Here is a 112,478-nt window from a genome sequence, read left to right as displayed (position 1 = left end):
CCTGTTTGCCGGAGGTGAGCAGCCATTGGCCGTCGGCCTTGAAATCGCTGTAGTGACTGCCATCGCCCAAGTCAAAATCCAGACTGCGCACCGCCGAGCCCTGGGCCAGGGTCAGGCGCACTTCGGCCTGATCGCTTTGCGGCAACAGGCGCACGTGATAATCCAGATCGACTTTCTTCGCCGCCCACACGGGCGAACTCAGGGCCAAAAGTCCAAAGGCCAACACTCGCCGCACTCCCACAGCCATACACACTCCTAGTGTGGCGAGCGAGCTTGCTCCGGGCGGCATTCCGACGCGGGGCTGCGTGGCAGCCCCGAACTCTTGTCATCACTGCCGATTTTGTGAGTGCTACGCACTGGAGCGCCAGCCCGGTCAGCGGGAGCAAGCTCCCTCGTCACAAATTAACCCGCGCGAAAAATCAGATGATCTTCCCAGTCATCTTCGGCCACGCTGCCCTCGGCGAGCATACGACCGGACTGGGAAATACGCTCGTGGTGCACCGCCTCGCGATCACCGCACACCAGATGATGCCAGAGCGGCAGGTCCTTGCCTTCGCTGACCAGTCGATAACCGCAAGTCGGCGGCAGCCATTTGAACTCATCGGCCTTGCCCGGCGTGAGCTGGATGCAATCGGGCACAAAGTCGCGGCGGTTGGGGTAATCGGTGCACTGACAGGTTTTGAGGTCCAGAAGTTTGCAGGCGATGCGCGTGTAGTAGACGGCGTTGTCGTCTTCGTCCTCGAGCTTTTGCAGGCAGCACAGGCCACAGCCATCGCACAGCGATTCCCATTCCTCTTGATCGAGTTGATCGAGGGTTTTGCGTATCCAGAACGGTTCGACTTTGGCGGCCATGGCTCAAGCATCAACATCAGGTGGTGAAAAGGCCGCCAGTTTAGTGCCAAGGCACCGGCGGGCCAAGCATTGGCGACTGCCGGTACACTGTATAAACCCATGTGAGACTGTGGAAAGCCCCCTCGCCATAGGTCGCTCCCACATTTTGATCGGGGTGAATTCAATACCCGCGATTGAAATCCACTTCCCCGCGCAACGCTTCGCCCGCCTGATACGCCCGCAGGTTTTCGACGAACAACTTCACCATCATCGGTGGCGAAGTCGGTGCCGAACTGTGGCCGGTCAGCAGCAGGCCCCACGCGGTCCAGAACGGATGGCGTTGCGGCAGCGGCTCCTGACGACAAACGTCGATCACGGCTCCGGCCAGATGCCCTTCCTTCAAGGCTTCCACCAGATCCGCATCGACCACCGCCACGCCGCGCCCGACGTTGATGAACAACCCGGTCGGCTTGAACTGCTTGAACAGTGCGGCGTCGTACAGGTCGTGAGTATTGGGGGTGTTCGGCAGCAGATTGATCACGTAATCCACTTCACCGACCAGACGCGGCAAGTCGCTCAGCGCGCCGACTTCGACAAACGGCATCTGCTCGCGGGTTTCACTGGCGATGCCATACAACTCGACGCCAAAGGGTACAAGAAACTGCGCCACGGCCTGACCAATGTCACCGGTACCGACGATCAACACCTTGCGTCCTGCCAGGCTTTGACCCTGGCGGTTGTCCCATTTGCGCTCGACCTGGCTGACCAGCCGCGCCAATACTTCGCGCTCGTGACCGAGCATATAAGTCAGCACATATTCGGCCATGACCTGACCGAAAATCCCTACCGCGCGAGTCAGACGATAGTGCCGTGGCAGGCCGTCGGCCAGCAACGGCGTGATGCCGGCCCAGGTCGATTGCAACCATTGTGGTTCGTGGCCCTGACGCAGCAAGGTCGCCAGCAGGTCCGGTTGACCGAGCCAGACCTGGCAATCGGCGGCCTGACGGGCCAGTTCGGCGGAGTCGCCGCTGGTCAGTACTTCCAGATCAGGCGCTGCCTGACGCAACAGTTGGGCATACACAGGGTGGTCGTGTTCAGCAATCAGAACGCGCATGGTTCAAACCTTTCAAAAACAGTGCAGACGGCCGCCGACGGAGTATCACTCCATCGCCCTGGCCATCGCCAAAATCATTCCAGTGTTTCATAGAGGCTCTGAACAGAGCCTGTCTGCCGATTACATCGGGTCGTTGCGTCGCAGCAATTCTTCCGGCAAGTGTTCGATATATTCGTCTTCAGCCGGCGGCATTTGCAGGTGGTAGCCCTGCTTCTCGAGGTTTTCCAGCACGACGACGATGTCTTCACTGGCCAGTTTGCGCTCGGGCGACAGCACCAGATCGAAGGAATGTTTCGGCTTGCCGAAGGCCAGCATCAGCGCTTCCGGCACACGTTCAAGCGCATCGCTTTTGAGCACATAAAGGTACATGCCGCTGCGCTTGGAGCTTTGGTAGATGGAACAAATACGTTTCAAGGCTGTTCTCCGGCGGTGGCCAGGCTGTCGAGCAGCGCCTGGCCCATCAATTCGCGGCGCCAGCCACGCAGCGAATCAGGCAATTGGTAAGGACCATTGGGGAAGCCGCTTTTAAGCAGCGCTTCCAGGGTTTTCTTGCGCAGCATCAGTTCTGGGGCGATGTTCAGGCGCTCGGCTTCGGCCTGTCCGATGGCGCGCAGCTGTTTGACCAGCGCGGCGGCGTCCACCGGCAACGGCTCCGGCACCGCCGGTGGCCATTGATCAGGCGACACACTGCCAATGCGCTTGATCAGATCAAGTAGAAATTCGCCGTCCTGACGCACGGTACGCGGGTGCATGTCTTCGATTTTCGCCAGCGCGCCGAGGTTGTCCGGTTGCGTGCGAGCCAACGGCCACAGGGAATGTTCCCGGACGATGCGGTTGCGCGGCAAATCACGGGCCCGGGCCTCTATTTCACGCCAGGCGCAGAGTTCGCGCAATACGGCGAGTTGGGCACGGGACAACTTCCAGGCCAGCTTGGCGTCGCGATAAACCTCATACGGGTCGACTTCACGACGCAGGTTGGCCACCAGCTCGGCACCGTCCTCCAAGACCCAGGCGTATTTTTCGTCAGAAAGCTTCGGGCGCAGCTGTACGAAAACTTCCGCCAGATGTAAGGCATCTTCGGCGGCGTAGCTGATTTGAGTGTCGGACAGTGGACGTTGCAGCCAGTCGGAACGGGTTTCGCCCTTGGGCAGATCGATGCCGAGCACTTCCTGCACCAGCCGCGAATAACCCATGGAAAAACCGAGGTTCAGGTAAGCGGCGGCCAGTTGGGTGTCGAACAGTGGCGCCGGCAGGCTGCCGGTCAGGCGCAGTAACACTTCGAGGTCTTCGCTGCACGCATGCACGACTTTGACCACCGCCGGGTTTTCCAGCAATGCGGCCAGCGGTTGCCAGTTGTCGATGGTCAGTGGGTCAATCAGATAAGCGCGTACGCCATCGCCGATCTGCAGCAGGCCTGCGATCGGGTAAAAGGTGTCGACCCGCATGAATTCGGTGTCGAGGGCAACGAATGGCAGCTGCTGCCACTCGGCACAAAATTGACCGAGGCTATCGTTGTCGCGAATCCAGTGAATATCGATGGCCACACGGCTCTCCCTTGAAGAATGGCGCGCAGTATATATCGCCCCCGGCGATTTCCGCGCATCCACTGAACAAGAGCTTTAGCGAAAATACCTGCTGGAGCGCAAGAATAGTCTGACAGGAGGAGACTAGCTGCCCTTACGCAGCACGTAGACACGCATCCGCGCGCAACCTGGCAGGAAGTCCTGATGGCTGAGCAAGTGGAAACCCGCCTGCCTGAACTCGGCCTCAAGCTCGGCCTTGCTCGCCTGTGGCTGGGCCTGTGCGCCTTCCACACCGGATCGGTGCAGTTTGAAATGCGCATCAGCCCGCACTGCAACGATCACCGTGTCGCGACTGACCCGATGAAACTCGCCCAGCATGGCCAACCGATGCTCAGGACTGGCGATGTGTTGAAACAGTTGCATGCAAAAAATGCAATCAACCGCGTTCGCCGACAAACCGATGGTGAAGGCTGAACTCTGAAAGGTCTTGATCCGCTCCAGCAGGTGTTGCGGATGGTGGGTGCGGGCATGATCGAGCATGTCCTGAGACGGATCGGTCGCAAGAATCACCCGATTCGCATGCTCGGCCAGTATCGACCAGAAGCGCCCGACACCGCAGGCCACATCAAGAATCAATCCCGGCTCGCCAGCGACCTGAAGCGCGTTACGCACCAGTTGCTCGTCGCGCCAGAACGTCAAACGCCCCGCCAGGCCACGCGGTCGCGACTGAAGGCAGACGCGGGCGTGTTCCTGATCGTAGCGCCGGGCGAACTCAAGTTCGATGGCGGATGGGGGCAACGCGGACATGTGCAATGGCTCTTGTTGGACGTTCCAGACGCCGCAGGTTAGCGGTCGCTACGTGAAAAAAAGGTCGATATCACTTATTCCTTGGCCAGCACACCGTCAATCACTGCGCCACGGCATCCGGCAAACATATCCAGCCCCGGGTTATAGACCTTGCTGTTGACCTCCAGCAGCCCAAGCATCGAATGAAACAGGTTGTCCTGGCTCAAGGGCTTTTCGCGACTCAGTTGCAGGCAATGGGTGTCGACCGAGAACGATTTTTGATAGCTGTCGGAGAACCATGCCAGCATCGCTACATGCTTCTGCTGTTCCGGCGCCAGCATGTAAGGCGTGCCATGCAGGAACAGGTTGTATTCGCCCAACGATTCGCCGTGGTCCGACAGATAGAGCATGGCGGTATCGACTTTGTCCTGGTTGCTGCGCAACAGATCGATCAGGGTCGACAACACATGGTCGGTGTACACCAACGTGTTGTCGTAGCCATTGACGATACTTTCGCGGCTGCAATTGTTCAGCGCATTGCTTTCACACACCGGGGTGAAGTGTTCGTACTCTTTCGAGTAGCGCTTGAAATATTCCGGACCGTGACTGCCCATCTGGTGCAGTACCAGTACGGTGTCTTTATCCAGCGTGTCGATGAAGTACTGCAAACCTTGCAGGAGAATTTCATCGCGGCATTCGCTGTTGGCACACAATACCGGGTCTTTCAGATTACTGACGTCGTCGACAGTGACCCGATCGCAGGTGCCTTTGCAGCCCGACTGGTTATCGCGCCAGATCACCTCGAGACCGGCGTGCTTGAGCACGTCCAGCAAACCTTCCTCATTCTTCGCCTTGCTGGCGTTGTAATCCTTGCGGCCCATGTTGGAGAACATGCAGGGCACCGACACGGCGGTTTCCGTGCCGCAGGAATGAACATCGGTGAAGGCAATCAGGCCGGCTTCCTTATTCAGTTTTGGCGTGGTGTCGCGGTCATAACCCAGGATGCCGAAGTTCTCGGCCCGGGCACTCTCGCCCACCACCAATACCGTCAGGGATTTACGGCCGTGAGCCTGCCAGGCAGGGTTTTTGCGGGCATCTTCACCGAGTTTGACGAAGGGCTGCTGCGCAGACACCACTTGCTCACGCAGATAACCAACCGACGCACCAATGTAGTTGCTCGGCACCACCATCAGGCGCAATTCATGGTGATTGCGAAATAACGACGACAGGCCTTGATAATTGACCAATGCGACGCCGCCGATCACGGCAACCGACGCGACACTTACTAGCACCTTACTTAATAACTCACGGTGCCAGCGCCGGTAGTTGACAGGAATCTTCCACAGTAACCACGACGGTAAAACCCCAAGAAACGCTATGTATACAAACAACTTTACGGACAGTAAGTCACGTACTTCGGTGGCATTGGTTTCAGCGAAGTTACGCAACATACCCGCGTCGATCAGTACACCGTATTGGCTCATGAAGTACGCCACTCCGGCACTGATCAAAAAAATCAGCATCAACACGGGTTTCATCACCGGCCGGAATGCCAACAAAGTCAGCACAATATTGAAAGCCGCCAGGATCATCGCCCCGAACGCAATACGCATGACGATGCCTAGACCGTCTGCCGCGGTGATATCGAAGAGGTGTTGCCAGAGAACTGAATTGAACCCTGCCAATAAAAAGGCGCTGGCAACCAGCGTCACCCACTCGGGGTGCACGGTTTTGAACTTCAACATGATGATTGGCGGTTCCTGAAGAAAAGTGCCCGCGGCAAATGTGAAAATTTCATTTTCCGCGACATCACAAATCTTAAGCAGCCAGCCATCAATTTTTCGTGAAAAAGAAGCCAACGATTAGTTGGCTTCATGGCATTAGGCCAAAACTTTCAGCATTGGAAACCAGTTTCAGGCCTGATGCAGATACCAGCGCCAGTCCTGTTCACCGACTTCGCCCATGAACTGCCGGTATTCGGCACGTTTCACCGCCAGATACACGCCAAGAAACTCACTGCCGAATGCTTCCTGCGCCCTTGTGGGCCACGCCCTTGACCAGCCGCTTGTAGCGCACCGCTTCATCCATCGCCTGCAAAGCATCGCCGCAGTGCTCAAGAGTGATTTAGCCTCACAGCTATTTAATTTTTAAATACTGCTCCAGACATTCTGATTTGCAGCCTTCGAGGCTCGCGCGCCTAATCGGCTCCTTGTTTTTGAAGGTCCGATTATGGAAAACGTTCGCCCAATCTCTCGCCCTGCCCTCTGGCTGATGTTCAGCATTGTTCTCGTCGCCCTGAACCTGCGTCCGTCCATGGCCGCTGTCGGTCCTTTGCTGTCAGCCATTCGCGGTGATATCCCACTGAGTTTCAGCCTGGCCTCACTCCTGACAATGCTGCCGGTCATGGCCATGGGGCTGGCGATGTTCTTCGGTATCGGCATTAGTCAGCGCCTGGGCGAGCAACGCACCGTGGTGTTGTCGCTGCTGATTATCGGCCTGGCCACAGTGTCGCGGTTGTTCCTCGACTCGGCGGCGGAACTGATCCTGAGTGCGGTGGTGGCCGGCATCGGCATTGCGTTGATTCAGGCATTGATGCCCGCCCTGATAAAGTCCCGTTTCAGCGACAACGTTTCCGTGTGTATGGGCCTCTACGTGACATCGATCATGGGCGGCGCGGCTATCGCGGCGTCGTTTGCGCCGCTGGTGATGACCCGCACCGACAGCTGGCGAATGGGTTTGGCGATCTGGGCGGCGCTGGCGCTGGTGGCGTTGCTGTTCTGGTGGGCTCAGCGCTCGGGCATGCCGACACCGAGTACGAAATCGTCCCGCAAAGAATCTTTCTTCAGCAATTCCCGCGCCTGGTTACTCGCTATCTTCTTCGGTCTCGGTACGGCGTCCTACACCTGTGTGCTGGCCTGGCTGGCGCCGTACTACGTGGAAAAAGGCTGGAGCGAACAACAGGCCGGTTTGTTGCTGGGCTTTTTGACCGCCATGGAAGTGTTGTCAGGACTTTTAGTACCCGCCATCGCCAATCGCAGCCGCGACCGGCGCCTGGTGCTGGTCGTGTTGCTGGCGCTGATCATGGCCGGTTTCTGCGGGCTGATTTTGAGCCCTCGACACCTGAGCCTGCTGTGGCCTTGCCTGCTGGGGTTGGGCATCGGCGGACTGTTTCCGATGAGCCTGATCGTGTCATTGGATCATGTGGACAATCCCCAACGCGCAGGCGGGCTGACCGCTTTCGTGCAAGGCATCGGTTATCTGATTGCAGGCCTTTCACCCTTGATGGCCGGGATGATTCGTGATCAGCTGGGCAGCTTCGAATGGGCCTGGTGGTCACTGACCGGCGTCATGGCGCTGATGATATTGATGGTTCTGCGCTTCGATCCGCGGCATTACGCCCGACACATTCACTGACCCGGAACCCTTACCATGAAACAACCAGGTTTTGCTGCCGCTCACCTCGGCATGCTGCTCTGGGCTCTATTGATTGCCGCCTCGTTTTCCGCGGCAGCCCGGGTCAGCCAGGCCATCGACCCGATTCTGCTGACCGGGTTGCGGCTGTTTTTTTGCGCCCTGGTATTTTTGCCCCTGCTGCTGTTCAAGGGTGATACCGCCATGACCGTTCGCGGCCTGTTGGGTCATGCCGTGCTCGGCATGCTGCTGGCGCTGTATTTCGGCTCGGTGTTCGAAGCGCTGCGCTACACCTCGGCGGTGAACACCGGAACGATGTTCACCCTGGTGCCATTGCTGACGTTGCTGTTCGAAGCCTTTCTGATACCCGACAGCAGACTGAAACAACGCGTATTGCCCATGCTGATTGCCGCAGTCGGCGCTGTGCTGCTGGTGTTGAAAGGCGCTGGCCCGGGCGAACTGCCGTCACTGTATGCAGTATCGGTGTATGGGGTCGGTTGCCTGGCGATGGCGCTTTACTCGCCCCTGAGTCAACGCCTCAAGGCCAACAGCCTCAAGGGGCGCGGCCCGGTGGGCATGACCTTCTGGAACATGCTGTTCGGTGCACTGTTTCTATTGGCGTTCTGTGGGTTCAGCGGCGGCTGGCGATCGGCGTCGTTGCTGACTGCGAGCGATCTTGGGTGGTTGATGTACCTGGCGCTGTTCGCCACGCTGGTGACGTTCTGGCTTTTGCATCGAGCCATTGGCGTCATCGCCCCCTCCTCAGTCATTTCATACATCTACCTGAGCACGCTGTTCATCACGCTGTTCCACTGGTTCTGGCTACGTCAGTCGCCATTAGCCGTGGAAATCATTGGCGCGTTACTGGTGGGCATCGGCATGTTGGCGCTGCTAATATCCAGCCGCGACGCGATGCTCAAGCAGCCATCAGCGTTAAAGGCCTCTGGCCAGCTTTCAAGAGATTGAATTCATAGGTCGTGTTGGTAACATTTTCTGTCCCACAACTGACCATGAAAAATCCTACAAGGCATTCTCTTGGCACCATCGTTCCGCTAGGATCGTTCGCACACATTTGCGCACAGTCAGCGCAAGGAGCACAGCGAGACAGAACGGATGCTAAACAGTAACTTGCTTAGAAAGCTCGACATGCAAGACCTCATGGTGTTTGTTTCCGTGTATGAGCAAAGCAACGTCACCGGTGTGTCGGAGGCGCTCTGCGTCAGCCAGTCCACCGTGAGCTATTGCCTGAAAAAACTGCGCACCAGTTTTGAAGACGATTTATTCATCAATACCCGCACGGGTATGCGCCCCACGAACAAAGCCAGCAGCATGTATACCCATGTGCTGAAAATTCTCGAAAGCATCAATCTGTGCCACGCCGAGACACCGACCTTTGATCCGACCTTGCAACCGGTCACCTTCAATATCTGCGCGCCGGAGTACTTCGAGCAGTTGATCCTGCCGCGCCTGTTGAAGCGCTTCGATTTCGCCGACCTACCAGTGATGGTCAACATGCACAAGTTCGAAACCGACATCCCGGCCGAAGAACTGCGCGACGGCAGCCTCGACCTCGTCATCTGTTTTGGCCCGAACTTTCATCGCAGCCACACCGATTTCAACGCCAGGAGGCTGCTGGAAGACGATCTGGTCTGCGTCTTCGATAAGCGCGCTACGCCGCCGGAACCACGCTTGAGCCTGCAAGCATTCATTGAGCGCCGGCATGTATTCCCGACGCCTTGGACATCTACTACCAATATGGTCGACGGCTGGCTTGCTCAACAGGCCCACAAACGACAGATTGTCGCGCGGTCCAACAGCTACAGCGCAGCGCTGAAGATGATCACCGGCACCGATTTCATCCTGACCTTGCCTCGACGCATCCAGCAATTGCTGGCCAACGAGGTGATCTTCAATCACTGCGAAGCACCCAACGGCTTACCGGGTTTCACCCTCGACATGCAGTGGAGTCACAGCGTCGATCAGGACAGCGCCAATACCTGGCTGCGCGAGCAAGTGATCAAAACCTGCGCCGAACACGAAATGGCCTGAAACTCAGTGGCCAATAGCGGTCTTGGTGTAGGACTCTCGATCGATGTCGAGGATTTCAACACACAGCTGGACCGCAACCCCCGCCGGCCACTCACACACATCCTGCACCACGGCCAGCAGGCTTTCAGACAACTGTTTTTTGATCTCCGGCGAACGACCGCTCAACAACGCCAGTTTCACATGCACGAACGCCCGCTCACCCTGTGCAGTGCCCACCTTGAAAGTCTCGACCTTCACCGCACGGGCCTTGATGTCGAACTCGCCAAACTGGCCTGAAGCTACCAGGGCATTGTTGAGTCGCATCAACGCCACATCGGCATTCAATTCAGGCAAGTTGGCGGTGTATTCCATGTGCAGGTGGGGCATGACGAGGGTTCCTGAAGATTGATAGAAAGGTCGTACATATAACACAGCGCCGCCCTGCTCACTCAGGCAGCGGCAACACCGCACGTTCACTCATGAACGCCTCCAGCCGCGAGCGCAGCCAGCGTTCGGCAGGATCGCTATCGACATGACTGAGCCAGACCATGGACAGGTCCAGGGTCGGTGTCTTGAACGGAAACGGTTCCTTGAACAGTTGGCCGGACGCGGCCATCGCTTCGGCCGTGTAATCCGGCAGGCTGGCGATCAGATCAGTGCCGGCGAGCAAGGCCGGCAACGAGCTGTATTGCGGGACGGACAGCACTACCTGGCGCGTTCGACCGATTTCCGCCAGCCATTCGTCGGCGTAACCACTGACATTGGCGGTATGAGACACCAGCACGTGCGGCCGCGAGCAATATTCATCGAGGGTCAGCGGTGTGTCTGATGCGTCTGCGCGCAAAATACTGGGCTGGATGTGTCGCAGCAATTTGCGCTTGGCGTTGGCGGGCAGGCCGCGGGTCTGGCTGATCCCAACGGTGATATCACCAGACGCCAGCAGGTCGGGAATGCGCCAGTAGTCGACATGCTGGACCACGAACACCACCTTCGGCGCTTCCTGGCGCAAAGCACGCAGCAGCGGCGGCAAAAGACCGAACTCGACATCGTCCGACAGCCCGATGCGAAACGTCATGGTGCTGCTGAGCGGATCGAAATCATGGGTCAGGCTCAAGGCCACCGACAGCGAATCCAGCGCCGGTGACAAGTGCTGAATAATTTCCTCGGCCCGCGCCGTCGGCTCCATACGATGGCCAACCCGAATAAACAGCGGATCATTGAACATCGTCCGCAAGCGATTCAGCGCCGCACTGATGGTCGGCTGACCGAGGAACAACTTCTCCGCCACCCGTGTGACGTTGCGTTCGAGCATTAATGTCTCGAACACCACCATCAGATTGATGTCGGCCTTGCGCAGTTCGTTGCGATTCATCCCTTGCACCCCGGTCCCCAAGACTTGGCTGACAGTTTAGGGAGGTGTCGTAAACGGCGTCTATGCGACTGAAGCAAATGCGTTTAATCCAAACTCACAACCAAAAGCCCGCCCGATCAGAACGAAGCTGCTCCCATTGAGCAGCTTCACCGCTGGAAGCCTATATCTCCTTGACCGGCGTCTGATCATGAGTTCCTTTGATCAAACTGATGGCATGCACACAATCAGACTTGTTGACGTAAGCCTCCCCACTGGCAATCGTTTCATGATTCCCCGCCCGCAAACGCCAGCGCCATTGGCCCTTGCCGGTTTGTGCGATACCACGGGTTTGCCTGTAAATCTCAAAATACATTGATCGCTCCTTGCGACTGCTGATTACGACAGATCAATGACCTGCGAAAACAGAGTAGATGAGGATTTTTTGAGGCAATGGCTTTCAGTGTCAGGGGATGTTTCGGAGAAAAGACCTTGATTCGCGGGACGATCAATAGATACGGGGGGTGGTAATTAAAGAGACTTAGTGGAGTCAGTTTTCCCGTAAATATGCATATTTTTCTTACGCTGTTGGCCTGATTTATCCGACACCAAAAACTTGGAGCAAACGTCGGACGGACGCGGAATGGTCCAACGGAAAAAGCTGCGCAAACGAAAAAGCCCCGTAGCTTATTCAGCTACGAGGCTTTTCCTATGTAATGGCGGAGAGATAGGGATTCGAACCCTAGGTACCGGTGAAGGTACAACGGATTTCGAATCCGTCCCATTCGGCCACTCTGGCATCTCTCCAACGGCGCGCATCATAACAACACTTTTGCCGGAAGCGAACCCCCTAAACAAAATTTTTCCGTGCTATCAGATGCTTGCGTCGATTACAGCGGCACGCCCAGACGATTGGCGACTTCTTCGTAGGCTTCGATAACATCACCGAGGCCCTGACGGAAGCGGTCCTTGTCCATTTTCTTCTTGGTGGCCTTGTCCCACAGGCGGCAGCCGTCCGGGCTGAATTCGTCGCCCAGAACGATGGAGCCGTCGTGGAACACGCCGAATTCAAGTTTGAAGTCGACCAGCAGCAGGCCGGCGTCGTCGAACAGTTTGCTCAGGACTTCGTTGACCTTGAGCGACAGTTCTTTCATGCGAACCAGTTGCTCGGCGGTGCCCCAACCGAATGCCACGACGTGGGATTCGTTAATGAACGGGTCGCCCTTGGCGTCGTCCTTCAGGAACAGTTCGAAGGTGTAAGGGTTGAGCTTCATGCCTTCTTCAACGCCCAGGCGCTTGACCAGGCTGCCGGCGGCGTAGTTACGCACGACGCACTCGACCGGAATCATGTCGAGTTTCTTCACCAGGCATTCGTTGTCGCCCAGCAGTTTGTCGAATTGAGTCGGCACGCCGGCTGCTTCGAGTTTCTGCATGATGAAGGCGTTGAACTTGTTGTTCACCATGCCTTTGCGGTCGAGCTGCTCGATGCGCTTGCCGTCGAACGCCGAAGTGTCGTTGCGAAACAGCAGGATCAAACGGTCAGCGTCGTCGGTCTTGTAAACCGATTTGGCTTTGCCGCGGTAGAGTTCTTCACGTTTTTCCATGATGGGCTCCGCTTGCTAAGTAGGTGGGCTAGGCGATGTATCGCCAGTCGAGCCCTGAATCTTGATCGGCCAGTTGCAGCCAGTCCGGGTCGCACCCGAGGGTGTCGACAAAACATTGCCGGGCCAGCTGCGGCAGGTTGTTCTTGCTGCTCAGATGGGCCAGGACCAGGTGTTGCAGGCCTTGCCAGCCCAACTCGGCCACCAGGAATGCCGCCTGATGGTTGTTCAAATGTCCCAATTCACCGCCCACCCGCTGCTTGAGAAAGTACGGGTAGTGACCGCGAGCCAGCCTGTCACGGCAATGGTTGGACTCGATCATCAATGCATCGAGGTCCCGGTAGCCGTCCAGCACCGTGTTGCAATACGAGCCCAGGTCGGTCAACAGGCCGAAACGCCGCTGACCGTCACTAAAGACATACTGTGTCGGTTCCTGTGCATCATGCGCCACGGCAATGACACTGATGCTCAGGTTACCGATTTGCAGTTGCTCGCCGCCAGCCACAAAGCCTGCGGGTTCAATCGGTTTGCGCATCCCGCGCAGGGTCCCGCGACTGAGGTAGACAGGCAGATTGTAACGCCGAGACAGCAAACCCACGCCATGCACATGGTCGGCATGTTCGTGGGTCACGAGTATCGCGCTCAACTGCGAAGGGTTCACACCCAGTCGCAGCAGACGTTTTTCGGTTTCTCGCAAGGAGAAACCACAATCCACCAATACATACGTGTCATCGCTGGCTATCAGCGTGCCGTTCCCTTGGCTACCGCTGCCGAGAACGGCAAAACGCATGTGATCAGCCCAGGTTGTCCTGAATCACGCTCAACACTTTACGCGCCACGTCTGCTGGCGCCACGGTGTTGATGTTTTTCTCGACGGTGACTTGGACGTTTTCGCCCACCTTGCTCAGGCGAACCTGATAACGCTCGGCGCGTGCGTCAATTTCTTCCTTGCTCGGCGCGCTGCCGAACAGGCTGCCAAAGAAGCCTGGCTTCTCGTCTTTCCTCTCGGCCTTTTCGGCGAGGTTGATGTAGTACAGGCCCAGGCTGCGGTTGATGTCTTCAACGCGCCATTCGCCCTGTTCCAACGCACGACCGACGCTCGACCAGGCACGATCCAGATCAGTACCGACGTTGAGCACCGGGTTGCCGCTGCCATCTTCGGTCAGGCTGACACGGCTTGGCGTATCGAAATCGCGCGAAGCCAGCATGGAGACCGAACCGCCCTTCTCCGAAGTGCGGCTCATGCTCGCGAGCATGTCGTCGACCAGTGCCGCGTCCAGGCCGGTGTTGACCGAACGATTGGTGAAATCGACATTGGCGGTGCTGCCGGCAGGACGTTCGGCGCTGACCACGTAGACTTCACTGGTGTTGCGCTGCACGCCCGGCTCGATACGCACCCGCACGCGGGTTTCGCTGTCGGCGCCGACACCGGCCGCGCTCAGGCGCTTGGCCATGGCTGCGGACAGTTCGTCGGAATGCTGCCAAGTGGTGGTGAATTCGCCGGTTTGCGGGCGTTGCTCGTCCAGACGGAAACCGTTGTCCTGGAAGAACTGCACGGCCACGGGCCAGACTTCGGCCGGTGAGTTCTGAGCCAGGATCGAACGCGAGTCGCCGCTTTTCTGCAGGGAGTAGGGACTGGCGTCAGCCGCTGCCGACAGCGGCTGCGGACGAGGCACGATGTATTCGCCTTTGGCAGTGTCGTCGGCCACGTTGCGCGGGATCGGCAACAGCGGATCCAGACGCTTGGCGGTGCTGACGTCCGGTGGCAGTTGCATCGGTGCAGTCTGTTGCGCTTCCAGGTAGTCGCTACCACGGTCACGGAAATAACCTTCCGGGCCCCAGATCCATCCGCAGCCACTGGTGCTGGAGATAATCAAGGCAAGTGCGGAAAGTCCGGCCATTCGCTTCATGCGTAGTACTTCCTCAATTAAACCAGGACGCCGGACTGGCGCATGGCCTGCCGCAGCGGTTCGTGACAGGCAGCGCTGAGCCAGGTGAGCGGCAGACGAATACCGTCCGGCATCAAGCCCATTTCATGCAGTGCCCATTTCACGGGGATAGGGTTGGATTCGATAAACAGGGTTTTATTGAGCGGCATCAGCTTTTCGTGGATCGCCCGGGCTTTGACAGCATCGCCGGCCATGGCCGCGGCGCACAGGTCGCTCATGGCGCGCGGTGCGACGTTGGCGGTCACCGAAATATTGCCCTTGCCGCCGAGCAGCATCAGCTCGACTGCGGTCGCGTCGTCTCCGGAATAAACCAGGAAGTCGCTGCTCACGCCGGCCAGGATGTCCTTGGCGCGCTGCAGGTCGCCCGTGGCTTCCTTGATGCCGATGATGTTCTTCACGGTCGACAGGCGAATCACCGTCTCGGCCTGCATGTCGCAAGCGGTACGGCCCGGCACGTTGTAGAGAATCTGCGGGATGTCGACGGCTTCGGCGATTGCCTTGAAGTGCTGGTACAGGCCTTCTTGCGTCGGCTTGTTGTAATAAGGGGTTACCAGCAGGCACGCGTCGGCGCCGGCGTTCTTCGCGTTGGTCGTCAACTCGATCGCTTCGCGCGTCGAATTGGCGCCCGTACCGGCGATCACCGGAATACGCCCTGCAACCTGAGCAACCACGCGACGAATCACTTCAATGTGCTCGTTCACGTCAAGCGTGGCCGACTCACCTGTAGTGCCGACCGCCACGATGGCGTTGGTGCCCTCTTGCAGGTGGAAGTCCACCAGTTTGCTCAGGCTGTCCCAGTCGAGACGACCCTGTGCATCCATGGGTGTGACCAGTGCCACCATACTGCCCGCAATCATGCAACCGCTCCTGCCGGAAAAAGAGAGCGGTAATGGTACTGGCGCCAAGATGCTTGTACAAGCGAAGTACTGCGCTACTGCCATTCCCCTTGGCGCTGCTTTTCGCTACCCTTCAGACTTTGATCGGTACTGATAAGCTCGTACGCCGTGTTCCAGCCTCCATTTTCGGCATCACAAGCCCCGATCCAGCGTTGCCACCCCTCGCTCTCGCCACTCTGGAGCACGTTGCAACCTTCGGCCGGGTTTTCTGAATTCGCATCCGCAGGCTCGTCCCGGTAAAAAAGCGCATAAAAGTATCGACCGCTCATCGCTTTAGGAATGCTGCATGTCCACCCCCACAGTTCGCGAACAATTCCTTGTCATCAGTGCCCTCGGCGCCAACCCCATGGAGCTGACTAACGTCCTGTGCCGCGCCAGCCATGAAAACCGCTGCGCCGTGGTCACTTCTCGGCTGACGCGCCATGGCGAATGCAGTGCGTTGATCCTTGAAATCTCGGGCAGCTGGGACGCCCTGGCGCGCCTCGAAGGCAGCCTCCCAGTGATGGCCAAACGGCACGCCTTCACCGTTAACGTGGTCCGCAGCGCTGCCCTGGAGAACCGTCCGCAAGCCCTGCCGTACGTTGCCTACGTCAGCTCAGCCTACCGCCCGGACATCATCAACGAGCTGTGCCAGTTCTTCATGGATCACAACGTCGAGCTGGAGAACCTGACCTGCGACACCTATCAGGCCCCGCAGACCGGCGGCACCATGCTTAACGCTACGTTCACCGTGACCTTGCCGGCCGGCACCCAGATCAGCTGGTTGCGTGACCAGTTCCTGGATTTCGCCGACGCCATGAACCTGGACGCACTGATTGAACCGTGGCGCCCACAAAACCCAATGTAAGGAAGCTTTCATGGCCGTAACCATCGACCAACCGGTTGCCGACTTCGAAGCACCCGCCACCAGCGGGCAATCCGTCAGCCTCGCGGGCCTCAAAGGCAAGCAAGTGGTGATTTACTTCTATCCGAAGGACAGCACGCCGGGCTGCACCACTCAGGGTCAGGGTTTTCGTGATCAGCTTGACGCCTTTAAAGCCGCCAATACCGAAGTCTTCGGCGTGTCTCGCGACAGCCTGAAATCCCACGAAAACTTCAAGGCCAAGCAGGCGTTCACCTTCGAGCTGATCAGCGACAAGGAAGAAGCGCTGTGCCAGCTGTTCGACGTGATCAAACTGAAAAAGCTCTACGGCAAGGAATATATGGGCGTTGATCGCAGCACATTCCTGATCGACAAGGATGGTGTGCTGCGTCAGGAATGGCGCGGTGTGAAAGTGCCGGGGCATGTGGATGCGGTTTTGGCTGCTGCTCAGGCGCTGAACAAGGCCTGATTATTTGGGCGTCTGTTCGGACGCCTTCGCGGGCAAGTCGGATCGCCGCACCGCTCGCTCCTACAGGATTTGCGCAATCCCTGTGGGACCGAGCCTGCTCGGGCTGAGGCCATTCGCCTCACTGAAAAGTCCAGCCTGACAATTAAAGCAGTGGCGCCACAATCGGCTCTTTGCGCGGCCAGGCATCCAGTACAGCCTTGAACAGCGTCGCCAGGGGAATCGCAAAGAACACGCCCCAGAAGCCCCACAACCCGCCAAACAACAGCACTGCGCAAATGATCGCCACCGGGTGCAGGTTGACTGCTTCCGAGAACAGCAGCGGCACCAGCACGTTGCCGTCCAGCGTCTGGATGATCCCGTAGACCGTCATCAAATAGATGAACTGATCGCTCCAGCCCCACTGGAACAGCGCAATCAGCAGCACTGGCACGGTCACCACCACCGCCCCGACGTAAGGCACCACCACCGAGCCCCCCACCAGCAACGCCAGCAGCGCCGAGTAGTTGAGCCCCAGCGCCACGAACGCGATGTAAGTCACGCCACCGCAAATGAAGATTTCGATGACCTTGCCGCGAATGTAATTGGCGATCTGCCGGTTCATTTCCTGGGCGACCCGGGTGATCAGCGCACGCTCGCGCGGCAGATAACCGCGCACCCACTGGCCGATCATCTCCCGGTCCTTGAGAAAAAAGAACACCAGGATTGGCACCAGCACCAGGTAAATCATGATGTTCACCAGCAATGGCAGGCTCGACAGCGAGAATGTCAGTGCCCACTGACCGAACTTGCCGATCTCGCCCCGTGCCACTTCGATCGCCTGCAGCACTTGCTCATCCGATACCAGGTGCGGATAGCGCTCGGGCAACAGCAACAGCAGCGACTGCCACTTGGCGAGCATGCCGGGCAATTCGTTGAACAGCGTGATCAGTTGATGCCAGAGCAGTGGCACCACGATGATGATAAAGACCAGCAACAACCCCATGAATAACGCGAAAACCAGCCCCACCGCCACGCCACCAGGCACACGCAGGCGCTCGAGGGTCACTACCAGCCCCTGCATCAGATACGCCAGCACCATACCGGCCAGTACTGGCGCGAGCATTCCACCCAGGGTGAGTACTGCGGTAAAAGCCAGAAACAGCAGCACCGCCAGCACCACGGCCTCTTCATCCGAGAAGTAGCGCTGAATCCAGTCGCGTAACACCTTGAACATCAATAATCCTTAGAAACCAACGCAGCAGGCTTCAGGCTTTTTTCAACCAATAGCGATAAACGCCCGCCTCATCTTCTTCACGAAGCAGCGTATGACCAGCCAATCGGGCAAAGGTGCGAAAGTCGCGCTGGGATCCCGCATCGGTGGCGATCACCTTGAGTACCGCGCCGCTGGCCAGTCGGTTGAGTTCCAGTTTGGCCTTGAGCAAGGGCAATGGACAATTCAGACCGCTGGCGTCCAGTTCGGCGTCGTGGGTTACAGCGTCAGTCATCGAATCACTCCGGGGCAAGGGGTTAAGCCGCTTAGAATATCTGGTCCCAAGCGTAGTGTCCGGCTACAGTAAGGTCTTTGTCGATTAAGGCTTTGTGCATGACTTTTTTGCGCCCTACCCTGCTGACGCTCGCTTGCCTGCTCGCCTCACCGGGCTTCGCCGACGACTTGCCGTCACTCGGTGACGCCAGTTCTGCCATCGTCTCGCCGCAACAGGAACACCAACTGGGCCGTGCGTGGCTGGCGTTGCTGCGCAGCCAGGTGTCGCAGCTCAACGATCCGCAGCTCAAGGACTATGTCGAATCCAGCGTCTACCGGCTGGTGGAGACCAGCCAGGTCAATGACCGGCGCCTGGAGTTCATCCTGATCAACAGCCCCCAGCTCAACGCTTTTGCCGCACCGGGCGGGATCGTCGGCATCAACGGTGGCTTGTTCCTCAATGCCCAGACCGAGGGCGAATATGCCTCGGTACTGGCTCACGAACTGGCTCACTTGTCGCAGCGTCACTTCGCCCGCGGTGTCGAAGCGTCGCAACGCATGCAAGTGCCTATGATGGCTGCGCTGCTGGCTGGTATCGTGATTGCCGCGGCCGGTGCCGGTGATGCCGGGATCGCGGCCATTGCCGGCACTCAAGCGGCGGCAATTCAGGAACAACGACGCTTCTCGCGCCAGAACGAACAGGAAGCCGACCGTATCGGCATCATGAATCTGGAAAAGGCCGGTTACGATCCGCGCTCGATGCCGACCATGTTCGAACGGCTGATGCGCCAGTACCGCTTCGACGCCAAGCCACCAGAATTCCTGCTGACTCACCCGGTAACCGAATCGCGGATCGCCGACACCCGCAACCGCGCCGAACAGTCCAAGCCGGGTGGCATCGAAGACAGCATGCGTTACCAGCTGATTCGGGCGCGCGTGCAGCTGATCTATGAAGAAACCCCAGGCCTGGGCGCCAAGCGCTTCCGGGCCCAACTCGACGAAAACCCGAAAAATGACGTTGCTCGCTATGGCCTCGCGATCGCGCAGATCAAGGGGGGCCAGCTGCATGAAGCTCGCGAGAACCTCAAGCTGCTGCTGGCCAAATCGCCGAACGAGATCATCTACAACCTGGCGCAGGTCGATCTGGACATCACTAATAATCGTCTGCCCGATGCTCAATCACGGGTCGATCGGATGCTCACTCAATACCCCGGCAACTACCCGCTGAATCAGGTGCGTGTCGACCTGCTGCTCAAGCAGAATCGAGCAGCCGATGCGGAGAAAGCGCTGGAAAATCTACTCAGGAGCCGCCCCGATGATCCGGACGTCTGGTACATGGTGGCCGAGACGCGCGGTCTGTCGGGCAACATCATCGGCCTGCATCAGGCTCGCGCGGAGTACTTTGCGCTGGTCGGCGACTATCGCCAGGCGATCCAGCAACTGGACTTCGCCAAGCGCAAGGCTGGGAGCAATTTCCCGCTGTCATCACGAATTGACGCTCGGCAACGTGAGCTGATGGAGCAGGAACGGATGGTCAAGGACATGATGGGCTGACTGCATCGGAAACAAAAAACTCAAAATCCAGATACAAAAAAACCGCCTCTTTCGGGGCGGTTTTTTATTCAGCCGACAATCGGTTTATTCAGCCAGTTTGAAGGTGATGAAGCTGGCGCGACCTTGACGCAGAACCCGCATCGACACCGAGCGGTTCTTCGGCAGCGCCTTGGCAATGTCCGTGAATTCCTTGGCGGAGCCGATCGCCTGATTGTTCAGGTGAGTGATCACATCGCCCGGCTGCAAGCCGATCAGGGCAGCAGGACCGTCCTGGACTTCCTTGATCACCACACCACCTTTGAGGTCGAGGGTTTTCTTCTGCTCTTCGGTCAACTCGGCCACCGAAACACCCAGGCGATTGCTACTGCGCTCGACGCTGGATTTAGGCAGGGCTTCCAACTCTTTGCCTTCTTCGGGAATAGCGCCGACGGTCAGCTCGACGTTCTTGCGCTTGCCTTCGCGGATCACTTCAAGATCGGCTTTCGAGCCAGCCTTCAGCGCGCCCACCAAATGCGGCAGATCAGCGGACATGACGATCGGTTGACCGTTCATGCTGAGGATCACATCGCCCACTTGCAGGCCACCCTTGGCAGCCGGACCGTCATCCTGGATCTGAGCCACCAGTGCACCGGCCGGCTTCTCGAGACCGAACGACTCGGCCAGATCCTTGCTCACTTCCTGGATCACTACGCCTAACCAGCCACGGCTGACTCTGCCACCGCTTTTCAGCTGGTTGGAAACGTCCATCGCCACATCGATAGGGATGGCAAACGACACGCCCATGAAGCCGCCGGAGCGGGTGTAGATCTGCGAGTTGATGCCAACCACTTCACCGGCCAGGTTGAACAGCGGGCCACCGGAGTTGCCCGGGTTGATCGGCACGTCGGTCTGGATGAACGGCACATAGTTTTCGTTTGGCAGGCTACGGCCGATGGCGCTGACAATACCTTGGGTCACCGTGTGATCAAAACCGAACGGCGAACCGATGGCCACGACCCACTGACCGGCTTTCAGGTCCTGCGACTTGCCAAGCTTCAGGACTGGCAGGTCCTTGCCTTCGATTTTCAGCAAAGCGACGTCGGAGCGCGGATCGGTACCGATCAGCTTGGCCTTCAACTCACTGCGATCGGCGAGGCGCACAAGAATCTCGTCGGCATCGGCAATGACATGGTTATTGGTCAGGATGTAGCCGTCAGGCGAGATGATGAAACCCGACCCCAGGGATTGAGCCTCTCGCTGGCGATCGCGAGGGGACCGTGGCTGCTGCGGCATGCCCCGCTCGAAGAACTCGCGCAGCATTGGCGGCAAGCCTTCAAGGTCAGGCATTTGCTCGCTGGACACCTTGCGGTCCGGCAGCTTCTGGGTAGTACTGATGTTCACCACCGCGGGGGAGGCTTGCTCGACCAACTGCGTGAAGTCAGGCAACTCGACCGCTTGCACAGCGACCGCCTGACCGAGCACCAGCACGGTGGCAAAAATGGAGAGATAAGACTTCAAGCGTGGTATCGACATACGGCTCCCGTTACGACGAGCATGGTTAAGCGATATGGAGCAAGGAACACCGGAAACGATACGCCGGTATTTTTGTTCCGGGAACAACAAACAAGGCCAGAGCCGAGGGGCTCTGACCTATAAAAAATTTTCGGGATATTTGCAAATGAAAATGCTCGGCAAAACATTTCGAGGCGCCAACCGCGGGATAGCCATAGTAGAGCTCCAGCACTCCAGACCCCGATTGGTGAGCATGGCTGATCAGTTCACTGCTTGCTGGTAGCCGCCGCATCGTTGCGCATGGACAGCGCAATCCGTTCGGCGGTGCCAATCGGTATTTCACCGACCACGGTCACCATCATCTCCCCTTGCGGTGTAGTCAATCGCCGGGAGACAGCAACGGTTGGCCCCAGTTGGGTGCGCGTATCAGTGAGTGTTGCGCCATTCAACGGCTCAAGGAACACCGAGAATCGGGCCAGACCGTCGTCGAACATCAGACTGTTGACCTGGGCTTTGGTCTCCGGGTCCTTGTGAGAGGTACTGCTGATCAGCTCGAAACCTGGCGGTAACCAGTCCGAATGCCAGACCTGCGCAATTTTGACGGCGGAAGCGTTGTCACTGTCGAGGGTAATGGTTTTGCAATCAGAACCTGCCTGCAAATCACTGTCGGAAGGCACCTCGGCTGTGTCCAGCCGGGTGAACTGGAACCGCTCCAGCAGTTGCCCTTTGTCATTGAGCAACAATGACTTCAACGGCAAACCGGTTTCCTTGTCCAGATGCAGTTCAAAACCGTAACGATGCTGATCACGAGGCGTCAACGACACGATCACCGCCGAACGCCCCGCCACACGCGACTTGCCAATGACGGCAAGGTCGTACCAATTTTTTAGCTTTTGTGGATCGAGTGCACGAGCGGTGGAGTTGGGTGAGTCCCCCAGCCCTGCTATCAGGCTGCCACTAACGCATTGAGTATGCCCATCAATGCGCATGACTTCCTGTGCCGAGCCGTCGAGCTGGAGTAAACGCTCGCGGACCTTGCCATCCTGGACGCGATGCCAGATGTTATGGGTAGAGAAACTACCGTTACGCTCGTAGACGAAAGTACCGTGAAAGCTCTGCGTTTGCTCGGCCTGTCCCAAACGCTTCAGCCAGTCCTGAGCTTCATCGGCGTGGGCTGGAACAACAAACCAGCCACTGAGCAGAAGCGCAAGTAGAGGTATGGCGCGCATGATCCTCCTTAACGGTTTTCCAGGCTTGCTGCACGAGCATAAGGCAGAGCGCTTTCAGTACCTTTCAATGCAGCCTGTTGAGCATGTTGACGCAAGTAACCTGGCAAACGCTGATCGTGCCAGCCTGGCTGACCTTGCAATACGCCGTTGGCCATAGGGCCAGTGGCTTGCGAACTCTCATTGTAGCCTGCCAATACAGCAGGGCCCTTGACCTGAGGAGCGGTCAGACCCGGTTGACTGGATTGCTGGGCCAGTTCGACACCGGCGATCTCGTCCTGGTTGTACAGACGAACACCCGCCAGCACGGCAACGGTCACCGAAGCAGCGACTGCCAGACGACCCAGGCTGCGCCATGGACCGCGGGAGGCTTTTGCCGGTACGGCTTCGTCAGCCAGCGCAGCAGAGACTGCCGCTGCGATATCCAGGCGAGGAAGCAGCAGGTCCTTGTGCATCACCGCCCGAGCGATCTGGTAACGAGCCCAGGTTTCGCGAGTTTCAACATCGTCGAAGGCATTCAATACCCGACGCAATTCCAGTTCGTCCGCTTCGTTATCCATCACTGCGGACAGCGATTCCTGCAGGGCTTCACGACTCATGGCGTTCCTCTCTTGGCTGTCGCCGCTGTCTCAGTTTTCCTGCAACAATGGCTGCAGGGCTTTATCGATGGCCTCCCGAGCGCGGAAAATCCGGGAGCGCACGGTACCCACCGGACACTGCATGACGCTGGCAATGTCCTCGTAACTCAGACCATCGAATTCACGTAAAGTTAAAGCCGTACGCAAATCTTCTGGCAGTTGCTGAATGGTTCGATGGACGGTACCTTCGATCTCATCCCGCAGCAATGCACGTTCTGGCGACTCGAGATCCTTGAGGCCATGATCGCCATCGTAGAACTCTGCATCCTCGGAACTGACATCGCTATCCGGCGGCCGGCGGCCGCGCGAAACCAGATAGTTTTTCGCCGTGTTGATGGCGATGCGGTAAAGCCACGTATAAAACGCGCTGTCTCCGCGAAAATTACCAAGTGCACGGTATGCCTTGATAAAAGCTTCCTGTGCGACATCCTGGGCTTCATGGGTGTCGTGCACGAAACGCACGATCAACCCGAGAATTTTGTGCTGGTATTTCAGCACTAGCAGATCGAAAGCTCGCTTGTCGCCGCGTTGAACGCGCTCGACCAGCTGCTGATCCTCTTCCTGGGTTAGCATGAACACTCCTCGATAAGCTCGAAGGAGGCTTGCATCACTGAACGACCAGACTTGCAAACATAGACTCGGGCTTTTCGCAAAAGTTCTCCCCCCCTCCAAGCAAGTTTCCTGCGGGCTCTGATTTGGCACGCACGAAAAGCGCAGTGCGGAATAACCCGGCTGCGCGAATAATCTTGTCATCGGATTCGCCAGCTAAGGACCCAACCGCAAGTCCCGCACCGAAGCCGACACTGTCCCTTGTTTCAGGCAACCGTCTATTGATCTTGAGCCTTTGGCAAAAGTTCCATATTTATAGCTGCCTGCAACCGCCATTGTGCAACTGTGAAGAGAAAAAGACTGTTAAATCCGCGATACAGTCGTGTAATCGCCGAAGCGCTCAAAAAAACTTCCGACGAAGCGTTCAGCCCTTTCCGTCACAGTAGTTTCACAATGCCATATAAGCCCGGCTATTGTGCCGCTCCCCCCCTCTATATACTAGTGGGCTGTGTGGCTGTCTTGACTCGCCGATCCAGCTGTCTTGCGCCAACCCCGTCCCGGGTCGCTTTGAGCGGAATCCTGAAATGAGCCAACAGTTTCAACACGATGTTCTGGTAATTGGCAGCGGTGCTGCCGGCTTGAGCCTTGCGCTGACCTTGCCCGGTCATTTGCGCATCGCCGTATTGAGCAAAGGCGATCTGGCCAATGGCTCGACCTTCTGGGCCCAAGGCGGTGTCGCCGCCGTCCTGGATGACACCGATACGGTCGAATCCCACGTCGATGACACCCTCAATGCTGGCGGCGGCCTGTGTCATGAAGACGCCGTGCGCTTTACCGTCGAGCACAGCAAAGAGTCGATTCAATGGCTGATCGACCAAGGCGTGCCCTTTACCCGCGATGAACAGTCCGGCACCGAAGACGGTGGTTTCGAGTTTCACCTGACCCGCGAAGGCGGTCACAGCCATCGGCGCATCATTCATGCCGCCGATGCGACGGGCGCGGCAATCTTCAGAACCCTGCTCGATCAGGCCAGGCAGCGTCCCAACATTGAACTGCTGGAGCAGCGGGTCGCGGTCGACCTGATCACCGAAAAGCGCCTGGGCCTTGAAGGCAACCGTTGCCTCGGCGCCTATGTGCTCAACCGCGGCACCGGAGAAGTCGACACCTACGGCGCGCGTTTCGTGATCCTTGCATCGGGCGGCGCGGCAAAAGTCTACCTCTATACCAGCAACCCCGACGGTGCTTGCGGTGATGGCATCGCCATGGCCTGGCGTTCGGGCTGCCGGGTAGCGAACCTGGAATTCAACCAGTTCCACCCCACTTGCCTTTATCACCCGCAAGCCAAGAGCTTCCTGATCACCGAAGCCCTGCGCGGTGAAGGCGGCCACCTGAAACTGCCCAATGGCGAACGCTTCATGCCGCGCTTCGATCCTCGCGCCGAATTGGCCCCACGGGACATCGTCGCCCGCGCCATCGACCATGAGATGAAGCGCTTGGGCATCGACTGCGTTTACCTCGATATCAGCCACAAGCCTGAAGATTTCATCAAGACGCACTTCCCGACGGTCTATGAACGCTGCCTGGAATTCTCCATCGACATCACCAAACAACCGATCCCGGTAGTGCCAGCGGCACACTACACCTGTGGTGGCGTGATGGTCGATCAGCGGGGACGCACCGATGTGCCAGGCCTGTATGCGATTGGTGAAACCAGCTTCACCGGCTTGCATGGCGCCAACCGCATGGCCAGTAACTCGCTGTTGGAATGTTTCGTTTACGCCCGTTCGGCGGCGGCGGACATTCTTGAGGAGTTGCCAGAGGTGTCGATTCCGACCGCCCTGCCCGTTTGGGATGCGAGCCAGGTTACCGATTCCGACGAAGACGTGATTATTGCGCACAACTGGGACGAATTGCGGCGATTCATGTGGGATTACGTCGGCATCGTGCGCACTAACAAACGTTTGCAACGGGCTCAACACCGGGTGCAACTGTTGCTTGACGAAATCGACGAGTTCTACAGCAACTACAAGGTCAGTCGAGACTTGATCGAGTTGCGCAACCTAGCGCAAGTGGCCGAGTTGATGATCCGGTCAGCCATGGAGCGCAAGGAAAGTCGCGGCCTGCATTACACCCTCGACTACCCGAACATGCTGCCGGTTGCCCTGGACACTATTCTGGTGCCGCCCACCTACGCCGACTGAACTTGAGCCGAACCCGCAGGCGTCGGTGCACATCCGCCGCCTGCGAATCGCGCGGCACACAGATCGACCTGACCCGCCGCTCATCGCGCAGACGAAACCGCAGTACCACAATCAATGGCAACGCCAGACTGTCTGGCCGTAGCTGCACGGGCTGCCAACCCACCGCCTGATTCCACAACTGCCAGCCATCGGCATCGCGACGCAAGCCGCGAAACGCCCGCGGGTGTGTCAGCAAAATCTGTCGCGGTAATGCCCAAAGGCCATGAACCAGACAGCAAAAAGCGCCGAGCAAACTGGCCCAGACCGGTATGGAAAGAAAAAACAGCGAACCCAGCGCGAATAGCTGAGCCAAAAGATACGCCGCCAGCAACTGCCGCGAGGCATGCCAGCGGCATTCGAACGCGTTACTTGGGCTGGACACGATCCAGGATCATGCGAACCATGCGCTGAAGCTCCGGATCTTCGGATTCATTGCGTTCCATGAACCAGCCGAACATGTCCTGATCCTCACACGTCAGCAGACGGACGTACAGATCACGATCCACCTGGTTGAGGTGCGGATAAACCTCTTTCACAAACGGCACCAGCAACACGTCAAGCTCAAGCATGCCGCGGCGGCTGTGCCAGTAGAGGCGATTCAGTTCAACTTGTTCGACCATGGAACGCTCCTCAAATAGGCGGCAAGTATACAGCCCCGGGCCTGCTCGAACAGTCGGCTTTGGTCGCCCTCCACGAACCTTTGTGAACTACCCATTTCAAGGGCGCGCCCTTATGATGTCACTCGGACTCTTTACCCTGCGATGACCCATGGCCGATTCTGCTTTTTTCTGCACCCTTTCTCACGAAGGCGTTCTCGCGGTACGCGGCGCGGATGCCGGCAAATTCCTGCAAGGCCAATTGACTTGCAACCTCAATTACCTGAGCGAAACCCAGGCCAGCCTTGGCGCGCGCTGCACACAGAAAGGCCGGATGCAGTCGAGTTTTCGCATTCTGCTGGAAGGCGACGGTGTGCTCATGGCGATGGCCAGCGAACTGCTGGAGCCGCAACTGGCGGACCTGAAAAAGTACGCGGTGTTCTCCAAATCGAAACTGACCGATGAAAGTGCCAGCTGGGTTCGTTTCGGCCTTGAGCATAACGATGCGGCACTGGCCAGTTTAGGCCTGGAACTATCGGCAGAAACCGACCGCGTGGTACGCAATGACGGCCTGATCGCCCTTCGCGTTTCGCCTGACCGCGCCGAACTCTGGGTTCGCGCCGATCAAGCCGACACCATCAAGGGCAGGCTGTCCGCTCTGTTGGCTGAAGGTGATCTGAATCAATGGCTGCTGGGCCAGATCCGTGCCGGGATCGGTCAGGTCATGCCGAGCACCCGCGAGCTGTTCATCCCGCAGATGCTCAATCTGCAAGCCGTCGGTGGCGTGAGCTTCAAAAAGGGTTGCTATACCGGCCAGGAAATCGTCGCGCGCATGCAATACCTTGGCAAACTCAAGCGCCGTCTGTATCGCCTGCAACTGGAGGCCAGCGAATTACCGGAGCCCGGTACCCAACTGTTCTCCCCGACCCATGGCAGTTCGATTGGTGAAGTGGTGCTGGCCGCCCGCGCCGAGCACAACATTGAATTGCTGGCGGTGTTGCAAGCCGAAGCGGCAGAAGATGGCAACCTTCATCTCGGCGCACTCGAAGGTCCGGGCCTGCATCTGCTCGACCTGCCTTACCCACTGGATCGTGATCGCGAAATCCAGCGTTAACAGCAGCACTTGTCGCAATACCCTAGAGAAAAGAAATGAGCGAGCTGGCGGATAAGGTCCAACAGGATTTGGTTGAGGCCATCGATAACGATGACCTGGTTCTGCCAACGTTACCGGAAGTGGCCCTGCAGATTCGCAAGGCCGCCGAAGACCCGGAAATCAGTGTCAGCACACTGAGCAAAGTGATTGGCCGCGATACCGCGCTGTCGGCGCGACTGATCAAAGTGGTCAATAGCCCGCTGCTGCGCGCGACCCAGGAAGTGACTGATCTGCACACGGCCATCACGCGGCTGGGCGTCAATTACAGCAGCAATCTGGCCATTGGCCTGGTGATGGAACAGATCTTCAATGCCCGCTCCGAAGTGGTGGAACAGAAAATGCGCGAGGTCTGGCGCAAAAGTCTGGAAATCGCAGGCGTCAGTTACGCGTTGTGCCGCCGTTACACACAACTCAAGCCTGATCAGGCAGCCCTTGGTGGCCTGGTGCATCAGATTGGCGTACTGCCGATCCTGACTTACGCTGAAGATCACTACGAGTTGCTGTCTGACCCTGTCAGCCTCAACCATGTGATCGACCAGATTCATCCGTTGCTCGGCGATAAATTGCTCAGGGTCTGGGAGTTTCCGGAAATGCTGGTGCAATTGCCGGGGCTGTATCTGGACTTCAAGCGGCAATCGGAGCGGGTCGATTATGTCGATCTGGTGCAAGTGGCCAGTCTGTACTGCCATAAGGACACCCATCATTCACTGGCCCGTATCGATCCCGTCAGCGTGCCGGCTTTCAAGAAGCTGGGGATCGATCTGGATAACGAGGCGACGTGCAAGGAACTGGAAGAGTCGCGGTCGATGTTTTACTAAGAGCTTCGCGGGCAAGTCGGATCGCCGCACCGCTCGCTCCTACAGTTTCGACGCTCTGTAGGAGCGAGGCTTGCCCGCGAAGAGGCCGGAACAAACACCATTACTCTCCCGCGATAAAACTCACCCGCACCTTCAGCCCCGCCTGCTCGCCATCGTGCAGGCTGATCTGCGCCAGGTGGGCGCGGCAGATTTCGCCGACGATGGCCAATCCCAACCCAGACCCGGCCACCTGCTCGTTACGCCGATAAAAGCGCTCGAACACCCGCTCCCGTTCTTCAAGGGGAATCCCCGGGCCATCGTCCTCGACCTCCAGCACCGCCGGCGCCGTGACCCGCAGGATGACATTGCCGCCCGGCGGCGTGTGGGCCAGCGCATTGTCCACCAGATTGCTCAACAGTTCGTTCAACAGCGTCGGCTCGCCACGCAGCCACACCGGCTCGTCCGCTTCCAGCGCCAGCGCCACGCCACGTGCGTGGGCCAGCGGCGCCATGGCCATGCCCAGTTCACGGGCCAACTGACTGAGGTCGAGCAACTGCGCACCGCCCTCGGCGATTGCCCGGGCGCCATTCTCGACCCGTGCCAGAGAGAGCAATTGATTGGCCAGATGGGTCAGGCGATCCGTGCTCTGGGCGGCGGTTTCCAGGGTGCTGTGCCAGGTTTCGGGCTCGCTGGACCGCAATCCCAGTTCGAGTCGAGCCTTGAGCGCCGCCAACGGGGTACGCAATTCGTGAGCGGCATCGGCGATGAACTGCGCCTGGCGCTCGAACTGCCCGCGCAAACGCTCGGTAAAGTGATTGAGCGCACGCACCAGCGGCCCCAATTCGTGCTGCACTTCCACCAGCGGCAAGGGCCGCAAGTCATCGGACTGACGTTCTTCCACCGCCGTGCGCAAGCGCTCCAACGGGCGCAGCGCCGCACTGACCGCAAACCATACCAACAGCAGCGCACCGATCGCCAGCATGCCCAGACGCAATAACGTGTCGGCCATCAGGCTGCGAGCCATGCGAACCCGCGCCTCATCGGTTTCCGCCACGCGGATTTCGGCCATGCCGTTCATGTTTGGCTCGCTGACTGCTTTGAGCAGGCTGACCACTCGCACGTTCTGCCCTTGATAAGTGGCGTTATAGAAACGCGCCAGCGCCGGATAATCATCGGTGCGCGGCGTTCCCGGTGGCGGTGGCGGCAGGTTTTCGTAGCCCGAAATCAGCTGCTGATTGATGTCATTGACCAGGTAAAAAATTCGTCCGGCACTGTCGTAGGCAAACGTATCGAGGGCCACATAAGGCACGTCGGCGCTGAGGCTGCCATCGCGCTGGGACAGGCCGGCGGCAATGGTCCGGGCCGAGGCCAGCAAGGTTCGGTCATACGCGGTGTCGGCGACTTCGCGACCGTTCCAGTACGCGCTCAAACCACTGGCGACCATCAATACCACCAGCAGCAACGCGAGGTTGCACAGCAACCGCCAACGCAGGCTGCTGAGCTTATACATCGCGGCTTTCCAGCAGATAGCCAAGGCCGCGGAAGGTCACGATAGCCACCGGCTGCCCGTCGAGTTTCTTGCGCAAGCGGTGAACGTAGATTTCGATGGCATCAGGACTCGCCTCCTCGTCCAGGCCGAAAACCTGGGCGGCCAGTTGCTCCTTGCTCATCACTCGACCGGGACGGGCGATCAGGGCTTCGAGCACCGCCTGTTCGCGGGAGGTCAGGGTCAGCAATTCTTCGCCAAGAGTGAAGCGCCGGGTGTCCAGGTCATAGGCCAGCACACCACAACGCTGCTGACGTTCACCACCGAGCACACTGCGACGCAGCAAGGCTTTGACCCGGGCTTCGAGCTCTGTCAGCTCGAAGGGTTTGGCCAGGTAATCGTCAGCCCCAAGATTCAGGCCATGGACCCGATCCTTGACGTCGCTGCGGGCAGTCAGCATCAGCACCGGCAGGTTCTTGCCCCGGGCCCGCAGGCGCGCCAGCACTTCGAAGCCATCCATGCGCGGCAGGCCGACGTCGAGGATCGCCACGGCGTATTCCTCGCTGCTCAAGGCCAGGTCGGCCGCTACACCGTCGTGCAACACATCCACGGTCAGCCCGGTGCTCTTGAGCGCCTGAGCGACACTTTCGGCAAGCTGCAGATGGTCTTCAACGAGCAGAACACGCATGGATCTTTACCTCATTCAGGGATGGTCGACGCCATTCTTTGGCGCGGAGTTTACAGCCGCATCCGTCGCTGTGAAGCCCGAAAACCGTGAAAGTCAGCTGAAAGGTTAGCGAAAGGTTGGCCAGTTAGAGTCCAGCCACGGACAGTTTCGACTGCCGTTGCTAGTGCCCATAGCAGTACGAGAAACGCCTCGAAGCGTTTTCGCCAATAAGAACAATAAACGGAGTACATCACCATGCTGTCCATGCAGCTTCAGGCTCGCCCGCCTGCTCGTTTTTCCCGCCTCAGCCACACCGCCCTTGCCAGTGCCGCCGCCCTCGCCGGCTTTTCGCCGTTGAGCCAGGCTGCCTTCTTCGAAGACAGTACGGCAACCTTCGAAACCCGCAACATGTATTTCAACCGCGACTTTCGCGACGGTACCAGCGCCCAGCAATCGAAGCGGGACGAATGGGCTCAGGGGTTCATGCTCAATCTGCAATCGGGTTACACCGACGGCACCGTGGGGTTCGGTGTCGATGCGCTGGGCATGCTGGGGGTGAAACTCGATTCGAGTCCGGACCGCACCGGCACCGGTCTGTTGCCGACCCATGACGACGGTCGCGCGGCGGATGAATATTCCAAGCTCGGCCTGACCGGCAAAGTGAAAATCTGGGCCACGGAATTGAAAATCGGCAGCCTGATTCCGGAATTGCCAATCCTCAAACCCAATGACGGGCGTATTCTGCCGCAGACCTTTGAAGGCGGCCTGTTGACCTCCAAAGAGATCAAGAACCTGACCTTCACCGGCGGGCGTCTGGAGAAAGCCAAGGACCGCGACAGCACCGATTTCGAGGACATCGCCCTCAACAACAAGAACAGCCGCTTCGCCGGCACCGTGGCCGGCAAGCACTTTGATTTTGGCGGCGTGGACTATAAGTTCACCGACAAGATCACCGGCAGCTACCACTTCGCCCAACTCGATGAAGTCTATAACCAGCACTTTCTTGGCGTGGTCGCCTCGCAGCCGTTCGGCCCCGGCACGTTCGGCACCGACGTGCGATTGGCCATCAGTGATGACGAGGGCGCAGCACGTGGCGGCCCAATCGACAACAATTCCCTCAACGGCCTGGCGAGCTATGCCTTGAGCGGGCATAAATTCAGCGCCGGTTATCAACACATGTCCGGCGACAGTGCCTTCCCCTATGTCGATGGCAGCGACCCGTACCTGGTCAACTTCGTACAGATCAATGACTTTGCCGGTGCCGAAGAACACTCCTGGCAGGCACGTTACGACTATGACTTCGCCAAACTCGGCATTCCCGGCCTGAGTTTCATGAGCCGTTACGTGAGCGGTGACAACATCAAGCTCAAGAACGGTGATGAAGGCAAAGAGTGGGAACGCAACACCGAGATCAAATACGTCGTACAAAGCGGCACCCTGAAAGACGTCGCTGTACGCCTGCGCAATGCCACCTACCGTTCCAACTACTCCGCTCGCGATGCCGATGAAGTGCGTCTGCTGGTGAGCTATAGCGTTGCCCTTTGGTAATTCAGTACATCCATAACAAAAACTCTTAAGGAGACTTGAATGAACCTATCACTGCGTAAAATTGCTCTGGCTACCGGCATCATGCTGTTCGCCGGCCAATTGCTGGCCGAACCCAAACGCCCGGAATGCATCGCCCCGGCCTCGCCGGGCGGCGGTTTCGACCTCACCTGCAAACTGGCGCAAAGCGCGCTGGTCAACGAAAAGCTGCTGACCAAACCAATGCGCGTGACCTATATGCCCGGTGGTGTCGGCGCGGTGGCGTACAACGCGGTGGTCGCCCAGCGCCCGGCCGATGCTGGCACGCTGGTGGCATGGTCCAGCGGTTCGCTGCTGAACCTGGCCCAAGGCAAGTTCGGTCGTTTCGATGAAAACGCCGTCCGCTGGTTGGCCGCTGTTGGCACAAGCTATGGCGCCATCGCGGTCAAAAGCGATTCGCCTTACAAGACCCTGGACGATCTGATCAAAGCCTTGAAGAAAGATCCGAGCGCCGTGGTGATCGGTTCCAGCGGCACCGTCGGCAGCCAGGACTGGATGCAGACCGCGCTGATCGCCAAAGCGGCCGGGATCAACCCACGCGACCTGCGCTACGTCGCCCTCGAAGGCGGCGGTGAAATCGCCACAGCCCTGCTCGGCGGCCACATCCAGGTCGGCAGCACCGACATCTCCGACTCCATGCCACACATCCTGAGCGGCGACATGCGTCTGCTGGCGGTGTTCTCCGAGAAGCGTCTGGACGAGCCGGAAATGAAAGACATTCCGACTGCTAAAGAGCAAGGCTACGACATCGTCTGGCCCGTGGTTCGCGGTTTCTACCTCGGGCCAAAAGTCAGCGACGAAGACTACGCCTGGTGGAAAGACGCCTTCGACAAACTGCTGGCCTCCGAGGATTTCGCCAAGCTGCGCGATCAGCGCGAACTGTTCCCGTTCGCCATGACCGGCCCGGAGCTGGACACCTACGTGAAGAAGCAGGTCGCGGACTACAAAGTGCTGGCCAAAGAGTTCGGCCTGATCCAGTGATCGCCTCTGTCTAGCAGACACGACCCCGGTTCTCGGGGTCGTGGCCCAGGAGTTCCTTATGCTCATACAACGCATTTTCGCTTCGGTGCTGTTGCTGGCCTGTATCGGCCTGGCGCTGATGGCGTGGCCGTATCAGGCGGCTTTTTCCTACGAACCGGTCGGGCCTCGGGCCTTCCCTCTGCTGATGCTTGGACTGATGGGCCTGGCGTTGCTGTACATGGTGTTTCGACCGGCGCCGATCGTGCACAGCGACGATGACCCGAAACTGGACCGCGAAACCCTGATCAAAATCGGCATCTGCGTGCTGCTGTTGCTGGTGTTCGCCGGGACCTTCGAACCCCTTGGTTTCATCGTCGCCAGCATTCTGATCGGTGTCCCGATGGCACGCCTGTATGGCGGCCGCTGGCTGCCCAGCGCGGTGATCATCAGCCTGATGGCTATCGGTCTTTATCTGCTGTTCGACAAGTTGATGGACGTGCCACTGCCGCTGGGCGTGCTCGACGCTCTGGAGAACTGATATGGATACTCTTGGCTATTTGGGTCAGGGCTTTGGCGTTGCGCTGAGCCCGTACAATCTCGTGACCGCGCTGTGCGGCACTCTGATCGGCACCGTCGTAGGGCTGTTGCCGGGTCTGGGCCCGATCAACGGCGTGGCGTTGCTGATTCCGATCGCGTTCGCCCTCGGCCTGCCACCGGAGTCGGCGTTGATCCTGCTGGCGGCGGTATATCTGGGTTGCGAATACGGCGGCCGGATCAGCTCGATCCTGCTGAACATTCCAGGTGAAGCCTCCACCGTAATGACCACCCTCGACGGTTACCCGATGGCCCGCAAAGGCTTGGCTGGTGTAGCGCTGTCGCTGTCGGCATGGAGCTCGTTCATCGGTGCATTCATCGCGACGTGCGGCATGGTGCTGTTCGCCCCGCTGCTGGCGAAATGGGCGATTGCCTTCGGGCCGGCGGAGTATTTCGTGCTGATGGTGTTTGCGATTGTCTGTCTCGGCGGCATGGCCGGCGATCGACCGCTCAAGACCTTCATCGCGGCGCTGATCGGTCTGTTTCTGTCGAGCGTCGGGATCGATGCCAACAGCGGCGTTTACCGCTTCACTGGGGACAACATTCACCTGACGGACGGCATTCAGTTCGTCGTGTTGGTATTGGGTCTGTTCTCCATCAGCGAAATCCTCCTGCTGCTGGAAAAAACCCACCGAGGCCAGGAAGCGGTGAAAGCCACCGGGCGCATGATGTTCAACTTCAAGGAAGCTTCAGCGGTGTTCGTGGTGAACATCCGGTGCGGTTTGCTGGGCTTCATTATGGGCGTGTTGCCGGGTGCAGGCGCGACATTGGCCAGTGCTGTGGCCTACATGACCGAAAAACGTATCGCCGGCGCCAAGGGCACATTCGGACAAGGCGACATGCGTGGCCTCGCGGCGCCGGAAACCGCCATCGGTGGCGCCGCCTGCGGTGCACTGGTGCCGATGCTGACTCTCGGCGTTCCGGGTTCGGGTACCACGGCGGTGATGATTGGCGCACTGTCGCTGTACAACATCACCCCGGGCCCGCTGTTGTTCCAGCAGCAACCGGACATCGTCTGGGGCCTGATCGCGTCGTTGTTCGTCGCCAACGTGATGCTGGTGATCCTCAACATTCCGATGATCCGCATCTTTACCCGCATCCTCGCCGTGCCGAACTGGGCGCTGGTGCCGGTGATCGCGATCATCACCGGGATCGGTGTCTACGCGGTGCATGCCACCACGTTCGACCTGTTCCTGATGATCGGCATCGGTATCTTCGGCTACATCCTGCGCAAGCTGGATTTCCCGTTGTCGCCAGTGCTGCTGGGCTTCATCCTCGGCGGCCTGATGGAACAGAACCTGCGTCGCGCGTTGTCGATTTCCAACGGTGCGCTGGAAATCCTCTGGTCGAGCCCGATCACGTTCGGTTGCTGGGTACTGACTGCAATCATGTTGCTGATGCCGCTGCTGCGTATCTGGCGCAAACGTTCGGTCGCCCGGCGCGCGCTCGCCGATGTCTGATCGCCCGCCCTTCAAAAGCTGGTGGGGAACACCGCTGGTCGGTCTGCTGGGCGGTTACCTCGCCAGCCAGATCGGCTGGCCGCTACCGTGGATGGTCGGCTCGTTGCTGGCGATCATCCTGGTGCGCTGTCTGACTCCCTGGCAATTGGCGGAAATCCCTGGCGGGCGCAAGTGCGGCCAGTGGATCGTCGGTATCGGCATCGGCCTGCACTTCACCCCGGTGGTGATGGAGCAGGTGCTGAGCCACTTCGGTCTGATTTTCTTCGGTGCGCTGGTTACCAGCCTGTCCGCCGTGGTCGGGGTCTGGTTGATGCGGCGCACCGGGGAAGATCGCGCCACCGCATTCTTTTCCAGCATGCCCGGCGGCTCCGGGGAGATGGTCAACCTCGGCGCGCGCAACGGCGCGGTGCTCAGCCGTGTCGCGGCGGGGCAGAGTTTGCGGGTGCTCGTAGTGGTGCTGTGTGTGCCGGCGGCGTTCAAGTATCTGTTGGGCGACGGTGCGACGGTCTTGCATCCAACGACCGTCAATTGGTGGTGGCTGGCCATTCTGTTTCCAGCGGGCGCCCTTGCCGCCTGGATCTGGGAGCGGCTGCGACAACCCAATCCCTGGCTGTTCGGACCGTTGCTGGTGAGTGCTACGGTGAGCATTGCTTGGGACCTGCACATCGGTCTGCCCAACGGCGGCAGTCAGATTGGCCAGTGGCTGATTGGCAGCGGGTTGGGGTGTCACTTCAATCGGCAGTTCTTCCGACGGGCACCGTCGTTCATGGGCCGAACCCTGCTCGGCACGGCGTTGACCATGTTAATCGCAACGTTGGCGGCATTGGGGTTGAGTGCGCTGACCCATCTGGATCTGCGTTCGCTGACGCTGGGCATGATGCCCGGCGGGATCGCCGAGATGAGCCTGACGGCGGAGACACTGCAATTGTCGGTGCCGCTGGTAACGGCGATGCAGGTGATGCGGTTGTTGTTTGTGTTGTTTCTGGCGGAGCCGTTGTTTCGGTATTGGAACCGGGAGCCGGATTCTCCCTGATAGACCGGGTCGCCCCCATCGCGAGCAGGCTCGTTCCCACATTGGATTTGCATTGCTCACAAAACCTTTGTGGGCGCGAGCCTGCTCGCGATGGGGCCAGCCAGGTCAACCCATCAAACTGCCGGCAATCGCCACTCGATCGGCGTCTCGCCATTCTGCTCCAGAAACTTGTTCGCCCGGCTGAAGTGCCCGCAGCCGAGGAAGCCGCGATAGGCGGACAGCGGCGAGGGGTGGACCGAGGTCAGCACCAGGTGTTTGGTGGCGTCGATGAGTTTCTGCTTGCTCTGGGCATGCGCGCCCCATAGCAGGAACACCAGATGTGGCTGATGTTCGCTGACCACTTCGATAATCCGGTCGGTAAAATATTGCCAGCCCTTGCCCGCATGGGCGTTGGCATTCGCGCGTTCCACGGTCATGGTGGTATTGAGCATCAACACGCCCTGTTCTGCCCAACTCTGCAAATAACCATGGTTGGGTATGTCGATGTTCAGGTCGCGCTTTAATTCTTTATAGATGTTCACCAGCGACGGCGGTGCCGGCACGCCCGGTTGCACCGAGAAGCACAACCCATGGGCCTGACCCGGGCCGTGGTAAGGATCCTGACCGAGGATGACCACTTTGACCTTGTCCAGCGGCGTGGAATTGAGCGCGTTGAAAATCATCGGTCCGGGTGGATAGATCTCCTTGCCCGCCGCGCGCTCCTGTTGCAGGAATGTGCGCAACTCTGCCATGTAAGGCTGGTCGAATTCGGCACGCAGTGCCTCCTTCCAGCTCGGTTCGAGTTTGATACGGTCGTCAGCAGTCATGGTTACATCCGGCAAAAACAATGGGGCGAACCCTAGGAAAGCTGACCCTGCTTGTCAATTGATCTGACGCAGATCCGGCACTTTCCTATAGAGCGATCATACTGAACGCTCAATTTCCCGATCGAGGTCACGATGAATCTGCACTTCGAAGAACTCACCGGCACCGACGGCGCACGCATCGGCATCGCCAGCCTGGATGCCGAAAAGTCCCTCAACGCCCTCTCCTTGCCGATGATCAACGCCCTGCGCGATCAACTGGACGCCTGGGCCAAGGAGCCACAAATCGTTTGCGTGCTGCTGCGCGGCAATGGCCCCAAGGCTTTTTGCGCCGGCGGTGAAGTACGCAGCCTGGTGGAAGCCTGCCGCGACCATCCCGGCGAAGTGCCGCCCTTGGCTGCGCACTTCTTTGCGGCAGAGTATCGACTCGACTTCAACCTGCACACCTACCCCAAACCGCTGATTTGCTGGGGTCATGGGTACGTACTGGGTGGTGGCATGGGGCTGCTGCAAGGGGCGAGCATTCGGATTGTCACGCCGAGCAGCCGGTTGGCGATGCCGGAGATCGGCATCGGCTTGTATCCGGACGTCGGCGCCAGTTGGTTTCTGTCGCGGTTACCCGGCAAGCTCGGGTTGTTTCTCGGCCTGACTGGCGCCCAGATGAACGGTCGTGATGCGATCGATCTGGACCTCGCTGACCGCTTCCTGCGCGATGATCAACAGCATGAGCTGCTTGAAGGTTTGCTGCAATTGAACTGGCAGGAACAGACAGCCATGCAGCTCAACAGCCTGCTCAAGGCCTTGCAGCAGGAAGCGATCGCGCAGCTGCCCGAAGCGCAGTGGCTGCCTCGACGCGAGCAGATCGACGAATTGTTGGATGTCAGCGACGTTGGTTGCGCCTGGAAGGCCATCAATGCGCTGCACGATCATTCTGATCCGCTGTTCAGTCGTGCCGCCAAAACCATGACGGAAGGCTCGCCCTTGACCGCTCATCTGGTGTGGGAACAGATCGCCCGCGCCCGGCACTTGTCGTTGGCTCAAGTCTTTCAGATGGAATACACCATGAGCCTCAACTGCTGCCGTCATCCGGAGTTCAGCGAAGGCGTGCGAGCGCGGTTGATCGACAAGGATCAGAAACCTCGCTGGCACTGGCCGGACATCAACACTGTGCCGGAGGCGGCGGTGGAGGCGCATTTCCATAAGGTCTGGGAGGGGCGGCATCCTTTGGCTGATCTGTCGGAATACTGAAACTCAGGCACAAAAAAGCGGCGCTTCAAGCGCCGCTTTTATTGAGGGGTTAACGGCGGCCACCTCGGCCATAGTTATCGCTGCGATCGTGGTGATCGCCTCTTCCGCCACGGTGATCCCGCCCACTGTGGCCCCGATAGTCATTACCCCAGTTGCCGCGATTACGACCGTCCCAACCACCGCGGTCATGACGGTCCCATCCGCGATTCTGGTAGCCGCGGTAGTCGTAATAGCGCGGTGCCGGTTGATAAACCCGCGGCTGGGAATAATAACGCGGCGTTGGCTGGTAATACCGTGCTGGCGGTGAGTAATACCTGCGCGGGGCCGAGTAGTAGCCACCATCGGAGTAGTAAGACCCGCCGCCGGAGTAATACGGCGCTGGGGACGTGTAGACCTCGGAACGGTAGTAGCTGTCTCCTCCATCGGAATAGGGTACGCACGCACCAAGAAACAATCCCAATAGAGCAATCAGCAGAATTTGGTGGAGCTTTTTTTGACAAAGCATGGCGGCCTCCTGGACCGCGAGTGAGCCACACCAGCGACGCTGGCAGGCGACAGTCAATTGTTCACAACTGTCGAAAGATCAGACAGTGAATTCAGAATCTGGTGCGCTCCAGCAACACGTTGAAACAAGTAGCCGATGAAAGGTTTTTCATCTACCCAAAAGAAGCGGCGCGTCCGTAAGCGGACGAGCCGCTGTCTTCGTGAGTGGGTTAACGGTGCCCGCGATGGCGGCCACCGTGGTAATGACGGGGTCCGTAGTAATAGTAGCGATAGCCCCCGTAAAAACGCGGGCCGCCGTAGTAGTAAGGAGAGTAGTAATAGCCAGGGTAGTAATAAGGTGTCGAATAAACATCGGCACCACCTGCGTAGTAATAACAGCCGGACAAGCCCAAACCAAAAAACACACAGAGCAGTATTCGGCGGAGCTTTTTCTGACAAAGCATGGCGGCCTCCTGGAAGACCCGCAACAGCAGTCGGCACTGGCCGGCTGACACCTTTTTTGACTTTCAAACCGGTCCCGAGTGCCAGACAGCGTCTGGCCTTCAGATCAGCGGCCAGCAAAAGCTGGCTTGCGCATGGCGGCTTGGCGGTCGATCATGCGCGGTCTCGGGCCAAACAAACCGGCCGTAACCGAATGCTCCTCCATGAATAAACCTGACCTCTGCCCGGCCTGCGGCGCCTCCAACGACTGCAGCCTGGCTGACCCGCGAACCGTCGATAGTGCCTGCTGGTGCTACGGCGTCAGCATCGATCCGGCGCTGCTCCAGGCGTTGCCCGCCGAGCTGCGCGACAACTCCTGCCTGTGCCCGGCCTGCGCCCAGGTCGAGGTGCAGTTGCAAGCAGCCGCTTGGCCGATCACGTAAGATACGCAGCCCTTTTCCACCGATCCCTAGCCATGCGCGTTGACCGTTTCCTCAGCAACCTGCCCCGCTTCAACCGTAAGCAGGTACGCCTGTTGCTGGTGGAAAAACGCGTCAGGGTTGACGGAGTAGTCGTCAGCGACCCTCACGCCGAGGTACTCGAGTTCAACCGCGTGCAAATCGACGACGAGGTGCTGCAAGTTGGCAAGCCCGCCCGCTACTTCATGCTGCACAAACCATCCGGCTGCGTCAGCGCCACCCGCGACCCGCAACACCCGACCGTGCTCGACCTGATCCATGAGCCGGACAAGGATGACCTGCACATCGCCGGTCGCCTGGACTTCAACACCACCGGCCTGATGTTGATCACCAACGATGGCAGCTGGTCGCGACGCCTGACCCAACCGCAGACCAAACTGCCCAAGGTCTACTACGTCGAGACGGAGCAGGACATCACTGCCGAATACGCGATCACCTTCGCCAAAGGGCTGTATTTCGCCTTCGAAGACCTCACCACACAACCTGCCGAACTGGTCGTGCTCGGGGCAAAATCGGCGCGCCTGAGCATCGTCGAGGGCCGCTATCATCAGGTCAAACGGATGTTCGGCCACTTCGACAACAAGGTGTTGCGACTGCACCGCGAGCGCATGGGACCACTGCTGCTCGACAACGCATTGAAGCCCGGCGAGTACCGACCATTGAGCAATGAAGAGATCCGATTGATCTAAGCGGATGACCGCTCAGCAGAAGTTGTAGAAAAATTTGCGAAAGATACTTGCGCGATGACGTGACCGCTGCTTGAATCAGGACGTCGGCGCGAAACGTGACCGACGAGTCACCAAAATTACTCTAAGAAACTTTTTGCCGGCAGAGAACCCTCAGGTTCCGCCTTCCCCCGGCAAACTGCCCGCTTATAACAATACCCGTCGACCGGCCTGCAATGGATCGACATGGGCCTTCAAAAATTCCAGGCGTATGCCTACCTGTCACAAAGCTCGTGCAATCTGATTTGCGCGCATACCCGCTTGCCAGGAGTCTTATGTCATGAGGCCAGAAATCGCTGTGCTGGATATACAGGGTCAGTATCGGGTCTACACGGAGTTCTATCGCGCAGACGCCGCAGAGAAGACCATCATTCTGGTCAACGGCTCGATGTCCACGACTGCGTCGTTTGCACAGACCGTGAAAAACCTTTACCCAGAGTTCAATGTGGTGTGCTACGACCAGCCCTACGCGGGCAAGTCCAAGGCCCACAACCTGCATGAGAAGATGCTCACCAAGGAAATCGAAGGGCAGATCCTCCTGGAGCTGATCGACCACTTCGCCGCCGAGCACGTGCTGTCGTTTTCCTTTGGTGGCGCCGCCACTCTCGTCGCCCTCGCCCAGCGGCCACGGCGCATCGAAAAGGCCGTGATCAGCTCGTTCTCGCCGGTGGTCAACGAGCACATGCTCGACTACCTTGAACGCGGTGTCGATTATCTCGGCAGCCGGGACGGTAACCGGGTCGGTGACTTGGTGAACAGCACCATCGGCAAACACCTGCCCTCGCTGTTCAAGCGCTTCAACTACCGTCACGTCAGTTCGTTGGCCGAACATGAATACGGGCAGATGCATTTCCACATCAGCGACGTACTCAACAGCGACCGCCAGTGCTACCTGAACGCGGCAAAGAAAATCAACGTGCCGGTGCTGTTCATGAACGGCGAATGGGACGAGTACACCGCCGCCGCCGATGCCAAGCTGTTCGCCGGCCACGTGCAGCACAGCACCTTCAGCACCCTTCAGGCCACCGGCCACTTTCTCGACATGGAGCACAAAGCCGCCTGCCGAGACAGCCGCAACGCACTGCTGGGCTTCCTGAAACCGGCGCAACACGAAAGCCGGCCGCGTTACCACTACGTCCAGGACCACCATGCATTGGCAATCTGAAACAGAGCATCGCGAGCAAGCCCCGCCCTGCAGCGTTAAACGCATTCCTGTAGGAGCGAGGCTTGCCCGCGAATGACCGCTACGCGGTCGATGCTTTCGTTTCACCCGTGCTAAAGCCATCGCGCGCAAAGAAAAACTTCATTTTCACGCGCACATCTGGTACAAAGTCAGCCGCTCTGAGCGGGTGTCGTATAATGGCATTACTCCAGCTTCCCAAGCTGATAACGAGGGTTCGATTCCCTTCACCCGCTCCAATCGAATTTTTATCTCACGTCAGTTTTTGACGGGGGATGCAGGAACAGAAAAAACCGGCCTTGATGGCCGGTTTTTTTGTGTCTGGGGTTTAGGGGCTTGCGCCAAGCCCTGCCACCTCTCAGATCTTGACGTTCCCCGTCCCACATACTAGCGAATGCTATACTTCCTACGAATTGCATGAAGTGTGCAACGTTCCCCACGTGTACAGATACCGACTGCAAATCTCAGTTAGCGGCTGCAGGACAGAGGAGGTTCACAGCCAACACGAGATGGGAGGTGTGGCATGAATCGGCACTATTACATCAGTGACAATCTCGACGATCTCGAAGCCGTTGAAAATGAACTGGAAGCCAACGGCATCAATACCGAACAAATTCATGTGCTCAGTGAACAAGTTGCTGATGTTGAAGAACATCACCTCCACGAGGTTAACTCGTTAATGAAACAGGATGTTGTTCACTCTGGCGAGATTGGTGCGGTGGTCGGTGTGCCACTCGCGGCGCTGATCCTTGCCGGCGCCTATTGGATGGGCTGGACCGAATCCGCCGCAGGGTGGGTGCCTTTTATCTTCCTGGCCATTGTTATATTTGGCTTCTGCATCTGGGAAGGCGGCTTTTTTGGTATCCAGGTGCCGAACGCTCACTTCCGCAATTTTAAACAGATGGTAGAAGAGGGAAAACATGTCTTCTTCGTGGATGTTGAACCGGATCAGGAACCGGTATTGGACCGGGTCATCGAACATCATCCAACGCTGACGGTCGCCGGCACGGGAACGGCAGCCCCCCACTGGACAGTGGCCTGGCAACACAAATGGCATCAGTTCAAGCGAGTGATATCGGGTTAGCCCTGGAGGCTCAAGGCCACCGGAAGCCGCTTATTGACCGAAGGAAATGACCCGGCTGAGGAAAACATAGTCTGCCTCGGTGGCCATCAGTCCGACGAGCACCAGTAAACATAAAGGTGGCAACAGTATGGCGTAGACCATGGCCAACCGTTCCCAGGCCATGTGCATGAAGATCGAGACAATCAAACCTGCCTTCAACAACATGAAAGTGATAATCAGGGACCACCGAAGGTAGCCATGGAAGTGGAAATAGTCGACTAGGTACGACAGCGTGCTGAGGACGAATAACAGCCCCCAGATTTTAAGGTACAAGCTGATTGGATGTTGCTGACCCTGAGCATGTGCCATCACCCGTGCTCCTCTACCATAAATAGAAGAAAGCAAAAATAAACACCCACACCAAATCCACGAAGTGCCAGTAGAGCCCGGCTATCTCGACGTTCTGATAGTTTCCGGAGCGCTCATAATCTCCCCGCAATACTTTCATCGCCACAATGCTGAGGTAGAGGGCGCCGATTGACACATGCAGTCCGTGGAAACCGGTAATCATGAAAAAGCTCGCACCAAATTGCGCCGCTCCCATGGGGTTTCCCCATGGACGCACCCCTTCTGCGATCAGCTTGCTCCATTCAAATGCCTGCATGCCGACGAAGGTCACGCCTAAGGCAGCGGTCGCCAGCATCAAGGCAGCGGTTTTCGCGCGATCACGGCGATAGGCGAAATTAACGGCCATGGCCATGGTGCCGCTGCTACTGATCAGCACAAAGGTCATGATGGCGATCAGAATAAGCGGGATTTCTCTACCGGCAATCGTCAATGCGAACACTTCACTGGGGTTCGGCCAGGCAGTGGTGATGGTCATGCGTACCGACATGTAGCCGGTTAAAAAACAGGTGAATATAAAAGTATCGCTGAGCAGAAATATCCACATCATCGCCTTGCCCCAAGGGACCTGCTTGAAGACCTCTCTATCCGAGGCCCAGTCGCTGGCGATGCCCTGCCATCCCGGTGCAGGCGGTGAGTCGGGTGGATTGGATGAACTGGATTCGTCTGGGGCAAGTGGGAGCGATGCCATGGCTTTTCACCTCAGGCCGCAGAATCTGGCGATGGCTTCATAGGTTTGCGGCGTGCTGGCCAGCAAAGCGAATAGCACGAACCAAAGACCCAGTAAGTAATGCCAATAGAGGGTACAGAGCTCTACGCTGACGCTGAGTTGCGCCAACGGCACGCGACGCAGGAATTTAGCGACGATTATGCTCCAGGCTATCAGCCCGCCCAGCAGGTGGAGCCCATGCAGGCCGGTCAACAGATAGAAGAAACTGTTAGCCGGATTGCTGGCGACAAAGTAGCCCCAGGCGACAAACTGCTGCCAAACCCAGAGTTGTCCCGCCAGAAAGGCAATGGCAAATACGCCCCCCAATACAAAACCAATAACCGTTGCGCCCAGCCGAGCCTGCCGGGCGGCCATACGCGACCACTGCAGTGCGATGCAACTGAATACCAGAAAAGCCGAATTCAGCCATAGCTGCCAGAGATTGGCTAACGGCGCCAAGGGGTCTGTCAGGGGGAGCCAGTCGGCCATTTGTGAACGGGCAATAAAGGCGAACAGGAAGAGAAAGAATAACGAGCTCACCACGACCAGAAACAAGCGCAGGCCCGTTCTTGCGATTTGGCTTCTATCAGCCTCGGTGGCCTGAATACCCCCAGGGTCGCGACTCCAACTGCCGCCGGGGTCAGCGCCGTCGGCGTTTCTCAATAGCAGCCTTTTCATGTTTTAACGTCCGCTATCTTGGTTCCGGCACTCCGTTGCCGCATCTGCTCCAGCTCCTCGGCGGAGACCGTTTGCGGAACGAAATCCTGTTCTATCCCCGGCACACTGTAGTCATAGGCCCAGCGATGCACGACCGGCAGCTTCGCTCCCCAGTTACCGTGTATCGGCGGGGTATTCGGCGTTTGCCATTCCAGACTGGCCGCGCCCCAGGGATTACTGCCTGCGGGCCGGCCCTTGAATGCACTCCAGGCCAGGTTGAACAGGAACAGCAGCTGGGAAACGCCGACAGTCAATGCGATCACCGTAATGAAGGCATTCAACTCTTGCGCCGACTGCGGGATGAACGCGTAGTTTTCATAGGCGTAGTAGCGGCGTGGCATGCCCTGAAAACCCAGGTAGTGCATAGGGAAGAAAATGGCGTAGGTGCCCAGAAAGGTAATCCAGAAATGCAGCTTGCCCAGGGTGTCGTTCAACATTCGCCCGGTGACTTTCGGGTACCAGTGATAAATGCCGCCGAACACTACCAGTACCGGTGCGACGCCCATGACCATATGAAAATGGGCGACGACGAAATAGGTGTCCGAGAGCGGAATATCCACGATCACATTGCCGAGAAACAACCCGGTCAGACCGCCGACCAGGAAGGTGACGATAAAGGCCAGGGCAAACAGCATCGGCACCGTCAGATGGATGTCGCCCCGCCACAGAGTGAGTACCCAGTTGTAGACTTTCAGTGCGGTCGGCACTGCGATGATCAAGGTGGTGACAGCGAAGAAAAAGCCAAAGTACGGGTTCATTCCGCTGACATACATATGGTGCGCCCAGACCACAAAGCTGAGTACGCCAATCGCAATAATGGCCCACACCATCATTCGGTAGCCGAAGATATTTTTACGCGCATGCGTGCTGATCAAGTCGGAGACCAGGCCAAACGCAGGCAGAGCCACGATGTAGACTTCCGGGTGACCGAAGAACCAGAACAGGTGCTGGAATAATATGGGGCTGCCACCCTGGTGATCGATCTGCTGCCCCAGCGAGATCATCGCCGGCATAAAGAAGCTGGTGCCCAACAGCTTGTCAAACAGCATCATGACCGCACTGACGAACAACGCCGGGAAGGCCAGCAAGGCCATGATCGAGGCCATGAAGATTCCCCAGACCGAGAGCGGCATGCGAAACAATGTCATGCCGTGCGTGCGCGCCTGCAACACCGTGGTGACGTAGTTCAACCCGCCCATGGTGGCTGCAACAATAAAAATCGCCAGTGAGACGAGCATCAGGACGATGCCCCACTCGACCCCCGGTGTTCCCTGAGAAATGGACTGTGGCGGATAGAGCGTCCAGCCCGAACCGGTGGGGCCGCCGGGGACAAAGAAACTGGAGAGCAACACCACTACCGCCAGCAGGTAGAACCAGTAACTCAGCATGTTGACATAGGGGAAGACCATGTCGCGGGCGCCCACCATCAGCGGGATCAGATAGTTACCAAAGCCACCCAGAAACAAGGCCGTCAGCAAGTAGATGACCATGATCATGCCGTGCATGGTCATCGCCTGATAGTAAGCACTGGCGTCCATGAACGCCAAAGCGCCAGGGAAGCCAATCTGTATGCGCATCAAGCCGGACAACACCACGGCGATAACGCCCACGAATATAGCCGTCAAGGAATATTGAATGGCTATGACCTTGTGGTCCTGACTCCAGACATATTTGGTCAGGAAGCTTTTGGGTTCGTGCAGTGCTTCTGTTTCGGCTTGCTCCGCATAGGCCATCACGTCATCCTCCTGTTCGAAGTTTCGGTGCATTCCTGGCTGCTTTACGGCTACTTCCCTGGCTCCGCCTTGCTCGCATCAGCGTCGGCATTCGCTTTGGATTTGATAAAAGCGATCAGTGCGTTCAACTCCTGATCACTCGGAACAAAGGCCGGCATGACGGAGGCATAGCCTTTGACGATTTTGGCGCCGGGATTAAGAATCGAATCCTTTATATAGCCCTCGTCGGCCTTGATACTCGTACCGTCGGCAAGGGTTACGGTCTCGCCATACAGGCCCTGCCAACTGGGGCCGACACCCTTGCTGCCATCGACGCTGTGGCAGGCCAGACAGCCGAGCGACTCGGCCAGCCGCTGCCCCTGCGTCGCCAAGTCGTCACCTCTGTCCAACTTTTCGCTGGCAGAAGGTTCTTGCGGCGCGGCACCCAGTGATTTGATCAGGGCGACGATAGCACCCAGTTCATCTTCAGTGAGAGTATAGGCCACCATGACCGGCGGGTAGCCCTGTACCAGGCGGGCCTTCGGATCGAGGATCGACTCTTTCAGGTAGGCCTCATCGACCAGCGCACTGGTGCCATCGGCAAGCTGTTCAGTGCGGCCGTACAGCCCCTTCCATCCCGGGCCGAGACGGGCACTGCCATCCTGGCTATGGCAGGCACCGCAGCCGTATTTTTCGACCAGCAAGCGACCTTTTTCCAGCACGCTGTCCTGACTGGGTTTGGCAGCTGTCGTTAATGTCTGCGCAAAAGTCGGTTGGCTGTTCAACCATTGATCGAAGGCGCCCCGTTCTTCCACGATCATATGGCCGCGCATGTTGTAATGACCTAAACCACAATATTCAGCGCAAAGGATTTCATATTTCCCGGTTTTAGTCGGCGTAAACCAAAAGTACGACACCATCCCCGGCACCATGTCCATCTTGCTGCGAATTTGCGGGATATAGAAATTGTGCAGCACATCTTTAGAGCGCAGTAACACTTTCACTGGCTGATTGAGCGGAAGGCGAACTTCATTGTTTTTTATAAGCACATCGTCCTGTCCAACAGGATCTTTGGGATCAAGGCCGAGGGGATTGGTGGAATCAACAAACTTAATATCCGATTTACCCAGTTTCCCGTCCTGGCCGGGAAAACGAAAGGCCCACTGCCACTGCTGGGCGACCACTTCAAGTTCATAAGCATTTTTCGGCACCCGGATGAAATCACTGTAAACCACCAGACCTGGCGCCAACATTGCGGCAATACCTATCGAAGTAACGATAATTAACCAGGTTTCCAACTTTTTACTTTCTGGCTGGTAGTGCGCCCTGGCACCTTCCTTGTGGCGATAACGCATCACGGCTACCGCCATGAATACCGTGATGGCGATGAAAAATATTCCGCTGATAATCAAGGTGATGAACAGGGTGGTGTCTATTGACCCCCAGTTGGAAGCTGCCGGTGTCGCATGCCAAGGCGCTAGTAGATGGAACAGGACTGAGGCAATAACGATGAGTATCAAGATAATTGCTATTGCCATTTTCTCTTCATCCTATTCCTGTTGCGCACTGGTTATGCAAACGCATCGCCACTGACGTCCAGGCAGGGCTGACAAATACCACCCATCCGGGTGGCAAAGACAGTAAGAAGTATAGAGCCATCGGCTTGTACCGTGAGGTCGACAAGCGAGGCCCGGCTGCCAGCTATACTCAATTTCTGATGACGGACAACAGAGATCGGCCAAAAGTGGCCCCAAAAGACGAGCCCTGCCTATGCGCAGGTAAGAGATGGCATTAAGAAAAGACAAGAGCAGTCCACGACGGAGGTTTCGTCATGAGTAACCTGACTATCGAAGGCTGGTGCAAACCCAGCGGCGCCCCAAAATCCACCGCGGTGGGTGAGATCAGCTTTGATGTCGATGGCCCCCTCCATCTGCGTCTGGAGCAAGCCGAAGAACGCCTACAGAAAACCCATGAGCCTGAAGCGATGGTTGATGTCGACATGAACTCAATGGATTTGATCTTGCCAGAGGGATACGGCCCCTTGTCCGACTGCCAAATGCGCGTCTATTTGCAGCACGATCGCGGGCAGTTCCATTTGGTCGGACATCGAGCGAGTGATGGAAGCTTGGTCTATACCAACGCGGTTTTGATTGATCAGCTGCTTTAGAAACTACGACAGATACAGAAACACAAAAAACCGGTTCGAAGTGACCGGTTTTTTTATGCCTGAAATTTGAGTCCCCCTCGCTCTTCAGCGGCGCGGCAAAACCCTGCAATACAGAAAACAGGCTCTGCCCGAATTACCGCCAGATGCCCTTCTAGACACATTTCATGCCGCTTGCGCATCAGCAGTCAGGAGCCTCCCTCTGTACATCAACGCGTCGCCACCATGAACAACCGCGGAAACGGCAACAGCACCGAACCATCGCTCAGCGTCGGATAGGCCTTCTCGATTGCCGCCTGATACTGCTTGAGATACTGCACCCGCTCAGCTTCATTCAGCGGCTCAAGAAAAGGCCGTAAACCGCTGCCCTTGAACCACTCGACCACGCCCGATGCGCCGTCCGCGAGTGGATGGTAGTAAGTGGTGCGCCATACATCGACCCGGGTGCAGTGAGCACGCAGCATCGAGTAGTAACCACCCGCATCCTGCATTTCCGTTCGCAGACCAGCGGCGCTTGCCAGTTTGTCAGCCCAAGGGCCATTCGCTGCGACCTCGCGCATCAACTTGTGCGACGGTTCGTTGAGGTTGTCGGGCATCTGAATCGCCAGGTTGCCGCCCGGCGCAAGCCTGGTCACCAATGACTGCATCAATCGGGCGTGATCGGGCAACCACTGCAATACCGCGTTAGCGAAAATTACGTCGAACGGCCCGGCATCGCTCCAGGTATCAATGTCCGCGATGTCGAATTGCACTTGAGGCAAACGCTTGCGGGCGGCCTCAATCATATCGGTCGCACTGTCCAACCCACGCACCGCGGCATTGGGAAAGCGCAGCACCAGCAACTCGGTGGAATTACCGGGGCCGCAACCGATGTCGATTGCCGATTGGACGTCCACTGCAGGAATGGCGGCCAGTAAGTCACGCGCCGGGCGCGTGCGCTCATCTTCAAAAGCTACGTATTGTTTGGCGGACCAACTCATATCGCTCTCCTGTCGGTGCATGGTTATAGCCAGAAGCAAACAACCGGTTCGCTACGATACCTCGACCGGCGTGCGCTGCCCTATCCCGACTTTTGGAGGCACAGGGATCTGAATGAGTTTTTTCTTATCGCCAAATCAATGAAAGTCATAACCGAAAACAACCGCTCGTCGACCGACGAGCAAAGCGATTTTGACAGTATAAAAATGGCATCTATAGTCTTATCGCGGCCTGTTGGAAGGAACCCAACCCGTCATTTCAAGGCAAGGAGCAAGGCCAGCTCGTACCCTGTGATCGAGTGGGTTCCCCAGTAGTGTGTTCGCAACGGCCGCAAGGCAAACAAACGTTGTCGTGCCTGGCAGGTAGCCAGGTAATCACTATGTTCAAAGGAGCTTTACTATGTCTCGAGTCACGGATGTACTTGTTTCGATCGACACCGAAACCATTCTGAAAAACTACCCGAACATCAGCAAAAATCCTGCTTCGCCGACGCTGATCGACTGGAAGCACGTCTACATGGTCACCAATCAGGATAACGTGGTCGGCGGCCAGGCCGGTGGCGAGCTGGACCTCAAAGCTCAGGTCGGCGATCTGATTCGCTGGCGTGAAACCAGCCTGTCCCAGAGCTTCGAAACCGCCGTAATCTTCTACAAGTTCATCGGCAACGCAGGCAACGAGCTGATCTCCCCACCTTCGCCGCGCCGCGCTACCGCGTGCGTTGCGGTACCCAATACCAGCAATCCGTCAGTGCCTAGCTGCCAGAAAGTCGACAACCATTACTGGTCCTCGGAAACCCTGGCGTGTGGTCGTGTGACCTACCACTTCAACTTCCTGATCGTCGACCGCAACTGCCAGATTATCGGCTGCTGCTCGTGGGACCCGTTCATTTCCATCCATAACTGATGATGGAATCGGCCCCTTGGTAACGAGGGGTCACCCCAGTTCGTTGCCGCCTCGGCTGGAACAGGATGTCTTGCTTGAAACCGAAGCGGCTACCGTTTTGCGTCAACATCATGAAAGGAATCCATGATGACTTCCGAACCGATTACCTCCCCTTCGGCGGACGCCGTGACCGCCAATAGCGTGCTGCTGATCGTCGATGCCGAATCGCTGCTTTCCCGCTATCCGCAACCCAGCCTTGACCCGCAAAAACCGACGGTGATTGAAGATGGTTTCATCTTCGCCATCAGTGCTACGACGGCAGCACAAAATATTATAAATGACAGTAAAATTATCCTGACCACCAACAACGGAAAAGTCTTTCATATTCGCGGCAGGACCGTCAGTTTGCTGGCCGAACACACCGTGGTATTCCACAACATGACTGTGCACGATACCGGGATCCTTTCACCGCCCAAACTGATCGTCCACGGCGACCAGACCGTCCCTTCACCCGACCCCTCCAACCCGACCCAGCCTGGCAGCCACAGCGCCGATGATCATTACTGGGAGTGCTCGCAACTGAGCACGGGCGCGGCGACCTGCGAACTGAGCTTCATGCTGATCAACCAGCGCTGCGAAGCGGTGGGGTACTTCAGCTGGAAGACTGAGGTGACGCTGTCGGCGTGAACAGAGACCCACAAAAAACCGACCTCAAGGGGCCGGTTCTTTGTATGCCGTTTACCCAACACGGCTAGTCGTAGTATCCAACTGTCTTCTTCAAGTGATCCGAATAGTCGTAAATCTCATCAACCGAGCCAATCGGATGTCGCGTTTCATTTTTTTCTTCGTCAAAAATCCCAATGTATTTTTGTAAACGATTGAAGTGAAGGCGACAAATCGGCTTGCGATTGTTGTCATCGAGCAAGATTCCAAAATAACTTTGCGTATCGCGCTGCACTATCCGTTTAGCGTCTACAACCGAACGAACCACGGCACGGACAATGTGATAACCCTCCAACTCTTCCAGGGTTGTCAGCACTTTATCCTCTGATTCGTCACGCTGACCTGTCGGATCACTGCCACCAGCAGGAACCGGTATCGATGCCAGCGCAGGCTGAATGGTCCCGCTCATGGCTGATTTGAGTCGGTCATTGATCTGATCATTGAGAAACTGCACGACTGCTTTTCTCGTCAACTCGTGGAACTGCTCACGGACTTTCTGAGTTATGACCCCGTCGTACACTCGGGAGGCGAAGACTTTTACAAAGTCGTCATCAGGTTTGATGACCTGCGAGGCAATGACCTTTTTGATCTGACTGACGTATTTCAGCTCACCTGCAGCATTGATGATCGAATCCACGTCGAATGCGGACTTGGTGAGCTTGATCAATTCGGGGACGGAGTACTCATCGATGTCCAGAAGATCGAGTTCAAGAAACGGTTTCTCATCCATCTTGTTGGGCGCATCCAGGTCGGTGAAGAATTTATAGACCTGGCCGTTGGTGAGGATCGAGATTCGAGCGCTGGTGACATGGAAATAGCGAAACAGCTGGGAGGCGTGATTGATGTGCAGCGACTCGCCTATTTTTTTGCACTCGATGAGGATCTGTACCTCTCCTTCCTTCATGATTGCGTAGTCAATTTTTTCTCCTTTTTTCGTTCCGATATCGCAAACGAATTCTGGAGTCACCTCACTCGGATCAAAGACATCGTAGCCCAGCACCGTACTGATGAAGGGCATCACAAAAGCATTCTTGGTCGCCTCCTCCGTCTGAATTGCAGCGCTTTGCAAACGAACCTTGGCGGCTAGGCTTGCTAATTTCTCAAAGAATTCCATGAGTGACCTCTTACTTGGTTTCGATCCGTGTGTTTGCATGCTGGCAAATTGACTGCCATTTGATACTAGACACAAACCGGCACAAAGAAAGATTCCAATCAAAGATTCCAGACGCAGCAAGGCATAGGCCGCATTCCGATGAAGAGCGCGAGCGCTCCCTCGGCCGTGGAAATGGTTGCGACCTTCTCGGCCCCGAACGATGAGCGCTGAGGGTTCAGCGCACCGGCTTTTCATCCCGCAGGCAATATTCAGCAGAATTTTCGTCGTGCCCGTGCTGTCTGAAAATCAGGCGCATTCCTATAAGGAACACGGCAATGAAATTCGCAAAAATTGCACAGAAACTCTCCCTGTGGGCCGGCCTGCCCCGGACATTTCTGGGGGCGATCGTTCTGATTATCCTGTGGGGTTTGAGCGGGCCGATTTTCCATTTCAACGATACCTGGCAGCTGATCATCAACACCTCGACCACCATCATCACCTTCCTGATGGTGTTCCTGATCCAGAACACCCAGAACCGCGACACGGACATTTTGCACTTGAAGATCGATGAGTTATTGCGAGTCACGAAAGAAGCGCAGAATGCGATGCTGGGGCTCGAATCGCTGGATCTCAAACAGTTGGAAGAATTGAGAAAGAAATATCGTCACCTCGGCGAGGGCGAGACGATTCCCCTGGACGGCACTGTTGTCCCGGAAACAAAGAAACAGGATTGATGAATGTTGATCCATGCCCCGCGGGTGACCGGCGACGTCACCCGCGCCATGAGTGCTAGCGACTGGCTTGCAGGGCCCTGGCCATTTGCAGATGGTTTTGCAGTTTGGGCAGGGTTTCTTCGGCGAACGCTTTGATTTGCGGCACGTCCGTGGTCTGCGCTTGTTGTTGAAGCTGCTCGATGGTCTCTTGGGTAGTTTTCACCTGACTGGCGGCATACGCCTGATCGAAGGACGCATCGTCCTTCACCTCGGGAATCAAGGCTTTGGCCTTATCCATCACCTCTTCGCGTGGTGCGATCGGCAAATCGAGTTGCCTGGCGATTTTTGCCAGATGCTGGTTGGCGGTGGTGAGATCGTTGATTACCACGATGGTGTAATCCTTGACCGCTTTGGATTCAGTTTTCTGGTGCGCCAGGCGACTGGCTTCGATGTCCGCCATGCCTTTGGCTGATGCTTCGTTGATGAACTCGGTGGCAGATTGAGCCCAGACGCTGCTGGCAAACAGACCCAGTAACGTGACCAGACTGGCATTGCGTAAACGGGTGGCCATCCGGCTCATGGGCGCGCCCTCCTTCGTTGAAAATTCCAACGGGGGCTTGCGCCCCCGTCTTTTGATAAAACCATCTTCACTATTACCGGGATTTCTGACCACCTTTGCGGCCCATGCCGCCTTTCGCGGAGTCTTTATCAACGGTCGTCGTGGTGGTTTTCCCACCTTTGCGACCGGCTTCAGACGCCTTCGTTCGATCATGGGCACTACCCGGACTCGGATTTTTTGAAGTAGGCATGGTTTTCATCCTCTTGATGATGAGAGCAGCGAGCAGCCGCCCGCATAGAATAAGAATTTCCATCGTCAAAAAGGTTTAAAAAAACTGGCAACACTGCGACGAACGGTGACGGACTTTCAGGCCCCGAGACGCAAGTGATGCTGACGTTTGGCGGTGTACATTGCGTCATCGGCATGCCTGAACAGCTGGTTTTCTTCAGTGCCATGCTCGGGATATCGCGCGACACCGATACTCGGTTGGATGTTCAGGTTGTGCCCGTCCAGGCGTAGGGGCTGAACCAGTACCTGGCGGATTTTTCCTGCCACGTTCTCGGCGTCTTCACAGGCGTGGATGCTGTGTAATAACACGATAAATTCATCACCGCCGATACGCGCCACCGTGTCGGTTTCGCGCACGCAGCCCTTGAGCCGATTGGCGACCGCTTGCAGCAGCATGTCGCCGACCGCATGACCGTGGGTATCGTTGACTTGCTTGAAGCGGTCAAGGTCGACGTAGAGCAACGCCATTCGACCGGAATCTGCTCGGGCCAGTGCCAGCGAGGCTTTTAGGCGTTCGCGCAGTAATTCGCGATTGGGCAACTGAGTCAGTTGGTCGTACTGAGCCATGCGCTGGAGCCGGGCATGCAATTGCTTGCGCTCGACAGCAGTCGCGACCTGAGCGCAAACATACTGCAGCAGCTCCTTGTCTTGCTCGGTGTAACGCTCGCCGCCCGGAACGCTTTTAACGATCAACGCGCCAATAGTGCCGTTGTTCTGCGAACTTAATGGCACGCCCAGCCAGCAGGGCGCATCCTGGGCCGCAACCAGCGCCGCAAATCCCGCTGGCGGATTGTCCTGATCCGGGGTCAGCAGAATCGGCAAGCCGCTGCGAATCACTTCGCTGCAAAGACGCCCGGTCACAGTCCCGGGCTCCTCGGGTTGCGGTTCACGGTCGTCGACGTGATAGGGAAAATTGAGCTGCGCGCAGTGCTCGTCATACAGCGCCACAGAGAAACTCAACGCCGGAAGACATTCACCGATGATCGAATGGATGCGTTTGAACAATGCCAGCAGATCTTCCGCCGCATGGGCTGCTTCGGAGATTGCATACAGCGTCGCTTGCCGGGACTCGGCCTGCTTGCGCTCGGTGATGTCGCGCGCCACGGCGATGCGCAACTGATCGACCTCCGACCAGCGCGCCGACCAGAGAATGTGCACCACTTGCCCGTCCTTGCGCAGGTAACGATTTTCAAAGTTGAGCTTGGGCTCGCCCCCCATGATCTCCCGCGCGGCGTCGAGGGTGCGCTGGCGGTCGGCGGGATGCACCAGTTCGATCATCGGCCGGCCGATCAACTCCTGGGGGGTGTAACCAAAAATGCGCACGCAGGCCGCGCTGACAAATACGAAGCGACCTTGTTTGTCCACCGCACAGACAGCGTCCAGCAAGAGATCGATGTAGCTCGCCAGTGGTGCGGAATTTCTGGTTTCCATAATGCCGAGAGCGTATCCGGACAATGCAACATTGAATAACCCTCCCTGATCGGTCATGCGCCCCAGCGATGACTGTGCAGCTGACGCGTCCTTGCGATCAGTCTCAAGCCTTGTTCGTCACCAGTCCCGGCAGCGCAGGCACTAGGACATTGATGGCAAAACCGATGAACATTACCCCGTATAACCGGGTGATCGTCAGTTCACGACGATGTACACCGACGGTGACTATGAGAATAGCGTAGGCCATAAAGGCACCGACGAAGCTCAGGACAATCAACCATTGCCTACGAAAGGCCTTGCACAGTCGCCTTAATATTTGTCGAGCGTGCGCAGCTTCTGCGGCAACCCCCACAGCAACAACGCAGCGGCGATCAGCGCGGCAACGCCGATGACGTACAGGGCCGGGGTGGTGCTGCCGGTCAGGTCCTTGATTCGCCCGACCATGACCGGGCTGACGATCCCACCGAACTGGCCGAGGGTGTTGATCACCGCGATCCCGCCGGCGGCACCTGCTCCGGCACCCGCCAGCAGTTTCGGCGGCAGGGTCCAGAAGCTGGGGATGGAGGCGATGATCCCGGCACCGAGCAAGCCCAGGGCGACAATCAGGAAAGTCGTGTGGTCAGCGAAGATCCCTGCGCTGAAGAACCCCACCGCGCCTACCGCCACCAGACCTGCGACAAACTTGCGCCGCTCGCCGGTGGCATCGGACAACCGCCCGATCACCACCATACAGATGGCGCCGCAGACGTAGGGAATGGCGGTCAGCAAGCCGATCATCACCGGACTCTCGGTGCCGGCACTGCGAATCAGCTGCGGCGCCCAGAAATTCAAGCCGTAAGACGCCACCTGAATCAGAAAGTAGATCAGCCCCAGCGTCAGGAAACCCGGAATTCGCAGTGCAGCCAGCAAGGAACCGCCGCTCTTGTGCGGTTCGTGGTGAGCGATTCGGCTGGCGAGCAGTTTCTTCTCTGACGACGTCAGCCAATGGGCGTCTTCGATGCGGTCCTTGAGCAAGGTCAGCACCAACAAACCGAGGCCGATACAAGGCACGCCACCGAGCAGGAACAGCCAATGCCAGCCGCGCATATCAAGGAAGCCATCAAGGTGTTGCAGCACCAGCCCGGAGAACGGTGCGCCGACCAGCCCGGCAAACGCCGACGCGAGGAACAGCATCGAGGTGATGCGCCCGCGATAGTGCTGCGGGAACCACAGCGTCAGGTAATACAGCACACCCGGCGCGAAACCCGCTTCCATCGCGCCGATCACAAAGCGCAGAGCGTAGAACTGCCATTCGCTGTTGACGAAGACCATGGCCGCCGTGGCGATACCCCACGACATCATGATCCGGGCGATCCAGCGCCGCGCGCCGACCTTGTAGAGCATCATGTTGCTCGGCACTTCGAAGATCACGTAACCGACCACAAACAGCCCGGCACCAAGGCCATACGCGGTGTCGCTCAGGCTCAGGTCGGCCTGCAACTGAAACTTGGCAAAGCTAATGTTGATGCGATCGAAAAACGCGAACAGATAGCAGACCATGATCAGCGGCATCAGTCGCCAGGCGACTTTGCGGACCAAGGTTTTTTCGGCGTCGTGGCTCACGGACGAGCTCACGCCCGCCTCCAATACATTGAGGCTCATAGTGTTTCTCCAGATGGACTTCCCTTGGGCGTCCGATTGTTTTTGTTGTCTGGTGGTTTTTTGTAGGAGAGAGCGGTGTGTCAGGGAGGCGTGGGGTGCAGGTCGCAATTACGCCCCGCCTTGGCTAACTGACCAGGCACTTCATGGCCAAGCAGCGCCGGCAGCCCTCGGGACAACTTCAGCAACAACGGCAGATCGATGCCGGTATGAATACCGATTTCATCGCACAGATTGACCAGATCTTCAGTGCAGATATTGCCCGAAGCACCCGGCGCAAACGGGCAACCGCCAAGGCCGCCGAGGGCCGCGTCGAAGCGTCGGGCTCCGGCCTCGTAGGCGGCCAGTACGTTGCACAGACCGAGGCCGCGCGTGTTGTGAAAATGCAGGGTCAGATCCGCTGGCGAAACCCGCTGCAAGACTCTGCGCACCAGCCAATCGACCTGACGTGGATTAGCCATGCCGGTGGTGTCGGCCAGGGTAATGCCCTGGATACCGAGTTCCTGATAGGCGTCGACGATCTGCAGCACTCGGTCCTCATCGATCCTGCCTTCGAACGGGCAACCGAAGGTCGTGGCGATACTGCCGTTGAGCCGCACCTGCGTGCCGCGAACGAATTCGACGATCTCGCCAAACGCCGCCAATGACGCCTCGCAGCGCATCCGCATATTCGCCAGGTTGTGGGTCTGGCTGGCGGACATCACCAGATTCAGCTCATCGGCCCCCGAATCCAGCGCTCGTTGTGCGCCTTTGAGGTTGGGGATCAATGCGACATAGATCACGCCCGGCCGTCGGGCGATACCCTTGAACACTTGCTCGCCATCACGCAGCGCTGGAATGGCCTTGGGCGAGACGAACGAGCCCGCTTCGATGCGGCTGAACCCCGCCAGCGACAACTGGTCGATCAGCGCAATCTTGTCGACGGTTTCGACCCAGGTCGGCTCAATCTGCAAGCCGTCACGAGGGGAGACTTCCTGAACAATCAGGGCCTCTGAATAATCAGTGATCATTGCACCACCCCTTCAGCTTTCAGCCGTTCGATGTCCTGGTCAGTCAGGCCCAGCCCCGCGAGGATGCCGTCGGTGTGCTGACCCAGGCTCGGTCCCGACCAGTTCACGCCACCGGGGGTCTCGGACATTTTCGGTACGATGCCCGGCATCTTCACCGTGGCGCCACCGGGCAGTTCGGCGCTGAGCAGCATGCCCCGCGCCTGGTAGTGAGGATCGGCGACGATGTCGGCTACCGAGTAGATGCGTCCGGCCGGGACTTCGGCAGCTTCCAGTGCCGACAACACCTCATCGATAGGCAAGCTGCTGGTCCAATGAGTGATGGCGGCGTCGAGCACATTACTTTTGGCGGCGCGGCCATCGTTATGCGCAAACTCCGGCGCTTCGGCCAGATCGACCCGACCGATCACCGCCATCAGGCGCTTGTAGATCGGGTCACTGTTGCCGGCGATCACCACGTAGGCACCGTCGGCGGTCAGGTAAGTATTGGACGGCGCGATGCCCGGCAATGCCCCGCCGCTGCGCTCACGAACATGGCCCAGCATGTCGTATTCCGGCACCAGGCTTTCCATCACGTTGAACACGCTTTCGGCCAAAGACACATCCACCACCTGCCCGCCGCCCTGACCGGTCTTGACCCGCAGCAGCGACATCAAGGCGCCGATCACCGCATGCAGCGAGGCCAGGGAATCACCCAGGCTCACCCCCACTCGGGCCGGCGGTGAACCGGGGGTGCCGGTGGTGTAGCGAATCCCGCCCATGGCCTCGCCGATGGCACCGAAACCCGGACGATCACGGTACGGGCCGGTCTGGCCATAACCGGAAATACGCACCAGCGTCAGGTTGGGATTGAGGGCATGCAACACGTCCCAGCCCAGGCCGAGTTTTTCCAGGGCGCCGGGGCGCAGGTTTTCAATCAGCACATCGGCGTCGGTCGCCAGTTGCTTGACCAGTTCGATGCCTTCAGGGGATTTCAGATTCAGCGCCAGGGACTTCTTGTTTCGCGATTGCAGGTACCACCACAGCGAAGTGCCTTCGTGCAGCTTGCGCCATTTGCGCAGGGGATCGCCCTGGCCCATGGCTTCGATCTTGATTACGTCGGCGCCGAACTCGGCGAGCATGCGCGCCGCGAACGGCGCGGCGATCAGTGTGCCGATCTCGATCACTTTGATTGCACTCAAGGGGGCAGTCATCGTGGGGTACCTCTTGTTCTTGGAATATGGGCCAAGGCTAGAGGACCGAGGGGCAAGGAATCCAACCTTCAGTTGGCAACGACCGTTCGCGAAACGCGAATGCCTGGCTGGCTGGCTGGGGATTACCGCGACCTCAAGTCAGTCTTCGCGGGCAAGTCGGATAGAGAATATTCAGGCCTGACCGCGCAACTGCTCAAACAACGTCCGGCTCACCGGCGACAGTCTCGCTTCATCACGCACCACCAGAATCAACGCGCGATCGGACCAGTCATCCGTCAGCGGCACCGCGTGCAAACCCAACGCCCGGCCAAACAGTTCGTAAGCCTTTTGCGGCAGGATGCCGATGCCCATGTTGGCCTGGACCATCCGGCACATGGCGTCGAAACCCGGCACATGAATCCGCAGCCTCAGCACCTTGCCGGCCTTGCGCGCAGCCGCATGAGTGCGCATGTTGATGGAACTGGCGGCGTGCAGGCCAACGTAATCGCTGTCCAGCGTGTCGACAAACGCCAGGGTCGAACGACTCGCCAGCGGATGATCGGTCGGCATCAACACCATCAGTTTGTCCCGGCGATAAAGAACACTGTGCAAACCTTTGACGTCACTGTCGCTGGAGCAAATCCCGAGGTCCGCCACGCCATCGAGCACACCCTGAATCACCCCAATGCTGGGGCGTTCTTCGAGGTCGGTCTTGACCTGCGGATGGCGCTCGGAAAAGTCCCTCAAGTCTTCGGGCAGGAACTGAATGATCGCCGACAGATTGGCAAGCATCCGCACATAACCCCGAACACCGTGGCTATGTTCGCCCAGTTCGAGGCCCATTTTCTCGACGTTGAACAGCATCTGCCGGGCGTGGTGCAGCAGGGTTTCACCGGCCGGCGTCAGGGTCATACCCTTGGCTTGGCGCACGAACAGGCTGATACCAAATGCCTCCTCCAACTCCATCAAGCGCTTGCTGGCCGCCGACACCGCGATCGCTTCACGGGCGGCGGCACGGGTCAAGGTGCCCTCTTCGTGGACAGCCACAAACAGTTGGAGAGTGATCAGGTCGAGGCGGCGGATCAGGCTTTTTTGCAGCATCAGGCACTCGGCAATGTCGGCTCGGACGAGATCGCAGCATAGCGTTCTTTGCGTCCGAACCGTGCCCTGGTTAAAACGCGCTGCGGAAAATCTCCTCGATCTGCCGCTGATCCGCCTTCCGTGGATTGGTCAGTCCACAGGCGTCTTTCAGGGCATTGCTGGCAAGCACCGGGATGTCGTTGAGCCTGGCACCGAGCTCACGTAAACCAGCCGGGATTTCCACATCCTTGGCCAGGTCGCGAATGGCCGTGATCGCCGCCTGCGCGCCCTCTTCCGGGCTGAACCCGCGAACGTCGGCGCCCATCGCGCGGGCAACATCGGTCAAGCGATCGGCGCAGACCAGCGCGTTGAAGCTTTGCACATGAGGTAGCAACACCGCATTGCACACACCATGCGGCAAGTCGTAGAACCCGCCCAATTGGTGGGCCATGGCATGGACATATCCCAAGGACGCATTGTTGAACGCCATACCAGCGAGGAACTGCGCGTAAGCCATGTTTTCCCGAGCGATCATGTCACTGCCGTCGCGTACGGCCAGTCGCAGGTTATTGCTGATCAAGGTGATGGCTTTCAGCGCACAGGCATCGGTAATCGGGTTGGCGGCCGTGGAGACGTAGGCTTCGATGGCGTGGGTCAGTGCGTCCATGCCAGTGGCGGCAGTCAGGCCCTTGGGCATGGCGACCATCAGCGCCGGATCGTTGACTGACAGCAGTGGCGTGACGTTGCGATCGACGATGGCCATTTTCACGTGACGGGATTCGTCGGTGATGATGCAAAAACGGGTCATCTCGCTGGCAGTGCCGGCAGTGGTGTTGATCGCGATCAGCGGCAGTTGCGCTTTGGTCGACTGATCGACACCTTCGTAGTCACGAATCGTCCCACCGTTTGTGGCACACAAGGCGATGCCCTTGGCGCAGTCGTGAGGCGAACCGCCGCCCAGAGACACCACGAAATCACAGCGACTTTCCTTGAGCAGGCCCAGGCCAAGTTCGACGTTGGCGATGCTCGGATTCGGCTTGGCGCCGTCGAAAATCACCGAGTCGATGTCCTGGATCGCCAGTTTCTCGGCAATCATCGTCGCCACGCCAGCCTTGGCCAATCCGGCGTCGGTGACGATCAGCGCCTTGCGAAAACCATACTTGCGAATGGCGTCCATGGCTTCGTCGAGGCAACCGGTGCCCATGATGTTCACAGCGGGGATGAAAAACGTACTGCTCATGCGCGAGTCTCCTGGCTGAAGCCGAATCAACAGCACCGATCCGGCGGGTGCGCACAGGATCGACCCATTAGTCGTGCGCTAACTTGATCTGGCTCAAGGCCGGGGCGTGATAAAGTCGCCGTCCATCAGACCTTTTGCTTTGAGACAACGAACGCAATGACCGATTTCCAGGATGTCGATGCCCAACTTGAAGACTGGAACGCCTTGCGCACCACCGCCTCTTTCGGCGGCCTGCTGGTGGGTAACGGCGCCAGTCGCGCGGTATGGGACGACTTCGGCTATGACTCGCTGTTCGAAAACGCCCGCACCGTCGAGGAAAAGCCTCTGAGCCAATCCGAACTGAGCGTGTTCGACGCGATGCAGACGCGTAGTTTCGAACAGGTGCTTGGGGCGCTGAAAACCACCAGCCGGGTCAACAAGGCCCTGGCCGTCAGCTCTGCCGCGCCGCGCAATCGCTATTACGCGATCAAGGAAGCGCTGATCAACACCGTGCATGCGGTGCATATCCCTTGGCGGTTGGTGGTGCCCTCGACGCTCGCGACGATCAATCAGGAACTGGGCAGCTATCGCACGGTGTTCACCACCAATTACGACTTGCTCAATTACTGGGCGGTCCAGCACCGGCCTGACGCCATTATCGATCTGTTTCAGGGCTCCGAGCCGCGTTTTGATCTGAGCCTCACCGCGACAGACAAAACCCGTCTGCTGTACCTGCACGGCGGCCTGCATCTGGTGCGCAATCAGGACGGCACGGCGCGTAAATTGATGTCGACCGAGGGTACGTTGCTGGGCAGCTTCGCCATCAACAATACGATCAGGACCCTCGACGACGTGCCGCTGTTCGTCAACGAAGGTCCGACCCAAGACAAGCTCAAGACCATTCGCAGCTCGGATTACCTGTCGTTCTGCTACGACCAGTTACTGGGCCATGGCGATGGGCTGTGCATTTTCGGGCATGCCCTTGGCGAGCAAGACAGTCACATCATTCATGCATTGCGCCAGGCGAAGCCGAAGACAGCGGCGATTTCGATTTACCCGCGCAGCAAAGCGTTCATCCAGCATCAGAAACGGCATTACACGAAGGTGTTTGAGGGGACGGGGGTGGAGCTGCGGTTTTTTGATTCGAAGACCCATGCGCTTGGTAATCCGAAGCTTGCGGTACCGATCGAGGTTTAGCGGCGACAGGTCTAATGTCATCGCGAGCAGGCTCGCTCCCAGAGGAGGAATGCATTCCAATGTGGGAGCAAGCTCGCTCCCACATTGGTATCCGGTGTGTTTAGAGCACCGGCAAGGTCTTGTCCTTGATCACCGTGGTCGGGCCGTTGGCCTTGACGCTGGCGATGCCTTTATCCCTCGCGGCATCCGATGAGTAGGATTCGCTGCTGCCGATGATCTGATGGTTGGCAGCCTTGAGGTTGAAGTAAGGATGGCCGTCCTTGGTGGTTTTTTTCTCGTAGCGTTCGTCCAGCGGACTGTTGGCCTGAACCGAGGCGATACCGCTGTCGGCCGCACCGCGCGTGGTGTACAGCTCGCTGGTCAGAATGGTTTCGGCATTGGCCGCTTTTAATACAAACTTGAATTGACCGTTGACGGTTTTGCTCACTTCGTACCATCCAGACATGCTTCTTCTCCTTGGCGATTGAGAGGTTTGCGCTTCAGAGTAAAGACCACCTCAACCGCAAGATCAAAAGATCGCAGGCTTCGCCAGCTCCTACATGAGATCGTATACCTCTGTAGGAGCTGGCGAAGCCTGCGATCTTTTGATGTTCAGGCCGACCGTACGACGCTCATTTGGGGTGACGCGACGCGCCGCTGGGATAAATACCGCATGCAGCTGACCCGCAAGAACGAGGCGAAATTCACCACTTCGCCGCGGTAGTCCATCACCTCTTCATACAGCTTGGCGATCAACTGATTGGTGGTCATGCCGTCGACCTCGGCGATTTCGCTGAGGATGTCCCAGAACTGATTCTCCAGCCGCAGGGTGGTCACCACCCCGCAGATGCGCAGCGAGCGGGAGCGCGATTCGTAGAGAATCGGATCGGCCTTGACGTAGAGCTCGCACATGGACAGGTCCCTCGTTACAGCGTGATTTTGGTGCCCAGCAACCCGAGGAAACCGGCCAGCCAGCTCGGGTGTGCCGGCCAGGCCGGTGCAGTGGCCAGATTGCCTTGAACATGACCTTCCGTCACCGGGATATCGATGAACGTGCCACCCGCCAGGCGCACTTCCGGGGCACACGCGGGGTAAGCACTGCACTCGCGGCCTTCAAGAATGCCTGCCGCGGCCAACAGTTGCGCACCGTGACACACGGCGGCAATCGGTTTGCCGGCCTTGTCGAACGCTCGCACCAGCTCCAGGACTTTTTCGTTCAGGCGCAGGTATTCCGGCGCACGACCACCCGGCACCAGCAGCGCGTCGTAGTCCGCGGCGTCTACCTTGGCGAAATCGAAGTTCAGGGCAAACAGGTGACCGGGTTTTTCGCTGTAGGTCTGGTCGCCTTCGAAGTCATGGATCGCTGTGCGCACGGTCTGGCCGGCGGTTTTGTCCGGGCAAACGGCGTGCACCGTGTGGCCGACCATCAGCAGCGCCTGGAACGGCACCATCACTTCATAGTCTTCGACGTAATCGCCGACCAGCATCAGAATTTTTTTAGCCGCCATGGGGAGGACTCCTCTGGGAAATGCGTGGGCATGCAGGAGTATTCAAGGTAGTCCTTATCCGACGGGGTGGGTAATAACCAGTTACTACGGATGATGTGTATTGGATTTGGCTTTTGTGGCGAGGGAGCTTGCTCCCGCTTGGCTGCGAAGCAGTCGCAAAACCAGAGACCACCGATTGATTGACGAAACCGGTAGGGCCGCTTCGCGCCCCAGCGGGAGCAAGCTCCCTCGCCACAGGAACCGCGCTTAACTGTACGGATAACTCTGCGCCTAGCTGTAACAGAGCGGTATGCACAGTTTATGGCTAGATAAAGAAACTTCCCGCCATCCTTAATTCTGGTCACCCATCATGTCCTCGCGCGAAAACACTGGCATGGCCCTCGGCCTGCTCGGCGTCGTTATCTTCAGCCTGACCCTGCCCTTCACACGAATCGTCGTGCAGGAACTTCATCCGCTGCTCAACGGCCTCGGTCGTGCGCTGTTCGCGGCGATTCCGGCAGCGCTTTTATTGCTGTGGCACCGTGAAAAATGGCCCACCTGGAAGCAGGTCAAAGGCCTGACGCTGGTGATTACCGGGGTCATCCTTGGTTTCCCGGTGCTGTCGGCCTGGGCCATGCAGACGTTGCCCGCCTCTCACGGCGCACTGGTCAACGGCTTGCAACCGCTGTGTGTGGCGTTGTATGCCGCGTGGCTGTCCCATGAGCGTCCGTCAAAAGCCTTCTGGGCCTGCGCCGCGTTGGGCAGTGCGTTGGTGCTCGGTTATGCGCTGATCAGCGGCGCGGGCAGCATTCAGGCCGGTGATTTGTTGATGCTCGGCGCGATTGCCGTGGGAGGGTTGGGTTATGCCGAAGGCGGCCGATTGGCCAAGGAGATGGGTGGCTGGCAGGTGATCTGCTGGGCGCTGGTGCTATCGACGCCGCTGCTGATCGGACCGGTGGTGTATCTGGCGCTGCAACATCAGGGCGAGATTTCAGCCAAAACCTGGTGGGCGTTTGGTTACGTCTCGCTGTTTTCACAGTTCATCGGGTTCTTTGCCTGGTACGCGGGGCTGGCCATGGGCGGCATTGCCCGGGTCAGCCAGATCCAGTTGCTGCAGATTTTCTTCACGATCGCATTTTCGGCGTTGTTCTTCGGTGAGCACGTCGAGTCGATAACCTGGCTGTTTGCGGCCGGAGTGATCGTGACGGTGATGTTGGGGCGCAAGACGGCGGTGCAGCCCGCGCGTGTTGCCAGGGCCTAACCCTGCAGGAGCAGGCGGTGCGGTGATCCGCAACCGCCGTCCACAGCAGCAATCAGAGGTAGCCGTCAGCCCGCAGCAGGGTTTCCAGGCAATGTTCGCTGATGTGGTAGAAATCCTTCAGTTCCTGAATCTTCACCAACAGCTGAGCCGGGTCCACCGGCTCGGCGCGCTTGACCGCCAGGATCATCTTGTTCTTGTTGGTGTGGTCCAGTGAGATGAACTCAAAGACCTTGGTTTCGTAACCGCACGCTTCCAGAAACAACGCACGCAAACTGTCGGTAACCATTTCCGCCTGTTGGCCCAGGTGCAGGCCGTATTGCAACATCGGCTTGAGCAACGCCGGGCTCTGGATCTGCAGGCGGATCTGTTTGTGGCAGCACGGCGAGCACATGATGATCGAAGCGCCGGAACGAATGCCGGTGTGAATCGCATAGTCGGTGGCGATGTCGCAGGCATGCAACGCAATCATCACGTCCAGCTCGCTCGGCGCGACGCTGCGCACGTCACCGCATTTGAACACCAGCCCCGGATGCTCCAGCTTCGCCGCCGCGCTGTTGCACAGGCTGACCATGTCTTCGCGCAGCTCGACGCCGGTCACCTCGCCTTCGGCCTTCAAGGTGTTGCGCAGGTAGTCGTGGATCGCGAACGTCAGGTAGCCCTTGCCCGAGCCGAAATCCGCCACCCGCACGGGCTTGTCCAGCGCCAGCGGCGAGGAGGTCAGTGCATGGCTGAAGACTTCGATGAACTTGTTGATCTGCTTCCACTTGCGCGACATCGCCGGGATCAGCTCATGCTGCGCGTTGGTTACGCCGAGGTCTTTGAGAAACGGCCGGCTCAGGTCGAGAAAACGGTTCTTCTCGCGGTTGTGCTCGGCGGACGGCACTTCGCGCAATTGCTGAGGTTTGCTCTTGAACAGCGAAGATTTGCCCTTTTTGCTGTATTCGAGCTGGGCTTCGTCGGTCAATGACAGTAAATGCGCATTTTTGAACGACGCCGGCAACAGCGCGGCGATGGTCGCCACGCCTTCGGTAATCGGCAGGTTCTTGGTGATGTCGCGGGTTTTGTAGCGGTAGACGAAGGACAGGCACGGCTGATCCTTGACCGTCAGTTGCTTGATGATCAGCCGCTGCAAATCCGCCTCTGTACCAACGTACTTGGCCAGCACCAGTTTGATGAAGGCGTTCTGGTCGAGGCTGGTTTGCAGCAGGTCGATGAACTGGGCGTGGTGATCCGGCGCGAGGCTGGCGGGAGTGGCAGTGACAGACATGGGAAAAAAACGGCCTCGGGCGGTGCGAATCGGGGAATGGTGGGTATTTTAGGGGGGATGGCCGTTCGGGACACGCAGTTATTTGCCGAACGGTGCAGAATCAAAAGATCTAGCCCAACACCACCAACCGATTCGGCAATTCATTCCTCACATGAGTCACCGGCACATGCACCTTGAGTAACTCGCCGCATGCCTCGATGCACGTCACAAACCCCTGCAATGTCTGCCCTTGTTTCACCTGCTGCGTAAACGCCGCCACTATCGCGTCCCAGTTCTTGTTGTCTAGCCGTTTGGAAATCCCTTCATCCACCAGAATTTCCACATAGCGCTCGGCCTCGGAGACGAAAATCAGCATGCCGGTGCTGCCCACCGTGTGGTGCAGGTTTTGCTCCAGAAACTGCCGGCGCGCCAGGTTCGACGCGCGCCAATGACGCACCGAGCGCGGAATCAAGCGCGTGGTGACTTTCGGAATCCGGAACGCCAGGCACAACACGATGAAACTGAGCCACTGCACCAGCAACAGGCTGTGCAGGGTCAGCCAGCCCGTCAGGTAATGCACGATACCCGGCACCACCAGCGCCAGCAGGCTGGCCCAGAGCAGCGGGATATACGCGTAATCGTCGGCGCGGGCCGCCAGCACCGTCACCAGTTCGGCGTCGGTGTCGCGCTCGACCCGGGCAATCGCCTCGGCGACTTTGCGTTGTTCGTGTTCAGTCAGTAATGCCATGTTTATGAATGCCTGCTCGCTGTTGTTGTTTTTACCTGCAGATCACCAGCCGCCCGACGAACCGCCGCCCCCGAAACTGCCCCCGCCGCCGCTGAAGCCCCCGCCGCCATCTCCACTGCCGCTGCTCCCACCAGAGCCGCTGCCGTAGAATATGTCGTCAGACGAGCTTCGTCCCCTTGAGCCCACTACGCCGAGCATGTTCAGGAACCAGTACGTAATCAAAAAAGGCAATGCCATGATAAAAAGCATACCCACGCCATTGGCAAATATCTGGCCGAACGACTCTTCGTCTTCCGGCGGCCCCTCGTTCAGCGGGTTGCCGCCCAGCACCACCAGCATGGCGGCCACGCCGTCACTGATGCCCTTGCTGAAATTGCCTGTCTTGAACGAGGGAGTGATCACCTGATTGATGATCACCGAACTCTGGGCATCGGTCAGGCGATCTTCCAGTCCATACCCGACTTCGATGCGCAACTTGCGGTCGTCACGGGCGACGATCAGCAAGGCACCCGTATTCTTGTCCTTCTGGCCGATGCCCCAGTGGCGTCCCAGCTGATAACCGAAGTCTTCGATGCTGGCGCCCTGCAGGTTTTCCACTGTGACGACCACCACCTGTTCACCGGTGGCCTTTTCGTGAGCCTGGAGCTGTTGCGTCAATTGCTCGCGCACCCCAGGCTCGATCAATCGGGCGTTGTCCACCACCCTTGCGGTCAGTGCCGGAAACGTCAATTCAGCCTGGACCATGAGTGCCATGGCGCACAACAATAGCGCCAGGCCTATTCTAAAAACACGCATTGGAACCTCATCCCTGATAACTGTATCGCCGACAGGGCGTTGATCAGAATTTCACTTGTGGCGCTTGTTCGGCCCCGGGAGTGGTGGCCTCGAAGGTTTCGCGAATCGGCAAATCGCTGTACATCACGCTGTGCCACAGGCGACCGGGGAAAGTGCGAAGCTCGGTATTGTACTTTTGCACCGCCAGGATGAAATCGCGACGCGCCACGGCGATGCGGTTCTCGGTGCCTTCCAGTTGCGATTGCAGCGCCAGGAAATTCTGGTTGGCCTTGAGGTCCGGGTAGCGCTCAGAGACCACCATCAAACGACTGAGGGCACCGCTCAACTGATCCTGGGCCTGCTGATACTGTTTGAGTTTTTCCGGATTATCGAGGGACTTCGCATCGACCTGGATCGACGTCGCCTTGGCCCGGGCTTCGATCACCGCCGTCAGGGTGGCTTCTTCATGCTTGGCGTAACCCTTGACGACTTCCACCAGATTGGGAATCAGGTCGGCGCGGCGCTGGTACTGATTCTGCACCTGGCCCCAGGCAGCCTTGGCCTGCTCGTCGAGGGTCGGGATAGTGTTGATTCCGCAACCGGCCAATAGTGTGGTCAGCAACATCAAGGCTGCAACCTGCAGGCTCGACCGATAGTGGTGTCGTACATTCATCTGGTTGACGCTCCTTGCACATTCCGTTGAAAAACAACCGTCGAACTTTGAACCCCGCTCTTGGGGCATAATCTGCGCCGCTACTGGATTGCATCGAGCCAATGGGCTAAAAGATGCCCAGCACTGACACGCTGCAGAAGTTTGCTGCATTTACCTGAACAACAATAGTCGCTCCCAAAATTTTGGCTGACCGGCGTGTATTCACTGCCGTTTAGGCTTTTGAGAAAACCATTCATGAAGAAGCTGTGTTTGCTGGGCCTGTTCGTCAGCCTGGCCAGTCATACCGTATTGGCCGCCACGACGCCCGCACCGATAGAGAACAAGGACGCCTTCATCAGCCACCTGATGAAGCAAATGACCCTCGATGAAAAGATCGGCCAGTTACGCCTGATCAGCATCGGCCCGGAAATGCCGCGGGAGATGATCCGCAAGGAGATCGCTGCCGGCAATATCGGCGGCACCTTCAACTCGATCACTCGCGCCGAAAACCGTCCGATGCAGGATGCGGCCATGCGCAGCCGGTTGAAGATCCCGATGTTCTTCGCCTATGACGTGATCCACGGCCACCGCACCATTTTCCCGATTCCGCTGGCCCTGGCCTCGAGCTGGGACATGGACGCCATTGGTCGCTCCGGGCGCATCGCCGCCCAGGAAGCGGCGGCTGACAGCCTCGACATCACCTTCGCACCGATGGTTGATATTTCCCGCGACCCACGCTGGGGCCGCACGTCCGAAGGCTTCGGCGAAGACACCTACCTGGTTTCGCGGATCGCCGGCGTAATGGTCAAGGCCTTCCAGGGCACCGGTGCGAACGCAGCCGACAGCATCATGGCCAGCGTCAAGCACTTTGCCTTGTACGGCGCGGTCGAGGGCGGTCGCGACTACAACGTCGTCGACATGAGCCCGGTCAAGATGTACCAGGATTACCTGCCACCGTACCGCGCGGCGATTGACGCCGGTGCCGGCGGGGTGATGGTTGCGCTGAACTCGATCAACGGCGTGCCGGCCACCGCCAACACCTGGCTGATGAACGACCTGTTGCGCAAGGAATGGGGCTTCAAGGGCCTGGCGGTCAGCGACCACGGGGCGATTTTCGAGCTGATCAAGCACGGCGTCGCCGCTGACGGTCGCGAAGCCGCGAAGCTGGCGATCAAGGCCGGCATCGACATGAGTATGAACGACACCCTGTATGGCAAGGAATTGCCAGGGCTGCTGAAGGCCGGTGAGATCGAACAGAAAGACATCGACAACGCTGTGCGTGAAGTGCTCGCCGCCAAGTACGACATGGGCCTGTTCAAAGACCCGTACCTGCGCATCGGCAAGGCCGAGGATGACCCGGTCGACACCTACGCCGAAAGCCGCCTGCACCGCGCCGAAGCCCGTGATGTCGCACGTCGCAGCCTGGTGTTGCTGAAGAACCAGGGCGATACCCTGCCGCTGAAGAAAACCGCGAAAATCGCTCTGGTCGGTCCACTGGCCAAGGCGCCGATCGACATGATGGGCAGTTGGGCCGCGGCTGGCCGCCCCGAGCAATCGGTGACCTTGTTCGACGGCATGACCAGTGCGCTTGGCGCGCAGTCGACGCTGATCTACGCCCGTGGCGCGAACATCACCAGCGACAAAAAAATCCTCGATTACCTGAACTTCCTCAACTTCGACGCGCCGGAAGTGGTGGATGATCCGCGCTCGGCCAATGCCCTGATCGATGAAGCGGTGAAAGCTGCCAGGCAAGCGGACGTGGTGGTGGCAGCGGTGGGCGAATCCCGTGGCATGTCCCACGAATCCTCGAGCCGCACCGACCTGAACATCCCGGCCGCCCAGCGCGAACTGATCAAGGCGTTGAAAGCCACCGGCAAACCGCTGGTGCTGGTGTTGATGAATGGTCGTCCGCTGTCGATTCTCGAAGAGAACGAGCAGGCTGACGCGATTCTGGAAACCTGGTTCAGCGGCACCGAAGGCGGCAACGCCATCGCTGACGTACTGTTCGGCGACTACAACCCGTCGGGCAAACTGCCGATCACTGTCCCGCGCTCGGTGGGTCAGATTCCGACCTACTACAACCACCTGAGCATTGGCCGGCCGTTCACTCCGGGCAAACCGGGCAACTACACCTCGCAGTATTTCGAAGACACCACCGGGCCGCTGTTCCCGTTCGGCTTCGGCCTGAGCTACACCCAGTTCAGCCTGACCGACATGGCCCTGTCGTCGACCACACTGAACAAGACCGGCAAGCTCGACGCCAGCGTCGTGGTGAAGAACACCGGCAAGCGTGACGGCGAAACCGTGGTGCAGCTGTACATCCAGGACGTAACCGGCTCGATGATCCGCCCGGTCAAGGAACTGAAGAACTTCCAGAAAGTATTGGTCAAGGCCGGCGAACAGAAAGTCGTGCGCTTCACCATCACCGAGGATGACCTGAAGTTCTACAACGCCCAGCTCAAGTACGCCGCCGAACCGGGCAAGTTCAACGTGCAGATCGGCCTGGACTCCCAGGACGTGACGCAGCAGAGCTTTGAGTTGCTTTAACCCCGCGCATGGACTGATCGTTCCCACGCTCTGCGTGGGAATGCCTCAAGGGACGCTCCACGTCCAGTGACGCGGAGCGTCACGGGCTGCATTCCCACGCAGAGCGTGGGAACGATCTGAACGACTATCCGCGCCGATCCAGCAGATTCACCACCAGCCGATCCACCCATCCCCACACCCTTTGCTTGACCCGCCGCCACAACGGTCGGCGCTTCCATGCCTCGAGGCTGACTTCCTGGCTCAGGGCAAAGTCATTCTCGAAACTCGCCGCCACCGCTCGGGTCAGCCCAAGGTCCAGTGCCTCAAGGTTGGCTTCCAGATTGAAACGCAGATTCCAGTGATCGAAATTGCACGAGCCGATGCTCACCCAGTCATCGATCAACACCATTTTCAGGTGCAGGAAACACGGCTGGTATTCGAAGATCTTCACCCCGGCCTTGAGCAGACGCGGGTAGTAGCGATGCCCGGCGTAGCGCACCGACGGGTGATCGGTGCGCGGCCCGGTCAGCAGCAGACGCACATCCAGGCCACGCGCCGCCGCCCGGCGCAGTGAGCGACGGACTTTCCAGGTCGGCAGGAAATACGGCGTGGCCAGCCAGATTCGGCGTTGGCCGCTGTTCAGCGCACGAACCAGCGACTGCAAAATATCGCGGTGTTGGCGGGCGTCGGCATAGGCGACCCGGCCCATGCCCTCGCCCATGGCCGGCACTCGCGGCAAGCGCGGCAAACCGAAGTGCGCAGTGGGTTTCCAGGCGCGTCGATGGCGGTTGGCGATCCATTGGCGGTCGAACAATAACTGCCAGTCGAGCACCAACGGGCCGACGATTTCCACCATCACTTCGTGCCATTCGCTGGTGTCTTCGCCCGGTGTCCAGAACTCATCGGTCACCCCGGTGCCGCCGACCACCGCCAGGCATTGATCCACCAGCAGCAACTTGCGGTGATCGCGATAAAAGTTGCCCACCCAACGGCGCCAGCTCAGGCGATTGTAGAAACGCAACTCGACACCGGCGGCCATCAGGCGCTGACGCAAGGTCAGGGTGAAAGCCAGACTGCCATAGTCATCGAACAGGCAGCGCACCCGCACACCGCGCTCGGCCGCCTGGACCAGCGCCTGCACCATGGCCTCGGCGCAGGCGCCCGCCTCCACCAGATACAGCTCCAGTTCGACTTGCTCTTCGGCGCGAGCAATCGCCACCAGCATTCGCGGAAAAAACTGCGGGCCATCGATCAGCAGCTCAAAGCGGTTGCCGTCGCGCCACGGGAAAATTGCGCCGCGCATCTCAGCGCGCCGTGAAAATCAGCACCGCACCCACCGGCACCGACAGGCTGATGGCCGACAAACCGGCCACCTTGCGCAAGCTTTCGAGGCCCGGGGCCAGGTCGAAATCTTCAGCGTTGATCACCAAAGGTTCGAGGGTCACCACTTGAAAGCGCCGGTCGTCGAGACGGGTCGCCAGCAGCTCGGCATTGTATTGCTGTTGTTTACCATGCAGGTTGACGGTCAGCGGCAAGCGCAACTCCAGTTGCGCGCCCGGCGCCAGGTCGTTGATCGGCCGTAGATCGATCTGTGTGGTGATCAACGCATCAGGAAACGTCTGGATCTCGAACAGCTCCTTGCGCATGCGTTCGTCACGCAACGGAATGCCGCTGTTGACCGACTCCATTTCAACCTCCACCTGCGCCAGGCCTTTGGGATCGACCTTGCCGTGCAGCACCAGAAAGCGCTGCACTTCGCAGATGTTGGCGTTTTTAGTGCTGATGAACGACAGCCGCGAGGACTCGCCGTCCAGGTACCAATTGGCTTGGGCCGACACGGTGACACCGGCCAGCAGCAGGAAAGCGAGGGTTTTGCAGAAGGACCGCTTGAACATAGAAACTCGGGGGCAGATAAACCTGAGCGAACCTTAACCGCCCGCGAGTCAGTTGCAAACCTGTAGCAGCTGCTGAAGGCTGCTACGGGTGTAGTTCAGGGTTGCAGGCGACAACCCTGGCGTTCGCCAACCCAAACAGCGCTGTTGCTACGCCCCATACCACCCACCATCACACGCTTGCTCGCGGCGTCATCGACGAAACCGCTGGTGGATAAATACTGCTTCACATAACTCTGGCAATACTCGGCCGAATTATTCATCACATACCGGCACGAGCAATATTCCTTGGCGGTGTAGGCGCTGATGATGTCGGGGAAGGCCCACAGCGCCACACGCTCCTGCCAGATCCAGCCAAGCAAGGCGATCAGCAGCACCAGCAACAGCGTGCTGAACGGCCGACGGCGAATAAAGCTGTGGCGGCTCATGGCTGCACCTTCATGGCAAACGCCTTGAGCGCGAGTTTGAGCAATTCATTGTGCCGATAACTGCCATCGCGATCATCGCCGTAGCGCACGATCACCAGTTTTTCGCTGGGAATCACGTACATCGCCTGCCCCCAATGACCCAGCGCGGCGAAGGTATCGGCGGGAGCATCGGGCCAAGGTTGTGTCGCGCCATCCACCGCACGATTGAGCCACCAATGCCCGCCGGGCACTGCTTCATCCTGGTTGGCTTGATAGCGGGCAAAAGGCTCGCGGCTGAAGTCGACCCAATCCTTGGGCAGCAATTGCCGCTCACGCCAACGACCGTCGCGCGCCATCAACAGGCCGACCCGAGCCAGGTCCCGGGCGGAGAGGTAGGCATAGGACGATGCGACAAACGTGCCCGTGGCGTCTGTTTCCCACACCGCACTGCGAATCCCCAAGGGTTCGAACAGCGCGGTCCACGGATAATCCGGATAACGGGCTGGGCCGACGATGGTTTTAAGCGCGGCGGAGAGCAAGTTGCTGTCGCCGCTGGAGTAGCGGAATGCCTGACCGGGTTTGGCGTACTCGTCGTGGTCGGCAGTGAACGCGGCCATGTCGCGGTGACCACGGGTGTAGAGCATGGCCACCACCGAGGACTTCAACGGTGCGTATTCATAGTCTTCCTGCCAGTCCAGGCCCGAGGCCCAGTGCAGCAGGTCGGCCATGGTCATGGCTGGGTGTTTTTCCAGCGGTGGATAGAATTTCTGCGCCGGATCCTGGAGTTTGAACAGGCCTTCGCCATAAGCCACGCCGAGGACTGTGGCCATGAGGCTTTTGCTGATGGACCAGGTCAGGTGCGGAGTGTCGGCGCGGGTCGCGCCAGCGTAGCGTTCGTAGATCAGCTGACCGTCGCGGATCACCAGCAAGGCATCGGTGCGGATGCCTTGGTGAGTGGCATCGTCGCGGGGTGGAAAGGCGTAACTCTCCAGAGTCTGAAGTGCCGGCCCGGTGACGTTCGGGGCGGGCGACCATTGCTCGGCCGGCCAGTTTTCGGCGTGGGCCGTGAGGCTGAGCAGCAGCATGAAAATCAGGGACAAGCCTTTGAACATGGGGGGCGCTCGGAGGGATCAACCTGCAGAGCCTAGTCGAGCTTGATGACAGTTCCGGGATTTGTGTTGCCAATGAGGCTTGCCCGCGAAGGGTCTCCAACCTTACGACAATCCCGCCAACGCCTTGGCCAACCGCTTCCCCCGCGCCCCTGCCGCCAAATCCATCACGGCCTGATCGCGCTGCCACATCGCCGCCCATTCTGGCGAGCCATCGGCCAGGGCCTGATTCACTTCAGCCTTGAGCCCGTCGAACTGCGCAAATAACCCGCCCAGCAATACATGGCCGGCCGAATTGTTCGGCGCCTGGCGGCTGACTTCCGCACACCCGGCCAGCAGCGCCAGCAAGCGCAGTTGCAAGGTTTGCGGCCAGTCGCTGTCTTGACCGACACCGAACAACCACGCGGTCATGCCGCTCAGCACATAGATGTCTTCAAGTGTGCGGAACGGTTTGACGTATGCATCCCAGCCATCCCCCGCCAGCAACTCACACAGTGCGTTGTCGAGAAACAGCCGGCCGTGGCCTATGTCCGGCATCAGTGGCATCGGCGCGAGCTTTTCCAGGCGCACACCCGGTTCATCGGGATAAACCACCGCCAAACTCAAACGCGGCACTTCGCCGGGCTCTTCACTGCGAGCGGCGACCAGCAGCCAGTCGGCGGCATCGCCGGCGGTGACGAAATCCTTACGCCCGCTCAGGCGCAGATCGCGCAGCCGGGTCTGCATGTCCGCCACCCGCAAACTGCGCTGTTCGGTTACGCACAACGCGCCGAGGCTCAGCGGCGCGCTCGGCCAGAGCATGCGCAACGCTGCTTGATAACCCACCAGAAACGCCAGCCCCGGTGTCGCCATCAGCCGTCCACCGACCACCGCCAATTCGAACGGCGACACCGCTCCCAACTGTTGCAACAAGGCTGCAAAGCCTTCGCCCAGATCAGGATTGGCGGGCAGACGATCGCGGCGTTTCAACAGGGTTTGCCAGGGCATAAGAGGCTCCTTGTGGGCTGTCATATAAGCATCACCAAAGCTTCATGGCGATGACACCGGGGCTACATAGCCTGACTTTGCACAACACGGCTGCATAAAGAAAGTCGATCGGCTGCAACCCAAGACGGGTGGCCAGCCTGTACGGAGACTCACAATGACTCAGATCGCCCGCATCAGCGACACCGGCAATGAACGCCGCCTGCAAGCCGAACGCCTGGTGGGCGCCGAGGCGTTGCAGGAAGCCCAGGCCTTGCGCTTCAACGTGTTCAGCGGCGAATTCAACGCCAGGCTGAAAGGCGCGGAACTGGGTCTGGACATGGATGATTACGATGTTCACTGCGCCCACATCGGCGTGCGTGACTTGAACACCGGGCGTCTGGTGGCGACCACCCGTTTGCTCGACCACACAGCGGCCAGCAGCCTGGGCAAGTTCTACAGCGAAGAAGAATTCAGCCTGCATGGCCTGGTCCATCTCAAAGGCCCGATCCTGGAAATCGGTCGCACCTGCGTCGACCCGGCCTACCGCAACGGCGGTACCATCGCCGTGCTCTGGGGTGAACTGGCCGAAGTGCTGAACCAAGGCGGTTACAGCTATTTGATGGGGTGCGCGAGCATTCCGATGCAGGACGGCGGCATTCAGGCCCACGCGATCATGCAGCGCCTGCGCGAACGCTACCTGTGCACCGAACACCTGCGGGCCGAGCCGAAAAAACCACTGCCGACGCTGGATATTCCGTCCAACGTCATCGCCGAAATGCCGCCACTGCTCAAGGCTTACATGCGCCTGGGCGCGAAAATCTGTGGCGAGCCGTGCTGGGACGAAGACTTCCAGGTGGCCGACGTGTTCATCCTGCTCAAGCGCGACGAGCTCTGCCCGCGCTACGCCAAGCACTTCAAGGCGGCTGTGTAATGAGCCGCTTGCGGGTGTACGCGCGAATTGCGCGAGTGCTTTTGGTGGTGGCGCTGGGCTTGAGCATGGCCAGTGTGTTCGGATTATTCGAGCGACTGGGGATTGCCCATTCGATGGTCCGTCGCCAGCGCTGGTCGCGGTTTTTCATGGCGCGGCTGAGCAATGCCCTGCCCTTTCGCGTGACTGTGCAGGGTGAGTTGCCGAAAGCGCCGATGCTCTGGGTCAGCAATCACGTGTCCTGGACCGACATTCCGTTGCTGGGCATGCTCACGCCGCTGTCGTTCCTGTCCAAGGCCGAAGTGCGCACCTGGCCGGTGGCGGGCTGGTTGGCGGCCAAGGCCGGCAGCCTGTTCATTCGTCGTGGCTCAGGCGACAGCCAGTTGATCCGCAAACAGATGACCCGTCACCTGGAGCAAGAGCATCCGCTACTGATGTTCCCGGAAGGCACCACTACCGATGGCCGCTCGCTGCGTACGTTTCATGGTCGCTTGCTGTCCGCGGCGATCGATTCCGAAGTGGCGCTGCAACCGGTGGCGATTCGTTATCTGCGCGCTGGCGAGCTCGATACCCTGGCACCGTTCATTGGCGATGATGATTTGCTGTCGCACCTGATGCGCTTGTTCGCCAATGATCGGGGTGAGGTGGAAATTCATCTGCTCAAACCGATCGAATGCCAGGACCGGGAGCGTGCGGCGCTGGCGTTTGAGGCGCAGCAGGCGGTGCAGAAGGTGTTGTTTGGTGAAATCGAGAAACCTGCCGAGCCACGCCGTGCCGGCGAACTGATCGCTGCCTGAAAGAAAAAGATCGTCCGAAGGCTCGGGCCGCGTTCGGACGATCTTTTGATCCTGGCTACACTCGTCGCGCTACAAAGTCCTGCAACTGTGGATAGAACAACTGAAAATCCTCGCTCAACGGTTCATACAACCGCCGCAACTCCTGCATCGCCCCGGCCAGTTCCTCCGGCCGGGTCAACCGCCGCGAAATCCCCCGCAGCACCTGCTCCAGCACCGCGAACTCCCGGTAAGAACCCAACCAATCATTGGCTACCATGTGCGGCGCAATCATCGCCAGGCGCTCCGGCAATTGCGACTCGGTGGACAGCACCCTGTACACGTCCGAAGTGAACTGCTCCAGTGGCTGATCCGAGTAAAGCGTCCAGTCCCGCGCCAGGCAGTGGTCGAAAAACACATCGAGCACGATCCCGGCGTAACGCCGGCGCGTGATCGAAAACCGCGACAAGGCGATGTCCACCAGCGGATGGCGATCGGTAAACACGTCAATGCTGCGGTGCAATTGGATGGCCGCTTCGATCTCCGGATCGAACTGCCCTTGCAGCCGTCCTTTGACGAAATCGCCATACAGACTGCCGAGCATTTGACCGGGGCGCTGGCCACCGAGGTGCAGATGTGCGAGATAGTTCATGCGCGCAGCTTAGCACTGCGCCATCAATATCGTTATAACCCGATATACCGATTCATGCGGTCATCAGACCAAAATCATATTGGTATATCGCGAAGTACCGATTTAAAGTTCGCCTCATCGCGATATAGCGTTCTACTCATCATGAGCCCAACCCCATGACCCTCGACCTCGACGAAATAATAAAAGCGCTGGCACATCCAGTACGCCGAGACATTCTCATCTGGCTGAAAGACCCCAAGGTCCAGTTCCCGGAACAGCTCCACAACCATGAGTACGGCATTTGCGCCGGACAGATCGACCAACGCTGCGGCCTGTCGCAGTCGACCGTGTCCGCCCATTTGGCGACCTTGCAACGGGCAGGACTGATCAGCAGCCAGAAAGCCGGTCAATGGCATTTCTTCAAACGCAACGAGGACGTGATTCAGGCGTTTCTCGACGCCATCGACAAGGAGCTCCGCGCTCCGAAAAGGAACTGATAATGCCTCTCTCGCTACTCATTCTGGCCTTGAGCGCCTTCGCCATCGGCACCACCGAGTTCGTCATCATGGGCCTGTTGCCCGAGGTGGCGGCCGATCTGGGTGTATCGATCCCCGGCGCTGGCTGGCTGGTGACCGGTTACGCCCTGGGCGTGGCCATCGGCGCGCCATTCATGGCTCTGGCCACCGCCCGACTACCGCGCAAGGCCGCTTTGGTCGCGTTGATGGGCATCTTCATCATCGGCAACCTGCTTTGCGCCCTGGCCAGTGATTACAACGTTCTGATGTTTGCCCGTGTGGTCACCGCGTTGTGTCACGGCGCCTTCTTCGGTATCGGTTCGGTGGTGGCAGCCGGTCTGGTGCCGGCCAACAAACGCGCGTCGGCCGTGGCCCTGATGTTCACCGGCCTGACCTTGGCCAACGTCCTCGGCGTGCCGCTGGGCACCGCGCTCGGACAGGAAGCCGGCTGGCGTTCGACCTTCTGGGCAGTGACCGTAATCGGTGTAATTGCACTGATCGGCCTCATCCGTTTCCTGCCGGCCAAGCGCGATGAAGAGAAACTCGACATGCGCGCCGAACTGCGCGCCCTCAAAGGCGCCGGCATCTGGCTGTCATTGAGCATGACCGCATTGTTCGCCGCCTCTGTCTTCACCTTGTTCACCTATGTCGCGCCTCTATTGGGCGAGGTCACCGGTGTCTCGCCACGCGGCGTCACCTGGACCTTGATGCTCATCGGCCTGGGCTTGACGGTCGGCAACATCATCGGCGGCAAGCTGGCGGACAAAAGCCTGGCGGCGACGCTGATCGGAGTGTTCATCGCCATGGCGGTCGTGTCCACCGTGCTGGCCTGGACCAGCATTGCCGTGATTCCAACCGAAATCACCCTGTTCTTCTGGGCCACCGCGTGCTTCGCCGCCGTACCCGCCCTGCAAGTGAACGTTGTGACCTACGGCAAGGCGGCACCGAACCTGGTATCGACCCTGAACATCGGCGCTTTCAACGTCGGCAACGCGCTCGGTGCCTGGGTCGGTGGCAACGTCATCGCCCATGGCTTCGGGCTGACCAGCGTGCCGCTCGCGGCAGCCGCACTGGCGGTACTCGCCCTGCTGGTGACCCTGATTACTTTCCGTCAGAGCGGCGACGCCGAGCTGGCCCCCATTACGAACTGATCGCTAAAAGAGAGCTATTTCATGACGACTATTTTTGATCCGATCAAACTGGGCGACCTCGAGTTGGCCAACCGCATCATCATGGCGCCGCTGACCCGCTGCCGCGCCGACGAAGGCCGTGTGCCGAACGCACTGATGGCCGAGTACTACGTGCAACGCGCCTCTGCCGGTCTGATCCTCAGCGAAGCCACTTCGGTCACGCCAATAGGCGTGGGCTACCCGGACACTCCCGGTATCTGGTCCAACGACCAGGTGCGCGGCTGGAGCAACGTGACCAAGGCAATCCACGGCGCTGGCGGCAAAATCTTCCTGCAACTGTGGCACGTGGGTCGGATTTCCCACCCCTTGTACCTGAACGGCGAAGCTCCGGTCGCGCCGAGTGCCATCCAGCCCAAGGGTCATGTCAGCCTGGTGCGTCCACTGGCCGACTTCCCGACTCCGCGCGCCCTGGAAACCGCTGAAATCGCCGACATCATCGACGCTTACCGCTTGGGTGCAGAGAATGCCAAGGCCGCCGGTTTCGACGGTGTGGAAATCCACGGCGCCAACGGTTACCTGCTCGACCAGTTCCTGCAAAGCAGCACCAACCAGCGCACCGACAACTATGGCGGCTCTCTGGAAAACCGTGCGCGCCTGTTGCTGGAAGTGACCGACGCCGCCATCGAAATCTGGGGCGCGGGCCGCGTGGGTGTGCACCTGTCACCACGCGCCGATCTCCATGACATGGGCGACGATAATCTGTCCGAGACCTTCACCTATGTCGCTCGCGAACTGGGCAAACGTGGCATCGCCTTCATCTGCTCGCGCGAGAAAGAAGCCGGCGACAGCCTCGGCCCACAACTGAAAGAAGCCTTCGGCGGCCCGTACATCGCCAACGAACGCTTCACCAAGGACAGCGCCAACGAGTGGCTGGCCAGTGGCAAGGCTGACGCGGTGGCGTTCGGCGTACCCTTCATTGCCAACCCGGATCTGCCGGCGCGTTTGAAGGCCGATGCGCCGTTGAACGAGGTGCGTCCGGAATTGTTCTACGCCAAAGGCCCGGTGGGTTACATCGATTATCCGGCGCTGTAAACGTTCGCCGTTGAAATGCAAAAGCCCCAACTCGTAAAGAACCGGGGCTTTTGCGTTTGGGAAGATCAAAAGATCGCAGCCTTCGGCAGCACCTACAAGGTGTCCGCCATTCGAAGGCAGGAGCGGTTGTTAACATTCATTCACAGACTCGACACAAAACTCCTACAAAATACGTAGCTCGCTACCTATCAACCCGGCGAACGTACGTATATAAAAGCACCCCATTACAGAAATGGCGAACGAAGCCAGGTCATTTCCCCGCTTCAAAGTCTTGACACAAACGGATCCAATTACACATTTTGTTCAATTGCGCAGGCTGGGACTCAAGCGCAGCATATCCAACCCTGTATCGACGCAACTCTCGGCTTCGGTGTGCAGTTGAAAACTGTCGGGAGCCAACAGCCACTGATACAGAATGCCATCAATGTAAGCATGCAGGCTGATGGCCGCGCGGGCAGTGTCGAGGTCTTGCGGCAACTGCCCGCGATTCACCGCATTACTCAGGGCCAGAGCGATTCGCACATTGCAATCGAGACTGGCCGTTCGGCGCTGCTGGCGCAGGTCGCACATTTCATCGGTGAATTCGCACTTATGAAACAGAATCTCGTTGATGCGTCGGGTTTTCGGGTCCAGGGCAACTTGATGAAACAAATGAATCAGCAGCTTGCGCATGCAGCCCAGCGGATCGAGTTCATCTTCGCTTTCACTGGCCTTGGCCATTTCATCCAGCGGCTCATGCAAGGTATCGAGCATCGCCTGCACCAGATCCGCCTTGTTGCTGAAATGCCAGTAGATGGCCCCGCGAGTCACCCCGGCCAGGGTAGCGATATCCGCCAGCGTCGTGCGGGCCACGCCCCGCTCATAAAAGGCTTGTTCTGCCGCTTCGAGTATCTGGCTTCGGGTTTCTTGAGCTTCCTCTTTGGTACGACGGACCATGCTAGTAAAACCTCAATCAGGATGTTTCAGCGATGTCTGAATATCCGCTGAATAAAAGTGCGACGAGCGCTTTTGGGCTGCGTCCGGGGCCTACAATTCAGACCTTTGAACGGCTTTTGTAACCGTGTGGGTACACCGCCAAGCTATTTACAAACAACCATGAACGTAAGTATATTGCTTAGCAAGCTACTTATCCACCCGGCAAAAATTTTTTACCCTTCTACATTTCTTGTGCGCAATCTGCGCGCCTGACCCGAGGATCCTCATGCAATTCAAGCCAGCTGTTACCGCTCTGGTTACTGCCGTCGCCCTGGCATCGCTGCTCAGTGGATGTAAAAAGGAAGAGGCGGCACCTGCCGCACCTACCCCTCAGGTCGGCGTCGTAACCCTGCAACCTCAATCCTTCACCCTGACGTCTGAACTTCCAGGGCGCACCAGTGCGTTCCGCATCGCCGAAGTTCGCCCACAGGTCAACGGCATCATTCTCAAGCGACTGTTCAAGGAAGGTGGCGAGGTCAAGGCCGGGCAGCAGCTTTATCAGATCGATCCATCGGTCTACGACGCGACCCTGAAAAGCGCCGAAGCCAACCTGCGTTCGACCCGGTCGATCTCCGACCGCTACAAGCAACTGGTCGACGAACAGGCTGTCAGCCGTCAGGAATACGACACCGCACTGGCCAATCGCCTGCAATCGGAAGCGTCCCTGCAGAGTGCCCAGATCAACGTGCGCTACACCAAGGTTTACGCTCCGATCTCCGGTCGCATCGGCCGTTCTTCGGTGACCGAAGGCGCGCTGGTCAGCAGCGGCCAGACCGACGCCATGGCGGTCATCCAGCAACTGGACCCGATTTACGTCGACGTCACCCAGTCTTCGGTGGAGTTGCTTGAGCTGCGCCGCGAACTGGAAAGCGGTCGCCTGCAAAAGGCTGGCGATAATGCCGCCGCGGTCAAGCTGACTCTGGAAGACGGCAGCCAGTACACGCTGGACGGCAAGCTTGAGTTCTCCGAAGTCTCGGTTGACCAGACCACTGGCTCCGTGACGCTGCGCGCCGTGTTCCCCAACCCTGATCACACCCTGCTGCCGGGCATGTTCGTTCACGCCCAATTGCAGGCCGGCGTGAACAGCGCGGCGATTCTGGCCCCGCAACAAGGCGTGACCCGTGACCTCAAAGGCTCTCCGACCGCGCTGGTGGTCGGTGCGGACAACAAGGTCGAACTGCGTCAGCTCAAGGCCAGCCGCACCGTCGGCAACCAATGGCTGATTGAAGACGGTCTGAAGGCAGGTGATCGCGTGATCACCGAAGGGCTGCAATTCGTCAGACCTGGCGTTGAAGTCAAGGCCACTGAAGCCACTAACGTTGGCATAAAAAGCCCGGCCCCCGCACAGGCAGCTAACACAGCTGTCGGCGGCAAAGGGGAGTAAACCATGTCGAAATTTTTTATCGACCGTCCGATTTTCGCTTGGGTGATTGCCTTGGTGATTATGCTGGTCGGGGCTCTATCGATCCTCAAACTGCCGATCAACCAATACCCGAGCATTGCGCCTCCGGCCATTGCCATCTCGGTGACCTATCCAGGCGCTTCTGCACAAACCGTGCAAGACACCGTGGTGCAAGTGATCGAGCAACAGCTCAACGGTATCGACAACCTGCGTTATGTCTCATCGGAGAGTAACTCCGACGGCAACATGACCATTACCGCGACCTTCGAGCAGGGCACCAACTCCGATACCGCGCAGGTTCAGGTTCAAAACAAGCTGAACCTGGCCACCCCGCTGCTGCCGCAAGAAGTGCAGCAACAGGGCATTCGCGTGACCAAGTCAGTGAGAAACTTCCTGATGGTGATCGGCGTGGTGTCGCGCGACGGCAGCATGACCAAGGACGACCTGGCCAACTACATCGTGTCGAACATGCAGGACCCCATCTCGCGCACGGCCGGTGTCGGTGACTTCCAGGTCTTCGGCGCCCAGTACGCGATGCGGATCTGGCTCGACCCGGCCAGGTTGAATAATTTCAACCTGACCCCGGTGGACGTGAAAACCGCCATCGCGGCGCAGAACGTCCAGGTCTCGTCCGGTCAACTCGGCGGCTTGCCTGCCCTGCCCGGTCAGCAACTGAACGCTACGATCATCGGCAAGACCCGTCTGCAAACCGCCGAGCAATTCAAGGCGATCTTGCTGAAGGTCAACAAGGACGGCTCGCAAGTGCGCGTCGGCGACGTGGCCGATGTGGGCCTGGGCGGTGAGAACTACAGCGTCAGCGCCCAGTTCAACGGCGCCCCGGCCTCCGGCCTGGCGGTGAGACTGGCCAGCGGTGCCAACGCCCTTGACACCGCAAAAGCCTTGCGCAAAACCATCGACGACCTGAAACCATTCTTCCCGGAAGGGATGGAAGTGGTGTTCCCGTACGACACCACGCCGGTGGTGACCGAGTCGATCAAGGGTGTGGTTGAAACCTTGGTCGAAGCGATCGTGCTGGTATTTTTGGTGATGTTTCTGTTCCTGCAAAACTTCCGCGCCACCGTCATCACCACAATGACCGTGCCGGTGGTATTGCTGGGTACGTTCGGGATCCTCGCGGCGTTCGGCTTCAGCATCAACACCCTGACCATGTTCGGTATGGTACTGGCCATCGGCTTGCTGGTGGACGATGCCATCGTCGTGGTGGAAAACGTCGAACGGGTCATGAGCGAAGAAGGCTTGTCACCCAAGGAAGCCACCAAGAAATCCATGGGGCAGATCCAGGGTGCGCTGGTCGGTATTGCCCTGGTTCTGTCGGCGGTACTGCTGCCGATGGCGTTCTTCAGTGGCTCCACCGGTGTGATCTACAAGCAGTTCTCGATCACCATCGTCTCGGCCATGGCGCTGTCGGTGATGGTGGCGTTGATTTTCACCCCGGCGCTCTGCGCCACCATGCTCAAGGCGATTCCGAAAGGCGAGCACGGCACGCCGAAACGCGGCTTCTTCGGCTGGTTCAACCGCAATTTCGACCGTGGCGTCAAAAGCTACGAACGCGGCGTGAGCAACATGCTCGCGCACAAGGCTCCATACTTGCTGGCGTACCTGATCATCGTGGTCGGCATGATCTGGCTGTTTACCCGTATCCCAACGGCGTTCCTGCCGGAAGAAGACCAAGGCGTACTGTTTGCCCAGGTGCAAACCCCGGCCGGTTCCAGCTCCCAGCGCACGCAAGTGGTCGTGGACGAAATGCGTGAATTCCTGCTGCGTCCAAGCAAGGAGGGTGGCGAAGGCGATGCGGTGGCCTCGGTGTTTACCGTGACCGGCTTCAACTTCGCCGGTCGTGGTCAGAGTTCGGGGATGGCATTCATCATGCTCAAACCCTGGGACGAACGTAACGCGGACAACAGCGTATTCAAACTGGCCGCCCGCGCCCAGCAGCATTTCTTTACCTTCCGCGATGCAATGGTGTTTGCCTTCGCCCCGCCGGCGGTACTGGAACTGGGTAACGCCACCGGTTTCGACGTGTTCCTGCAGGACCGCGCCGGTATCGGTCATGACAAGCTGATGGCGGCACGCAACCAGTTCCTCGGCATGGCGGCGCAAAGCAAGGTCCTGTCGCAAGTCCGTCCCAACGGCCTGAACGACGAGCCGCAATACCAGCTGGAAATCGACGACGAGAAGGCCAGTGCCCTGGGTGTGACCCTCACCGACATCAACAACACCCTGTCGATTGCCTTGGGCAGTAGCTATGTGAACGACTTCATCGACCGCGGTCGGGTGAAGAAGGTTTACGTGCAAGGCCTGCCCGGCGCTCGCATGAGCCCCGAAGACCTGAAGAAGTGGTACGTGCGCAACAGCGCCGGCACCATGGTTCCGTTCTCGGCGTTCGCCAAGGGTGAGTGGATCTACGGTTCGCCGAAACTGGCGCGTTACAACGGCGTCGAAGCGATGGAAATCCTCGGTGCCCCGGCACCTGGCTATTCCACCGGTGAAGCCATGGCCGAAGTCGAAGCCATCGCCAAGAAATTGCCGGCTGGCGTCGGTATTTCCTGGACGGGGCTGTCGTACGAGGAACGTCTGTCCGGCTCGCAAGCGCCAGCGTTGTACGCCTTGTCGCTGCTGATGGTGTTCCTGTGTCTGGCAGCGTTGTATGAAAGCTGGTCGATTCCGATCGCGGTCATGTTGGTCGTGCCGCTGGGGATTATCGGTGCACTGATGGCGACCAGCCTGCGCGGCTTGTCCAACGACGTGTACTTCCAGGTGGGCTTGTTGACGACCATCGGTCTGGCGGCGAAAAACGCCATTCTGATCGTCGAGTTCGCCAAGGAACTGCATGAGCAAGGACGTAGCCTGCGCGATGCCGCGATCGAAGCCTGTCGGATGCGTCTGCGACCGATCATCATGACCTCCCTCGCGTTCGTGCTCGGCGTAGTGCCACTGGCCATTTCCACAGGCGCAGGCTCGGGTAGTCAACATGCGATCGGTACCGGGGTGATTGGCGGTATGCTCACGGCCACGATCCTGGCGATCTTCTGGGTTCCGTTGTTCTTCGTCACTGTATCGTCCATGGGCCAGCGCAAAGTCGCCGACCAGGATGACGCCATTGAACCTTCTAAAGAGGCTGGCTAATGAGCAAGTCATTACTTTCCATCGCAGTCGCCGCCTTCGTACTGAGCGGCTGCTCGCTGATACCCGACTATCAGCAGCCTGAAGCCCCGGTGGCGGGCCAATACCCGCAAGGCCCGGCGTATACGCCGGCCCAGGCGCCTAACCAGGCCGCCGCCGAACAAGGCTGGAAGCAGTTTTTCCACGACCCGGCGCTGCAACAGATGATTCAGACCGCTCTGGAAAACAACCGTGATCTGCGCGTCGCGGCGCTGAACATCGACGCTTATGCGGCTCAGTACCGCATTCAGCGCGCCGATCTGTTCCCGGCCGTTTCGGCCACCGGCACTGGCAGCCGTCAGCGGGTTCCAGCACGGGCCTCGCAGACCGGTGAAGCGGGCATCACCAGCTCCTACTCGGCCACCGTCGGCATCAGTGCCTATGAACTTGACCTGTTCGGTCGGGTGCGCAGCTTGAGCGAAGAAGCCCTGCAGAAGTACTTCGCTACTGAAGAAGCGCGCCGCAGCACGCAGATCAGCCTGGTGGCCAGTGTGGCCAACGCCTACCTGACCTGGCAGGCTGACAAGGAACTGCTGAAACTGACCCAGGAAACCCTCGGTGCCTACGAGGAGAGCTACAAGCTCACCTCGCGCAGCAACGAAGTGGGCGTAGCCTCGGCGCTGGATCTGGCCCAGTCGCGCACCTCGGTGGAAAACGCCCGCGCGCAACAGGCCAAATACACCCGTCAGGTCGCTCAGGACGAAAACAGCCTGGTGCTTCTGCTCGGCACCGGTATCCCGGCCAATCTGCAAGCGGCCAAGCCACTGTCGGATGACCTGCTGAGCGAAGTGCCCGCCGGCCTGCCGTCGGACTTGCTGCAACGCCGTCCGGACATTCTTCAGGCCGAGTACAACCTCAAGGCTGCCAACGCCAACATCGGCGCGGCACGGGCTGCGTTCTTCCCGAGCATCAGCCTGACGGCCAATGCCGGTTCCTTGAGCCCGGACCTGTCCGGCCTGTTCAAGGGCGGTTCGGGCACCTGGTTGTTCCAGCCGCAGATCAACCTGCCGATCTTCAACGCCGGTAGCCTGCGCGCCAGCCTGGATTACTCGAAAATCCAAAAAGACATCGGCGTGGCGAACTACGAGAAGTCCATTCAAACGGCCTTCCAGGAAGTCGCCGACGGCCTGGCCGCACGCCAGACTTACACCGAGCAGCTGCAGGCTCAACGTGATTTCGTCAGCGCCAACCAGGACTACTACCGTCTGGCCGAGCGTCGCTACCGCATCGGTGTCGACAGCAACCTGACCTTCCTCGACGCCCAGCGCCAGCTGTTCAGTGCCCAACAAGCGCTGATCACCGACCGTCTGGCGCAGCTGGTCAGCGCGGTCAATCTGTACAAGGCCTTGGGTGGTGGCTGGAATGAACAGACGGCGAAGAACGAGCCGTTGAAAGAAGAAGCGCCGAAGATGAAGTTGTTCTGATAGCGCGGTAAACACGAAGCCCACCGATTGGTGGGCTTTTTGTTGGCTGCGGAAAAGCCAGATCAAAAGATCGCAGCCTTCGGCAGCTCCTACGCAGGTACGCGATTCCATGGAGCTGCCGAAGGCTGCGATCTTTTGATCTTTTGCTGTTCGATAATCGCCCAGAACCCGCCCTCCCCCGATTGAACCATTTAGTCCGTTTCCCTCACCATCGGTCGCACAAAACCAATAACAACAGGTTCGACACCATGCCCCCGCGCCCTGCCCTGTCCGGCTGACCTCGTCCCCGCTTTTTTGAATTCGAAATCTTTTGTCTGCAACCCGAACGTTACGGCATCGCCCTGTTTCACCTCCAAGAATTAGAGAGACCCGAGCCCATGACGCCTTCCACCACGCAGTATTTCTTACCCAGCCTGATCGCCATCGCACTGGCCGGTGCGGCCCTGCCCGCCATGGCCGAGGAAGCCGGTTTTGTCGAGGGCGCCAAGGTCAACCTGAACCTGCGCAATTTCTACATCAACCGTAACTTCACCAACCCAACCAAGACCCAGGGCAAGGCTGAAGAGTGGACGCAAAGCTTCATCCTCGACGCTAAATCCGGGTTCACCCAGGGCACCGTCGGGTTCGGCATGGACGTGCTGGGGTTGTATTCGGTCAAACTCGACGGCGGCAAAGGCACCGGCGGTACGCAGTTGCTGCCGCTGGACCACGATGGGCGCCCGGCGGACAACTTCGGTCGCACCAATGTGGCATTCAAGGCCAAGCTATCCCAGACCGAAGTGAAGGTTGGCGAATGGATGCCGGTACTGCCAATCCTGCGTTCGGACGACGGTCGCTCGCTGCCGCAAACCTTTCGTGGCGGTCAGATCACTTCGAAGGAAATCGACAGCCTGACGCTCTATGGCGGCCAGTTCCGCGCCAACAGCCCGCGCGACGACAGCAGCATGAGCGACATGTCGATGACCGGCAAAACGGCCTTCAAGTCAGACCGCTTCAACTTCCAGGGCGGCGAATACGTCTTCAACGACAAACGTACTCAGATCGGCCTGTGGAACGCTGAACTCAAGGACATCTACAGCCAGCAATACGTCAACCTGATCCACACCCAACCGCTGGGCGACTGGACGCTGGGCGCCAATCTCGGGTTCTTCTACGGAAAGGATGACGGCAACGCCCGGGCGGGCGAGCTGGACAACAAGACCTGGTCGGGCCTGTTCTCGGCCAAATATGGCGGCAACACCTTCTATGTCGGCCTGCAAAAACTCACCGGCGATAGCGCCTGGATGCGCGTCAACGGCACCAGCGGCGGCACCCTGGCCAACGACAGTTACAACGCCAGCTATGACAACGCGAAGGAAAAATCCTGGCAACTGCGCCATGACTACAACTTCGCCGCCCTGGGTGTACCGGGCCTGACCCTGATGAACCGCTACATCAGCGGCGACAACGTACACACCGCAACCACCAGCGACGGCAAGGAATGGGGCCGCGAAAGCGAACTGGGCTACACCGTACAGAGCGGTACGCTCAAAGACCTCAACGTCAAATGGCGCAACTCGACCATCCGCCGGGATTTCAGCAACAACGAGTTCGACGAGAACCGGTTGATTGTCAACTATCCGATCAGCCTGCTGTAAACACAAAAATGTGGGAGCGGGCTTGCCCGCGAAGGAGTCAGCTTAGGCTGACACAACTTTCGCGGATTACTCGCGCGATTCAACCCCCAACTCATCCCACACCGACTCGGCCAGGTGAAATGTCGCGTTGGCCGCCGGGACGCCGCAGTAGATCGCGCTCTGCATGATCACTTCCTTGATCTCGCCGCGGGTCACGCCGTTGTTGGCGGCGGCGCGCAGGTGCAGTTTGAGTTCTTCGTTGCGGTTCATGCCGATCAGCATCGCGATGGTGATCAGGCTGCGGGTGTGGCGCGGCAGGCCCGGGCGGGTCCAGATGTCGCCCCAGGCGTGGCGGGTGATCATCTCCTGGAACTCCGAGTTGAACTCGGTCAGCGCGTTCAGGCTGCGGTCGACATGGGCGTCGCCGAGTACTGCGCGGCGAACATTCAGGCCCTCGTCGTAACGTTGTTTCTCGTCCACAACAATCTCCTCAATGAGCTGACAAAAACGCCAGTACCCGGTCGCTGAATTCAGCGCCGGCCTGGACGTTGGACAGGTGCGCGGCGTAGAACTCGGCGTACTCGGCGCCACGCACTTGTTCCTGAATGAAATGCCCGCCGGACGGCGGCGTCACCGCGTCTTCGGTGCCGGCGATCACCAGCAGCGGCACCTTGATCGACGACAACTGATCGCGGAAATCGGCATCGCGTACCGCCGCGCAATTGGCCGCGTAACCTTCAGGCGAAGTCGCCGCGAGCATGTCGGTAATCCGCTTCACCACTGCCGGATTGGCCTCGGAAAAATCCGCGGTGAACCAGCGCGCAATCGACGCATCACGCAAGGCAATCATCGCCGCAGCGCCGTCACGCAGCACGGTTTCGATCCGTGGATTCCACACCGACGGATCGCCGATTTTCGCCGCGGTGTTGCACACGATCAGTGTGTTCAAACGCTGACCGGCATTGATCCCCAGCCACTGACCGATCAACCCGCCCATGGACAGACCGCAGAAATGCGCACGCTCAATGTGCAACGCATCCAGCAGCGCCAGCACGTCGCGACCCAGTTGCTCAATGCTGTACGGCCCCGGCGTGACCAACGACTGGCCGTGACCACGTGTGTCAAAACGCAGCACGCGAAAATGCTCGGTGAGCGCCGGGATCTGGGCGTCCCACATATGCAGGTCGGTACCCAGTGAGTTGGACAGCACCAGCACCGGCGCCTCCGCCGGTCCATCGAGTTGCGGCCCTTGAATTTGGTAGTGCAGTTCGCCCTCGGCGAGTTGTACGAATCCCACAGCAGTCTCCTTTCAGGCAGTCAACGCAAAATGTTCAGCCACCGCTCGCTCGACCCAGGTATGGGCCTGACCGAGGTAATGGGCGGGGTCCAGCAGATGATCGAGCTCAGCGTCCGACAGCTCCGCAGTCACCTGCGGCTCGTCACCGAGCACCGCGCGCAGATGACGTTGTTCGGCCACTGCGCGCTTGCAGCATTGCTCCAGTAGATGGTGCGCGGTGTCGCGACCGACCCGTTGCGCCAGCGCGATGCTCACGGCTTCGGCCAGCACCAGGCCCTGGGTCAGATCGAGGTTGCGCGTCATTCGCATCGCGTCCACTTCGAGTCCGTCGGCCACCAACAGCGCTTGCTGCAGGCTGCCTGACACCAAACAACAGATCTCCGGCAGGGTTTCCCATTCGGCATGCCACAGGCCCAGGCTGCGTTCGTGCTCCTGCGGCATGGCGCTGAACAAGGTCGAGAGCAAACCCGGCACCCGCGTCGCCGCGCCGATCAGCACCGCCGCGCCCACCGGGTTGCGCTTGTGCGGCATGGTCGAGGAACCGCCCTTGCCCGGCGCCGATGGCTCGAATACTTCGCCGGCCTCGGTCTGCATCAACAGGCTGATGTCGCGGCCGAGTTTACCGAGGCTGCCGGCGATCAACCCCAGCACCGCGCCGAATTCCACCAGACGATCACGCTGGGTGTGCCAGGGTTGTTCCGGCAAGGTCAGTTGCAGTTCTGCGGCCAAGGCTTCGGCAATCGGCATCGCCTGCTCGCCGAGGGCCGCGAGGGTGCCGGAGGCGCCACCGAATTGCAGCACCAACAGGCGCGGTTTGAGTTCCAGCAGACGCTGACGGCTGCGCGTCACCGCCCCCAGCCAACCGGCGATTTTCATGCCGAGGGTGACGGGCGTCGCGTGTTGCAACCAGGTGCGCCCGGCCAACGGCGTGGCGACGTAACGCCAGGCCTGGGTCGCGAGGGTTTCCCCCAGCTGCATCAGATCAGCATCGATCAATTCCAGCGCGCGGCGCAGTTGCAGCACCAGGCCGGTGTCCATTACATCCTGGCTGGTCGCGCCCAGATGCACGTAGCGCTCGGCTTCGGCATCGTTCTTGGCGATCTGCTTGCCCAACGCCTTGACCAGCGAAATCGCCGAATTGCCCGCCGTGGCAATGGCCTCACCAAGCGCGGCGAAGTCGTAATGCTCGGCCCGACACGCCGCTTCGATAGACGCGACAGCCGTCTGCGGAATCAGGCCAACCCGTGCCTCGGCCCGGGCCAGCGCCGCTTCGAAATCAAGCATGGCCTGAACCCGGCCCTGATCGCAGAACACCTCACGCATGTCGCGTGCGGTGAAGTAGGCATCGAACAATTGATTGCCCGGTCGCTGGTTCATAAACAGTCCTTGCAGGCGTGGGCCGGTCAGGCCTCCGCGTAAAAATCAAGATCGTGGTGCAGGCGCCAAAAGATCGCAGGCTGCGATCTTTTGATCTTGCTCTCAATAATCGAAAAACACCGTCTCGGCATCGGTCCCCTGCAAAATCACATTCCACTGATAAACACCCGAAGCATCTTGTTTCGCCAGCAAGGTGCCGCGGCGTTCAGCAGGCACGCACTCCAATAGCGGGTCCGCTACATTAGCCGGTTCGCCATCAAAATAAATCCGCGTCAGCAAGTGCTTCACCAACCCGCGAGCAAACACCAGCACCACCAAATGCGGCGCCTGGGTCGCGCCCTTCAAGCCTTCCACGGGGCCCGGTTTGATCGTGGTAAACCGGAAGCGCCCTTGCGCATCCACCGGCACCCGGCCAAACCCTTCGAAGTTCGGGTCCAGGGGCTTGTCCTGATCGTCTTCGGGGTGGTCGTACTTGCCGGCGGCGTTGGCCTGCCAGACTTCAAGCATGGCATCGTTGACGAAGTCGCCATTGCCATCGACGACTTGCCCGGTGATCGTCACGCGTTCGCCCAGAGTTTGTTCGACGGTCAGGTCTTCGCGGTTCAGCCAGGTCAGGCCGATGTGGTAATACGGCCCGACGGTGTGGGACGTGGTCGCGTTCAGCGTCATCTTATTTCTCCATCGGCGTGGCTTCGCGGCCGCGCAAGACGATGTCCCAACGATAACCGAGGGCGTAGGAAGGAATGGTTTTTTCCAGATCGAAACGGGCGATCAGGCGCTCTTTGGCACCGGTATCAGGCACGCAGTTGTAGATCGGGTCGTAGGCCAGCAACGGGTCGCCCGGAAAATACATCTGCGTCACCAGGCGCGTGAGAATACTCGGCCCGAACAGTGAGAAATGGATGTGCGCCGGGCGCCATGCGTTGTGGTGGTTGCCCCACGGATAGGCGCCAGGCTTGATGGTCTGAAACTGATACCAGCCATCGGCGTCGGTCACGGTGCGACCGGTGCCGGTGAAGTTCGGGTCCAGTGGCGCGTCGTGCAGGTCACGCGCATGGTTGTAACGACCAGCGGCGTTGGCCTGCCAGATCTCCACCAGAATCCCCGGCACCGGCAGACCGTTTTCATCCAGCACGCGGCCGTGAATGATGATCCGTTCACCCAGTGGTTCGCCCGAGTGCTGGGCAGTCAGGTCGTTGTCCTGCTCCTGGATGCGCTCGACGCCGATGGTCGGCCCGGTGATTTCCGACAGCGAATGAGGCAAAAACACCAACGGTTTGGACGGCGAGCGCAGGTTGGTGGATTGATAAGGAGGGTGCAGGTATTCCGGCTGAGTGCCCGCCTGTGGGCGACGGTAACCAGGTTTGTCAGTCATTGCGCTTTCCTCAGTTCTTATTAGTCGACGCTTTTAATTCACAGCCAGCGTGTCAGACCCGTTCGATCGCCAAGGCCAGACCCTGGCCGACACCGACGCACAGGGTCGCCAGGCCTTTCTTGCCACCGGTCTTTTCCAGTTGATGCAACGCGGTCAGTACCAAGCGTGCACCGCTCATGCCCAGCGGATGACCCAAGGCGATGGCGCCACCGTTCGGGTTGACCTGGGCCGCGTCATCCGCCAACCCCAGTTCACGCAGCACGGCCAAGCCCTGGCTGGCGAAGGCTTCGTTGAGTTCGATCACATCGAAATCGCTGACTGCCAGGCCCAAGCGCTCGGTCAATTTACGCACCGCCGGCACCGGGCCAATGCCCATCACCCTAGGTGCGACACCGGCACTCGACATGCCCAACACGCGAGCGCGGGCAGTCAGGCCATGTTTCTTCACCGCATCGGCTGAAGCCAGAATCAACGCCGCCGCACCGTCGTTCACGCCGGAAGCGTTGCCAGCGGTAACGGTTTTATCCGGGCCATTGACTGGTTTGAGTTTGGCCAGGGTTTCCAATGTCGTGTCAGCGCGGGGATGCTCATCCTGCGTGACGACGCTTTCACCCTTCTTGTGGGCAATGCGCACTTCGACGATTTCTTCGGCGAAAAATCCTGCAGCCTGCGCGGCGGCCGTGCGCTGCTGACTGCGCAGGGCGAAAGCGTCCTGATCGGCGCGGGAAACCTGGTAGTCGTCGGCCACGTTATCGGCGGTCTGCGGCATCGCATCCACACCGTATTGGGCTTTCATCAACGGGTTGATGAAACGCCAGCCGATGGTGGTGTCTTCCAGTTTCATGTTGCGCGAAAACGCGGCATCGGCCTTGCCCATCACGAAGGGCGCACGGGACATCGACTCGACGCCGCCGGCAATCGCCAGCTCCATCTCGCCGCTGGCGATAGCGCGGAACGCGGTGCCGATGGCATCCATGCCCGAAGCGCAGAGGCGATTGAGGGTCACGCCGGGAATTGTTTCCGGCAATCCGGCCAGCAACAGCGCCATACGCGCAACGTTGCGATTGTCTTCGCCGGCCTGGTTAGCACAGCCGAGAAACACCTCGTCCACCATGTTCCAGTCCACCGAAGGATTGCGTTCCATCAACGCTTTGATCGGTACGGCGGCCAGGTCATCGGCGCGAACCACCGACAGGCCACCGCCGAAACGGCCGATGGGGGTGCGAATGGCGTCACAGATATAAACGTCACGCATCAGGCTTCTCCGGGTGCTTGGCCGTGGGCCGCAGCGGTGCGGGCTTCCAGATCACGCAGCGCGGTCAGCTCGACATCGGTTGGCTCGGCGGTGTTTTCCACCTGATCGGCGAAGCGAATCGCCCATCCGGTGGCAGCAATCACTTGCTCGCGGGTCACGCCTGGGTGCAGCGCAGTCACCACGAATTCATGGGTATCCGCTTCCGGTTCCATGATGCACAGGTCGGTAATAATGCCAACGGGACCTGCGCCCGGCAGGCCGAGACGCTTGCGTGAATCACCGCCCTCGCCATGGCCGACCGACGTAATGAAGTCGAGTTTGTCGACAAAGGAACGCGCCGATTGCTTGAGGATGATCAGCACGCTCTTGGCGGAACCGGCGATTTCCGGCGCGCCACCAGCACCCGGCAGACGAACTTTCGGCTGATGGTAGTCGCCCACCACCGTGGTGTTGATGTTGCCGAAACGGTCGACTTGCGCGGCGCCGAGGAAACCGACGTCGATGCGCCCGCCCTGCAGCCAGTAGCGAAAAATCTCACCGGTAGGAACGACGGTGTCGGCAGTTTCCGCCAGTTCACCGTCACCGATCGACAGCGGCAATACGCTCGGCTTGGCACCAATCGGACCCGACTCGTAGATCAGGACTACATCTGGTGAGGAAGTCAGACGTGCCAGGTTGGCCGCTTTCGACGGCAGGCCGATGCCGACGAAACACACCGAACCGTTTTTCAGACGGCGGGCGGCGGCGACGGTCATCATTTCATTGGTGGTGTAAGTCATTACTTGGCCTCCGAAGCAGCGGCCAGCTTGGCCTGGAACTCGCTGAAATCAGCGCTACCGTGGATGTACTCGTTGATCCACGCGGTGAAGGTTTCACGGTCGCGGGCAATCGGGTCCCAGGCCTGGTAGAAGCGGTTGTCGCGTTCGGTGTAACCGAGGGCGTAGGACGGATGCGCGCCACCCGGTACGTGGCAGACCGCGCTCAAGGCCCAGGTCGGCAGCACGCAAGCGTTCATCGGTGCATTGAGGTCGTCGACGATTTCTTCGACAGTGACGATGCAGCGTTTGGCCGCCAGCGCCGCTTCTTTCTGCACACCGAGAATGCCCCAGAGCAGCACGTTGCCTTTGCGGTCGGCTTTTTGCGCGTGAATCACGGTGATGTCCGGGCGCACCGATGGCACCGCCGCCAGCACTTCGCCGGTGAACGGGCACGTGACGGTTTTGATCAGCGGGTTGACCTTCGGCAGGTCGGAACCGCCGTAGGCACGCAGCACCGCGAACGGTAAGCCCGAAGCGCCCGCGACGTAGGCATTGGCCAAGTCGGCGTGGCTGTGTTCTTCGATTTCAAGCGCATGCGGCCACTGCCGCTCGACCGCGTCACGCAGACGGTGCAGCGAACCGACGCCTGGATTGCCGCCCCAAGAGAAGATCAGCTTGCGAGCACAACCGGCACCGATTAATTGGTCATAGATCAAGTCGGGCGTCATCCGCACCAAGGTCAGATCTTTCTTGCCCTGACGGATGATTTCGTGACCCGCCGCCGTAGGAATCAGGTGAGTAAAGCCTTCGAGCGCGACGGTATCGCCGTCGTTGACGAGCTGCTTCACCGCGTCGTGTAGCGAAAGGATTTCAGCCATGGGGCAGGCTCCCGTTTTGTTATGAACCGACAGTGGTAGAAAAAGGCGCGAGGTTCAGCGCCGGAATGACTGAAGAGTAAGCCCCTGAAAAACGCCAAACAATCCGATAATCGACTGAGTGTTCGTTTATCGAACAGATTGTTATCTCCCTACCGATCTCCTCTGCCGATCGTTCCCACGCTCCGCGTGGGAATGCAGCCCGGGACGCTCCGCGTCCCAGAAGCGGACGCGGAGCATCCGTTGAGGCATTCCCACGCGGAGCGTGGGAACGATCACATCTCCCCTCAGGTCGCATCCGCATGGCTGACCATGCCCTTGATCACCACCGCCGTGGTCGCCAACGCGGCCGGGATTACCAACGCCGTCAGCACCTGTTCGAAATTCCAGCCCAGGCCCAGCAGCGTCGCCCCCATCCATGCACCCAGGATCGCGCCGAAGCGGCCAATCCCGAGCATCCACGACACACCGGTCGCCCGCCCTTGAGTCGGGTAAAACCGCGCCGCCAGCGACGGCATCGCCGATTGCGCACCGTTGACGCACATCCCGGCCACCAGCACCAGGGTCGCCAGCAAGGTGATGTTGCCCAGGCTCTGCCCTACCGAGTAGGAAAACACCCCGGCGAATAAGTAGAAAATGCCGATGACCTTATGCGGATTGAACCGGTCCATCGCCCAACCCACGCCTACTGCGCTCAACACCCCACCGAACTGGAACAGCGCACCAATGAACGCCGCCTGCTCCATGCTCGCGCCGCTGTCGCGCATCAGCGTCGGCAACCAACTGGTCAACAGGTAAACGATCACCAGGCCCATGAAGTACGTCAGCCATAGCAACAACGTGCCGGTGCTGTAAGTGCCGGAGAAGATCACCGCAAACACATTGCGCGCCTTCACGGTTTTCTGTTCCGGCACACTGAAGCTCGAAGCCTGGGCCACCACCCTCGGGTCGATCGGCGCCAGGGCCTTGCGCACTTTGTCCGTGCCGCGATTGCACACCACCAGATAGCGCGCCGACTCGGGCAACCAGAACAGCAAGACGACGGCGAGGATCAACGGCAGAATCCCGCCGATCATCAATAGGCTGTGCCAGCCGAAGGCCGGGATCAGTTTGGCCGAGATGAACCCGCCACCGGCCATGCCAAGGTTGAAGCCGCAGAACATGCTGGTCACCAGCAGGGATTTCTTGCGTTCCGGGGTGTATTCGGACAGCAGCGTGGTGGCGTTCGGCATGCCGGCGCCCAGGCCCAGACCGGTGAGGAAACGCAGCACCAGCAGTTGATCGACGTTGGTGCTATAGGCCGACGCCAGGCTGAAAGCGCCGAACAACAACACTGCGCCCACCAGCACGACTTTTCGCCCGAAGCGGTCAGCCAATGGGCCAGAACCCAGTGCACCGAAGACCATGCCGATCAACGCCGCACTCATCACCGGGCCGAGACTGGCGCGATCGATACCCCAGTCCTGGGACAGTGCCGGCGCGATAAAACCCATGGCCGCAGTGTCGAGGCCATCGAGGAAAACAATCAGGAAACATAGAATCACCACCCGCCATTGGTAGCGCGAAATGGGTTGAGCGTTGATGAAGGACTGCACGTCAAGGCAGTTTCCTACGGCAGACTGAGGCTGGTTCATTATTTTTATTCCACGCAAAGAACGCAGTCGAACAGGTGCCAGCCGAAGCTGACGCTGTCACTAGAAAAGGAGGTCGGGATCAGGCGATTCGGTTTCGGCAGCTAAACCGGTGGGAACAGCGACAGTCGGGAAACGTGCGCATGACAATGCCTCTTCTCATTGTTATTGGGGCGTGATCCGGCGGCTGAAGGCCAACTAGTGCCGGATGACGCTGCCGCGACATTAATGAGCCAAGGGAAAGAGCGTCAATTCGACAAACGCGACTCTGTGCGTTTATCGAACAGCTTAGGCAAAGAGTTGCGCGCTCAGATCACGACTGGCGCTTAGCAGGCCGGGCAGGAAACGCTGTTCCAGCTCACTGCGACTGACCCGGCCGGCGTGGGTGCTGACGTTTAACGCCGCCACCACTTGGCCGGAAGCGTCGTACACCGGAACGGCAATCGAGCGCAGGCCCTGTTCCAGTTCCTGATCGACGATGCACCAGCCTTGTTGCCGTACCTCTTGCAGGCATTCGAGCAACGCCTCGGGGGTATGCAAGGTGCGACTGGTTTTGGCTTGCAGCTCTGCATGGTCGAGGTACTCACGCAGTGACGTGTCGTCCAGCGCCGCGAGAAGAATCCTGCCCATGGACGTGCAATAGGCCGGTAGTCGCCCGCCCACCGAGAGGTCGACGGAAATCAGCCGCTGGGTGGTCGCCGAGCGCGCGATGTACAAAATATCATCGCCTTCCAGTGTGGCCATGTTGCAGGCCTCGTGCAGTTGCTCGCTCATGCGGTCCAGGTAGGGTTGGGCAGAAACCGCCAATGGCGTCGACGACAAATAGGCATGGCCCAGTGTCAGTACTTTGGGCAGCAGCGAATAGGTACGTCCGTCGGTGGTGGCGTAGCCGAGTTTGATCAGGGTATGTAGGCAACGTCGCACAGCGGCGCGGGGAATTTCCGTGCGATGGCTTATCTGCGCAATGGTCAGGTGCCGCTTGCGCTCCTGGAACGCTTGCACCACCGCCAAGCCACGGGCCAGGGAGGTCATGAAATCCGGGTCACCGGTCAGGGCCTGGATTCGCTTGGCGGGCGAGGCAACGATCGGCGGTGCCACGGAAGCGAAGGAATTGCGCATTTGATCGTTCATATCAGCTTGTTTCCTACACGGATCAGCGACTATTACAAGCGGCTCTCGGTCTGACGCACAAGCCATCGGCTCCCAAGATTGGGCGATTATCGAACCATGGGCCGATAATCGCAATAATGGGTGCTCATAGTGAGCCATACTGCTTCCACTCCCCCGCACAACACGGTTGTTATTTTCTGTCACTGACTTAAAGGAGGACGATGTAATAATCTGCTCAGCTTAATGGCGCCAGAAAGTCACCGCTGTAACTGGCATCACCTGCGCCGTAGTTACCGATAAAACTTTGCGAGCAACAAAACAATCACACATGAGGAACTACTTTTAACTCTCAAGAGATAGTGTTCTTCGGATCGACCGCTATAATGCATCTCAATGGCGACCGGTTTTTTACGTGCCGATTCCGCCAACCGGCAGCGCAATATCCATTGCCGCTGTCCGCAGCAAGCGCCTGAGGCTCATTTCATATGCTCTGCCAACGCGCTCGCTGAAACAGGAGACTGATGCTGCGTCAGCTGTTTTTCTCTGGTGCCGTGGCCGCCTGCAACAAGGACGTATTGATTGCTCCGAGGGAACGATGCCGTGTCAGGCATTGTCCTTTCAATGAGCATGGTCAATAAACCGATGCAGCGCGTTTCACCAGAATTAATCTCAACTCAATCAGGTAGCACTGTGACGAAAGACGAACTGCGCGCGGAACTTGAGCGCCAGGAACAACGTTACAAGGAAGTTTACGGCGGGGAAGTCACCACCTATGCCGCTCAACCCGAACCCGAACGCAAACCCTGGCGTAAACGCGCCACCGTTCAGGATCAGGCCTTCACCCAGGAATTGCAGAAGATGGAAAAGGAACTCAAAGCCGAAGAGCCATGACCGCCTCGGCTTGAATCCTTTCAAGAGCCTGCATCTACACCTGTTAAAAGCGGGTTGTATGGATGATGCTTTTTGTGCCCGCTACAAGCGGGCAGCGGTCTCCTCATCCATTGGATGAGGCAAATGGCTCCTGTCTGCCCCTCTTCCAAGAAATTTCACACAAGCGTTCAAACCTCTCGTCGCCGATGGGAGAAACCCTTGTGGCTGCGGCCTTTCCAAGTAAATTCAACGACTTGTAAAACCCTGGAAAAACCCGGGGCCTGGGGGATTGGCACAAATAAATTCGTTGAAGAATGTTACCGATGAGCAGCAAGTGCATCGATTAGCAGTCTTTTCTGGCATAATCGCGCCCCCTTACGACCGGGTCAGAAAACCTTCATGATCGATTTATTCAGCGGACTGGATGCTTGGGTGCTTGTGAGCCTCTTGCTCGCCCTGGCCTTTGTCCTCGCGTTCGAGTTCATCAACGGCTTTCATGACACCGCAAACGCGGTGGCCACTGTTATTTACACCAAAGCCATGCCGCCTCATCTGGCAGTATTCTTTTCCGGTGTGTTCAACTTTCTCGGCGTGCTGCTGGGCGGTGTGGGCGTGGCGTATGCCATCGTCCATTTGCTGCCGGTAGAACTGCTGATCAATGTGAACACCGGTCACGGGCTGGCCATGGTGTTCTCGTTGCTCGCCGCCGCCATCACCTGGAACCTGGGCACCTGGTACTTTGGTATCCCCGCCTCCAGCTCCCACACGCTGATCGGTTCGATCCTCGGTGTAGGCCTGGCCAACGCCCTGATCAACGACATTCCATTGGCCGATGGCGTGAACTGGCAGAAGGCGATCGACATCGGTGCGTCCCTGGTGTTCTCGCCGATGGCCGGTTTCCTGATCGCAGCCCTGGTGTTGATCGGCCTTAAAGGGTGGCGTCCGCTGTCCAAGATGCACAAGACACCGGAACAGCGCCGCAAGATCGACGACAAGAAACACCCGCCGTTCTGGAACCGTCTGGTACTGGTGATTTCGGCAATGGCCGTCAGCTTCGTGCACGGCTCGAACGATGGCCAGAAAGGTATCGGCCTGATCATGCTGGTGCTGATCGGTATTGTGCCGGCGCAGTTCGTCCTCGACCTGAACAGCACCACCTACCAGATCGAACGGACTCGCGATGCGACCCTGCATCTGAGCCAGTTCTACGAGCGCAACCGCGAATCCCTGGGTGAGTTCCTGGCACTGGGCAAAAGCGTCAAAGGCGATCTGCCGGAGAAATTCCGTTGCAACCCGCAACAGACCGAACCGACCATTGCAGCGCTGCTTGGCACCCTTAAAGGTGTAGCCGACTACCATTCGCTGCCGTCGGAAAGCCGCATCGAAGTACGTCGCTACCTGCTCTGCCTGGACGACACTGCGAAGAAAGTCGCCAAGCTGCCAGGCCTCGCTGCTCGTGAAAAAGCTGACCTGGACAAGCTGCGCAAAGACCTGACCACCACCACCGAATACGCCCCGTTCTGGGTGATTCTGGCGGTCGCACTGGCCCTCGGCCTGGGTACCATGGTTGGCTGGAAACGCGTGGTATTGACCATCGGCGAGAAAATCGGCAAGCAAGGCATGACCTATGCCCAAGGCATGTCGGCGCAGATCACCACCGCGTGCATGATCGGCATGGCCAACATTTTCAGCCTGCCGGTTTCCACCACTCACGTCCTGTCTTCAGGCGTGGCCGGTACTATGGTCGCGAACAAGAGCGGCCTGCAAGGTGGCACCGTCAGAACCATCCTGCTGGCTTGGGTCCTGACCCTGCCAGCTACCGTGGCCCTGTCGGCCGGCCTGTTCTGGCTGGCGTCGAAGGCACTGGGTAGCTGATACACCGCTATTGAAAAAGGCGCGTTCCGTGAGGTTCGCGCCTTTTTTATTGCTGCAATTTCGCCACACAACCGATGTGGGAGCGCGAGCACCCAATAGAAAGTCGCAGACAAAAAAAGGGCGACCGAAGTCGCCCAAAATGCCTTGCGTGCTCATTGCTCCAGAAAGACCCTACGGTTATTTCCGCTTGTGCGAATCCTTCCAGATAAAAAATCCAAACCCTGCAAAAAACAGAACCATGAGGCCGACTGTCAGCACTCCGGCGATCACCACGTTGTCGAAAAACATGATTGGCCTCCTGCACTTGCCGTGTTGCGATGGGGCTAAGTTAACCAATCGGGCAGGAGAAAAAATTGACCGGGATCAATGCCGCCCGAGACGGGCGTAAAAGGAAGGGAAATAACTGACCTGCATCAACCGATGCAGGGTGTCTCAACGTTTTTTCGGTTTGTTCTTGGGCTTTTTTTTCACCTTGCCCAACGGCATCGCCTGTTCGAATGCCTGGCGCACTTCGTTCAGGCGCTTTTCATTAAGGTCATGAACACGTTTGGCGCGTTCAGCGTTGAGGTCGATCAGTTTGTCATCTTGGCTCATGGCGTTCAGTGCGTCGCTTGGAAGTGAATTCAGCTGCCCCATCGCTCGGCAGGATTACGCCAATAATGCGGTCTGGCGCGGGCGCTGACCAGCGGTCCGACACTTCAGATCTCGATATCGACCCACAACCCCTGACGCGGCTGATCCTCCATCAACGGCACCACCGGTACGGTGTTGTCGGCATTGAGTTCATTACCGGGAATCGCCAGGTGTTCTTCAGGGTCTTCATCGGCCTCACGGCGGCGGCGCTCCTGCTCTTGTTTGCGACGCTGTTCTTCGCGCAACTGCAAGCCCGCCTCTTCCGGGTCGCGCTTTTGCAGGTCGATGGTGCTTTCGTTGGAGCTTTCCTGCACCGGCACCACGGGGGGAATATCCGGGCGCTGGCGGATTGGATCGTTCTGTGAAGTGATCGGCACGGCGCTCAAGGGGAGCATCGGTGGCAACATATTATTAGTCTCCTGTCAGCAGGCTGTCGGCTGCGGGGATGGCGACTTGAGCCATTGGTCGCAAACTTGCGATCCACTTTGGCGCCGTAGGAGCTGGCGCCGGCTCGGGCCGCGTTCGGACGATTTGATCTTCATCCCACGAAAAGTTCGCATCCTCCCTCAGCGCACGCATGTAATCCTTTGGCCCTGAAGGCTCATTCCGTTAAGATAGCCCGCTTTTTCAAGGTGGGAGTCAGGCAGCATGGCGCAGCAGTATCAACCGGGGCAACGCTGGATCAGTGACAGCGAAGCCGAGCTGGGTTTGGGCACCGTTCTGGCACAGGACGGCCGCTTGTTGACCGTGCTCTATCCGGCCACTGGCGAGACTCGCCAGTACGCGCTACGGAATGCGCCCCTCACCCGCGTACGGTTTTCGCCGGGTGACAGCATCACTCACTTCGAAGGCTGGAAACTGACCGTCCAGGAAGTCGACGATGTCGATGGCCTGCTGGTCTACCACGGCCTCAACGCGCAGAACGAAGTGGTCACCCTGCCGGAAACCCAACTGTCGAACTTCATTCAGTTCCGTCTGGCCAGCGACCGTTTGTTCGCCGGACAGATCGACCCGCTCGCCTGGTTCTCCCTGCGATACAACACTCTGGAACACACCAGCCGCCAGTTGCAGTCCTCCCTTTGGGGCCTGGGCGGCGTGCGGGCGCAACCGATCGCGCACCAATTGCACATCGCCCGTGAAGTCGCCGACCGTATCGCGCCACGCGTTCTGCTGGCAGACGAAGTGGGCCTGGGCAAGACCATCGAAGCCGGTCTGGTGATCCATCGCCAACTGCTCTCAGGCCGCGCCAATCGCGTATTGATCTTGGTGCCGGAAAACCTGCAGCACCAGTGGCTGGTGGAGATGCGCCGCCGCTTCAACCTGCAAGTCGCGCTGTTCGATGAAGAACGCTTTATCGAAAGCGATGCCGCCAACCCGTTCGAAGACACCCAGCTTGCATTGGTTGCGCTCGAATGGCTGGTGGACGACGAAAAAGCCCAGGACGCACTGTTCGCGGCCGGCTGGGATTTGCTGGTGGTCGACGAAGCGCACCACCTGGTGTGGCATGAAGACCAGGTCAGCCCTCAGTACTCACTGGTGGAGCAACTGGCCGAAGTCATTCCCGGCGTATTGCTGCTGACCGCGACCCCGGAACAACTGGGTCAGGACAGCCACTTCGCCCGTCTGCGCCTGCTCGACCCGAACCGTTTCCATGACCTGCACGCCTTCCGCGCCGAGAGCGAAAACTATCGTCCGGTGGCCGAAGCCGTTCAGGAGTTGCTGGACCAGGGGCGCCTGTCGCCTGAAGCGCACAAGACCATCCACGGTTTCCTCGGCAACGAAGGCGAAGCCCTGCTGAGCGCCGTCAACGATGGCGATACCGAAGCCAGCGCCCGTCTGGTCCGCGAACTGCTGGACCGTCACGGCACCGGCCGCGTGCTGTTCCGTAATACCCGCGCCGCCGTGCAGGGTTTCCCGGAGCGCAAACTGCACCCGTACCCGCTGCCGTGCCCGGCCGAATACCTCGAACTGCCGTTGGGCGATCATGCCGAGCTGTACCCGGAAGTCAGCTTTCAGGCCCAGCCGGACGCCAACGAAGAAGAGCGCTGGTGGAAATTCGACCCGCGTGTCGAGTGGCTGATCGACACCCTGAAAATGCTCAAGCGCACCAAAGTGCTGGTGATCTGCGCCCACGCCGAAACCGCCATGGACCTGGAAGACGCCTTGCGCGTACGTTCCGGCATTCCGGCCACGGTCTTCCACGAAGGCATGAACATCCTCGAGCGTGACCGCGCCGCCGCCTACTTCGCCGACGAAGAGTTTGGTGCTCAGGTGCTGATCTGCTCGGAAATCGGCAGTGAAGGTCGCAACTTCCAGTTCTCGCACCATCTGGTGCTGTTCGATCTGCCGTCGCACCCGGACCTGCTGGAGCAGCGTATCGGTCGTCTCGACCGGATCGGTCAGAAGCACATCATCGAGCTGCACGTGCCGTACCTGGAAACCAGCCCGCAAGAGCGGCTGTACCAGTGGTATCACGAAGCGCTGAACGCGTTCCTCAATACCTGCCCGACCGGCAACGCCTTGCAGCATCAGTTCGGCCCGCGCCTGCTGCCGCTGCTGGAAACCGCCGATGACGGCGAGTGGCAAGCGCTGATCGACGAAGCCCGCGCCGAACGTGAACGTCTGGAAGCCGAACTGCACACCGGTCGCGACCGCTTGCTGGAACTCAATTCCGGTGGCGCTGGCGAAGGTGATGCGCTGGTCGAGGACATCCTCGAACAAGACGATCAGTTCGCCCTGCCGATCTACATGGAAACCCTGTTCGACGCCTTCGGCATCGACAGCGAAGACCATTCGGAAAACGCGCTGATCCTCAAGCCAAGCGAAAAAATGCTCGACGCCAGCTTCCCGCTGGGCGACGACGAAGGCGTGACCATCACCTACGACCGTAACCAGGCGCTGTCTCGCGAAGACATGCAGTTCATCACCTGGGAACACCCGATGGTTCAGGGCGGCATGGACCTAGTCCTGTCCGGCTCGATGGGTAACACCGCCGTGGCGCTGATCAAGAACAAGGCGCTGAAACCAGGCACCGTGTTGCTGGAACTGCTCTACGTCAGCGAAGTGGTTGCTCCGCGCGCGCTGCAACTGGGCCGTTACCTGCCGCCGGCCGCCCTGCGCTGCCTGCTCGATGCCAACGGCAATGACCTGTCGACGCGAGTGTCGTTCGAAACCCTGAACGATCAACTGGAAAGCGTGCCCCGCGCCAGCGCCAACAAGTTCATCCAGGCCCAGCGCGACCAGCTGACGCCACGGATCAACGCCGGCGAAGAGAAGATCACCCCGCGTCACGCCGAGCGCGTCGCCGAGGCGCAACGTCGCCTGGCAGCGGATACCGACGAAGAACTGGCACGCCTGACCGCCTTGCAAGCGGTCAACCCGACCGTGCGCGACAGCGAACTGGTTGCCCTGCGCAAGCAACGCGAGCAAGGCCTGGCCATGCTCGACAAGGCTGCGCTGCGCCTGGAAGCGATTCGGGTGTTGGTGGCGGGTTAACACCCCTCCTCCACCGCTATAAAAAGAAGGCCCGCAGCGATGCGGGCCTTTTTTTGTCTGCCGATCGTTCCCACGCTCTGCGTGGGAACGATCATTTGGCGATCATTATGCAGTGACCGCCGGAATCTGCGGCTCAACCACCGCCACCAACCCTTCCTTCATCCGCTTGGCATCGCGCACAAAACACCGCGAAGCCAGGAATAGAAACACCATCGTAAAGAACAACGCCACCGGAATCAGGTACATCGCGTCATGCAGGCCAACAGCCTTGAACGCTTCGGTCATCTGCTCGGCGCCGGCCGAGAGCATGGCCGAGTGCGCAAAGTGATCCGACAAACCTCCCACCACCACCGGCCCCAAACCACCGCCCAACAAATACAACCCGGCAAAGAATAAAGCCATCGCCGTCGCCCGCAGTCGCGGTTCGATCACGTCCTGAATCGCCGTGTACACGCAGGTATAGAAGTTGTAGGCGAACAACCAGCCCAAACTGAACACCCCGACAAATACCCCAATCTCGATTCGGCCGGCGTGCAGCGCCCAAGCCGTACACAGGGTCGAAATGAGCAGGCTGAGCGCTGCGAACAGCAGTCGCCCATTGGCCACACGCTGGTGAATCTTGTCGGCAACCCAGCCGCCGAGCGTCAGGCCGAACAGCCCGGTCACCCCAACGATTACCCCGACCGCCACCGCCGCATCCTGCAATGGCAGCAAAAAATAACGCTGCAGCATCGGTACCAGAAACGAGTTGCAGGCATAGGTCGCGAAATTGAAGCACAGCCCTGCCATGACCAGCCACAGGAACGTCGGCACTGCCAACACTCGGCGGATCGGCCGGTCCACGCGTTCCTGAGACACTTGCACGCTCTCCGCCGCGCCGCGTTTCGGTTCTTTGATGAAGAACATGAAGACCGCCAGAATCAACCCCGGCACCGCCGCAATGAAGAACGGTGCACGCCAGCTGTCGAACGCCTTGACCATCGCACCAATGGTGAAGAACGCCAGCAGCAACCCCAGCGGCAGGCCAAGCATGAAAATGCCCATGGCCCGAGCCCGACGATGAGCCGGGAACAAATCGCCAATCAGCGAGTTGGCAGCCGGTGCGTAACTGGCTTCACCGATGCCGATCCCCATGCGCACGATCAGGAAACTCCAGAAACTGCCCACCAGCCCGTTGACCGCGGTCAGCCCGCTCCATGCCGCCAGGCCCCACCCCATCAGCTTGCTGCGTGAACCGGTATCGGCCAATCGCCCCAGGGGCAGGCCGGCAATGGCGTAAACGAGGGTGAATGCGGTCCCGATGATCCCCAGTTGAAAGTCACTGAGGTGCCACTCCATGCGGATCGGCTCGATGATAATGGCCGGGATGGTGCGGTCGAAAAAGTTGAACAGATTGGCCAGGAACAGCAGGAACAGAATGCGCCAGGCATTCGCCGCTTGGGTCGAGTTCTGCATGGGGTCCGTCTCTTTATTGTTATTGGGCTTCATTGCCAACGCATTCGAGCCCGGAACCGCCAATCTAGTCAGGCCCGTCATAGCTGTCTGTAATTTTTCGTAAGGCTGATACCGTCCATGGCAGTCAATGCGGCGCCCCCCGCAGCCATCATTTAGCCTTCTTTCGATTAAAGATCATCGAATATTGGCCGATTCATCATCAAGGAACGGATTCCCCCGAGCGACGCTCAGGCCAAGGCCCTGACGCTTGGGCCATATTCGCGCTGCAAGAATGACGCGAGATCCCATTCCGTGATGACTCGATGACACCTTGTCGACGAGCCGACCAGTCCAGGCATATGGCGCACAATGACTTCTAAAAATAATCCGGCCCCCACGGTATCCGACCTGACCCTGAGCCCCGCGGCGAACAGCCCCTCATCGTCGAAGCCATTGACCCCACCGCGTCCGCTGGCGACCCAGCAATACCTGTACTTCACCGAAACCAATACCGACCGCATCCTCGATAACCTCGACGGCCTGCGCGACCTGGTGTTCCCGCGCCCGCCCCATTTGGAAGGCGACAGCGAACAACACAGCGATCAGGAATTCCCGTCGGTGTGCCTGATCGGCCTGGGCCGCTGCGGTTCGAACATCGCGCTGGACGTGGCGGAGCTGGTGTACAACGCCCGCAAGTTCTACCTCAACGAATTCAACAATGAAGACCGTCTGTCGCCGGACAAACGCTACGCCGAAAAGGGCTACAGCCCGGCGCAGTGGATTCGTAACAACCTGCGCCTGGGATCGAACAAGGCCAGCAAACCGGTGTTCCTGGTCGAGCCGCTGGTGATGCTCGGCGACCTGGACAAAGACATTGCCGGTCGCATCCGTTTCTCGCGCAAGGGCGAAAAAAGCGGCTTTTTGCGCGACTACAGCAAAATGAAAATCATGGACTTGTCGGAAGTCCACGCCGGTGGCGCCGGTAACGCGCCGATCCTCGGCCAATACTTGGCCAAGATCATCCTGAACAAGGATACCCAGCGGTTTTCCAGCCCTGACTGGAAGATGATTCACTCTTACCTGATCGACAGCTGCGGGATCAAGGCCAACCAGTCGCGCCTGTATTTCTCGATCTTCAGTGCCGGCGGCGGTACCGGTTCGGGCATGGCCTCGGAATTCGGCTTGGCTCAGCAGCACTCGTACATGAACAAGACGTTCGACACCAAGCCGATGGACGAGCACGACAGCAAGAGCGGTCATTCCTTCGTCTTCGAGCCGATCTTCACCAGCGGCATTTGCGTACTGCCGAACATTTCCGATCACCGCAGCGAAATGTCCGAGGCGCTGCACATCAACGCCGGCCGCCTGCTGTGCAAATACCTGTCGGAAGAGTGGGACTTCTCCTACAACTTCGCCAATGAAGACAGCAGCGAAGCCAGCGTCATGGGCCGTATCCGCCCATGGAACGCGATGATGCTGATCTCCAACGACATCATGCGTTACGCCGAAGAAAGCGATGACGGCAACATCCAGAACATTGATGTCAATGCCATGGAAAAGCACGCCAACCAGTACATCTCACAGCAGATCTTCAACATTCTGACAGCGCAGGCGGTCACCACCGACTACGACCAGAACTATTTCCGTCGCGCCGGCATCGACATCGGCGAAACCATTCGCCTGGACGCCAACGACCTGTTCATGAGCCTGGCCGGCCCGGTGGCGATTGCCTACGCCGAGTCCGTGGTGCCGGAAACCCCGCCGCCGAGCAGCGACAAGTTCAAGGTGTTCGAGAAAGAGCCGCAGCGCCTGAACATCGATGACCTGTTCTTCCGCTCCATCGACCTGCCGCACTTCAACAAGGTCACCCAGGCAATCGAAGGCATCAGCCTGTTGCCGATCGAGTCCAAGCGCTATCGCGCCTCGCTTGAGCAGTACAAGAATTCGGGCTATGACGCGGCCGCGTTGCACGACCTGCACTTCTTCAAGAATTGCTCGTCGGTGGTATCGATTGTGTCCTTGCCCAAGGACTACAAGCTGTCCTACATGGACCTGAACCGGTTGAAGACCCACCTCAACAGCCTCTTCCCCAACACCACGCTCAAGCGTTATGCGCTGGTGATCGGCGCCTCGGCCAACCTATCGCTGACCACCCTCATCGCCAAGAGCCCGTGCCTGTCGGACGACTTTCTGACCCTGATCGTGGCCTTCATCAAGCGCTGCTTTGCGAAAAACCCGTACCGCTTCGACGAGACGCTCGACAACTCGATCCTGGACTTCATCATCAATGAAGAATTCGATGAAGACCGGATCGACGAACTGCTCAACGAATTCGAAAACCCGGCGAAGATCCTCGACACCAACTGGTACGCGATCAAACCGATGTACGAGAAGAAGTACCGTGAGCTGATCAACGACAAGGACAAGTTTGTCTCGATCAACGACATCCGCCTCTCTCGGGATTGCGTGAAGAAGGCGATCAAGTATCTGCGCGAGATTTACCGTCACCGGATTGGCAAAACCAAGGTTATTTCGCTTAACAATCACACCGGCAAGACGGCTTGAGCTAAGCCCGAAAAGATCGTCCGAACGCGGCCCGAACCTTCGGCAGCGCCTACAAAAGCGCGCTGCGATGTCATGCGAACCGCAGCCCGTAGGAGCTAGCGAAGGTTCGGGCCGCGTTCGGACGATCTTTTGATCTGATCTTTTTTCAAATATCCAGAAACAATTAAGCAGCCAAGCGGCTGCTCAATAAACTGTTCCCGTTACGTTAACGTCACCGTTATGCCGGCCTTTCTGTGGCCTTTCTCTACGGCAACAGGCCATCACGCTACTCGGCTACACACTTTTACCCGAATAAAACGAGCACCAAATCGGTGCAAGCATTCAAGCCTGCGCCCTTTCCTGGATCAGAATCCACGGCGAAACCACCACAGCCCACAGCTCGGGATCGCGCTCAAAAAGATCCAGCGCCCGCGTTTCAGACAGCTTGGCGACCTTGTCCGCAGCCAACCAGGCAGCGACTTTCTCGCCTTGATCGGTTGCCACCGCTTCTGCCGCAGCGATCAAATCCAGACCCGGATCGACCCACAATAGGGCACCCTTGGCGAAGAACGGCTCCAACTCTTTCCAAGTAATAGATGCGGTCTCACCAAGCAGTTTGGCATAGAGGGTGCTAGCGTCTTGAGTCATGGGTCCTGTCCGCAAAAAGAAATCGACGTGAATGATAACGTCGGTATTGCGCCAGAAAAACCCGGATGCAATTGCGTTACCGATTGAAAAACGTAGGAAAGCCAAGGAATGCTGCTGAATCAAGTATTAGCCAGCTAACATCCCGCCGCGATTCTGTCTTTTTCTTTCAATAAAGCGACACCCTCAGGTTTTGCCCCCTGGCGCCAGCTTCCCAGGCTAACAATTGGCGCTCTACACTGTACCGGTACAGTTGCCGGGGGCATTTTCCGGAGGATATCAACGATATCTGACCCGGTTCTGCTGCTACGGCTACCAGGACTATAAAAATTACAACAGTAAGAGTGGAGCACTATGACTAAGGCTACTAAGCAGATTTCAAAACTGTTTGCCGCTATGGTTCTGGCCGGGGTTGCCAGCCATTCGTTCGCCGCTGACACCATCAAGATCGGTATCGCCGGCCCTAAAACCGGCCCTGTAGCCCAATACGGCGACATGCAGTTCAGTGGCTCCAAAATGGCCATCGAACAAATCAACGCCAAGGGCGGCGTCGACGGCAAGAAACTCGAAGCCGTTGAATACGACGATGCCTGCGATCCAAAACAAGCGGTTGCTGTTGCGAACAAAGTCGTCAACGACGGCGTCAAGTTCGTGGTCGGTCACCTGTGCTCCAGCTCCACTCAACCGGCGTCCGACATCTACGAAGATGAAGGCGTGATCATGATCACCCCGGCTGCCACCAGCCCGGACATCACCTCCCGTGGTTATAAAATGGTGTTCCGCACCATCGGTCTGGACAGCGCCCAGGGCCCTGCCGCCGGTAACTACATCGCCGATCACGTAAAACCAAAAATCGTTGCCGTGCTGCACGACAAACAGCAATACGGTGAAGGCATCGCCAGCGCCGTGAAGAAAACCCTCGAAGGCAAAGGCGTCAAGGTTGCCGTGTTCGAAGGTATCAACGCCGGCGACAAAGACTTCTCCTCGATGATCGCCAAGCTCAAGCAAGCCAACGTCGACTTCGTCTACTACGGCGGTTACCACCCGGAGCTGGGTCTGATCCTGCGCCAAGCTCAGGAAAAAGGCCTGAAAGCCAAGTTCATGGGTCCGGAAGGCGTGGGTAACGACTCCATTTCGCAGATCGCCAAGGAATCTTCCGAAGGCCTGCTGGTCACCCTGCCGAAATCCTTCGACCAGGACCCGGCCAACGTCGCCCTGGCTGATGCGTTCAAAGCCAAGAAAGAAGACCCGAGCGGTCCGTTCGTGTTCCCGGCCTACTCGGCTGTGCAAGTCATCGCCGAAGGCATCAAGGCCGCGAAGAGCGAAGACACCGCCAAAGTGGCTGAAGCCATCCACGCAGGCACTTTCAAAACCCCGACCGGCGACCTGAGCTTCGACGCCAAGGGCGACCTGAAAGACTTCAAATTCGTGGTTTACCAGTGGCACTTCGGCAAACCTAAAACTGAAGTTTCGCCTCAGTAAGGCCTGGCCTGACTGACTGCCAATAAAGCCCACGGCGTGCCGTGGGCTTTATTTTACGAACGTATTGGGCCGCGCTGGCGTGATCCGCCAGTCTCCCCACCTGAAAATCTCAAAACCGTCATCAGCGGTTCGCTGGCAAACCTCGAATCCGAAGTGGATGCAGATCCATGGGGCTCGAGCGGGAAAATGACTCCACCAGTGAAATGCGTATCAGGTTTTTAGGAGCGCTGTAATGCCTGACATCTATCACTTTTTCCAACAGCTGGTTAATGGTCTGACCATTGGCAGCACGTATGCCCTGATCGCCATCGGCTATACGATGGTTTACGGCATCATTGGAATGATCAACTTCGCCCATGGCGAGGTGTACATGATCGGCTCTTACGTGGCGTTCATCGCCATCGCCGGGCTGGCCATGCTGGGACTCGACAGTGTCCCGCTCTTGATGACCGCGGCTTTCATCGCGACCATCGTCGTTACCAGTGCCTACGGTTACAGCATCGAACGGATCGCCTACCGCCCCCTGCGCGGCAGCAATCGTCTGATCCCGCTGATATCCGCCATCGGCATGTCGATCTTCCTGCAGAACACGGTTCTGCTGGCGCAAGACTCCAAGGACAAATCCATCTCCAACCTGATCCCTGGCAACTTTGCCATCGGGCCAGGTGGCGCACATGAAGTGCTGATTT

112 protein-coding genes, 2 tRNA genes and 2 pseudogenes (2 of these 116 cut by a window edge) are annotated in these 112,478 nt (G+C 58.8%); 42 read left to right on the top strand and 74 right to left on the bottom strand.

Annotated elements, in window-relative coordinates; genetic code table 11:
• The 8 genes and pseudogenes from LOY56_RS06270 to LOY56_RS06235 form a co-directional block, all read right to left on the bottom strand.
• Positions 1-247, bottom strand: the start of a protein-coding gene (locus tag LOY56_RS06270; protein ID WP_258620546.1) for a hypothetical protein. 983 nt of this gene lie to the left of the window's left edge; the window shows 247 of its 1,230 coding nt (coding positions 1-247); it begins with the start codon at positions 245-247; the stop codon falls past the left edge of the window.
• A 155-nt stretch (positions 248-402) separates the two neighbouring features.
• The gene (locus tag LOY56_RS06265) at positions 403-852 is read right to left on the bottom strand and encodes a YcgN family cysteine cluster protein (protein WP_052966452.1); all 450 of its coding nucleotides are present in this window, start codon (positions 850-852) and stop codon (positions 403-405) included.
• A 160-nt stretch (positions 853-1,012) separates the two neighbouring features.
• Entirely contained in the window at positions 1,013-1,945 is a 933-nt protein-coding gene (locus LOY56_RS06260; protein WP_258620544.1) for a D-2-hydroxyacid dehydrogenase, read from the bottom strand.
• 120 nt (positions 1,946-2,065) lie between these two features.
• A complete protein-coding gene (locus tag LOY56_RS06255) occupies positions 2,066-2,359 on the bottom strand; it encodes a YcgL domain-containing protein (protein WP_258620543.1) in 294 nt (97 codons plus the stop codon).
• Complete coding sequence (gene rnd, locus LOY56_RS06250; protein ID WP_258620541.1) at positions 2,356-3,489, bottom strand: ribonuclease D; 1,134 nt, start codon at positions 3,487-3,489, stop codon at positions 2,356-2,358. Before rnd ends, LOY56_RS06255 begins: the two co-directional genes overlap by 4 nt.
• A gap of 123 nt (positions 3,490-3,612) precedes the next feature.
• Positions 3,613-4,275, bottom strand: a complete 663-nt coding sequence (locus LOY56_RS06245; protein ID WP_258620539.1) for a class I SAM-dependent methyltransferase — start codon at positions 4,273-4,275, stop codon at positions 3,613-3,615.
• A gap of 74 nt (positions 4,276-4,349) precedes the next feature.
• Positions 4,350-5,999 carry a phosphoethanolamine transferase gene (locus LOY56_RS06240; RefSeq protein ID WP_258620538.1) on the bottom strand — a complete coding sequence of 550 codons (1,650 nt, stop codon included), beginning with the start codon at positions 5,997-5,999 and terminating at the stop codon, positions 4,350-4,352.
• Between the two features lie 168 nt (positions 6,000-6,167).
• Positions 6,168-6,290: pseudogene (locus tag LOY56_RS06235) on the bottom strand (hypothetical protein); the annotation flags it as partial.
• A 193-nt stretch (positions 6,291-6,483) separates the two neighbouring features.
• Between LOY56_RS06235 and LOY56_RS06230 the strand changes: the two are divergent.
• The 3 genes from LOY56_RS06230 (at position 6,484) to LOY56_RS06220 (ending at position 9,714) form a co-directional block, all read left to right on the top strand.
• Positions 6,484-7,668 (top strand): cyanate transporter, encoded by a 1,185-nt coding sequence (locus LOY56_RS06230; protein ID WP_258620536.1) that lies wholly within the window; start codon positions 6,484-6,486, stop codon positions 7,666-7,668.
• 15 nt (positions 7,669-7,683) lie between these two features.
• Positions 7,684-8,631, top strand: coding sequence for a DMT family transporter (locus tag LOY56_RS06225; RefSeq protein ID WP_258620533.1), 948 nt, complete (start codon positions 7,684-7,686; stop codon positions 8,629-8,631).
• A 147-nt stretch (positions 8,632-8,778) separates the two neighbouring features.
• Positions 8,779-9,714, top strand: coding sequence for a LysR family transcriptional regulator (locus LOY56_RS06220; RefSeq protein WP_258620532.1), 936 nt, complete (start codon positions 8,779-8,781; stop codon positions 9,712-9,714).
• Positions 9,715-9,717: 3 nt separating this feature from the next.
• On the opposite strand, the gene LOY56_RS06215 is transcribed toward LOY56_RS06220, so the two are convergent.
• The 8 genes from LOY56_RS06215 to dapA all read right to left on the bottom strand — a co-directional run bounded on the left by LOY56_RS06215 (position 9,718) and on the right by dapA (position 15,448).
• The gene (locus tag LOY56_RS06215) at positions 9,718-10,080 is read right to left on the bottom strand and encodes a 5-carboxymethyl-2-hydroxymuconate Delta-isomerase (RefSeq protein WP_258620531.1); all 363 of its coding nucleotides are present in this window, start codon (positions 10,078-10,080) and stop codon (positions 9,718-9,720) included.
• Positions 10,081-10,138: 58 nt separating this feature from the next.
• Positions 10,139-11,065: a LysR family transcriptional regulator gene (locus LOY56_RS06210; protein WP_258620530.1), complete on the bottom strand. Its 927-nt coding sequence runs from the start codon at positions 11,063-11,065 to the stop codon at positions 10,139-10,141.
• Positions 11,066-11,225: 160 nt separating this feature from the next.
• Entirely contained in the window at positions 11,226-11,417 is a 192-nt protein-coding gene (locus LOY56_RS06205) for a DUF1508 domain-containing protein (protein ID WP_008074435.1), read from the bottom strand.
• Positions 11,418-11,758: 341 nt separating this feature from the next.
• A tRNA-Ser gene (locus LOY56_RS06200) sits at positions 11,759-11,848 on the bottom strand.
• Positions 11,849-11,931: 83 nt separating this feature from the next.
• Complete coding sequence (gene purC / locus LOY56_RS06195; RefSeq protein WP_258620529.1) at positions 11,932-12,645, bottom strand: phosphoribosylaminoimidazolesuccinocarboxamide synthase; 714 nt, start codon at positions 12,643-12,645, stop codon at positions 11,932-11,934.
• Between the two features lie 28 nt (positions 12,646-12,673).
• Positions 12,674-13,432: an MBL fold metallo-hydrolase gene (locus LOY56_RS06190; RefSeq protein WP_258620528.1), complete on the bottom strand. Its 759-nt coding sequence runs from the start codon at positions 13,430-13,432 to the stop codon at positions 12,674-12,676.
• A 4-nt stretch (positions 13,433-13,436) separates the two neighbouring features.
• Positions 13,437-14,552 (bottom strand): outer membrane protein assembly factor BamC, encoded by a 1,116-nt coding sequence (bamC, locus tag LOY56_RS06185; RefSeq protein WP_258620527.1) that lies wholly within the window; start codon positions 14,550-14,552, stop codon positions 13,437-13,439.
• A 17-nt stretch (positions 14,553-14,569) separates the two neighbouring features.
• Complete coding sequence (gene dapA / locus LOY56_RS06180; RefSeq protein ID WP_217856605.1) at positions 14,570-15,448, bottom strand: 4-hydroxy-tetrahydrodipicolinate synthase; 879 nt, start codon at positions 15,446-15,448, stop codon at positions 14,570-14,572.
• A 325-nt stretch (positions 15,449-15,773) separates the two neighbouring features.
• Here dapA and LOY56_RS06175 point away from each other — a divergent pair, with 325 nt between their 5' ends.
• Entirely contained in the window at positions 15,774-16,334 is a 561-nt protein-coding gene (locus tag LOY56_RS06175) for a glycine cleavage system protein R (RefSeq protein WP_123721943.1), read from the top strand.
• Between the two features lie 10 nt (positions 16,335-16,344).
• Positions 16,345-16,818 (top strand): peroxiredoxin, encoded by a 474-nt coding sequence (locus tag LOY56_RS06170; RefSeq protein ID WP_258620526.1) that lies wholly within the window; start codon positions 16,345-16,347, stop codon positions 16,816-16,818.
• Positions 16,819-16,960: 142 nt separating this feature from the next.
• Here LOY56_RS06170 and LOY56_RS06165 read toward each other — a convergent pair whose 3' ends face one another.
• Together LOY56_RS06165 and LOY56_RS06160 are read right to left on the bottom strand one after the other, a co-directional pair.
• On the bottom strand, positions 16,961-18,031 hold the full coding sequence (locus tag LOY56_RS06165) for an AI-2E family transporter (protein ID WP_258620525.1): 1,071 nt from the start codon (positions 18,029-18,031) through the stop codon (positions 16,961-16,963).
• 31 nt (positions 18,032-18,062) lie between these two features.
• Positions 18,063-18,302 carry a sulfurtransferase TusA family protein gene (locus tag LOY56_RS06160; protein ID WP_007898654.1) on the bottom strand — a complete coding sequence of 80 codons (240 nt, stop codon included), beginning with the start codon at positions 18,300-18,302 and terminating at the stop codon, positions 18,063-18,065.
• A 98-nt stretch (positions 18,303-18,400) separates the two neighbouring features.
• On the opposite strand from LOY56_RS06160, the gene LOY56_RS06155 reads away from it, so the two are divergent.
• Entirely contained in the window at positions 18,401-19,834 is a 1,434-nt protein-coding gene (locus LOY56_RS06155) for a M48 family metalloprotease (RefSeq protein WP_258620524.1), read from the top strand.
• Between the two features lie 84 nt (positions 19,835-19,918).
• On the opposite strand, the gene LOY56_RS06150 is transcribed toward LOY56_RS06155, so the two are convergent.
• The 4 genes from LOY56_RS06150 to rpoE all read right to left on the bottom strand — a co-directional run bounded on the left by LOY56_RS06150 (position 19,919) and on the right by rpoE (position 23,762).
• Positions 19,919-21,346 (bottom strand): DegQ family serine endoprotease, encoded by a 1,428-nt coding sequence (locus LOY56_RS06150; RefSeq protein ID WP_258620523.1) that lies wholly within the window; start codon positions 21,344-21,346, stop codon positions 19,919-19,921.
• Positions 21,347-21,591: 245 nt separating this feature from the next.
• Positions 21,592-22,554 (bottom strand): MucB/RseB C-terminal domain-containing protein, encoded by a 963-nt coding sequence (locus LOY56_RS06145; protein ID WP_258620522.1) that lies wholly within the window; start codon positions 22,552-22,554, stop codon positions 21,592-21,594.
• An 8-nt stretch (positions 22,555-22,562) separates the two neighbouring features.
• On the bottom strand, positions 22,563-23,150 hold the full coding sequence (locus LOY56_RS06140) for a sigma-E factor negative regulatory protein (RefSeq protein WP_237884183.1): 588 nt from the start codon (positions 23,148-23,150) through the stop codon (positions 22,563-22,565).
• A 30-nt stretch (positions 23,151-23,180) separates the two neighbouring features.
• Positions 23,181-23,762 (bottom strand): RNA polymerase sigma factor RpoE, encoded by a 582-nt coding sequence (rpoE, locus tag LOY56_RS06135; RefSeq protein ID WP_003172477.1) that lies wholly within the window; start codon positions 23,760-23,762, stop codon positions 23,181-23,183.
• Positions 23,763-24,322: 560 nt separating this feature from the next.
• Between rpoE and nadB the strand changes: the two genes are divergently transcribed.
• Positions 24,323-25,939: an L-aspartate oxidase gene (nadB, locus tag LOY56_RS06130; protein ID WP_258620521.1), complete on the top strand. Its 1,617-nt coding sequence runs from the start codon at positions 24,323-24,325 to the stop codon at positions 25,937-25,939.
• On the opposite strand, the gene LOY56_RS06125 is transcribed toward nadB, so the two are convergent.
• On the bottom strand, positions 25,908-26,360 hold the full coding sequence (locus tag LOY56_RS06125) for a protein YgfX (RefSeq protein ID WP_258620519.1): 453 nt from the start codon (positions 26,358-26,360) through the stop codon (positions 25,908-25,910). The two genes, nadB and LOY56_RS06125, sit on opposite strands and share 32 nt — an antisense overlap.
• Entirely contained in the window at positions 26,344-26,598 is a 255-nt protein-coding gene (locus LOY56_RS06120) for a succinate dehydrogenase assembly factor 2 (RefSeq protein WP_030132661.1), read from the bottom strand. Before LOY56_RS06120 ends, LOY56_RS06125 begins: the two co-directional genes overlap by 17 nt.
• Before the next feature lie 148 nt (positions 26,599-26,746).
• On the opposite strand from LOY56_RS06120, the gene LOY56_RS06115 reads away from it, so the two are divergent.
• On the top strand, positions 26,747-27,688 hold the full coding sequence (locus LOY56_RS06115; RefSeq protein ID WP_258620517.1) for a folate-binding protein YgfZ: 942 nt from the start codon (positions 26,747-26,749) through the stop codon (positions 27,686-27,688).
• 35 nt (positions 27,689-27,723) lie between these two features.
• A complete protein-coding gene (locus tag LOY56_RS06110) occupies positions 27,724-28,545 on the top strand; it encodes an HDOD domain-containing protein (protein ID WP_258620516.1) in 822 nt (273 codons plus the stop codon).
• A gap of 100 nt (positions 28,546-28,645) precedes the next feature.
• Here the strand turns inward: LOY56_RS06110 and LOY56_RS06105 are convergent, their stop codons facing one another.
• Positions 28,646-30,034, bottom strand: a complete 1,389-nt coding sequence (locus LOY56_RS06105) for a sensor histidine kinase (RefSeq protein ID WP_258620515.1) — start codon at positions 30,032-30,034, stop codon at positions 28,646-28,648.
• Positions 30,027-30,698 (bottom strand): response regulator, encoded by a 672-nt coding sequence (locus LOY56_RS06100; protein WP_258620514.1) that lies wholly within the window; start codon positions 30,696-30,698, stop codon positions 30,027-30,029. The genes LOY56_RS06105 and LOY56_RS06100 overlap by 8 nt, the downstream gene beginning before the upstream one ends.
• A gap of 234 nt (positions 30,699-30,932) precedes the next feature.
• On the opposite strand from LOY56_RS06100, the gene LOY56_RS06095 reads away from it, so the two are divergent.
• From LOY56_RS06095 to LOY56_RS06075, 5 genes are read left to right on the top strand one after another with little or no spacing between them, the layout of a single operon-like run.
• Positions 30,933-32,225 carry an OprD family porin gene (locus LOY56_RS06095; RefSeq protein WP_258620513.1) on the top strand — a complete coding sequence of 431 codons (1,293 nt, stop codon included), beginning with the start codon at positions 30,933-30,935 and terminating at the stop codon, positions 32,223-32,225.
• 39 nt (positions 32,226-32,264) lie between these two features.
• Positions 32,265-33,242, top strand: coding sequence for a tripartite tricarboxylate transporter substrate binding protein (locus LOY56_RS06090; RefSeq protein ID WP_258620512.1), 978 nt, complete (start codon positions 32,265-32,267; stop codon positions 33,240-33,242).
• Positions 33,243-33,300: 58 nt separating this feature from the next.
• Positions 33,301-33,759, top strand: a complete 459-nt coding sequence (locus tag LOY56_RS06085) for a tripartite tricarboxylate transporter TctB family protein (RefSeq protein WP_258620511.1) — start codon at positions 33,301-33,303, stop codon at positions 33,757-33,759.
• 1 nt (position 33,760) lies between these two features.
• Positions 33,761-35,275: a tripartite tricarboxylate transporter permease gene (locus LOY56_RS06080; RefSeq protein WP_030132668.1), complete on the top strand. Its 1,515-nt coding sequence runs from the start codon at positions 33,761-33,763 to the stop codon at positions 35,273-35,275.
• Positions 35,268-36,308, top strand: coding sequence for an AbrB family transcriptional regulator (locus LOY56_RS06075; RefSeq protein ID WP_258620510.1), 1,041 nt, complete (start codon positions 35,268-35,270; stop codon positions 36,306-36,308). Before LOY56_RS06080 ends, LOY56_RS06075 begins: the two co-directional genes overlap by 8 nt.
• 113 nt (positions 36,309-36,421) lie before the next feature.
• Here LOY56_RS06075 and ung read toward each other — a convergent pair whose 3' ends face one another.
• Positions 36,422-37,114 (bottom strand): uracil-DNA glycosylase, encoded by a 693-nt coding sequence (gene ung, locus LOY56_RS06070; RefSeq protein WP_258620509.1) that lies wholly within the window; start codon positions 37,112-37,114, stop codon positions 36,422-36,424.
• 132 nt (positions 37,115-37,246) lie between these two features.
• Here ung and LOY56_RS06065 point away from each other — a divergent pair, with 132 nt between their 5' ends.
• On the top strand, positions 37,247-38,359 hold the full coding sequence (locus LOY56_RS06065) for an enoyl-CoA hydratase/isomerase family protein (RefSeq protein ID WP_258620508.1): 1,113 nt from the start codon (positions 37,247-37,249) through the stop codon (positions 38,357-38,359).
• Between the two features lie 49 nt (positions 38,360-38,408).
• Here the strand turns inward: LOY56_RS06065 and LOY56_RS06060 are convergent, their stop codons facing one another.
• Both LOY56_RS06060 and LOY56_RS06055 read right to left on the bottom strand, forming a co-directional pair.
• Entirely contained in the window at positions 38,409-38,864 is a 456-nt protein-coding gene (locus tag LOY56_RS06060; protein WP_258620507.1) for a hypothetical protein, read from the bottom strand.
• A 208-nt stretch (positions 38,865-39,072) separates the two neighbouring features.
• Entirely contained in the window at positions 39,073-39,306 is a 234-nt protein-coding gene (locus LOY56_RS06055) for a hypothetical protein (RefSeq protein ID WP_258620506.1), read from the bottom strand.
• A 201-nt stretch (positions 39,307-39,507) separates the two neighbouring features.
• Between LOY56_RS06055 and LOY56_RS06050 the strand changes: the two genes are divergently transcribed.
• The 5 genes from LOY56_RS06050 to LOY56_RS06030 all read left to right on the top strand — a co-directional run bounded on the left by LOY56_RS06050 (position 39,508) and on the right by LOY56_RS06030 (position 42,751).
• A complete protein-coding gene (locus LOY56_RS06050; protein ID WP_258620505.1) occupies positions 39,508-39,726 on the top strand; it encodes a cysteine-rich CWC family protein in 219 nt (72 codons plus the stop codon).
• 32 nt (positions 39,727-39,758) lie between these two features.
• On the top strand, positions 39,759-40,451 hold the full coding sequence (locus tag LOY56_RS06045) for a pseudouridine synthase (protein WP_258620504.1): 693 nt from the start codon (positions 39,759-39,761) through the stop codon (positions 40,449-40,451).
• A gap of 316 nt (positions 40,452-40,767) precedes the next feature.
• The gene (locus LOY56_RS06040) at positions 40,768-41,652 is read left to right on the top strand and encodes an alpha/beta fold hydrolase (protein ID WP_258620503.1); all 885 of its coding nucleotides are present in this window, start codon (positions 40,768-40,770) and stop codon (positions 41,650-41,652) included.
• A gap of 180 nt (positions 41,653-41,832) precedes the next feature.
• A tRNA-Gly gene (locus LOY56_RS06035) sits at positions 41,833-41,906 on the top strand.
• Positions 41,907-42,190: 284 nt separating this feature from the next.
• Positions 42,191-42,751: a magnesium transporter gene (locus tag LOY56_RS06030; RefSeq protein WP_258620501.1), complete on the top strand. Its 561-nt coding sequence runs from the start codon at positions 42,191-42,193 to the stop codon at positions 42,749-42,751.
• 30 nt (positions 42,752-42,781) lie between these two features.
• Here LOY56_RS06030 and LOY56_RS06025 read toward each other — a convergent pair whose 3' ends face one another.
• The 5 genes from LOY56_RS06025 to LOY56_RS06005 are packed head-to-tail and all read right to left on the bottom strand — an operon-like array spanning position 42,782 to position 47,811.
• A complete protein-coding gene (locus LOY56_RS06025; RefSeq protein ID WP_123499130.1) occupies positions 42,782-43,099 on the bottom strand; it encodes a cytochrome C oxidase subunit IV family protein in 318 nt (105 codons plus the stop codon).
• A gap of 13 nt (positions 43,100-43,112) precedes the next feature.
• Complete coding sequence (locus LOY56_RS06020) at positions 43,113-43,826, bottom strand: heme-copper oxidase subunit III family protein (protein ID WP_258620500.1); 714 nt, start codon at positions 43,824-43,826, stop codon at positions 43,113-43,115.
• Between the two features lie 6 nt (positions 43,827-43,832).
• The gene (locus tag LOY56_RS06015; RefSeq protein WP_258620499.1) at positions 43,833-44,522 is read right to left on the bottom strand and encodes a cytochrome c oxidase subunit 3; all 690 of its coding nucleotides are present in this window, start codon (positions 44,520-44,522) and stop codon (positions 43,833-43,835) included.
• Positions 44,519-46,294 (bottom strand): cytochrome c oxidase subunit I, encoded by a 1,776-nt coding sequence (gene ctaD / locus LOY56_RS06010; RefSeq protein ID WP_258622573.1) that lies wholly within the window; start codon positions 46,292-46,294, stop codon positions 44,519-44,521. Before ctaD ends, LOY56_RS06015 begins: the two co-directional genes overlap by 4 nt.
• A 50-nt stretch (positions 46,295-46,344) precedes the next feature.
• Complete coding sequence (locus LOY56_RS06005; RefSeq protein ID WP_258620498.1) at positions 46,345-47,811, bottom strand: cytochrome c oxidase subunit II; 1,467 nt, start codon at positions 47,809-47,811, stop codon at positions 46,345-46,347.
• Positions 47,812-48,104: 293 nt separating this feature from the next.
• Between LOY56_RS06005 and LOY56_RS06000 the strand changes: the two genes are divergently transcribed.
• Positions 48,105-48,440, top strand: a complete 336-nt coding sequence (locus LOY56_RS06000) for a hypothetical protein (protein ID WP_258620497.1) — start codon at positions 48,105-48,107, stop codon at positions 48,438-48,440.
• Between the two features lie 206 nt (positions 48,441-48,646).
• On the opposite strand, the gene tam is transcribed toward LOY56_RS06000, so the two are convergent.
• A complete protein-coding gene (gene tam, locus LOY56_RS05995) occupies positions 48,647-49,417 on the bottom strand; it encodes a trans-aconitate 2-methyltransferase (protein ID WP_258620496.1) in 771 nt (256 codons plus the stop codon).
• 397 nt (positions 49,418-49,814) lie between these two features.
• On the opposite strand from tam, the gene LOY56_RS05990 reads away from it, so the two are divergent.
• Both LOY56_RS05990 and LOY56_RS05985 read left to right on the top strand, forming a co-directional pair.
• Entirely contained in the window at positions 49,815-50,318 is a 504-nt protein-coding gene (locus LOY56_RS05990; RefSeq protein ID WP_253551481.1) for an inclusion body family protein, read from the top strand.
• Between the two features lie 126 nt (positions 50,319-50,444).
• Positions 50,445-50,984 carry an inclusion body family protein gene (locus LOY56_RS05985; RefSeq protein ID WP_258622572.1) on the top strand — a complete coding sequence of 180 codons (540 nt, stop codon included), beginning with the start codon at positions 50,445-50,447 and terminating at the stop codon, positions 50,982-50,984.
• Positions 50,985-51,048: 64 nt separating this feature from the next.
• Here the strand turns inward: LOY56_RS05985 and LOY56_RS05980 are convergent, their stop codons facing one another.
• Positions 51,049-52,134, bottom strand: a complete 1,086-nt coding sequence (locus LOY56_RS05980) for a type I restriction endonuclease (protein ID WP_258620494.1) — start codon at positions 52,132-52,134, stop codon at positions 51,049-51,051.
• A 314-nt stretch (positions 52,135-52,448) separates the two neighbouring features.
• Here LOY56_RS05980 and LOY56_RS05975 point away from each other — a divergent pair, with 314 nt between their 5' ends.
• On the top strand, positions 52,449-52,847 hold the full coding sequence (locus LOY56_RS05975) for a low affinity iron permease family protein (RefSeq protein ID WP_192344331.1): 399 nt from the start codon (positions 52,449-52,451) through the stop codon (positions 52,845-52,847).
• 55 nt (positions 52,848-52,902) lie between these two features.
• Here LOY56_RS05975 and LOY56_RS05970 read toward each other — a convergent pair whose 3' ends face one another.
• From LOY56_RS05970 to yiaY, 9 genes and pseudogenes are all read right to left on the bottom strand, one after another.
• Positions 52,903-53,406 carry a DUF4142 domain-containing protein gene (locus tag LOY56_RS05970; protein ID WP_258620492.1) on the bottom strand — a complete coding sequence of 168 codons (504 nt, stop codon included), beginning with the start codon at positions 53,404-53,406 and terminating at the stop codon, positions 52,903-52,905.
• Between the two features lie 73 nt (positions 53,407-53,479).
• Positions 53,480-53,635, bottom strand: a complete 156-nt coding sequence (locus LOY56_RS26850; protein WP_008014777.1) for a KGG domain-containing protein — start codon at positions 53,633-53,635, stop codon at positions 53,480-53,482.
• Between the two features lie 116 nt (positions 53,636-53,751).
• The gene (locus LOY56_RS05965) at positions 53,752-55,104 is read right to left on the bottom strand and encodes a GGDEF domain-containing protein (RefSeq protein WP_258620490.1); all 1,353 of its coding nucleotides are present in this window, start codon (positions 55,102-55,104) and stop codon (positions 53,752-53,754) included.
• A gap of 103 nt (positions 55,105-55,207) precedes the next feature.
• Positions 55,208-55,384 (bottom strand): annotated as a pseudogene (locus LOY56_RS05960) (LysE family translocator); the annotation flags it as partial.
• Positions 55,385-55,413: 29 nt separating this feature from the next.
• Positions 55,414-56,745: an MFS transporter gene (locus LOY56_RS05955; RefSeq protein WP_258620489.1), complete on the bottom strand. Its 1,332-nt coding sequence runs from the start codon at positions 56,743-56,745 to the stop codon at positions 55,414-55,416.
• Between the two features lie 80 nt (positions 56,746-56,825).
• Positions 56,826-57,752, bottom strand: a complete 927-nt coding sequence (locus LOY56_RS05950) for a hydroxymethylglutaryl-CoA lyase (RefSeq protein WP_258620487.1) — start codon at positions 57,750-57,752, stop codon at positions 56,826-56,828.
• Positions 57,749-58,942 (bottom strand): CaiB/BaiF CoA-transferase family protein, encoded by a 1,194-nt coding sequence (locus LOY56_RS05945; protein ID WP_258620485.1) that lies wholly within the window; start codon positions 58,940-58,942, stop codon positions 57,749-57,751. The genes LOY56_RS05950 and LOY56_RS05945 overlap by 4 nt, the downstream gene beginning before the upstream one ends.
• 171 nt (positions 58,943-59,113) lie before the next feature.
• Entirely contained in the window at positions 59,114-60,022 is a 909-nt protein-coding gene (locus LOY56_RS05940) for a LysR substrate-binding domain-containing protein (protein ID WP_258620484.1), read from the bottom strand.
• Between the two features lie 70 nt (positions 60,023-60,092).
• The gene (yiaY, locus tag LOY56_RS05935; protein ID WP_258620483.1) at positions 60,093-61,241 is read right to left on the bottom strand and encodes an L-threonine dehydrogenase; all 1,149 of its coding nucleotides are present in this window, start codon (positions 61,239-61,241) and stop codon (positions 60,093-60,095) included.
• A gap of 156 nt (positions 61,242-61,397) precedes the next feature.
• Between yiaY and LOY56_RS05930 the strand changes: the two genes are divergently transcribed.
• Positions 61,398-62,417 carry a DUF4917 family protein gene (locus tag LOY56_RS05930; RefSeq protein ID WP_258620482.1) on the top strand — a complete coding sequence of 340 codons (1,020 nt, stop codon included), beginning with the start codon at positions 61,398-61,400 and terminating at the stop codon, positions 62,415-62,417.
• A 100-nt stretch (positions 62,418-62,517) separates the two neighbouring features.
• Here the strand turns inward: LOY56_RS05930 and LOY56_RS05925 are convergent, their stop codons facing one another.
• The 3 genes from LOY56_RS05925 to LOY56_RS05915 all read right to left on the bottom strand — a co-directional run bounded on the left by LOY56_RS05925 (position 62,518) and on the right by LOY56_RS05915 (position 63,904).
• A complete protein-coding gene (locus LOY56_RS05925) occupies positions 62,518-62,862 on the bottom strand; it encodes a YegP family protein (protein WP_258620481.1) in 345 nt (114 codons plus the stop codon).
• Between the two features lie 146 nt (positions 62,863-63,008).
• Positions 63,009-63,308 carry a ribbon-helix-helix domain-containing protein gene (locus LOY56_RS05920; RefSeq protein ID WP_258620480.1) on the bottom strand — a complete coding sequence of 100 codons (300 nt, stop codon included), beginning with the start codon at positions 63,306-63,308 and terminating at the stop codon, positions 63,009-63,011.
• Positions 63,309-63,322: 14 nt separating this feature from the next.
• Positions 63,323-63,904: a DJ-1/PfpI family protein gene (locus tag LOY56_RS05915; protein ID WP_258620479.1), complete on the bottom strand. Its 582-nt coding sequence runs from the start codon at positions 63,902-63,904 to the stop codon at positions 63,323-63,325.
• Between the two features lie 349 nt (positions 63,905-64,253).
• On the opposite strand from LOY56_RS05915, the gene LOY56_RS05910 reads away from it, so the two are divergent.
• Complete coding sequence (locus tag LOY56_RS05910) at positions 64,254-65,144, top strand: DMT family transporter (RefSeq protein WP_258620478.1); 891 nt, start codon at positions 64,254-64,256, stop codon at positions 65,142-65,144.
• 52 nt (positions 65,145-65,196) lie between these two features.
• Here LOY56_RS05910 and LOY56_RS05905 read toward each other — a convergent pair whose 3' ends face one another.
• From LOY56_RS05905 to LOY56_RS05890, 4 genes are all read right to left on the bottom strand, one after another.
• Positions 65,197-66,411, bottom strand: a complete 1,215-nt coding sequence (locus tag LOY56_RS05905; protein WP_258620477.1) for an SAM-dependent methyltransferase — start codon at positions 66,409-66,411, stop codon at positions 65,197-65,199.
• Between the two features lie 109 nt (positions 66,412-66,520).
• Positions 66,521-67,138, bottom strand: a complete 618-nt coding sequence (locus LOY56_RS05900) for a TPM domain-containing protein (protein ID WP_258620476.1) — start codon at positions 67,136-67,138, stop codon at positions 66,521-66,523.
• 42 nt (positions 67,139-67,180) lie between these two features.
• Positions 67,181-67,933: a YgcG family protein gene (locus LOY56_RS05895; protein WP_258620475.1), complete on the bottom strand. Its 753-nt coding sequence runs from the start codon at positions 67,931-67,933 to the stop codon at positions 67,181-67,183.
• A 43-nt stretch (positions 67,934-67,976) separates the two neighbouring features.
• A complete protein-coding gene (locus LOY56_RS05890) occupies positions 67,977-68,585 on the bottom strand; it encodes a LemA family protein (RefSeq protein WP_258620474.1) in 609 nt (202 codons plus the stop codon).
• 234 nt (positions 68,586-68,819) lie between these two features.
• Between LOY56_RS05890 and bglX the strand changes: the two genes are divergently transcribed.
• On the top strand, positions 68,820-71,111 hold the full coding sequence (bglX, locus tag LOY56_RS05885; protein WP_258620473.1) for a beta-glucosidase BglX: 2,292 nt from the start codon (positions 68,820-68,822) through the stop codon (positions 71,109-71,111).
• A gap of 124 nt (positions 71,112-71,235) precedes the next feature.
• Here bglX and LOY56_RS05880 read toward each other — a convergent pair whose 3' ends face one another.
• The 5 genes from LOY56_RS05880 to LOY56_RS05860 form a co-directional block, all read right to left on the bottom strand.
• On the bottom strand, positions 71,236-72,393 hold the full coding sequence (locus tag LOY56_RS05880) for a phosphatidylserine/phosphatidylglycerophosphate/cardiolipin synthase family protein (protein WP_258620472.1): 1,158 nt from the start codon (positions 72,391-72,393) through the stop codon (positions 71,236-71,238).
• A gap of 1 nt (position 72,394) precedes the next feature.
• A complete protein-coding gene (locus LOY56_RS05875; RefSeq protein ID WP_258620471.1) occupies positions 72,395-72,985 on the bottom strand; it encodes a YceI family protein in 591 nt (196 codons plus the stop codon).
• 95 nt (positions 72,986-73,080) lie between these two features.
• On the bottom strand, positions 73,081-73,410 hold the full coding sequence (locus LOY56_RS05870) for an amidase (RefSeq protein ID WP_258620470.1): 330 nt from the start codon (positions 73,408-73,410) through the stop codon (positions 73,081-73,083).
• Positions 73,407-74,501 (bottom strand): serine hydrolase, encoded by a 1,095-nt coding sequence (locus LOY56_RS05865; protein WP_258620469.1) that lies wholly within the window; start codon positions 74,499-74,501, stop codon positions 73,407-73,409. Before LOY56_RS05865 ends, LOY56_RS05870 begins: the two co-directional genes overlap by 4 nt.
• Before the next feature lie 102 nt (positions 74,502-74,603).
• Positions 74,604-75,485, bottom strand: a complete 882-nt coding sequence (locus tag LOY56_RS05860) for an acyl-CoA dehydrogenase family protein (RefSeq protein ID WP_258620468.1) — start codon at positions 75,483-75,485, stop codon at positions 74,604-74,606.
• Positions 75,486-75,639: 154 nt separating this feature from the next.
• Between LOY56_RS05860 and olsB the strand changes: the two genes are divergently transcribed.
• Together olsB and LOY56_RS05850 are read left to right on the top strand one after the other, a co-directional pair.
• Entirely contained in the window at positions 75,640-76,395 is a 756-nt protein-coding gene (gene olsB / locus LOY56_RS05855) for an L-ornithine N(alpha)-acyltransferase (RefSeq protein WP_019580897.1), read from the top strand.
• On the top strand, positions 76,395-77,189 hold the full coding sequence (locus LOY56_RS05850; RefSeq protein WP_258620467.1) for a 1-acyl-sn-glycerol-3-phosphate acyltransferase: 795 nt from the start codon (positions 76,395-76,397) through the stop codon (positions 77,187-77,189). Before olsB ends, LOY56_RS05850 begins: the two co-directional genes overlap by 1 nt.
• A 55-nt stretch (positions 77,190-77,244) precedes the next feature.
• Here LOY56_RS05850 and LOY56_RS05845 read toward each other — a convergent pair whose 3' ends face one another.
• Positions 77,245-77,817 carry an ACP phosphodiesterase gene (locus LOY56_RS05845; RefSeq protein WP_258620466.1) on the bottom strand — a complete coding sequence of 191 codons (573 nt, stop codon included), beginning with the start codon at positions 77,815-77,817 and terminating at the stop codon, positions 77,245-77,247.
• A gap of 155 nt (positions 77,818-77,972) precedes the next feature.
• On the opposite strand from LOY56_RS05845, the gene LOY56_RS05840 reads away from it, so the two are divergent.
• From LOY56_RS05840 to LOY56_RS05830, 3 genes are read left to right on the top strand one after another with little or no spacing between them, the layout of a single operon-like run.
• Positions 77,973-78,293: a helix-turn-helix transcriptional regulator gene (locus LOY56_RS05840; RefSeq protein ID WP_258620465.1), complete on the top strand. Its 321-nt coding sequence runs from the start codon at positions 77,973-77,975 to the stop codon at positions 78,291-78,293.
• 2 nt (positions 78,294-78,295) lie between these two features.
• A complete protein-coding gene (locus tag LOY56_RS05835) occupies positions 78,296-79,462 on the top strand; it encodes an MFS transporter (protein ID WP_258620464.1) in 1,167 nt (388 codons plus the stop codon).
• 21 nt (positions 79,463-79,483) lie between these two features.
• The gene (locus LOY56_RS05830; protein WP_258620463.1) at positions 79,484-80,533 is read left to right on the top strand and encodes an alkene reductase; all 1,050 of its coding nucleotides are present in this window, start codon (positions 79,484-79,486) and stop codon (positions 80,531-80,533) included.
• 303 nt (positions 80,534-80,836) lie between these two features.
• Here the strand turns inward: LOY56_RS05830 and emhR are convergent, their stop codons facing one another.
• A complete protein-coding gene (emhR, locus tag LOY56_RS05825) occupies positions 80,837-81,469 on the bottom strand; it encodes an efflux system transcriptional repressor EmhR (protein WP_258620462.1) in 633 nt (210 codons plus the stop codon).
• Between the two features lie 265 nt (positions 81,470-81,734).
• Between emhR and LOY56_RS05820 the strand changes: the two genes are divergently transcribed.
• The 4 genes from LOY56_RS05820 (at position 81,735) to LOY56_RS05805 (ending at position 89,154) form a co-directional block, all read left to right on the top strand.
• The gene (locus tag LOY56_RS05820; protein ID WP_258620461.1) at positions 81,735-82,892 is read left to right on the top strand and encodes an efflux RND transporter periplasmic adaptor subunit; all 1,158 of its coding nucleotides are present in this window, start codon (positions 81,735-81,737) and stop codon (positions 82,890-82,892) included.
• A gap of 3 nt (positions 82,893-82,895) precedes the next feature.
• Positions 82,896-86,057, top strand: coding sequence for an efflux RND transporter permease subunit EmhB (gene emhB / locus LOY56_RS05815; protein ID WP_258620460.1), 3,162 nt, complete (start codon positions 82,896-82,898; stop codon positions 86,055-86,057).
• Positions 86,057-87,517 carry an efflux RND transporter outer membrane subunit EmhC gene (gene emhC, locus LOY56_RS05810; protein WP_258620458.1) on the top strand — a complete coding sequence of 487 codons (1,461 nt, stop codon included), beginning with the start codon at positions 86,057-86,059 and terminating at the stop codon, positions 87,515-87,517. The genes emhB and emhC overlap by 1 nt, the downstream gene beginning before the upstream one ends.
• Before the next feature lie 377 nt (positions 87,518-87,894).
• The gene (locus LOY56_RS05805) at positions 87,895-89,154 is read left to right on the top strand and encodes an OprD family porin (protein ID WP_258620456.1); all 1,260 of its coding nucleotides are present in this window, start codon (positions 87,895-87,897) and stop codon (positions 89,152-89,154) included.
• 66 nt (positions 89,155-89,220) lie between these two features.
• Here LOY56_RS05805 and pcaC read toward each other — a convergent pair whose 3' ends face one another.
• The 10 genes from pcaC to pcaR all read right to left on the bottom strand — a co-directional run bounded on the left by pcaC (position 89,221) and on the right by pcaR (position 98,832).
• Entirely contained in the window at positions 89,221-89,613 is a 393-nt protein-coding gene (gene pcaC / locus LOY56_RS05800; protein ID WP_258620454.1) for a 4-carboxymuconolactone decarboxylase, read from the bottom strand.
• Between the two features lie 10 nt (positions 89,614-89,623).
• Complete coding sequence (pcaD, locus tag LOY56_RS05795) at positions 89,624-90,430, bottom strand: 3-oxoadipate enol-lactonase (RefSeq protein ID WP_258620453.1); 807 nt, start codon at positions 90,428-90,430, stop codon at positions 89,624-89,626.
• A 12-nt stretch (positions 90,431-90,442) separates the two neighbouring features.
• Positions 90,443-91,807 carry a 3-carboxy-cis,cis-muconate cycloisomerase gene (locus tag LOY56_RS05790; protein WP_258620452.1) on the bottom strand — a complete coding sequence of 455 codons (1,365 nt, stop codon included), beginning with the start codon at positions 91,805-91,807 and terminating at the stop codon, positions 90,443-90,445.
• Between the two features lie 102 nt (positions 91,808-91,909).
• Positions 91,910-92,476 carry a protocatechuate 3,4-dioxygenase subunit alpha gene (gene pcaG / locus LOY56_RS05785; protein WP_258620451.1) on the bottom strand — a complete coding sequence of 189 codons (567 nt, stop codon included), beginning with the start codon at positions 92,474-92,476 and terminating at the stop codon, positions 91,910-91,912.
• A gap of 1 nt (position 92,477) precedes the next feature.
• The gene (pcaH, locus tag LOY56_RS05780; RefSeq protein ID WP_258620450.1) at positions 92,478-93,182 is read right to left on the bottom strand and encodes a protocatechuate 3,4-dioxygenase subunit beta; all 705 of its coding nucleotides are present in this window, start codon (positions 93,180-93,182) and stop codon (positions 92,478-92,480) included.
• A 52-nt stretch (positions 93,183-93,234) separates the two neighbouring features.
• Entirely contained in the window at positions 93,235-94,440 is a 1,206-nt protein-coding gene (pcaF, locus tag LOY56_RS05775) for a 3-oxoadipyl-CoA thiolase (RefSeq protein WP_258622571.1), read from the bottom strand.
• Entirely contained in the window at positions 94,437-95,216 is a 780-nt protein-coding gene (locus LOY56_RS05770; RefSeq protein ID WP_008005876.1) for a CoA-transferase subunit beta, read from the bottom strand. Before LOY56_RS05770 ends, pcaF begins: the two co-directional genes overlap by 4 nt.
• The gene (locus LOY56_RS05765) at positions 95,216-96,073 is read right to left on the bottom strand and encodes a CoA transferase subunit A (RefSeq protein WP_258620449.1); all 858 of its coding nucleotides are present in this window, start codon (positions 96,071-96,073) and stop codon (positions 95,216-95,218) included. Before LOY56_RS05765 ends, LOY56_RS05770 begins: the two co-directional genes overlap by 1 nt.
• A gap of 284 nt (positions 96,074-96,357) precedes the next feature.
• A complete protein-coding gene (locus tag LOY56_RS05760; protein ID WP_258620448.1) occupies positions 96,358-97,704 on the bottom strand; it encodes an MFS transporter in 1,347 nt (448 codons plus the stop codon).
• A gap of 285 nt (positions 97,705-97,989) precedes the next feature.
• Positions 97,990-98,832, bottom strand: a complete 843-nt coding sequence (gene pcaR / locus LOY56_RS05755; protein WP_007903845.1) for a pca regulon transcriptional regulator PcaR — start codon at positions 98,830-98,832, stop codon at positions 97,990-97,992.
• 669 nt (positions 98,833-99,501) lie between these two features.
• Between pcaR and LOY56_RS05750 the strand changes: the two genes are divergently transcribed.
• Together LOY56_RS05750 and LOY56_RS05745 are read left to right on the top strand one after the other, a co-directional pair.
• Positions 99,502-99,702 (top strand): hypothetical protein, encoded by a 201-nt coding sequence (locus LOY56_RS05750; protein ID WP_007935837.1) that lies wholly within the window; start codon positions 99,502-99,504, stop codon positions 99,700-99,702.
• A 378-nt stretch (positions 99,703-100,080) separates the two neighbouring features.
• Positions 100,081-101,556 (top strand): inorganic phosphate transporter, encoded by a 1,476-nt coding sequence (locus tag LOY56_RS05745; protein ID WP_258620447.1) that lies wholly within the window; start codon positions 100,081-100,083, stop codon positions 101,554-101,556.
• Positions 101,557-101,733: 177 nt separating this feature from the next.
• Here the strand turns inward: LOY56_RS05745 and ccoM are convergent, their stop codons facing one another.
• The 3 genes from ccoM to LOY56_RS05735 all read right to left on the bottom strand — a co-directional run bounded on the left by ccoM (position 101,734) and on the right by LOY56_RS05735 (position 102,596).
• Positions 101,734-101,844, bottom strand: coding sequence for a cytochrome c oxidase subunit CcoM (gene ccoM, locus LOY56_RS26845; RefSeq protein WP_277397045.1), 111 nt, complete (start codon positions 101,842-101,844; stop codon positions 101,734-101,736).
• 144 nt (positions 101,845-101,988) lie between these two features.
• Positions 101,989-102,150, bottom strand: a complete 162-nt coding sequence (locus LOY56_RS05740) for a hypothetical protein (RefSeq protein WP_258620446.1) — start codon at positions 102,148-102,150, stop codon at positions 101,989-101,991.
• A gap of 104 nt (positions 102,151-102,254) precedes the next feature.
• Positions 102,255-102,596 (bottom strand): aspartate-semialdehyde dehydrogenase, encoded by a 342-nt coding sequence (locus LOY56_RS05735; RefSeq protein WP_258620445.1) that lies wholly within the window; start codon positions 102,594-102,596, stop codon positions 102,255-102,257.
• Positions 102,597-102,837: 241 nt separating this feature from the next.
• Between LOY56_RS05735 and rapA the strand changes: the two genes are divergently transcribed.
• Positions 102,838-105,684 (top strand): RNA polymerase-associated protein RapA, encoded by a 2,847-nt coding sequence (rapA, locus tag LOY56_RS05730; protein ID WP_258620444.1) that lies wholly within the window; start codon positions 102,838-102,840, stop codon positions 105,682-105,684.
• A 105-nt stretch (positions 105,685-105,789) separates the two neighbouring features.
• Here rapA and LOY56_RS05725 read toward each other — a convergent pair whose 3' ends face one another.
• Complete coding sequence (locus LOY56_RS05725) at positions 105,790-107,139, bottom strand: MFS transporter (RefSeq protein ID WP_258620443.1); 1,350 nt, start codon at positions 107,137-107,139, stop codon at positions 105,790-105,792.
• Positions 107,140-107,487: 348 nt separating this feature from the next.
• Here LOY56_RS05725 and LOY56_RS05720 point away from each other — a divergent pair, with 348 nt between their 5' ends.
• Positions 107,488-109,683 (top strand): hypothetical protein, encoded by a 2,196-nt coding sequence (locus LOY56_RS05720; RefSeq protein WP_258620442.1) that lies wholly within the window; start codon positions 107,488-107,490, stop codon positions 109,681-109,683.
• A gap of 321 nt (positions 109,684-110,004) precedes the next feature.
• Here the strand turns inward: LOY56_RS05720 and LOY56_RS05715 are convergent, their stop codons facing one another.
• Positions 110,005-110,310 carry a DUF2288 domain-containing protein gene (locus tag LOY56_RS05715; RefSeq protein WP_309474882.1) on the bottom strand — a complete coding sequence of 102 codons (306 nt, stop codon included), beginning with the start codon at positions 110,308-110,310 and terminating at the stop codon, positions 110,005-110,007.
• Positions 110,311-110,661: 351 nt separating this feature from the next.
• Between LOY56_RS05715 and LOY56_RS05710 the strand changes: the two genes are divergently transcribed.
• Positions 110,662-111,789, top strand: a complete 1,128-nt coding sequence (locus LOY56_RS05710; protein ID WP_258620440.1) for a branched-chain amino acid ABC transporter substrate-binding protein — start codon at positions 110,662-110,664, stop codon at positions 111,787-111,789.
• Between the two features lie 232 nt (positions 111,790-112,021).
• Positions 112,022-112,478: the start of a high-affinity branched-chain amino acid ABC transporter permease LivH gene (livH, locus tag LOY56_RS05705; RefSeq protein WP_217856670.1), read on the top strand. Its footprint extends 467 nt past the window's final position; the window shows 457 of its 924 coding nt (coding positions 1-457); its start codon is at positions 112,022-112,024; its stop codon lies off the right edge, out of view.

Source organism: Pseudomonas sp. B21-048 (genome assembly GCF_024748615.1).
Lineage (GTDB): Bacteria > Pseudomonadota > Gammaproteobacteria > Pseudomonadales > Pseudomonadaceae > Aquipseudomonas.
Note: the sequence above shows the minus strand (reverse complement) of the source record. Positions and strands in the feature narration are given on the sequence as shown.

Excerpts from the sequence above, each read along its gene's own strand:
- LOY56_RS06265 (WP_052966452.1), bottom strand. The coding sequence starts at position 852 with ATGGCCGCCAAAGTCGAACCGTTCTGGATACGCAAAACCCTCGATCAA.
- LOY56_RS06260 (WP_258620544.1), bottom strand. The coding sequence starts at position 1,945 with ATGCGCGTTCTGATTGCTGAACACGACCACCCTGTGTATGCCCAACTG.
- LOY56_RS06245 (WP_258620539.1), bottom strand. The coding sequence starts at position 4,275 with ATGTCCGCGTTGCCCCCATCCGCCATCGAACTTGAGTTCGCCCGGCGC.
- LOY56_RS06240 (WP_258620538.1), bottom strand. The coding sequence starts at position 5,999 with ATGTTGAAGTTCAAAACCGTGCACCCCGAGTGGGTGACGCTGGTTGCC.
- LOY56_RS06230 (WP_258620536.1), top strand. The coding sequence starts at position 6,484 with ATGGAAAACGTTCGCCCAATCTCTCGCCCTGCCCTCTGGCTGATGTTC.
- LOY56_RS06225 (WP_258620533.1), top strand. The coding sequence starts at position 7,684 with ATGAAACAACCAGGTTTTGCTGCCGCTCACCTCGGCATGCTGCTCTGG.
- LOY56_RS06220 (WP_258620532.1), top strand. The coding sequence starts at position 8,779 with ATGCTAAACAGTAACTTGCTTAGAAAGCTCGACATGCAAGACCTCATG.
- LOY56_RS06215 (WP_258620531.1), bottom strand. The coding sequence starts at position 10,080 with ATGCCCCACCTGCACATGGAATACACCGCCAACTTGCCTGAATTGAAT.
- LOY56_RS06210 (WP_258620530.1), bottom strand. The coding sequence starts at position 11,065 with ATGAATCGCAACGAACTGCGCAAGGCCGACATCAATCTGATGGTGGTG.
- LOY56_RS06205 (WP_008074435.1), bottom strand. The coding sequence starts at position 11,417 with ATGTATTTTGAGATTTACAGGCAAACCCGTGGTATCGCACAAACCGGC.
- purC (WP_258620529.1), bottom strand. The coding sequence starts at position 12,645 with ATGGAAAAACGTGAAGAACTCTACCGCGGCAAAGCCAAATCGGTTTAC.
- LOY56_RS06190 (WP_258620528.1), bottom strand. The coding sequence starts at position 13,432 with ATGCGTTTTGCCGTTCTCGGCAGCGGTAGCCAAGGGAACGGCACGCTG.
- bamC (WP_258620527.1), bottom strand. The coding sequence starts at position 14,552 with ATGAAGCGAATGGCCGGACTTTCCGCACTTGCCTTGATTATCTCCAGC.
- dapA (WP_217856605.1), bottom strand. The coding sequence starts at position 15,448 with ATGATTGCGGGCAGTATGGTGGCACTGGTCACACCCATGGATGCACAG.
- LOY56_RS06175 (WP_123721943.1), top strand. The coding sequence starts at position 15,774 with ATGTCCACCCCCACAGTTCGCGAACAATTCCTTGTCATCAGTGCCCTC.
- LOY56_RS06170 (WP_258620526.1), top strand. The coding sequence starts at position 16,345 with ATGGCCGTAACCATCGACCAACCGGTTGCCGACTTCGAAGCACCCGCC.
- LOY56_RS06165 (WP_258620525.1), bottom strand. The coding sequence starts at position 18,031 with ATGTTCAAGGTGTTACGCGACTGGATTCAGCGCTACTTCTCGGATGAA.
- LOY56_RS06160 (WP_007898654.1), bottom strand. The coding sequence starts at position 18,302 with ATGACTGACGCTGTAACCCACGACGCCGAACTGGACGCCAGCGGTCTG.
- LOY56_RS06155 (WP_258620524.1), top strand. The coding sequence starts at position 18,401 with ATGACTTTTTTGCGCCCTACCCTGCTGACGCTCGCTTGCCTGCTCGCC.
- LOY56_RS06150 (WP_258620523.1), bottom strand. The coding sequence starts at position 21,346 with ATGTCGATACCACGCTTGAAGTCTTATCTCTCCATTTTTGCCACCGTG.
- LOY56_RS06145 (WP_258620522.1), bottom strand. The coding sequence starts at position 22,554 with ATGCGCGCCATACCTCTACTTGCGCTTCTGCTCAGTGGCTGGTTTGTT.
- LOY56_RS06140 (WP_237884183.1), bottom strand. The coding sequence starts at position 23,150 with ATGAGTCGTGAAGCCCTGCAGGAATCGCTGTCCGCAGTGATGGATAAC.
- rpoE (WP_003172477.1), bottom strand. The coding sequence starts at position 23,762 with ATGCTAACCCAGGAAGAGGATCAGCAGCTGGTCGAGCGCGTTCAACGC.
- nadB (WP_258620521.1), top strand. The coding sequence starts at position 24,323 with ATGAGCCAACAGTTTCAACACGATGTTCTGGTAATTGGCAGCGGTGCT.
- LOY56_RS06120 (WP_030132661.1), bottom strand. The coding sequence starts at position 26,598 with ATGGTCGAACAAGTTGAACTGAATCGCCTCTACTGGCACAGCCGCCGC.
- LOY56_RS06115 (WP_258620517.1), top strand. The coding sequence starts at position 26,747 with ATGGCCGATTCTGCTTTTTTCTGCACCCTTTCTCACGAAGGCGTTCTC.
- LOY56_RS06110 (WP_258620516.1), top strand. The coding sequence starts at position 27,724 with ATGAGCGAGCTGGCGGATAAGGTCCAACAGGATTTGGTTGAGGCCATC.
- LOY56_RS06105 (WP_258620515.1), bottom strand. The coding sequence starts at position 30,034 with ATGTATAAGCTCAGCAGCCTGCGTTGGCGGTTGCTGTGCAACCTCGCG.
- LOY56_RS06100 (WP_258620514.1), bottom strand. The coding sequence starts at position 30,698 with ATGCGTGTTCTGCTCGTTGAAGACCATCTGCAGCTTGCCGAAAGTGTC.
- LOY56_RS06095 (WP_258620513.1), top strand. The coding sequence starts at position 30,933 with ATGCTGTCCATGCAGCTTCAGGCTCGCCCGCCTGCTCGTTTTTCCCGC.
- LOY56_RS06090 (WP_258620512.1), top strand. The coding sequence starts at position 32,265 with ATGAACCTATCACTGCGTAAAATTGCTCTGGCTACCGGCATCATGCTG.
- LOY56_RS06085 (WP_258620511.1), top strand. The coding sequence starts at position 33,301 with ATGCTCATACAACGCATTTTCGCTTCGGTGCTGTTGCTGGCCTGTATC.
- LOY56_RS06080 (WP_030132668.1), top strand. The coding sequence starts at position 33,761 with ATGGATACTCTTGGCTATTTGGGTCAGGGCTTTGGCGTTGCGCTGAGC.
- LOY56_RS06075 (WP_258620510.1), top strand. The coding sequence starts at position 35,268 with ATGTCTGATCGCCCGCCCTTCAAAAGCTGGTGGGGAACACCGCTGGTC.
- ung (WP_258620509.1), bottom strand. The coding sequence starts at position 37,114 with ATGACTGCTGACGACCGTATCAAACTCGAACCGAGCTGGAAGGAGGCA.
- LOY56_RS06065 (WP_258620508.1), top strand. The coding sequence starts at position 37,247 with ATGAATCTGCACTTCGAAGAACTCACCGGCACCGACGGCGCACGCATC.
- LOY56_RS06060 (WP_258620507.1), bottom strand. The coding sequence starts at position 38,864 with ATGCTTTGTCAAAAAAAGCTCCACCAAATTCTGCTGATTGCTCTATTG.
- LOY56_RS06055 (WP_258620506.1), bottom strand. The coding sequence starts at position 39,306 with ATGCTTTGTCAGAAAAAGCTCCGCCGAATACTGCTCTGTGTGTTTTTT.
- LOY56_RS06050 (WP_258620505.1), top strand. The coding sequence starts at position 39,508 with ATGAATAAACCTGACCTCTGCCCGGCCTGCGGCGCCTCCAACGACTGC.
- LOY56_RS06045 (WP_258620504.1), top strand. The coding sequence starts at position 39,759 with ATGCGCGTTGACCGTTTCCTCAGCAACCTGCCCCGCTTCAACCGTAAG.
- LOY56_RS06040 (WP_258620503.1), top strand. The coding sequence starts at position 40,768 with ATGAGGCCAGAAATCGCTGTGCTGGATATACAGGGTCAGTATCGGGTC.
- LOY56_RS06030 (WP_258620501.1), top strand. The coding sequence starts at position 42,191 with ATGAATCGGCACTATTACATCAGTGACAATCTCGACGATCTCGAAGCC.
- LOY56_RS06025 (WP_123499130.1), bottom strand. The coding sequence starts at position 43,099 with ATGGCACATGCTCAGGGTCAGCAACATCCAATCAGCTTGTACCTTAAA.
- LOY56_RS06020 (WP_258620500.1), bottom strand. The coding sequence starts at position 43,826 with ATGGCATCGCTCCCACTTGCCCCAGACGAATCCAGTTCATCCAATCCA.
- LOY56_RS06015 (WP_258620499.1), bottom strand. The coding sequence starts at position 44,522 with ATGAAAAGGCTGCTATTGAGAAACGCCGACGGCGCTGACCCCGGCGGC.
- ctaD (WP_258622573.1), bottom strand. The coding sequence starts at position 46,294 with ATGGCCTATGCGGAGCAAGCCGAAACAGAAGCACTGCACGAACCCAAA.
- LOY56_RS06005 (WP_258620498.1), bottom strand. The coding sequence starts at position 47,811 with ATGGCAATAGCAATTATCTTGATACTCATCGTTATTGCCTCAGTCCTG.
- LOY56_RS06000 (WP_258620497.1), top strand. The coding sequence starts at position 48,105 with ATGAGTAACCTGACTATCGAAGGCTGGTGCAAACCCAGCGGCGCCCCA.
- tam (WP_258620496.1), bottom strand. The coding sequence starts at position 49,417 with ATGAGTTGGTCCGCCAAACAATACGTAGCTTTTGAAGATGAGCGCACG.
- LOY56_RS05990 (WP_253551481.1), top strand. The coding sequence starts at position 49,815 with ATGTCTCGAGTCACGGATGTACTTGTTTCGATCGACACCGAAACCATT.
- LOY56_RS05985 (WP_258622572.1), top strand. The coding sequence starts at position 50,445 with ATGACTTCCGAACCGATTACCTCCCCTTCGGCGGACGCCGTGACCGCC.
- LOY56_RS05980 (WP_258620494.1), bottom strand. The coding sequence starts at position 52,134 with ATGGAATTCTTTGAGAAATTAGCAAGCCTAGCCGCCAAGGTTCGTTTG.
- LOY56_RS05975 (WP_192344331.1), top strand. The coding sequence starts at position 52,449 with ATGAAATTCGCAAAAATTGCACAGAAACTCTCCCTGTGGGCCGGCCTG.
- LOY56_RS05970 (WP_258620492.1), bottom strand. The coding sequence starts at position 53,406 with ATGAGCCGGATGGCCACCCGTTTACGCAATGCCAGTCTGGTCACGTTA.
- LOY56_RS26850 (WP_008014777.1), bottom strand. The coding sequence starts at position 53,635 with ATGCCTACTTCAAAAAATCCGAGTCCGGGTAGTGCCCATGATCGAACG.
- LOY56_RS05965 (WP_258620490.1), bottom strand. The coding sequence starts at position 55,104 with ATGGAAACCAGAAATTCCGCACCACTGGCGAGCTACATCGATCTCTTG.
- LOY56_RS05955 (WP_258620489.1), bottom strand. The coding sequence starts at position 56,745 with ATGAGCCTCAATGTATTGGAGGCGGGCGTGAGCTCGTCCGTGAGCCAC.
- LOY56_RS05950 (WP_258620487.1), bottom strand. The coding sequence starts at position 57,752 with ATGATCACTGATTATTCAGAGGCCCTGATTGTTCAGGAAGTCTCCCCT.
- LOY56_RS05945 (WP_258620485.1), bottom strand. The coding sequence starts at position 58,942 with ATGACTGCCCCCTTGAGTGCAATCAAAGTGATCGAGATCGGCACACTG.
- LOY56_RS05940 (WP_258620484.1), bottom strand. The coding sequence starts at position 60,022 with ATGCTGCAAAAAAGCCTGATCCGCCGCCTCGACCTGATCACTCTCCAA.
- yiaY (WP_258620483.1), bottom strand. The coding sequence starts at position 61,241 with ATGAGCAGTACGTTTTTCATCCCCGCTGTGAACATCATGGGCACCGGT.
- LOY56_RS05930 (WP_258620482.1), top strand. The coding sequence starts at position 61,398 with ATGACCGATTTCCAGGATGTCGATGCCCAACTTGAAGACTGGAACGCC.
- LOY56_RS05925 (WP_258620481.1), bottom strand. The coding sequence starts at position 62,862 with ATGTCTGGATGGTACGAAGTGAGCAAAACCGTCAACGGTCAATTCAAG.
- LOY56_RS05920 (WP_258620480.1), bottom strand. The coding sequence starts at position 63,308 with ATGTGCGAGCTCTACGTCAAGGCCGATCCGATTCTCTACGAATCGCGC.
- LOY56_RS05915 (WP_258620479.1), bottom strand. The coding sequence starts at position 63,904 with ATGGCGGCTAAAAAAATTCTGATGCTGGTCGGCGATTACGTCGAAGAC.
- LOY56_RS05910 (WP_258620478.1), top strand. The coding sequence starts at position 64,254 with ATGTCCTCGCGCGAAAACACTGGCATGGCCCTCGGCCTGCTCGGCGTC.
- LOY56_RS05905 (WP_258620477.1), bottom strand. The coding sequence starts at position 66,411 with ATGTCTGTCACTGCCACTCCCGCCAGCCTCGCGCCGGATCACCACGCC.
- LOY56_RS05900 (WP_258620476.1), bottom strand. The coding sequence starts at position 67,138 with ATGGCATTACTGACTGAACACGAACAACGCAAAGTCGCCGAGGCGATT.
- LOY56_RS05895 (WP_258620475.1), bottom strand. The coding sequence starts at position 67,933 with ATGCGTGTTTTTAGAATAGGCCTGGCGCTATTGTTGTGCGCCATGGCA.
- LOY56_RS05890 (WP_258620474.1), bottom strand. The coding sequence starts at position 68,585 with ATGAATGTACGACACCACTATCGGTCGAGCCTGCAGGTTGCAGCCTTG.
- bglX (WP_258620473.1), top strand. The coding sequence starts at position 68,820 with ATGAAGAAGCTGTGTTTGCTGGGCCTGTTCGTCAGCCTGGCCAGTCAT.
- LOY56_RS05880 (WP_258620472.1), bottom strand. The coding sequence starts at position 72,393 with ATGCGCGGCGCAATTTTCCCGTGGCGCGACGGCAACCGCTTTGAGCTG.
- LOY56_RS05875 (WP_258620471.1), bottom strand. The coding sequence starts at position 72,985 with ATGTTCAAGCGGTCCTTCTGCAAAACCCTCGCTTTCCTGCTGCTGGCC.
- LOY56_RS05870 (WP_258620470.1), bottom strand. The coding sequence starts at position 73,410 with ATGAGCCGCCACAGCTTTATTCGCCGTCGGCCGTTCAGCACGCTGTTG.
- LOY56_RS05865 (WP_258620469.1), bottom strand. The coding sequence starts at position 74,501 with ATGTTCAAAGGCTTGTCCCTGATTTTCATGCTGCTGCTCAGCCTCACG.
- LOY56_RS05860 (WP_258620468.1), bottom strand. The coding sequence starts at position 75,485 with ATGCCCTGGCAAACCCTGTTGAAACGCCGCGATCGTCTGCCCGCCAAT.
- olsB (WP_019580897.1), top strand. The coding sequence starts at position 75,640 with ATGACTCAGATCGCCCGCATCAGCGACACCGGCAATGAACGCCGCCTG.
- LOY56_RS05850 (WP_258620467.1), top strand. The coding sequence starts at position 76,395 with ATGAGCCGCTTGCGGGTGTACGCGCGAATTGCGCGAGTGCTTTTGGTG.
- LOY56_RS05845 (WP_258620466.1), bottom strand. The coding sequence starts at position 77,817 with ATGAACTATCTCGCACATCTGCACCTCGGTGGCCAGCGCCCCGGTCAA.
- LOY56_RS05840 (WP_258620465.1), top strand. The coding sequence starts at position 77,973 with ATGACCCTCGACCTCGACGAAATAATAAAAGCGCTGGCACATCCAGTA.
- LOY56_RS05835 (WP_258620464.1), top strand. The coding sequence starts at position 78,296 with ATGCCTCTCTCGCTACTCATTCTGGCCTTGAGCGCCTTCGCCATCGGC.
- LOY56_RS05830 (WP_258620463.1), top strand. The coding sequence starts at position 79,484 with ATGACGACTATTTTTGATCCGATCAAACTGGGCGACCTCGAGTTGGCC.
- emhR (WP_258620462.1), bottom strand. The coding sequence starts at position 81,469 with ATGGTCCGTCGTACCAAAGAGGAAGCTCAAGAAACCCGAAGCCAGATA.
- LOY56_RS05820 (WP_258620461.1), top strand. The coding sequence starts at position 81,735 with ATGCAATTCAAGCCAGCTGTTACCGCTCTGGTTACTGCCGTCGCCCTG.
- emhB (WP_258620460.1), top strand. The coding sequence starts at position 82,896 with ATGTCGAAATTTTTTATCGACCGTCCGATTTTCGCTTGGGTGATTGCC.
- emhC (WP_258620458.1), top strand. The coding sequence starts at position 86,057 with ATGAGCAAGTCATTACTTTCCATCGCAGTCGCCGCCTTCGTACTGAGC.
- LOY56_RS05805 (WP_258620456.1), top strand. The coding sequence starts at position 87,895 with ATGACGCCTTCCACCACGCAGTATTTCTTACCCAGCCTGATCGCCATC.
- LOY56_RS05790 (WP_258620452.1), bottom strand. The coding sequence starts at position 91,807 with ATGAACCAGCGACCGGGCAATCAATTGTTCGATGCCTACTTCACCGCA.
- pcaG (WP_258620451.1), bottom strand. The coding sequence starts at position 92,476 with ATGACGCTGAACGCGACCACGTCCCACACCGTCGGGCCGTATTACCAC.
- pcaH (WP_258620450.1), bottom strand. The coding sequence starts at position 93,182 with ATGACTGACAAACCTGGTTACCGTCGCCCACAGGCGGGCACTCAGCCG.
- LOY56_RS05770 (WP_008005876.1), bottom strand. The coding sequence starts at position 95,216 with ATGACTTACACCACCAATGAAATGATGACCGTCGCCGCCGCCCGCCGT.
- LOY56_RS05765 (WP_258620449.1), bottom strand. The coding sequence starts at position 96,073 with ATGGCTGAAATCCTTTCGCTACACGACGCGGTGAAGCAGCTCGTCAAC.
- LOY56_RS05760 (WP_258620448.1), bottom strand. The coding sequence starts at position 97,704 with ATGAACCAGCCTCAGTCTGCCGTAGGAAACTGCCTTGACGTGCAGTCC.
- pcaR (WP_007903845.1), bottom strand. The coding sequence starts at position 98,832 with ATGAACGATCAAATGCGCAATTCCTTCGCTTCCGTGGCACCGCCGATC.
- LOY56_RS05745 (WP_258620447.1), top strand. The coding sequence starts at position 100,081 with ATGATCGATTTATTCAGCGGACTGGATGCTTGGGTGCTTGTGAGCCTC.
- ccoM (WP_277397045.1), bottom strand. The coding sequence starts at position 101,844 with ATGTTTTTCGACAACGTGGTGATCGCCGGAGTGCTGACAGTCGGCCTC.
- LOY56_RS05740 (WP_258620446.1), bottom strand. The coding sequence starts at position 102,150 with ATGAGCCAAGATGACAAACTGATCGACCTCAACGCTGAACGCGCCAAA.
- LOY56_RS05735 (WP_258620445.1), bottom strand. The coding sequence starts at position 102,596 with ATGTTGCCACCGATGCTCCCCTTGAGCGCCGTGCCGATCACTTCACAG.
- rapA (WP_258620444.1), top strand. The coding sequence starts at position 102,838 with ATGGCGCAGCAGTATCAACCGGGGCAACGCTGGATCAGTGACAGCGAA.
- LOY56_RS05725 (WP_258620443.1), bottom strand. The coding sequence starts at position 107,139 with ATGCAGAACTCGACCCAAGCGGCGAATGCCTGGCGCATTCTGTTCCTG.
- LOY56_RS05720 (WP_258620442.1), top strand. The coding sequence starts at position 107,488 with ATGACTTCTAAAAATAATCCGGCCCCCACGGTATCCGACCTGACCCTG.
- LOY56_RS05715 (WP_309474882.1), bottom strand. The coding sequence starts at position 110,310 with ATGACTCAAGACGCTAGCACCCTCTATGCCAAACTGCTTGGTGAGACC.
- LOY56_RS05710 (WP_258620440.1), top strand. The coding sequence starts at position 110,662 with ATGACTAAGGCTACTAAGCAGATTTCAAAACTGTTTGCCGCTATGGTT.